This is a genomic window from Mesorhizobium sp. CA15 (assembly GCF_020165215.1).
Taxonomy (GTDB): domain Bacteria; phylum Pseudomonadota; class Alphaproteobacteria; order Rhizobiales; family Rhizobiaceae; genus Mesorhizobium.
In genome coordinates this window covers 1-85,744 of sequence record NZ_JAIUHQ010000021.1, presented here as the reverse complement: position 1 = coordinate 85,744, position 85,744 = coordinate 1, and the positions used below count along the sequence as shown (strand labels likewise).

87 protein-coding genes and 2 pseudogenes are annotated in these 85,744 nt (G+C 64.4%); 47 read left to right on the top strand and 42 right to left on the bottom strand.

The window, feature by feature from the left end:
• Positions 1-187: 187 nt before the first annotated feature.
• The 9 genes from LB515_RS25180 (at position 188) to LB515_RS25140 (ending at position 8,821) form a co-directional block, all read left to right on the top strand.
• Positions 188-559 (top strand): endonuclease domain-containing protein, encoded by a 372-nt coding sequence (locus tag LB515_RS25180; protein WP_224709309.1) that lies wholly within the window; start codon positions 188-190, stop codon positions 557-559.
• A 201-nt stretch (positions 560-760) separates the two neighbouring features.
• Complete coding sequence (locus LB515_RS25175) at positions 761-1,132, top strand: hypothetical protein (protein ID WP_140845363.1); 372 nt, start codon at positions 761-763, stop codon at positions 1,130-1,132.
• Between the two features lie 126 nt (positions 1,133-1,258).
• Positions 1,259-1,630, top strand: a complete 372-nt coding sequence (locus LB515_RS25170; protein ID WP_224709308.1) for an endonuclease domain-containing protein — start codon at positions 1,259-1,261, stop codon at positions 1,628-1,630.
• Between the two features lie 242 nt (positions 1,631-1,872).
• A complete protein-coding gene (locus LB515_RS25165) occupies positions 1,873-2,499 on the top strand; it encodes a CDGSH iron-sulfur domain-containing protein (protein WP_224709307.1) in 627 nt (208 codons plus the stop codon).
• Between the two features lie 53 nt (positions 2,500-2,552).
• Positions 2,553-2,855 carry a cupredoxin family copper-binding protein gene (locus LB515_RS25160; RefSeq protein WP_224709306.1) on the top strand — a complete coding sequence of 101 codons (303 nt, stop codon included), beginning with the start codon at positions 2,553-2,555 and terminating at the stop codon, positions 2,853-2,855.
• Positions 2,856-3,181: 326 nt separating this feature from the next.
• Positions 3,182-5,203, top strand: coding sequence for a hydantoinase/oxoprolinase family protein (locus LB515_RS25155; protein ID WP_224709305.1), 2,022 nt, complete (start codon positions 3,182-3,184; stop codon positions 5,201-5,203).
• 125 nt (positions 5,204-5,328) lie between these two features.
• A complete protein-coding gene (locus LB515_RS25150; RefSeq protein WP_224709304.1) occupies positions 5,329-7,497 on the top strand; it encodes a malate synthase G in 2,169 nt (722 codons plus the stop codon).
• Between the two features lie 124 nt (positions 7,498-7,621).
• The gene (locus LB515_RS25145) at positions 7,622-8,203 is read left to right on the top strand and encodes a DUF308 domain-containing protein (RefSeq protein ID WP_224709303.1); all 582 of its coding nucleotides are present in this window, start codon (positions 7,622-7,624) and stop codon (positions 8,201-8,203) included.
• Positions 8,204-8,233: 30 nt separating this feature from the next.
• Complete coding sequence (locus LB515_RS25140) at positions 8,234-8,821, top strand: TetR/AcrR family transcriptional regulator (protein WP_224709314.1); 588 nt, start codon at positions 8,234-8,236, stop codon at positions 8,819-8,821.
• 29 nt (positions 8,822-8,850) lie between these two features.
• Here LB515_RS25140 and LB515_RS25135 read toward each other — a convergent pair whose 3' ends face one another.
• The 5 genes from LB515_RS25135 to LB515_RS25115 all read right to left on the bottom strand — a co-directional run bounded on the left by LB515_RS25135 (position 8,851) and on the right by LB515_RS25115 (position 14,176).
• Complete coding sequence (locus LB515_RS25135; protein WP_140845292.1) at positions 8,851-10,380, bottom strand: YifB family Mg chelatase-like AAA ATPase; 1,530 nt, start codon at positions 10,378-10,380, stop codon at positions 8,851-8,853.
• A gap of 251 nt (positions 10,381-10,631) precedes the next feature.
• The gene (locus LB515_RS25130) at positions 10,632-11,384 is read right to left on the bottom strand and encodes a glycosyltransferase (RefSeq protein ID WP_224709302.1); all 753 of its coding nucleotides are present in this window, start codon (positions 11,382-11,384) and stop codon (positions 10,632-10,634) included.
• A gap of 379 nt (positions 11,385-11,763) precedes the next feature.
• On the bottom strand, positions 11,764-12,717 hold the full coding sequence (gshB, locus tag LB515_RS25125) for a glutathione synthase (RefSeq protein WP_224709301.1): 954 nt from the start codon (positions 12,715-12,717) through the stop codon (positions 11,764-11,766).
• An 80-nt stretch (positions 12,718-12,797) separates the two neighbouring features.
• Complete coding sequence (locus LB515_RS25120) at positions 12,798-13,172, bottom strand: GtrA family protein (protein ID WP_224709300.1); 375 nt, start codon at positions 13,170-13,172, stop codon at positions 12,798-12,800.
• Positions 13,172-14,176 carry a glycosyltransferase gene (locus LB515_RS25115; RefSeq protein WP_224709299.1) on the bottom strand — a complete coding sequence of 335 codons (1,005 nt, stop codon included), beginning with the start codon at positions 14,174-14,176 and terminating at the stop codon, positions 13,172-13,174. Before LB515_RS25115 ends, LB515_RS25120 begins: the two co-directional genes overlap by 1 nt.
• Before the next feature lie 128 nt (positions 14,177-14,304).
• Between LB515_RS25115 and LB515_RS25110 the strand changes: the two genes are divergently transcribed.
• The 7 genes from LB515_RS25110 to LB515_RS25080 all read left to right on the top strand — a co-directional run bounded on the left by LB515_RS25110 (position 14,305) and on the right by LB515_RS25080 (position 22,759).
• Positions 14,305-16,098 (top strand): GtrA family protein, encoded by a 1,794-nt coding sequence (locus tag LB515_RS25110; RefSeq protein WP_224709298.1) that lies wholly within the window; start codon positions 14,305-14,307, stop codon positions 16,096-16,098.
• Between the two features lie 246 nt (positions 16,099-16,344).
• Positions 16,345-17,694, top strand: a complete 1,350-nt coding sequence (locus tag LB515_RS25105) for a putative bifunctional diguanylate cyclase/phosphodiesterase (protein WP_140635945.1) — start codon at positions 16,345-16,347, stop codon at positions 17,692-17,694.
• Positions 17,695-17,966: 272 nt separating this feature from the next.
• Positions 17,967-18,734 carry an SDR family NAD(P)-dependent oxidoreductase gene (locus LB515_RS25100; RefSeq protein ID WP_140845298.1) on the top strand — a complete coding sequence of 256 codons (768 nt, stop codon included), beginning with the start codon at positions 17,967-17,969 and terminating at the stop codon, positions 18,732-18,734.
• Positions 18,731-19,666, top strand: coding sequence for a 2-dehydro-3-deoxygalactonokinase (locus tag LB515_RS25095; RefSeq protein WP_224709297.1), 936 nt, complete (start codon positions 18,731-18,733; stop codon positions 19,664-19,666). The genes LB515_RS25100 and LB515_RS25095 overlap by 4 nt, the downstream gene beginning before the upstream one ends.
• Positions 19,663-20,301 carry a 2-dehydro-3-deoxy-6-phosphogalactonate aldolase gene (locus LB515_RS25090; protein ID WP_224709296.1) on the top strand — a complete coding sequence of 213 codons (639 nt, stop codon included), beginning with the start codon at positions 19,663-19,665 and terminating at the stop codon, positions 20,299-20,301. The genes LB515_RS25095 and LB515_RS25090 overlap by 4 nt, the downstream gene beginning before the upstream one ends.
• A complete protein-coding gene (locus tag LB515_RS25085; RefSeq protein WP_140845301.1) occupies positions 20,301-21,173 on the top strand; it encodes an SMP-30/gluconolactonase/LRE family protein in 873 nt (290 codons plus the stop codon). The genes LB515_RS25090 and LB515_RS25085 overlap by 1 nt, the downstream gene beginning before the upstream one ends.
• A gap of 533 nt (positions 21,174-21,706) precedes the next feature.
• Positions 21,707-22,759 carry a D-alanine:D-lactate ligase-like protein gene (locus LB515_RS25080; protein ID WP_224709295.1) on the top strand — a complete coding sequence of 351 codons (1,053 nt, stop codon included), beginning with the start codon at positions 21,707-21,709 and terminating at the stop codon, positions 22,757-22,759.
• A 253-nt stretch (positions 22,760-23,012) separates the two neighbouring features.
• Here LB515_RS25080 and LB515_RS25075 read toward each other — a convergent pair whose 3' ends face one another.
• From LB515_RS25075 to LB515_RS25035, 9 genes are all read right to left on the bottom strand, one after another.
• A complete protein-coding gene (locus LB515_RS25075; RefSeq protein ID WP_095769448.1) occupies positions 23,013-23,300 on the bottom strand; it encodes a DUF1330 domain-containing protein in 288 nt (95 codons plus the stop codon).
• A gap of 41 nt (positions 23,301-23,341) precedes the next feature.
• Entirely contained in the window at positions 23,342-24,025 is a 684-nt protein-coding gene (gene pyrF, locus LB515_RS25070; RefSeq protein WP_224709313.1) for an orotidine-5'-phosphate decarboxylase, read from the bottom strand.
• A gap of 23 nt (positions 24,026-24,048) precedes the next feature.
• Positions 24,049-24,645, bottom strand: coding sequence for an NADPH-dependent FMN reductase (locus tag LB515_RS25065; RefSeq protein ID WP_224709294.1), 597 nt, complete (start codon positions 24,643-24,645; stop codon positions 24,049-24,051).
• 72 nt (positions 24,646-24,717) lie between these two features.
• Positions 24,718-25,320 carry a phospholipid N-methyltransferase PmtA gene (gene pmtA / locus LB515_RS25060; RefSeq protein ID WP_224709293.1) on the bottom strand — a complete coding sequence of 201 codons (603 nt, stop codon included), beginning with the start codon at positions 25,318-25,320 and terminating at the stop codon, positions 24,718-24,720.
• A gap of 146 nt (positions 25,321-25,466) precedes the next feature.
• Entirely contained in the window at positions 25,467-26,594 is a 1,128-nt protein-coding gene (gene dnaJ / locus LB515_RS25055) for a molecular chaperone DnaJ (RefSeq protein ID WP_095769451.1), read from the bottom strand.
• Between the two features lie 201 nt (positions 26,595-26,795).
• Positions 26,796-28,712 carry a molecular chaperone DnaK gene (gene dnaK, locus LB515_RS25050; protein ID WP_140845306.1) on the bottom strand — a complete coding sequence of 639 codons (1,917 nt, stop codon included), beginning with the start codon at positions 28,710-28,712 and terminating at the stop codon, positions 26,796-26,798.
• 521 nt (positions 28,713-29,233) lie between these two features.
• The gene (locus LB515_RS25045) at positions 29,234-30,202 is read right to left on the bottom strand and encodes a substrate-binding domain-containing protein (protein ID WP_095769453.1); all 969 of its coding nucleotides are present in this window, start codon (positions 30,200-30,202) and stop codon (positions 29,234-29,236) included.
• An 18-nt stretch (positions 30,203-30,220) separates the two neighbouring features.
• Positions 30,221-31,516, bottom strand: a complete 1,296-nt coding sequence (locus LB515_RS25040) for an ABC transporter permease (RefSeq protein WP_224709292.1) — start codon at positions 31,514-31,516, stop codon at positions 30,221-30,223.
• Positions 31,513-33,108 carry a sugar ABC transporter ATP-binding protein gene (locus LB515_RS25035; protein ID WP_224709291.1) on the bottom strand — a complete coding sequence of 532 codons (1,596 nt, stop codon included), beginning with the start codon at positions 33,106-33,108 and terminating at the stop codon, positions 31,513-31,515. Before LB515_RS25035 ends, LB515_RS25040 begins: the two co-directional genes overlap by 4 nt.
• A gap of 218 nt (positions 33,109-33,326) precedes the next feature.
• Between LB515_RS25035 and LB515_RS25030 the strand changes: the two genes are divergently transcribed.
• The gene (locus LB515_RS25030) at positions 33,327-34,346 is read left to right on the top strand and encodes a LacI family DNA-binding transcriptional regulator (RefSeq protein ID WP_095769456.1); all 1,020 of its coding nucleotides are present in this window, start codon (positions 33,327-33,329) and stop codon (positions 34,344-34,346) included.
• Here the strand turns inward: LB515_RS25030 and LB515_RS25025 are convergent.
• The 4 genes from LB515_RS25025 to LB515_RS25010 form a co-directional block, all read right to left on the bottom strand.
• On the bottom strand, positions 34,336-35,136 hold the full coding sequence (locus tag LB515_RS25025; RefSeq protein ID WP_140845309.1) for an inositol monophosphatase family protein: 801 nt from the start codon (positions 35,134-35,136) through the stop codon (positions 34,336-34,338). The two genes, LB515_RS25030 and LB515_RS25025, sit on opposite strands and share 11 nt — an antisense overlap.
• Positions 35,137-35,203: 67 nt before the next feature.
• Positions 35,204-36,202 (bottom strand): LLM class flavin-dependent oxidoreductase, encoded by a 999-nt coding sequence (locus LB515_RS25020; protein WP_224709290.1) that lies wholly within the window; start codon positions 36,200-36,202, stop codon positions 35,204-35,206.
• A 3-nt stretch (positions 36,203-36,205) separates the two neighbouring features.
• A complete protein-coding gene (locus LB515_RS25015; protein ID WP_224709289.1) occupies positions 36,206-37,027 on the bottom strand; it encodes an arylamine N-acetyltransferase family protein in 822 nt (273 codons plus the stop codon).
• Between the two features lie 147 nt (positions 37,028-37,174).
• Entirely contained in the window at positions 37,175-38,266 is a 1,092-nt protein-coding gene (locus tag LB515_RS25010) for an AI-2E family transporter (protein ID WP_224709312.1), read from the bottom strand.
• On the opposite strand from LB515_RS25010, the gene LB515_RS25005 reads away from it, so the two are divergent.
• The 3 genes from LB515_RS25005 (at position 38,184) to LB515_RS24995 (ending at position 40,146) form a co-directional block, all read left to right on the top strand.
• Positions 38,184-38,483 carry a hypothetical protein gene (locus LB515_RS25005; protein WP_224709315.1) on the top strand — a complete coding sequence of 100 codons (300 nt, stop codon included), beginning with the start codon at positions 38,184-38,186 and terminating at the stop codon, positions 38,481-38,483. The genes LB515_RS25010 and LB515_RS25005 overlap by 83 nt on opposite strands.
• Before the next feature lie 121 nt (positions 38,484-38,604).
• Entirely contained in the window at positions 38,605-39,030 is a 426-nt protein-coding gene (locus LB515_RS25000) for a carboxymuconolactone decarboxylase family protein (protein WP_224709288.1), read from the top strand.
• 276 nt (positions 39,031-39,306) lie between these two features.
• On the top strand, positions 39,307-40,146 hold the full coding sequence (locus tag LB515_RS24995; RefSeq protein WP_224709287.1) for a helix-turn-helix domain-containing protein: 840 nt from the start codon (positions 39,307-39,309) through the stop codon (positions 40,144-40,146).
• Between the two features lie 27 nt (positions 40,147-40,173).
• On the opposite strand, the gene LB515_RS24990 is transcribed toward LB515_RS24995, so the two are convergent.
• Positions 40,174-41,235, bottom strand: coding sequence for an LLM class flavin-dependent oxidoreductase (locus LB515_RS24990; protein ID WP_224709286.1), 1,062 nt, complete (start codon positions 41,233-41,235; stop codon positions 40,174-40,176).
• A 228-nt stretch (positions 41,236-41,463) separates the two neighbouring features.
• Between LB515_RS24990 and LB515_RS24985 the strand changes: the two genes are divergently transcribed.
• Positions 41,464-41,892 carry a DUF6481 family protein gene (locus LB515_RS24985; RefSeq protein WP_224709285.1) on the top strand — a complete coding sequence of 143 codons (429 nt, stop codon included), beginning with the start codon at positions 41,464-41,466 and terminating at the stop codon, positions 41,890-41,892.
• Positions 41,893-41,965: 73 nt separating this feature from the next.
• Here the strand turns inward: LB515_RS24985 and sugE are convergent, their stop codons facing one another.
• Positions 41,966-42,280 (bottom strand): quaternary ammonium compound efflux SMR transporter SugE, encoded by a 315-nt coding sequence (sugE, locus tag LB515_RS24980; RefSeq protein WP_224709284.1) that lies wholly within the window; start codon positions 42,278-42,280, stop codon positions 41,966-41,968.
• A gap of 187 nt (positions 42,281-42,467) precedes the next feature.
• Positions 42,468-42,593 (bottom strand): hypothetical protein, encoded by a 126-nt coding sequence (locus tag LB515_RS28225; RefSeq protein WP_095769470.1) that lies wholly within the window; start codon positions 42,591-42,593, stop codon positions 42,468-42,470.
• Positions 42,594-42,791: 198 nt separating this feature from the next.
• Here LB515_RS28225 and LB515_RS24975 point away from each other — a divergent pair, with 198 nt between their 5' ends.
• Both LB515_RS24975 and LB515_RS24970 read left to right on the top strand, forming a co-directional pair.
• Positions 42,792-43,751 carry a cation diffusion facilitator family transporter gene (locus LB515_RS24975; protein ID WP_224709283.1) on the top strand — a complete coding sequence of 320 codons (960 nt, stop codon included), beginning with the start codon at positions 42,792-42,794 and terminating at the stop codon, positions 43,749-43,751.
• A 35-nt stretch (positions 43,752-43,786) separates the two neighbouring features.
• On the top strand, positions 43,787-44,191 hold the full coding sequence (locus LB515_RS24970; RefSeq protein WP_140845317.1) for a GFA family protein: 405 nt from the start codon (positions 43,787-43,789) through the stop codon (positions 44,189-44,191).
• Positions 44,192-44,492: 301 nt separating this feature from the next.
• Here the strand turns inward: LB515_RS24970 and LB515_RS24965 are convergent, their stop codons facing one another.
• On the bottom strand, positions 44,493-45,746 hold the full coding sequence (locus LB515_RS24965) for a DNA recombination protein RmuC (protein WP_224709282.1): 1,254 nt from the start codon (positions 45,744-45,746) through the stop codon (positions 44,493-44,495).
• 103 nt (positions 45,747-45,849) lie between these two features.
• On the opposite strand from LB515_RS24965, the gene def reads away from it, so the two are divergent.
• The 5 genes from def (at position 45,850) to truA (ending at position 48,893) form a co-directional block, all read left to right on the top strand.
• Positions 45,850-46,380: a peptide deformylase gene (gene def, locus LB515_RS24960; protein WP_040984875.1), complete on the top strand. Its 531-nt coding sequence runs from the start codon at positions 45,850-45,852 to the stop codon at positions 46,378-46,380.
• 57 nt (positions 46,381-46,437) lie between these two features.
• Positions 46,438-46,569, top strand: a complete 132-nt coding sequence (locus LB515_RS28220) for a hypothetical protein (protein ID WP_263490408.1) — start codon at positions 46,438-46,440, stop codon at positions 46,567-46,569.
• Positions 46,570-46,675: 106 nt separating this feature from the next.
• The gene (fmt, locus tag LB515_RS24955) at positions 46,676-47,611 is read left to right on the top strand and encodes a methionyl-tRNA formyltransferase (RefSeq protein WP_224638248.1); all 936 of its coding nucleotides are present in this window, start codon (positions 46,676-46,678) and stop codon (positions 47,609-47,611) included.
• Positions 47,608-48,114, top strand: a complete 507-nt coding sequence (locus LB515_RS24950) for a GNAT family N-acetyltransferase (RefSeq protein WP_224709281.1) — start codon at positions 47,608-47,610, stop codon at positions 48,112-48,114. The genes fmt and LB515_RS24950 overlap by 4 nt, the downstream gene beginning before the upstream one ends.
• Positions 48,115-48,137: 23 nt before the next feature.
• Positions 48,138-48,893, top strand: a complete 756-nt coding sequence (truA, locus tag LB515_RS24945) for a tRNA pseudouridine(38-40) synthase TruA (protein ID WP_095769477.1) — start codon at positions 48,138-48,140, stop codon at positions 48,891-48,893.
• A 21-nt stretch (positions 48,894-48,914) separates the two neighbouring features.
• On the opposite strand, the pseudogene LB515_RS24940 reads toward truA, so the two are convergent.
• The 3 genes and pseudogenes from LB515_RS24940 to dapE form a co-directional block, all read right to left on the bottom strand.
• A pseudogene (locus LB515_RS24940) lies at positions 48,915-49,176 on the bottom strand (type II toxin-antitoxin system ParD family antitoxin).
• A 19-nt stretch (positions 49,177-49,195) separates the two neighbouring features.
• Complete coding sequence (locus LB515_RS24935) at positions 49,196-49,801, bottom strand: transporter (RefSeq protein ID WP_224709311.1); 606 nt, start codon at positions 49,799-49,801, stop codon at positions 49,196-49,198.
• Between the two features lie 2 nt (positions 49,802-49,803).
• A complete protein-coding gene (gene dapE / locus LB515_RS24930; protein WP_224709280.1) occupies positions 49,804-51,003 on the bottom strand; it encodes a succinyl-diaminopimelate desuccinylase in 1,200 nt (399 codons plus the stop codon).
• Positions 51,004-51,176: 173 nt separating this feature from the next.
• On the opposite strand from dapE, the gene LB515_RS24925 reads away from it, so the two are divergent.
• Entirely contained in the window at positions 51,177-52,205 is a 1,029-nt protein-coding gene (locus tag LB515_RS24925) for a 2-dehydropantoate 2-reductase (RefSeq protein WP_224709279.1), read from the top strand.
• Here the strand turns inward: LB515_RS24925 and LB515_RS24920 are convergent.
• From LB515_RS24920 to dapD, 3 genes are read right to left on the bottom strand one after another with little or no spacing between them, the layout of a single operon-like run.
• Positions 52,120-52,887: a hypothetical protein gene (locus LB515_RS24920; RefSeq protein WP_224709278.1), complete on the bottom strand. Its 768-nt coding sequence runs from the start codon at positions 52,885-52,887 to the stop codon at positions 52,120-52,122. The genes LB515_RS24925 and LB515_RS24920 overlap by 86 nt on opposite strands.
• A gap of 6 nt (positions 52,888-52,893) precedes the next feature.
• Entirely contained in the window at positions 52,894-53,265 is a 372-nt protein-coding gene (locus LB515_RS24915; RefSeq protein WP_095769482.1) for a DUF805 domain-containing protein, read from the bottom strand.
• Between the two features lie 24 nt (positions 53,266-53,289).
• A complete protein-coding gene (gene dapD, locus LB515_RS24910) occupies positions 53,290-54,144 on the bottom strand; it encodes a 2,3,4,5-tetrahydropyridine-2,6-dicarboxylate N-succinyltransferase (RefSeq protein ID WP_224709277.1) in 855 nt (284 codons plus the stop codon).
• A 144-nt stretch (positions 54,145-54,288) separates the two neighbouring features.
• Here dapD and LB515_RS24905 point away from each other — a divergent pair, with 144 nt between their 5' ends.
• Entirely contained in the window at positions 54,289-55,128 is an 840-nt protein-coding gene (locus LB515_RS24905) for an LOG family protein (RefSeq protein ID WP_095769522.1), read from the top strand.
• Between the two features lie 29 nt (positions 55,129-55,157).
• On the opposite strand, the gene LB515_RS24900 is transcribed toward LB515_RS24905, so the two are convergent.
• Together LB515_RS24900 and LB515_RS24895 are read right to left on the bottom strand one after the other, a co-directional pair.
• Entirely contained in the window at positions 55,158-55,781 is a 624-nt protein-coding gene (locus LB515_RS24900; protein ID WP_318012649.1) for a response regulator transcription factor, read from the bottom strand.
• Between the two features lie 291 nt (positions 55,782-56,072).
• Positions 56,073-56,894, bottom strand: coding sequence for a sensor histidine kinase (locus LB515_RS24895; protein WP_224709275.1), 822 nt, complete (start codon positions 56,892-56,894; stop codon positions 56,073-56,075).
• A gap of 109 nt (positions 56,895-57,003) precedes the next feature.
• On the opposite strand from LB515_RS24895, the gene LB515_RS24890 reads away from it, so the two are divergent.
• The 3 genes from LB515_RS24890 (at position 57,004) to LB515_RS24880 (ending at position 58,526) form a co-directional block, all read left to right on the top strand.
• On the top strand, positions 57,004-57,420 hold the full coding sequence (locus LB515_RS24890; protein ID WP_176477154.1) for a hypothetical protein: 417 nt from the start codon (positions 57,004-57,006) through the stop codon (positions 57,418-57,420).
• Between the two features lie 192 nt (positions 57,421-57,612).
• Positions 57,613-58,065: a hypothetical protein gene (locus LB515_RS24885; RefSeq protein WP_224709274.1), complete on the top strand. Its 453-nt coding sequence runs from the start codon at positions 57,613-57,615 to the stop codon at positions 58,063-58,065.
• On the top strand, positions 58,065-58,526 hold the full coding sequence (locus LB515_RS24880) for a hypothetical protein (protein ID WP_224709273.1): 462 nt from the start codon (positions 58,065-58,067) through the stop codon (positions 58,524-58,526). Before LB515_RS24885 ends, LB515_RS24880 begins: the two co-directional genes overlap by 1 nt.
• A gap of 396 nt (positions 58,527-58,922) precedes the next feature.
• Here the strand turns inward: LB515_RS24880 and LB515_RS24875 are convergent, their stop codons facing one another.
• On the bottom strand, positions 58,923-59,630 hold the full coding sequence (locus LB515_RS24875) for a pyrimidine 5'-nucleotidase (protein WP_095769490.1): 708 nt from the start codon (positions 59,628-59,630) through the stop codon (positions 58,923-58,925).
• 149 nt (positions 59,631-59,779) lie between these two features.
• Here LB515_RS24875 and LB515_RS24870 point away from each other — a divergent pair, with 149 nt between their 5' ends.
• The 3 genes from LB515_RS24870 (at position 59,780) to LB515_RS24860 (ending at position 62,272) form a co-directional block, all read left to right on the top strand.
• Positions 59,780-60,541: a GGDEF domain-containing protein gene (locus LB515_RS24870; protein WP_224633921.1), complete on the top strand. Its 762-nt coding sequence runs from the start codon at positions 59,780-59,782 to the stop codon at positions 60,539-60,541.
• Positions 60,542-60,677: 136 nt separating this feature from the next.
• Complete coding sequence (locus tag LB515_RS24865) at positions 60,678-60,836, top strand: hypothetical protein (RefSeq protein ID WP_224638238.1); 159 nt, start codon at positions 60,678-60,680, stop codon at positions 60,834-60,836.
• Positions 60,833-62,272, top strand: coding sequence for a GMC oxidoreductase (locus LB515_RS24860; protein ID WP_224709272.1), 1,440 nt, complete (start codon positions 60,833-60,835; stop codon positions 62,270-62,272). Before LB515_RS24865 ends, LB515_RS24860 begins: the two co-directional genes overlap by 4 nt.
• Positions 62,273-62,438: 166 nt before the next feature.
• On the opposite strand, the gene phhA is transcribed toward LB515_RS24860, so the two are convergent.
• Entirely contained in the window at positions 62,439-63,275 is an 837-nt protein-coding gene (gene phhA / locus LB515_RS24855) for a phenylalanine 4-monooxygenase (protein ID WP_224630026.1), read from the bottom strand.
• 135 nt (positions 63,276-63,410) lie between these two features.
• Here phhA and LB515_RS24850 point away from each other — a divergent pair, with 135 nt between their 5' ends.
• Complete coding sequence (locus LB515_RS24850; protein ID WP_095769494.1) at positions 63,411-63,887, top strand: Lrp/AsnC family transcriptional regulator; 477 nt, start codon at positions 63,411-63,413, stop codon at positions 63,885-63,887.
• 102 nt (positions 63,888-63,989) lie between these two features.
• Positions 63,990-65,558, top strand: a complete 1,569-nt coding sequence (bchE, locus tag LB515_RS24845; protein ID WP_224709271.1) for a magnesium-protoporphyrin IX monomethyl ester anaerobic oxidative cyclase — start codon at positions 63,990-63,992, stop codon at positions 65,556-65,558.
• 43 nt (positions 65,559-65,601) lie between these two features.
• Here the strand turns inward: bchE and argB are convergent, their stop codons facing one another.
• Positions 65,602-66,495 (bottom strand): acetylglutamate kinase, encoded by an 894-nt coding sequence (gene argB, locus LB515_RS24840; RefSeq protein ID WP_140845333.1) that lies wholly within the window; start codon positions 66,493-66,495, stop codon positions 65,602-65,604.
• Positions 66,496-67,213: 718 nt separating this feature from the next.
• On the opposite strand from argB, the gene LB515_RS24835 reads away from it, so the two are divergent.
• The 4 genes from LB515_RS24835 to msrB all read left to right on the top strand — a co-directional run bounded on the left by LB515_RS24835 (position 67,214) and on the right by msrB (position 69,967).
• A complete protein-coding gene (locus LB515_RS24835) occupies positions 67,214-67,753 on the top strand; it encodes a sigma-70 family RNA polymerase sigma factor (RefSeq protein WP_095769497.1) in 540 nt (179 codons plus the stop codon).
• Positions 67,750-68,466, top strand: coding sequence for an anti-sigma factor domain-containing protein (locus LB515_RS24830; protein WP_224606759.1), 717 nt, complete (start codon positions 67,750-67,752; stop codon positions 68,464-68,466). The genes LB515_RS24835 and LB515_RS24830 overlap by 4 nt, the downstream gene beginning before the upstream one ends.
• A gap of 206 nt (positions 68,467-68,672) precedes the next feature.
• The gene (locus LB515_RS24825) at positions 68,673-69,230 is read left to right on the top strand and encodes a fasciclin domain-containing protein (protein WP_224630298.1); all 558 of its coding nucleotides are present in this window, start codon (positions 68,673-68,675) and stop codon (positions 69,228-69,230) included.
• 233 nt (positions 69,231-69,463) lie between these two features.
• Complete coding sequence (gene msrB, locus LB515_RS24820) at positions 69,464-69,967, top strand: peptide-methionine (R)-S-oxide reductase MsrB (protein ID WP_140845337.1); 504 nt, start codon at positions 69,464-69,466, stop codon at positions 69,965-69,967.
• Positions 69,968-70,206: 239 nt separating this feature from the next.
• On the opposite strand, the gene LB515_RS24815 is transcribed toward msrB, so the two are convergent.
• Positions 70,207-71,820: a DHA2 family efflux MFS transporter permease subunit gene (locus tag LB515_RS24815; RefSeq protein WP_411969167.1), complete on the bottom strand. Its 1,614-nt coding sequence runs from the start codon at positions 71,818-71,820 to the stop codon at positions 70,207-70,209.
• A 117-nt stretch (positions 71,821-71,937) separates the two neighbouring features.
• Positions 71,938-73,131 (bottom strand): HlyD family secretion protein, encoded by a 1,194-nt coding sequence (locus LB515_RS24810; protein ID WP_224709270.1) that lies wholly within the window; start codon positions 73,129-73,131, stop codon positions 71,938-71,940.
• A 132-nt stretch (positions 73,132-73,263) separates the two neighbouring features.
• On the opposite strand from LB515_RS24810, the gene LB515_RS24805 reads away from it, so the two are divergent.
• Both LB515_RS24805 and LB515_RS24800 read left to right on the top strand, forming a co-directional pair.
• Positions 73,264-73,962 carry a TetR/AcrR family transcriptional regulator gene (locus LB515_RS24805; protein WP_095769503.1) on the top strand — a complete coding sequence of 233 codons (699 nt, stop codon included), beginning with the start codon at positions 73,264-73,266 and terminating at the stop codon, positions 73,960-73,962.
• 448 nt (positions 73,963-74,410) lie between these two features.
• Positions 74,411-76,663: pseudogene (locus tag LB515_RS24800) on the top strand (DNA translocase FtsK); the annotation flags it as partial.
• Positions 76,664-76,693: 30 nt separating this feature from the next.
• On the opposite strand, the gene yihA reads toward LB515_RS24800, so the two are convergent.
• The 7 genes from yihA to LB515_RS24765 form a co-directional block, all read right to left on the bottom strand.
• On the bottom strand, positions 76,694-77,329 hold the full coding sequence (gene yihA / locus LB515_RS24795) for a ribosome biogenesis GTP-binding protein YihA/YsxC (protein WP_318012650.1): 636 nt from the start codon (positions 77,327-77,329) through the stop codon (positions 76,694-76,696).
• A gap of 47 nt (positions 77,330-77,376) precedes the next feature.
• Positions 77,377-78,015, bottom strand: a complete 639-nt coding sequence (locus tag LB515_RS24790) for a CatB-related O-acetyltransferase (protein ID WP_224709267.1) — start codon at positions 78,013-78,015, stop codon at positions 77,377-77,379.
• Between the two features lie 153 nt (positions 78,016-78,168).
• Positions 78,169-78,873: a DNA polymerase III subunit epsilon gene (gene dnaQ / locus LB515_RS24785; RefSeq protein WP_095769506.1), complete on the bottom strand. Its 705-nt coding sequence runs from the start codon at positions 78,871-78,873 to the stop codon at positions 78,169-78,171.
• A gap of 181 nt (positions 78,874-79,054) precedes the next feature.
• Positions 79,055-79,660, bottom strand: a complete 606-nt coding sequence (coaE, locus tag LB515_RS24780; RefSeq protein ID WP_224709266.1) for a dephospho-CoA kinase — start codon at positions 79,658-79,660, stop codon at positions 79,055-79,057.
• Positions 79,660-80,493 (bottom strand): shikimate dehydrogenase, encoded by an 834-nt coding sequence (locus LB515_RS24775; RefSeq protein WP_224709265.1) that lies wholly within the window; start codon positions 80,491-80,493, stop codon positions 79,660-79,662. The genes coaE and LB515_RS24775 overlap by 1 nt, the downstream gene beginning before the upstream one ends.
• Positions 80,486-81,085 carry a Maf-like protein gene (locus LB515_RS24770; protein WP_224709264.1) on the bottom strand — a complete coding sequence of 200 codons (600 nt, stop codon included), beginning with the start codon at positions 81,083-81,085 and terminating at the stop codon, positions 80,486-80,488. The genes LB515_RS24775 and LB515_RS24770 overlap by 8 nt, the downstream gene beginning before the upstream one ends.
• 242 nt (positions 81,086-81,327) lie before the next feature.
• Positions 81,328-82,149, bottom strand: a complete 822-nt coding sequence (locus LB515_RS24765; protein ID WP_224532433.1) for a pyruvate, water dikinase regulatory protein — start codon at positions 82,147-82,149, stop codon at positions 81,328-81,330.
• A gap of 494 nt (positions 82,150-82,643) precedes the next feature.
• Between LB515_RS24765 and hemE the strand changes: the two genes are divergently transcribed.
• From hemE to rho, 3 genes are all read left to right on the top strand, one after another.
• Positions 82,644-83,672 (top strand): uroporphyrinogen decarboxylase, encoded by a 1,029-nt coding sequence (gene hemE / locus LB515_RS24760; RefSeq protein ID WP_224709263.1) that lies wholly within the window; start codon positions 82,644-82,646, stop codon positions 83,670-83,672.
• Positions 83,669-84,205 (top strand): protoporphyrinogen oxidase HemJ, encoded by a 537-nt coding sequence (gene hemJ / locus LB515_RS24755; RefSeq protein ID WP_224532431.1) that lies wholly within the window; start codon positions 83,669-83,671, stop codon positions 84,203-84,205. The genes hemE and hemJ overlap by 4 nt, the downstream gene beginning before the upstream one ends.
• 177 nt (positions 84,206-84,382) lie before the next feature.
• Complete coding sequence (gene rho / locus LB515_RS24750; RefSeq protein WP_095769513.1) at positions 84,383-85,648, top strand: transcription termination factor Rho; 1,266 nt, start codon at positions 84,383-84,385, stop codon at positions 85,646-85,648.
• Positions 85,649-85,744 lie beyond the last annotated feature (96 nt).

The window sequence follows — 85,744 nt, the reverse complement described above, 5'->3', positions numbered from 1 at the left end:
CCTGCTGCTTCATCTGCACCGAGCATTCCACCGAGACGGTGGATCTGGCCGAGTAGCGGGGCGCTTCCCCTTCTCCCCCTGTGGGAGAAGGTGGCTCGGCGCGCAGCGGCGAGACGGATGAGGGGTGCTCCAGCGGAGTGAGGCGCCGGATATTTGAGCGGGCACCAACATTGGCTAATCTTCCGCCATGCCGCACCAACCCGTAACCCCGGCCAAACGCAATTTCGCCCGGTCGATGCGCCGCGAGCCGACAGAGGCGGAAGACCGCTTATGGCACGAATTGCGCGGCCGGCGACTGGACAATATCAAGTTCAAGCGGCAGGTGCCGATAGGCAGGTTCGTCGCGGATTTCCTCTGCGCCGAGGCAAAACTCATCGTCGAAATCGACGGCAGCCAGCATGCGGAGTCGCTCCGTGATCTGGAGCGCGACGCCGCATTGACGGCGAGAGGCTTTCGCGTGCTGCGGTTCTGGAACGATGATGTGCTGAAAGAGCTGGATGCGGTCTGCGATACCATTATTGCGTATGTGAAAGATAAGAGTTTGCAGCCCTGGCGGTGATGCCACCGGGCGTCTTCGCCAAGCTGGAACACCCCTCATCCGTCTCGGCGCTGCGCGCCGAGCCACCTTCTCCCACAAGGGGAGAAGGGGAAGTCCCCCAAATTGCGTCAGCCATTTTCGCCGCCGCCCCTTGGCATATGCGCCCGCCATGTCATCATCCAACCATCGGCCGTGGGGGCCGATTCGACCTCGGGGGTTCTCATGTCTTCCACCTTCGCGCGCCGCGTTGCCGCCGCGCTTTCGCTTGCCGTCCTCATCGCGCCCGCCGCTCACGCCGGCGACGTCACCTTCCAGATCAAGAACAATCATCCCAACGCCATGCGCGTCGAGCTCTACAGCCAGGACCGCGACTATGTCTGGCCGGGCGAGGGCAAGGATTTCTATCTCGACGACGGCGAGACCAAGCAATTGCCGATCTCGTGCAACGAGGGCGAGAAGATCTGCTACGGCGCCTGGGTCGACGGCGATGAAGAAACCTATTGGGGCGTCGGCCCCAACAACAAGGAAACCTGCGAGGACTGCTGCTACACTTGCAGCGGCGGCCAGACCGAGGAGATCGACCTGGAGGAGTAGCTCTTCTCCTTCTCCCCTTGTGGGAGAAGGTGGATCGGCGCGCAGTGCCGAGACGGATGAGGGGTGCTCCAGCTGAGTGAGACGCCGGATATTTGAGCCATCACCTACATCGGCCAGTCTTCTGCCATGCCCCACCAACCCGTAACCCCGGCCAAAAGGAATTTCGCTCGGTCGATGCGCCGTGAGTCGACCGACGCGGAGGACCGTCTATGGCAGGAATTGCGCGGTCGTCGTCGCGACAACATCAAATTTAGGCGGCAAGTGCCGATTGGTCGGTTCGTGGCGGATTTCCTTTGCGCCGAGGCCAAGCTCGTCGTTGAGATTGACGGCAGCCAGCATGCGGAATCGCGCCATGACCAGGAACGCGATGCCGAGCTGAAAGTCAGGGGCTTTCGCGTGCTGCGGTTCTGGAACGACGATGTGCTGAAGGATTTGGATGCGGTCTGCGACACCATCATTGCCTATGTGAGGGATGAGAGTCTGCAACCCTGGCGGTAGCGGTGCATCGGCGTTCCTGCCAAGCTGGAGCACCCCTCATCCGTCTCGGCGCTGCGTGCCGAGCCACCACCCGGCCCTTCGCAGGCTCAGGGCGTTCGAAGCTCGAAAAGCCAAGCAATTGGCTTTTCGTCCGCTAACGCGGACCGCTTCTCACCCCACAAAGGGAGAAGGGGAGTTCATTCTTGACGCCCCTCTCACCATCGCCCTAGCCTCGTCTCAACCCAACAGGAGACCCCACCCACATGGCAGGCACGGTCGAAGGCGAGAAGATCGACGTTTCCTTCAGCGGCAAGCGCTGCATCCATTCGCGCAATTGCGTGCTCGGCAACCCGCATGTCTTCGTGCCCAACGCGCCGGGCGAGTGGATCCACCCTGACGCGGCCAGCGTCGAGCAGGTCGTGGCGCTGGCGGAAAACTGCCCCTCGGGCGCCATCACCTACAGCCGCAAGGATGGCGGACCGCAGGAGAGGCCGCCGGTGGTCAACACCGTGCGGTTGCGCGAGAACGGGCCGCTGGCCGTGCATGCCGAGATCGTGCTCGGCGAGGAATCCTTGTTCCGCGCCACGCTCTGCCGCTGCGGCCTGTCGCAGAACAAGCCGTTCTGCGACAACAGCCACATCAAGGCCGGATTCACCGCCACAGGCGAGCCGCCGCTGAAGGAAGCGCAGGTGCTGGAGGCGCGGGACGGCCCACTGACGGTCACGCCTACCGTCAACGGCCCGCTCAAGGTTGAAGGCAATGCGGAGATCGTCACCGGCACCGGGCATACCATCGCGCGGACCACCAAGGTTTTCCTCTGCCGCTGCGGGCATTCGGCCAACAAGCCGTTTTGCGACGGGTCGCATAAAAGAGTGGGGTTCGTGGCATGACAAACGCCGCGCCCGCCTTAGCTTAGGGGGAGGACTCTCAGGAGGAATCCACCATGCGCACCATGCTCGCCCTTGCCTTGCTTGCCGTCGCAATGCCCGCCTTCGCCGCAAACCACGCGGTTGAGATCAAGGACATGAAATTTCACCCGGCCAAGATCAGTGTCGCCGTTGGCGACACGGTGACCTTTACCAACGCCGATTCCAAGACGCACACCGCCACGGCGGATGACGGCTCCTTCGATACCGGCCAACTCGCCAAGGGCAAACGCGCCAAGGTCAAGATATCGGCCGCCGGCGCGCATCCGTTCCATTGTGCGATCCACAGCTCGATGACGGGCACCGTCACGGCGAAATAGGAAACGCCGGCGCTTGAAAGACTGCTGCGCAGGCCGGCGCGAGGCCCCCCTCTCTGCCCTGCCGGGCATCTCCCCCTCAAGGGGGGAGATTGGCAGCTTGGACGCCGGCGCCCCTTTGCGACGTTGGCGATTGGCGAAAGCGCCGGCGACATCTGATCTCCCCCTTGAGGGGGAGATGGCCGGCAGGCCAGAGAGGGGGGCCTCGCGTCGACGTTTCCAATAAACCCCGGCGCCCCCCCTGGCCCATCCCTCCCTTCTTTATCCGCCAGCCTGTATCGGCTAAGGGCTTCGCAACAAAGCCCTCGACCCTGGACCGCCTCACAGAAATGACCGCCAAGCCTCCCCCTCTCTTCCTCGGCATCGACACCGGCGGCACCTACACCGACGCCGTGCTGTGGTCGGAGGAAGGCGGCCCGAAGGGCAAGGTGCTGGCCAAGGCGAAGTCGCTGACCACGCGCCATGACCTCGCCGTCGGTATTTCCGGCGCGGTCGACGCGGTGCTGGAACAATCCAGGACCGATCCTGCCTCGATCAAACTGGTTTCGATGTCGACGACGCTCGCCACCAACGCGCTGGTCGAGGGCCAAGGCGGGCGCGTGGCGCTGGTCATGATCGGCTTTTCGGAGGCGGACCTCGCGCGCGACGGGTTGAAGACGGCGCTTGGCACCGATCCGGTGGTGTTCTGCCCCGGCGGCCACGACGTGCATGGCAATGCGGCAAAACTGGACCTTTCCGGGCTCGAGGCGGCGCTGCCGGAGCTTGGGCGTTCGGTATCGGGCTTTGCCGTCTGCGCCTATTTCGCCACCCGCAATCCGGCGCATGAGCTGGCGGCCCGCGACCTCATCCGCGACAAGACCGGCCTGCCGGTTACCGCCAGCCACGAGCTTTCCGCCAAGCTCGGCGGCCCGCGCCGCGCGCTCACCACTTTGCTCAATGCTCGCCTGATCTCGATGATCGACCGGCTGGTGGCGGCGACCGAAGGGTTTCTCGCCAAGCGCGGCATCGCCGCGCCGCTGATGGTGGTGCGGGGCGACGGCGCGCTGGTGTCGGCAGCGTTTGCCCGCCAGCGGCCGATCGAGACGATCCTGTCCGGCCCGGCCGCCAGCTTGGTCGGCGCGCGCCACATGACCGGGCTGGACGACGCCATGGTTTCGGATATCGGCGGCACCACGACCGATGTCGCCGTGCTCGACGGCGGCCGGCCGCGCCTCGATCCCGAAGGCGCTACCGTCGGCGGCTTCCGCACCATGGTCGAGGCTGTCGCCATGCGCACCTTCGGCCTCGGCGGCGATTCCGAAGTGACGCTGGAAGACGGCGCGCTCGACCCAAAAATCCTGCTTGGGCCGCGCCGCCTGGTGCCGCTGGCGCTGTCCGGCATGGTGCATGGCGAGGCCGTGACTGTCGAACTGGAAAGACAGCTCCGCGCGCCGAACCCCGGCCGCATGGACGGGCGCTTTGCCCTGCGCACAGGCGTGCCGGACCGGCTCGCCGCCGGTCTCACCGGGCCGGAGGCGAAGCTTTACGAGACGATCGGCGCCACCCCGCTGGCGCTCGACCGGCTGCTCGCTTCCAACGCGCAGAACGCCACGCTGAACCGGCTGGTCGCGCGCGGTCTCGTGCATATCTCAGGCTTCACGCCGTCGGATGCCGCTCATGTCCTCGGCAAGCAGGCCAATTGGCACGCCGCCACCGCCCGGCTCGGCGCCGAGTTGTTCGCCCGCCGCCGCGACGGCCGCGGCCAGACCATCGCGGCGACGCCGGAGGAGATTTCGCAGCGCGTGCTCGTCACGCTGACCCGCTGGTCGGCCGAATATATTTTGGAGACCGCCTTCGCCGAGGACGGGCTGGACGGTGCCGCCACGGTGGCGCATGCGCTGGTGCAGCGCGCCGTCGACGCGCATCCCGGCATCGCCCGCTTCACCGTTGCGCTCGACCGCCCGGTCATCGGCCTCGGCGCCTCCGCGCCGCTGCATTATGCCGGCCTGCCGCCGCTGATCGGCAATGGCTGCATCGTGCCGGAAGACACGGATGTCGCCAACGCGCTCGGTGCCGTGGTCGGCCAGGTGCGCGTCTCGGCCGAAGCCCGCGTCAGCCAGCCCAAGGAGGGCCTTTTCCGGTTGGCGTCAGGGCAGACGGTGCGCGACTTCACCGAAGAGGACAAGGCGATTGAGGCGGCGCAAGCCGATGTGCGGGCGCTCGCCGCCGATCGCGCCAAGGACGCGGGCACCGACAGCGCCGAGATCCACGTTTCCACCGAGTTCAAGGTCTCGACCATCGAGGGCCAGCGCATGTTCATCGAGGCGCATGTGGTGGCCGTGGCGTCGGGACGGCCGCGGATTGCGGTCTAGCGCCTTTTCCTTCTCCCCTTGTGGGAGAAGGAAAAGGCCGCGCCCCTCTACACCCTAAGCTGAATTGACCCCGCAACCCCAAACATGCCAAACGCCCGGCAAGCCACCTATCTGGAGACGAGCAGATGACCGACCGCATCGAGATCGCCGGGTTGCGGATTGCCCGGGAGCTCCACGACTTCGTCGCCGAGGAGGCGGTAGTCGGCACCGGCATCGACGCGGAAGAATTCTGGACCGGCTTTTCGGCCATCGTCCACGACCTCGCGCCGAAGAACCGCGCGCTGCTGGCCAAACGCGACGCCATGCAGGAGAAGCTCGACTTCTGGTATCGCGAAAACGGCGCACCGCTCGACATGGAGGCCTACAAGACCTTCCTCAAGGAGATCGGCTATCTGGTGCCGGAAGGGCCGGCCTTCAGCGTCTCGACCGAGCATGTCGACCCCGAGATCGCCGTCGTTGCCGGGCCGCAGCTCGTGGTGCCGGTGATGAATGCGCGCTATGCGCTCAACGCCGCCAATGCGCGCTGGGGTTCGCTCTATGATGCGCTCTATGGCACCGACGCCATTGCCGAGACCGGCGGCGCCGAGAAGGGCAAGGGTTTCAATCCGGCGCGCGGCGCCAAGGTGATCGCCTGGGCCAAGGATTTCCTCGACCAGTCCGTGCCGCTGACCACAGGCAAATGGGCGGGCGTCAATGGGCTGTCGGTGGCGAATGGCGCGCTGAAAGCAGGCGAGGGTGCCGGCGCCACGACGCTTGCCGATCCAAGGCAGTTCGTCGGCTATCGCGGCGATGCCGCCACGCCGGAAGCGGTGCTTCTGGTCAAGAACGGACTGCATATCGAAATCGTGATCGACCGCGCCAACCAGATCGGCCGGACCGATCCGGCCGGCATCGCCGATGTCCTCCTCGAAGCCGCGTTGACCACCATCCAGGACTGCGAGGATTCGGTCGCCGCCGTCGATGCCGAGGATAAGGTCGTCGTCTACCGCAACTGGCTCGGCCTGATGAAGGGCGACCTCGCGGAAGAGATCGCCAAGGGCGGCAAGACTTTCGTTCGCAAGCTCAACCCGGACCGCACCTACACCTCGCGCGGCGGCGGCACGCTTACGCTGCCCGGCCGCTCGCTGATGCTGGTGCGCAATGTCGGCCACCTGATGACCAATCCGGCGATCCTGGATCGTGACGGCAACGAGGTGCCGGAAGGCATCATGGATGCGGCGATCACGGCGCTGATCGCGCTGCACGATGTCGGCCCGAACGGCCGCCGGATGAATTCCCGCGCCGGCTCTATGTATGTGGTGAAGCCCAAGATGCATGGGCCGGAGGAGGTCGCCTTCGCCGTCGAGATCTTTGATCGCGTCGAAGCGCTGCTCGGCATGACGAAGAACACCATCAAGATGGGCATCATGGACGAGGAGCGGCGCACCACCGTCAACCTCAAGGAAGCGATCCGCGCCGCGAAGGAACGCGTGGTGTTCATCAACACCGGCTTCCTCGACCGCACCGGCGACGAGATCCACACCTCGATGGAAGCCGGCCCGATGATCCGCAAAGGCGACATGAAGCAGGCCGCCTGGATTTCCGCCTATGAGGCCTGGAATGTCGACACCGGCCTGGAATGCGGGCTCGCCGGCCACGCCCAGATCGGCAAAGGCATGTGGGCGATGCCGGATCTGATGGCGGCGATGCTGGTTGAGAAGATCGCGCATCCCAAAGCCGGCGCCAACACCGCCTGGGTGCCGTCGCCGACGGCCGCCACGCTGCACGCCACGCACTATCACAAGGTCGACGTGCACGCCGTGCAGGCGGCGCTGAAGAGCCGGCCGAAGGCGAAGCTCGACGATATCCTGTCGGTGCCGGTCGCAAGCCGGCCGAACTGGACGCCGGACGAGATCCAGCGCGAGCTCGACAACAATGCGCAGGGCATTTTGGGCTATGTCGTGCGCTGGATCGACCAGGGCGTCGGCTGCTCGAAAGTGCCCGATATCAACGATGTCGGCCTGATGGAGGACCGCGCCACGCTGCGCATCTCCTCGCAGCACATCGCCAACTGGCTGCGCCACAAGGTGTGCTCGGAAATCCAGGTGAGGGACTCGCTGCAGCGCATGGCGGCCATCGTGGACCGCCAGAATGTCGGCGACCCGCTCTACCGCCCGATGGCGCCGGACTTCGACAATTCCATCGCCTTCCAGGCAGCCTGCGACCTGGTGTTCAAGGGGGCGGTCCAGCCCAACGGTTATACGGAGCCGGTGCTGCATAAGCGGCGGCTGGAGCTGAAGGCGCGCGAGCAGTAGCGCGGCGCAAGCGGGCGCCGATCACGTAAACGAGATATCGAGGTGATCGGCGACCGGCCCGCAAGGCATTGACGATTTTCAATCTACCTACTAGTTGGTAGGTAATTGAATGAAAGGAACTGTCATGCCTGCACGAATGAACCATGCCCAGTCCTCAAACGGCTGGCTCAAAAGCTACTATTTTCTGCGGTTTGCCGTGTCGGCGGCCTGGGTCGCGGTAGCCTTCACCGTCGCGAAGTCGGTTCCGACGCTCGCCGCGGTCATGCTGGTTGCCTATCCCCTCTGGGACGCGCTCGCGAACTATATCGACGCGCAGCGCAGCGGCGGCTTGGGCCGCAACAAGTCGCAGTTGCTTAATCTCGCCGTCAGCATCCTCACCGCGATCGCGGTTGCCATCGCGCTTGGCCGCAGCATGAATGCGGTGCTCGCAGTCTATGGGGTCTGGGCGGTCGTCTCCGGCGCGTTTCAGCTTCTCACCGCGGCGCGTCGCTGGAAGAGTAACGGCGCCCAATGGGCGATGATCCTGAGCGGCGCGCAATCGGCGCTGGCCGGCCTCTTTTTTGTCAAGATGGCGGGCAGCGCCGAGGCCATCGGCATCGCCAATGTCGCGCCCTATGCCGCTTTCGGCGCCTTCTACTTCCTCGTGTCCGCCGTGTGGCTGTCGGTCAGCGATATCCTTCGCAAGTCGCCGCAGGCCGTGCGTTGAGATTTCCTCCGCCGGAGGTTAGGCATGTCCATGGACAAGCCCTCGAACACCGCCGATGACATACTGGCCGCCGCGCGAAGCTTCATCGTCGCCGGCGGCTATAACGGGTTCAGCTACGCCGATATCGCCGACGTGGTCGGTATCCGCAAAGCCAGCATCCATCATCATTTCCCGAGCAAGGTCGACCTGGTGCAAAGCCTGGTCAGGCGCTACCTCGAGGATGCCGTGACGGGCATGACGGAGCTAGAGCGCAGTGTGCCTGCGCCGCCTCAGTTGCTGCGCACCTATGCCGACTTCTGGGCGCAGTGCATCGAGGATGCGAGCAGGCCGATGTGCGTCTGCGCGCTGCTTGCCAGCGAGCTTCCGGCCCTTCCGCCTGAGGTGGCCGCGGAGGTCCGGGCCTATTTCCGGTTTCTCTCGGGGTGGCTGACCGGCGTTATCGAGCGCGGCGCCGCGCAAGGCACATTGACGATCGCCGCCGCGCCGCGCGTCGAAGCGGAAGCCTTCATGGCGACCGTGCACGGGGCGATGATTTCCGCGCGGGCCTATGGCGATGGATCGAGCTTCGCCATGATTCTGGCACCGACGCTGCAGAAGCTGATCCCGGCGCAAGATTGAAGAGGGATAAAAGCCCGGCACGCTTGCGGTCACGCCGCCTGCGCCATGCGCTCCGCGCTCATCCGATAGGAGATCGCCTCTGCCAGATGGATGCGGCCGACGGTTTCGCTGGCGTCGAGGTCGGCCAGCGTGCGCGCCACCTTCAGCACGCGGTGATAGGCCCGCGCCGAAAAACCGAGCTTTTCGCTGGCGTCCTTGAGCAGCGTCAGCCCGGCGCTATCGGGCTTGGCGATCTCCTCGATAATCGACGGCGGGCAGTGCGCGTTGGTGGTGGCGCCCGCGCCCAGTCTTTCCAGCCGCTCGCGCTGCATGGCACGCGCACGCGCCACGCGCTGCGCCACCGAAGCGCTCGTCTCGGCCTTGTCCGGCCGGATCAAGTCGCTTGCCGAGACCGCCGGCACCTCGATCCTGAGGTCGATGCGGTCGAGCAGCGGGCCGGAAATGCGCGCCTGGTATTCGGTGCGGCAGCGGTCGCCGCGCAGGCAGCGATAGCCGGGCTCGCCCGACATGCCGCAGCGGCACGGATTCATCGCCGCCACCAGCTGGATGCGCGCCGGATAGGTGACGCGGTGGTTGGCGCGTGCGATCATGCAGTCGCCGGTTTCCAGCGGCTGGCGCAGCGCATCCAAGGTCTGCGGCGTGAATTCCGGCAACTCGTCGAGGAACAGCACGCCGTGATGGGCGAGCGAGACCTCGCCCGGACGTGCGCGCAGCCCGCCGCCCACCATCGCCGCCATCGAAGCCGAATGATGCGGGGCGCGGAACGGCCGCCGGTCGGTCAGCTTGCCTTCGCCGAGCTCGCCGGCGACGGAAGCGATCATCGACACTTCGAGCAGCTCCTTCGGCGCCAGCGGCGGCAGGATTGAGGGCAGGCGCTGCGCCAGCATCGACTTGCCCGAGCCGGGCGGCCCGACCATGAGAAGGTTGTGGCCGCCGGCGGCAGCCACTTCGACCGCCCGCTTGGCGCTCTCCTGGCCCTTGATGTCGGCGAGATCCGGCAGGTCGCGCGCGGCAAGCTGGATGCCGGCCTCGGGCCGCGACAGCACCTGCGTGCCGCGAAAATGGTTGGCGACGGCAATCAGGCTGCGCGGCGCAAGGATGTCGAAATCCTTGCCTGCCCAGGCCGCCTCCGGGCCGCAGGCGAAGGGACAGATCAGACCCTTGCTCTCCGCATTGGCGCCGATGGCCGCTGGCAGCGCGCCGGCAACGCCGGCGATGGTGCCGTCGAGCGACAATTCGCCAAGCACCACATAGCCGGCCAGCATATCGCCGGGGATGGCGCCGAGCGCCGCCATTAGGCCGAGCGCGATCGGCAGGTCGTAATGGCTGCCTTCCTTGGGCAGATCGGCCGGCGCGAGGTTCACCGTCACCTTCTTCGACGGCATCGACAGGCCCGACGCATGCAGCGCCGCCTGCACGCGCTCGCGGCTTTCGGCCACCGCCTTGTCCGGCAGGCCGACGATCTGCATGCCGACCTTGCCTGGCCCGACCATCACCTGGACATCGACCGGCAAAGCCTCGATGCCCTGGAAAGCGACCGTGCGAACCCGCGCTACCATTTATCCAAAACCCCCGGCCTCAACGCGCCCGTATCCACCATCGGGCCGCGAGCGCCTACAATGCAGACAACCATAGATTTTCGAAACAAGCAAGAACACTACAGGAACATCTATCCGCGAAGATGGCGGATTTCGGCCAAAGCTTCTTCTGGACTAAAAGGCCGAGGCGCGCCCAAGCAGCCGCTATCGCCGCGTGCTCTCGACCTGTTGAACAAGGCGAGCAGTCCCTCCGGCAATCGGGCTGTTGCCGTCTAGGCGGTGATGAAGGCATCGACCGTGCCTGAAAGCGATCGATCGATTGCGATGTGGGGTGGAAGCCACTCCATAACAGGATATCGGAAAGGCCAAGGCATGGCGAGCCGGCGCAAAGAGCCGCTTTCCAGAAAAATCTCATTTACAAGGTCCATGAACCGCCGGCGGTCTCGCTCAACTCGTTTCAAAGTTTGCGAACGAATATAAGCCCGGGGGATTCGTCGCTCCTTCAGCGCTAAGACAGCCTCCGCGATGGATCGAGGGTCGGGTGCAACTGTAAGCGAATATTCGTCATCGAGATAAAGGTCTCGACCACCATGGCTCGGGGTCGTGACAACAGGTAGCCCCGCGAGAAGATACTCTGTGCTGGCGAACATTGGTCCTTCTATTGCAGAGAGACAAATTCCCACGGCTGCACGATTTAGATGCATGTTCACATGAGCCGGCGCCAATCGAACAGGTTTGCCGGTGCTGTCAAACTCATTGATAAACACGTGACCCGGCGCGAGCTCCCTGTGGCGATTTACCCGCGCCCTTTCCGACTCCGTCGTGGATGACCCCACTGAATCACGATAAAAGACAAATGCACAACGCTCGATGCCAAGGGACAAGTCGTGGCGTTTCCACGAAGCCAGTTGCGCATTGTATATTGCATCAAATTCTACAGGGATGTCCTCGAGGGGCCTGAATATGTATTCGGAGGTTGTTGAAGTCTTGTTGTGCAGGACGGCGGCCTCACCGGACTGATTCAAGAGATCAGCCTCGGCTTGTGTGTTGGGTAGGAAGATTAGCGAGTGACGGGGGTTCCCAAGTCTATGCAGAACGGCATAGGTCCGGATCATTTTGACGCTGGAATTGTTTTCGATGGACCAGGTTGGCGAGATGAGAAACCAGGCACGGTGACTGCGTGGAAGGAGAGGCATGTGACTTGCCAATCCAAGGGGCGTACCGGACATTCCCGAATAGGATATGAACGGATCGTCCGACAGCAAACTTGCCTGAAGAGCAGGTTGCGACTTCGCGGAAGAGTACCACCCTTTCCGGAGATAGCGGCGATGACGCAACATTGCTCCGACAATCTCGGATACGGTAGGAGGCCGATATCCGTGCTGCAGAGTCAACATGCGGCAATTACGCGGCCGACTTCAGCCGCTTCCCCTCAACGCAATCCCAGAACAGGCTGGCGATGTCGGCGCCGCCAAAGCGCTGCACTTCGCGCACGCCGGTCGGCGAGGTGACGTTGATCTCGGTCATGTAGTCGCCGATCACGTCGATGCCGACGAGGATGAAGCCGCGCTCCCTGAGCGCCGGTCCGATGCGGGCGCAGATCTCGCGCTCGCGCTCGGTCAGCTCGGTCTTCTCGGCGCGGCCGCCGACATGCATGTTGGAGCGGGAATCGTGCTCGGCCGGCACGCGGTTGATGGCGCCGACCGGCTCGCCGTCGATCAGGATGATGCGCTTGTCGCCCTTGCGCACGTCCTTGAGATAGCGCTGCACGATATAGGGCTCGCGGAACAGCTGGCCGAACATTTCGAGCAGCGAGGCGAGATTGCGGTCGGCCTCGTGCAGATGGAAGATGCCGGCGCCGCCATTGCCGTAGAGCGGCTTGACGATGATGTCGCCGAACTCCTTGCGGAAGGCCGCCACTTCCTGGGGGTCTTTGGTGATCAGCGTTTCCGGCATCAGGTCCGAGAATTCGGTGACGAAGATCTTCTCCGGGCTGTTGCGCACCCAGGCTGGGTCGTTGACCACCAGCGTCTTCGGATGGATGCGCTCCAATATGTGCGTGGTGGTGATGTAATTCATGTCGAAGGGCGGGTCCTGGCGGAGCAGCACGATGTCCATCTCGGAGAGGTCGGTGCGCACCTTCTCGCCCAGCGCGTAATGGTTGCCCTTCTCGTCGCGCACCTGCATCTCCTCGACGCGCGCGAACACCTTGCCGCCCACCATCGACAGCCGGTCGGGCGTGTAGTGGAAAAGCTTGTGGCCGCGCCGCTGCGCCTCCAGCGAAAGCGCAAAGGAGGTGTCGCCGGCAATCGACACGGTGGAGACATGGTCCATCTGGACGGCGATCTTCAGCGGCATTTGCGGTCTCCGGGGAACTCAGACGCCCGATATAAGGAAATCGGCGGCGCCTGCCAATCGTGCTCGCTTGGTGCAGACGCTTAGCGGTCGAAGACCAGCCTGGAGTAGCCGAGGAAGGACAGCGCCATCGCGACGATCGAGGCAAAGGCCAGCGCCGCCAGCGGCGGCAGCGCCGGCAGGGCGAACAGGACGGCGCAATAGACCAGGTAATTGACGATGCTGGTCGCGATGCCGACGCTGCCATAACGCACGCCTTCCTGCGCGATGCCCCGGCTCGACGGCGCGAAGGTCAGATGGCGGTTGATCTGCCAGGTGACGCAGAGCGCGAAGCCGATCGACAGCAGGCGCGCCGCCATCGGGCCGAGCGGCGTGGCGGCAAGCAGCAGCCAGAGCGCCGCGGCGTCGGCGACGAAGCCGATGCCGCCGGCAAGGGCGAAGCGGACGAGGCGATCCACTATGCCGCCCGCGAGGCCTTGCCCGGTTCGCCCTTGGGCGAGGCCTGCCCGGATATCCCGCGCTCGGCGCGGCCGGAGGAAATCGACAGATAGAAGATGCGCTTCTGCTCGGCCCGGCCGCGCGAGACGGAATCGAGGATCAGCCCGGTCATCATCGACAGCATGGCCAACAGTAGCATGCCGATCGACAGCACCCAGGTCGGCATGCGCGGCACCAGCCCCGTCTGCGCGAACTCGACCAGTACCGGGATCATCAGGCCGATGCTGGCCGCCAGAAAGAACAGCGCGAACGTGCCGAAGAAGCGCAACGGCTGCGTCTCCTTCACCAGCATGGCGAACATCCACAGTATCCTGGCGCCGTCGCGGAAGGTCGACAGCTTCGACGACGAGCCTTCCGGGCGGCGGCCGTAATCGAGCGCCATCTCGCTCACCGGCAGCTTGAGCTGCGAGGCATGCACCGACATCTCGGTCTCGATCTCGAAGCCGCCGGAAACGGCCGGAAAGCTTTTGACGAAGCGGCGCGAAAAGACCCGGTAGCCGGAGAAGATATCGGTGAAGTCGGTCCCGAACAGACCCTTGTAGAGGCGGTTGAAGATGCGGTTGCCGAAAGCGTGGCCGTTGCGGCCGGCATCGTCGGCCACGCCGCGCCTGGTGCCCACCACCATGTCGGAGCGCTCGGTCTGCAGGACATTGATCAGCTGCGGCGCATCCTCCGGCGCATAGGTGCCGTCGCCGTCGGCCATAACATAGATGTCGGCGTCGATGTCGGCGAACATGCGCCGCACCACATTGCCCTTGCCCTGGCGCGGCTCGCGCACGACGACGGCGCCGGCGGCTCGGGCTTTCAGCGCCGTGAGGTCCTTGGAATTGTTGTCGTAAACATAGATCGCGGCCGAAGGCAGCGTCTCGCGGAAGCGCCGCACGACGTCGCCGATCGTCAGCTCCTCGTTGTAGCAAGGCAGGAGCACGGCGATGACCGGCTCGTGGCGGACTGCATGCGGCATGTCTGTCTCCGGACGCCCGATCCAGCCTCCGGCCGTGCTCATGCCGGCCCTGTCGAGCCGTTTTACTATTTATTGAAGCCGTTAAGGCTAGGTTTAAAACCGATCCTCTCCCGTCAAAGGCCACAGCAATGGGCACAGCCGAGACCGGCGCCGCCTGGAAGTCCGATCTGGCGCTGGCGCTGCTTGCCGCCCTGCTCGCATTCGCTATCGATGCATGGGCCGGGTTTGGCCAACTGACCGATGCCGGCGGCGACAACGACAATCTGCTGCGCCTCGTCGAGGTCCGCGACCTGCTCGCCGGCCAGGGCTGGTTCGACCTGCACCAATACCGGATGGGGCTGGAAGGCGGCTTCGTCATGCACTGGTCGCGGCTGGTCGACGCGCCGATCGCCGCCATCGCGCTTGCGGCCTCGGCGCTCACCGGCAGCAGGCCGCTTGGCGAGGACGTGGCGCAGGTGCTGTGGCCGGCGCTGCTCTTCTGGTCGACCTTGTTCTTCACCGCCCGCGCAGCGCGCAGCTTCGGCGGTGGCGGCGCGGTGCTGCCAGCCATCCTGATCGGCGCCGCCGGCTATTATTTCATCGGCATCTATGACCCCGGCGCGCTCGACCACCACAACGCCCAGCTGATGCTGACCATGGCGAGCCTCGCTTTGCTGCTCGAGGCGCCCTCCCGACGCTGGGCCGCATTCTTGTCCGGCCTCTGCGCGGCGCTGACGCTCGCCGTCGGCATGGAAACCGTGCCCTATGTCGCCACTATCGGCGTGTGCGTGGCGCTGCTGTTCGTCGCCGATCCAGGCGGCGAACGTGCGATCGCCCGGGATTTCGGCCTCGGCTTCGCCGGTGTCGCGGCGCTTGTCTTCGCCGTCACCGTTCCGCCTTCCGCATGGGGCGTGGCGCAGTGCGACGCCTTCTCGGTCGCGCAGTTCGTCGTCGCGGCCATCGCCGGCGTGGGGCTTGCCGCAATCGCCTTCATTGAGCCTGCCGCCGGCAGCTGGCGGCGCAGGCTGGGGTCGCTTGCGCTTCTGGGGGTCGTGCTCGGCGTGGTCGTGGCGGTGCTGTTCCCGCAATGCCTCTCCGCGCCTTATGCCTCCCTCGATCCGCGCCTCAAGGAACTGTGGCTCGACCATATCGACGAGGCCCAGTCGCTGTTCGCGCTGCTTGTCCGCGATCCGGCGCGCGTGGCGGCGCGTTACGCGACGCCGCTGGTCGCGATCGTCCTGATGGTACGGCACTTGCGCCGCGGCGGCTGGCGGCGGCAGGACAGCCTCGTTGCGGCCCTGCTCGTCGTCGCCTTCGCGGTCGGCGCCTGGCAGGTGCGCGGCACCACCTTCTCGATCGCCTTTGCCGTCGTTCCGTTGTCGGCCTGGATCGCAAAATGGCGGGCGCGGGCCGAAGCCAGCTCCTCGCTCGGCGTGGCGCTGCGCCTTGCGGCCGTCTGGCTGGTCTCGATCAACCCGGTCTGGACGGGCGTCGCCGCGGCCGCCTCGGTGGCGTTCGAGAGAGGCAAGCCCGTCGCCGACGGCGGCGCCTCGGACATGACTTGCCAGAAGAAGGCCAGTTTTGCGCCACTCGGCGGCATGGCCGATACCACCGTGCTGACGATCTCCAATCTCGGAGCGCCGGTCCTCGCTTATAGCGGCCATCGCGTTTTCGCCGGCCCCTATCATCGCAACGTCGCCGGCAATCTCCTGGCGCTGGACGCCTTTCTCGGCTCGGCCGATGACGCGCGGGCAATCGTCGAGGCGCATCGCGTCGGCCTCGTCGCCATCTGCCCCGGCAATGTCGAGACCCTGATCCTGACCCGGAAGGCGCCGCAGGGTTTCCTTGCCGGCCTGCTGCGCGGCGCCGTGCCGGACTGGCTCGAGCCGATCGGCGAGAAAGGCAGCCCGATCGAGCTCTATCGCCTAAAGCAAGCTGGCTAAAGCAATTCCTGAAGGTGCGAAGCGGCGTTTGCTGCGCAATTGCATTCCAGAAGAGACCGTTCGATGCTCATATTAGCAATTATGCATAAACGAATATTGGAGGTTGGGCCGCCATTTCTTGTCCAAAGCTGAGCCGGCGACGTGCCAAGCAGCTTCTGGACGATGGAAAAATCGATTTTCCGATACTTTTCCTAAACGCTTTGCTGCCACTCTGGCCATAAATACCGACATCAGAACAGAGGCATGATGCAAACGACGTTTGGCACCGGCCAGCCAGGCAAGGAAAATACGGATCTGGCCTTCACGGATTCGTTGACCGGGCTCGGCAACCATCGTCGCTTCTTCGACAAGGTCGATCGCCTGATCAGCGACCGCGCCGACGATCCCGCGCCCTTTACCGTCGGCATCCTCGACCTCGATGGCTTCAAGCCGATCAACGACCTGTTCGGCCACAAGGCCGGCGACGACATCCTGATCCAGGTGGCGATGCGGCTGCGCGCTTCGATGGACGGCTATTCCACCGTCTGCCGCATCGGCGCCGACGAGTTCGCCTACCTCTATCCGATGGTGTTCTCGGAGGAGCAGGCGGCCGAGACGTCGCGCATGCTGATCGAGATATTGTCGGCGCCCTATGATGTCGGCGAGCGCACCGCAAGGCTTTCGGCCTCGGTCGGCTGCTCGCTGTTCTATTCCGGCGACGAGACCACCGAGATCCTTCTCAACAAGGCCGAGACTGCGCTCTATCACGCCAAGCGTTCGGGCCGCGGCCGCGTCGTCGTCTACACCCGCGAGATGGAAGAGGCGGCCAAGCGCGTCACCCGCATCGAGCAGGCGCTGCGCCGCGCCGTCTCGGCCGGCGAGGTCGAACCGCATTTCCAGCCGATCGTCGATTTGAGCAGCCGCCGCACCATCGGCTTCGAGACGCTGGCGCGCTGGACCGACCGCGACCTCGGCGTCGTGCCGCCATCCGTCTTCATCCCGATCGCCGAGGAACGCGGCATCATCGGCCCGCTGTCGCAGCTGGTGCTGCGCAAGGCGGCGGAGGCGGCGCGCAGCTGGCCGAAGGAGCTGTTCTTGTCCTTCAACCTGTCGCCCTCGCAGCTCGTCGATCAGAACACCGGCCTGCATATCCTGGCCATCCTCGACCGCACCGGCTTCGATCCGCGCCGGCTGGAGATCGAGATTACCGAGACTGGCCTGATGAACGATCCGGCCTCGGCCGAGAAGATCGTCGAGGACCTGCGTCGCGTCGGCATCCGCGTCTCGCTCGACGATTTCGGCACCGGCCAGTCGTCGCTCGGCCGCCTGCGCGAGTTCCATTTCGACAAGCTCAAGATCGACCGCGCCTTCGTCTCCTCCATCCTCGACGACCGGCCGTCGGAGCACATCATCCGCGCCATCCTCGCCATGTGCGAAGGGCTCGGCATGGATGTCGTCGCCGAAGGCATCGAGGACGAAGCGCAGGCCGACCGCCTCGTCCAGTTCGGCTGCGCCGGCGGGCAGGGCTATCTGTTCGGCAAGCCGGCCGATGCCGACGCCACGCTCGGCTATCTGCGCGATTCCTATCGCGGCGCGCTGCACGCCAAGGCGATCTGACAAGGTCTGTTGGTATTCAGGCGAGGCCGGTTTGCAAATGGCGGTCTCCTGCGCTTCCGGTGCTCACGTACTTTAAGTACGCCCCGCTCGGGTTCTCGGAACCCACCATTTTCGATTCGGCCTGACCTGAATCTCAACAAACCTTGAGCTGCTTCCGGGAGGCGGAGGTGCAGACCTCATTTGTCGGACATAAGCTACCGAAACCGCCATTTCGTCCTTGCTCCCGGGCCCGGCGTGGCTAGGATGCGCGCCGGCAAACGAGAGAACAGATCATGATGCCATCGGCGCGTTTCGCCGACCTCGACGGCGCCTCGGTGCTGATCACCGGCGGCGGTTCCGGCATTGGTGCTGCGCTCACCGAAGGCTTTATGCGGCAGGGCGCCAAGGTCGCTTTCATCGACATCGCCGACAAGCCAAGCACCGCCCTTGCCGACCGGCTGGAGAAGGAGCTCGGCCGCCGCCCGCTCTACCTCAGCGCCGACCTGCGCGACGTCGACGCGCTGCGCGCCGCCGCCGCGAAGGCGGCCAAGGCGCATGGCGACGTCACGGTGCTGGTCAACAATGCCGCGCTCGACGAGCGTCACGCAGTGGAAGACGTCACCGTCGAATTCTGGGACAACAACCTTGCGATCAACCTGCGCCCGCATTTCTTCACCGCCCAGGCCGTGGCGCCGGGCATGAAGCGCGCCGGCGGCGGCTCGATCATCAACTTCACCTCCACCTCCTATCTGATCAACCACCCCGATATGCCGGCCTACACCGCGGCCAAGGCGGGCATCCTCGGCCTGACCAAGGGCCTCGCCGGCAAGCTCGGCGCCGACCGAATCCGCGTCAACGCGGTGGCGCCAGGCTGGGTCATCACCGAACGGCAACGCAAGCTCTGGGTCACTGACGAGGCGCTCGCCGCCCATGTCGCCAAGCAGTGCATCAAGGATGTCATGCAGCCCGACGACATGGTGGGCACGGTGCTGTTCCTGGCGTCGGACGCCTCGCGCATGCTGACTGCCCAGATGCTGATCGTCGATGGAGGCTTCCTGTGAGCCCGGCACCAGCGGTCGCTGCGCTCGACTGGGGCACGACCAGGCTCAGGGCTTGGCTGCTCGACGGCTCGGGCAAGGTGCTTGCCGAGCGGCGCGGCGATGACGGGTTGATCACCGCCCGCGAAAAAGGTTTTGCCAAGGTGCTGGAAGGCCATCTTGCCGCCATGGGCGCGCCGGAGGCGCTGCCGGTCATCATCTGCGGCATGGCCGGTTCCCGGCAGGGCTGGATCGAGGCGCCTTACGTCACCGTGCCGGCGCCGATCGGCGCGATCTTGCGCGGCGCCGCCCGCATCGAGGGCTCGGGCCGCGACATTCGCATCGTCCCCGGCCTCGCCCAGCGCCTGGCCGACGCGCCGGACGTCATGCGCGGCGAGGAAACCCAGCTTGCCGGCGCCGGTTTGCCGGCAAAGGGCCGCCACCTCGTCTGCATGCCCGGCACGCATTCGAAATGGGTCGCGGTCGCGGACGGCGCGGTCACGGGCTTCGGCACCTGGCCGACCGGCGAATTGTTCTCCGTGCTGGCAACGCACTCGATCCTGAAACATTCGCTGGGCGAGCATCCTGCTCCGGTTGCCGCGGGCAGCCCGTTCTTCCGTCAGTGGTGCGAGCGGGCTTTGGGCGAAGGCGGCGACGTCACCTCGAAACTGTTTGCCATCCGCGCCGCCGGGCTTCTGCAGGATCTGCAGCCCACTGACGCGGCGGCCTGCCTGTCCGGCCTTCTGATCGGCGGCGAGATCGCCTCGGCAAGGCGCCGCTATGGCGCCAGCGATGCACCGGTGGCGCTGATCGCCTCCGGCGCACTGGCCGAGCTTTATGGCACAGCGCTCGACCTCGCCGGCCTTGCCTTTCGCCGCGTGGACGCCGATGAAGCGGTGCGCGCCGGCCTCGTCGAGGCCGCGCGCGAGAACGGCATGATTGGAGGCGCTTCATGAGCCAGACCGCACCCTTCCCGAAGCTCAAGCGCGGCCTTGTCGCCATCCTGCGTGGCCTGAAGCCCTCCGAGGCGGTGGCGATCGGCCGGGCGGTCCACGACGCTGGCATCGAGGCGATCGAAGTGCCGCTCAATTCGCCGGAGCCGTTCGTCTCCATCGCCGATCTGGTCAAGGCGCTGCCGAAAAGCGCGCTGATCGGCGCCGGCACGGTGCTGACGGCGACGGACGTCGATGCCTTGCACAAGGCCGGCGGCAAGTTGCTGGTCAGCCCCAACATCGATGCCGAGGTCATGGGCCGCGCCATGCAATACGGCATGGTGACGATGCCGGGCGTGTTCACGCCGACCGAAGCCTTCCAGGCGATCCGCCTCGGCGCCTCGGCGCTGAAATTCTTCCCGGCAAGCGTGCTTGGATCGAGCGGCATCGCGGCGATCCGCGCCGTGCTGCCGGCAACGACGCTTGTCGGCGCCGTCGGCGGCGTTTCCGACAAGGATTTCGCCGGCTACAAAGCGGTCGGCGTCAGTATCTTCGGGCTGGGATCGAGCCTCTACAAGCCGGGCGCGAGCGTCGAGGACGTGGCGCAGCGCGCCCGCGCCGCGATCGCCGCCTGGGATGAAGCTTTCGGAGTGGCGTGATGAATGGCGTTTCGGTTTTTTCCGACCATATCTGCGAGCTCGGCGAGGGCCCGAGCTACGATCCCGCCACCGACACGCTGTTCTGGTTCGACATCGTCAACGGCAAGCTTCTGGAAAAGCCGCTCGCCGGCGCGCTGAAAGTGCATGATCTAGGCGTCATGGCCAGCGCCATCGCGGTCATCGACGCCGACCGGCAGCTCATTGCCACCGAAGTCGGCCTGCAAGTCCGGGACGTCAAGACCGGCAAGCTGACGCTGCACACGCCGATCGAGGCCGACAATCTGCTGACGCGCTCCAACGATTCGCGCGTTCATCCCTGCGGCGCCTTGTGGACCGGCACGATGGGCAAGGACGAGCAGAAGGGCGCCGGGTCGATCTACTGGTTCTTCAAGGGCGAATTGCGCCGGCTGTTTTCGGGCATCACAGTCTCGAATTCCATCTGCTTCTCGGAGGACGGCAAAATCGCCTACTACACCGACACCGCGACCGGGCTTCTGATGCGCGTTGCCTGCGATCCGGCGACCGGCCTGCCGGCCGGCGAAGTGAAAGTGTTCGTCGATCATCGCTCCTCGAAAGGCTATGTCGACGGTTCGGTCGTCGACCGCGACGGCGTGTTGTGGAATGCCGTCTGGGGCGGCAAGGCGGTTAAGGCCTATGCGCCAGACGGCACGCTGTTGCGCGAGATCGCCATGCCGGTGACGCAGGCCTCCTGCCCCGCTTTTGTCGGTTCAAAGGCCGACCGGCTGGCGGTGACCTCCGCCTGGAAAGGCAAGGACGAGAAGCAGCGCGCGCTCGACCCGCAGGCCGGCATGACCTTCCTGCTCGACATTCCAGTCAAGGGGCGCTTCGAGCCGCGCGTGCTGATCGCATAATTCCTCGACACAGGGGTTTTGAAAGCGTCCTGGTTGTCGGCAGGCAAGGTTTTACCGTTCATTCCATGAAATCAGCGCAAACCCTGGAGATTGGCCGAAGCCTCTCAAACTCGTCATTCCAGGGCGAAGCAGCGCGAAGCGGCGTCGCGCAGACCCTGGAATCCATTCCGTGACCTGAGCTGTGGAGTGCAGCGGAGCAGAATTCTGCACCGTGAGCGGCGCTTCGACGTAACGGAATGGATCCTCGGGTCTGCGCGCGTCGCTTCGCTCCTTGCTCCGCCCGTGGATGACGACCGTGATGGGGATTTCGGCTAATCTCCAAGGCCGCTCCCCAAGGCAAACATAGCCCGCGGTCAAATCCGTGCTGGGGTATTGGGAGCAATCTTCGCCGGAGTGTTCCATCCGGAATTGCATCAAGACAAGAGATGCGGCGGCCGGCTTACTGTCGCGCAATCGCCTCGGTTCGGTCGGTTTCCCGCAAGCCGGCCACTTCGGGCATGCGATGGTACGCGCCTGATTTCCCGGAGCTTTCGATGCCGCAGCCGACCTTGATCCTTGTCTACGAACCGGAAAAGGCCTGTTTCGACCGGCTGGTCGCCCAGGGTTGTCCAGCGGAGCGCGCCATCGAGATCTCGTCCTATCTGGCGCAGTCGACCGACCTTGCGCCGGAGTTCGGCCAGCTTGCCGAGGCTTGCGAAAGGCGCGGCCTCGCCTTCAAGCCTGTCGAGCTCGACGACGCGGCGCCGGTTCTGGCGGAGGCCGATCCGGCAACGACGCTGGTCTGGACGCTCACCGACGGTATCGCCTACTTCCGTGGCGGCGCAGCACCTGCGCTGGCGCGGCTAAAGGGGCTGCGCACCATCGGCGCCGACGATTCGCTGTTCGCGCTCTGCCAGGACAAGCTGCGTTCCGGCGCCGTGCTCGGCGCGCTCGGCCTGCCGGCGCCGCAGGCCGGCCTTGCGCGCAACGGCGAATGGCTGGTCGAGCCACCGGCCTCGCCCAAAGGCTGGTTCGTGAAACCCAACCGGCTCGGCGCCAAGATCGGCATCTGGCCGGATTCGCGCACCGCCGATCTCGGCCATGCGCTGGAGCTTAGCCGGCGTATTTTTTCGCATTACCGCGACGATGTCGTCGTCCAGCCCTATGTCGCCGGCCGCAACGTGCGGGCGAGCTTCCTCGGGCTCAAACAGGAAACCGGCACGGACGCGCTCGGCATCGTTTTTGTCGATTCCGGCGGCGATTTCCAGACCATGGCCGACTCGATGGCGCTCTATGGCGACACCGGCCAGGCGGCGAAGGATGCCGGCACCTATGCCGAGCCGGAGCTCGAGGCCGTCGGCGCGAGTCAGCCGGAGGCGGACCGAAGAATCCGCGCCATCGCGCAGAAACTGATAAGCGCTCTTGGGCTGCGGGATGTCTTTTCCGTCGATTTCAGGGTCGAGGCCGACGACACCGTCCATCTCATCGAGTTCGAAGTCTGCCCCGGCCTGCCTTGCTTCGATTTCCGCGACTATTGCCGCAAGCAGTGGGGGATGAGCCTTGCGGACGCGATGGCGGAGACGGCTGGCAACCGGCTCTTGGGTTAACAGGTCGACGTTATGACATTCACGATTGGCTGAGCCCTAACGACTTCGTCATTCCAGGGCGGAGCAAGGAGCGAAGCGACGCGCGCAGACCCTGGAATCCATGCCGCTACCTTGGCCACGGAGTGCAGCGGAGCAGAATTCTGGACCGTAGCGGCGCGTTGAAGTCACGGCCTGGATCCTCGGGTCTGCGCTGCGTCGCTACGCTCCTTGCTCCGCCCGTGGATGACGACGAGATCTGCCTGCTTCGCCGAACCTAGACGCCCTCGACCAGCACGATCTCGCCATCGGCGACTTTCTGGCGGATGGCGGCGGCGCGCTGGTATTCCGGCGAGTGGTAGCAGTCATGCGCCACGGCCAGCGATTCGAACTCGATGATGACGTTGCGGGCGCGCCCCGGCCCTTCGGCCTTTTCGTGCTCGCCGCCGCGCGCCAGGAACTTCGCGCCGAAGCGGTCGAAGGCGAGCTTCGCGGCGGCGACATAGTCCTTGTAGCCCTCGGCGTCGCGCACATCGACACGGGCGATCCAATATCCCTTCGGCATTCTTTTTCTCCTGTTTGTTTTTCGCGAAAGAGGGCCGGTCCTCAGGCGGATTGCATTTCGGCGAGGATCGCCTCGGCCGCAGCGCGCCGATCCGGCGCGGCGACGATCGGCCGGCCGACGACCAGGTGGCTGGAGCCGTTGCGGATCGCCTGCGCCGGCGTCACCACGCGTTTCTGGTCGCCATGCTCGCTGCCCGCCGGCCGGATGCCCGGCGTCACAACCGCCAGGTCGGGTCCGACGATGCGGCGCACCGCCTCGGCCTCCTCAGCCGAGCAGACGATGCCGCCCATGCCGGCATGCAGCGCCTGTTCGGAGCGCCGGAGCACCAGCGTGTGCGGGTCGTATTCATAGCCGGCGTCGATCACGTCCTGCTCGTCCATCGAGGTCAGCACCGTCACGCCAAGCAGGCAGAGCTCGCTGCCCCTGGCCGCCTTGACAGCCGCTCTCATGGTTTTTGGATAGGCATGCAGCGTCAGCATCGTCATGCCCATCTTGACGATGTTCTCGACGCCCTTGGCGACCGTGTTGTCGATATCGAGCAGCTTCATGTCGAGGAACACTTTCGTGCCGCCGCTGGCGAGCTCCCGCGCGAAGTCCAATCCGCCGGCGAAGGCGAGCTGGTAGCCGATCTTGTAGAAGGAAACGGCGCCTTCGAGCTCGCGCACCGCCTTCTCGGCCTCTTTCAGCGTCGGCAGGTCCAGCCCAACGATCAGCCTGTCCCGCATGGTGTCGGCCTCCGCGAAATTGATCACGCCTCGATCCGGGTGGACAGCATGCGCGAGGTTTCGATCAGTGTACGGCATAGGCGCTCCATCGATTGCTGTAGTCTGGCGTCCCTGAATTGTCCGTCCTCGGCGAAGGCTTCGCTGGCCTCGGAGACGGAGCATTCGGGCGTGATCACCTCCATCTGGCAGCGCACCAGCACCGCGCGCAGATGGTTGATGCAACGTATGCCGGCGAACTTGCCCCCTGAGGACGAACAGAGCCCGACCGGCTTGCCGGCAAGCGGCCTAAACGTATGGCTGCCCTCGCGCCGTACGCGGCTCACCCAGTCGATCGAGTTCTTGAGCAATGGAGGGATCGAGCCGTTATATTCGGGCGTCGCGATCAGCAGCCCGTCATGCGCGGCAATCTGCCGGCCGAGCTTGATGGCGTTTTCGGGGATGCCTTTTTCCTTTTCCAGGTCCTCGTCCATGATCGGCAGCGGATAGTCGCCGAGCGAGATGCGCGTCACCTCCGCGCCCTGCATGGCCAGTTCCTTCTGCGCCACGTCGGCGGTCCGGCCGCTGAAGGCGCCGGTCCGGACCGAGCCGGCGAAGACGAGGATTCTTGGGATCACGGGCATTGCTTCGCAAAAGGCAGTAGGGAATAGGCATTAGGAGAGTGGTTTCCTGACTATTCCCTACTGCCTACTGCCTTATCTCTCCCTTCGGTAGATCCACAGCTGCGTCGGCGGGATGTTGCGGAAGATGAAATCGAAATGCTCGACCGTGTAGTCGCCGCGCCCGGCCGGGATCGGCGACAGCGGGCCATAGGTCAGCTGCACGATCGGCCGTCCGGCGGGAATGCGGTCGAGCAGGCTTTCGATATAGGCGATGCGCTGGGCGACGGGGAAATTGAGCAGCGGCACGCCGGAGACGACCGAATCGAACACCATGTCGCGCTTGTCGCCGAGCGTGGCATTGAGATTGAAGGCGTCGCCTTCGATGACGTTGACGCCGGGATAGAGCCCGCGCAGATGGCGCACGAAGTCGGTCGAATATTCGACCGCGTAGAGGTTTTCGGGCTTCACGCCCTGGGCCAGGATGGCGCGGGTGATGACACCGGTGCCGGGCCCGACTTCGAGCACCGGAAGGCCCGATCTCGGATTGACGATCGACGCCATCTTGCGGGCGGTGACGGAACTGGTGGGAACGATCGAGCCGACCGTTTTCGGCTTGTCGATCCAGCCTTTGAAGAACTTCAGCTCGTCGTCGAATTTTTCGGCCAGCGCTTTGCGCAACCCGGGACTACGTGCCATCACGAGCTCTCCTCAATGCTCAGCCTCCCGCTCCGCTACTTAGCAGGTGGGTGGGACAAGGCAAGGCGTCAAGCTGGCATAAGGTGTTGATGACACTAGGGCACCGGATCGCCCCCGATGCCGTGCGAAATGCGCGCCTGCGGCAATCAGTTTTCGCCGAACGACTCGAAGAAGTCCTTCATGCGCGCGAAAAAGCCGCTCGACTGGGGCGAATTGTCCTTCGAGGAGATCTGCTCGAACTCTTCCAGCAGTTCGCGCTGGCGGCGCGTCAGGTTCTGCGGCGTCTCGACCGCCGTCTGGATGTAGAGGTCGCCGACATTGGGCTGGCGCAGCACCGGCATGCCTTTGCCCTTCAAGCGGAACTGGCGGCCGTTCTGCGTGCCTTCCGTCACCTTGACCTTGGTCTGGGTGCCATCGAGCGTGGTAACCTCGAAGGAGCCGCCAAGGGCTGCCGTCGTCATCGAGATCGGCACCTTGCAATAGAGATCGGCGCCGTCGCGCTGGAAGAATTCGTGCGGCTTGACCGCCAGGAAGATGTAGAGGTCGCCGGGCGGTCCGCCGCGCAGGCCCGCCTCGCCCTCATTGGCCAGCCGGATGCGGGTGCCGTCCTCGATGCCAGCCGGGATGTTGACCGACAGCGAGCGCTCCTCGGTGACGCGGCCCTGGCCGGCGCATTTCGGGCAGGGGTCCTTGATCGTCTGGCCGCGGCCTTGGCATTGCGGGCAGGTGCGCTCGATCGAGAAGAAGCCTTGCGTGGCGCGCACCTTGCCGTGGCCGTGGCACATCGAGCAGGTCACCGGCTGCGTGCCGGGCTTGGCGCCGCTGCCGGAGCATTCCGAGCACGAGATCGAGGCCGGCACGCGGATCTGCGCCGTCTTGCCGGAAAAGGCTTCTTCCAGCGTGATTTCCATGTTGTAGCGGAGGTCGGCGCCGCGCTCGCGGCCGCCCGACGAACGGCGCTGGCGGCCGCCCATCATGTCGCCGAAAATATCCTCGAAGATGTCGGCGAAGCCGCCGGCGCCGAAACCGTGCGCGGCGCCGTTCATGCCGCCCTCGAAGGCGGCGTGGCCGAAACGGTCATAGGCGGCGCGCTTCTGCGGGTCCTTCAGCGTCTCGTAGGCTTCGTTGATCTCCTTGAACTTGTGCTCGCAGGCGTGGTCGCCGGGGTTGCGGTCGGGATGGAACTGCATGGCGAGCTTGCGGAAAGCGCTCTTGAGTTCCTTGTCGTCGGCGCCTTTTTGCACGCCCAGCGTTTCGTAGAAATCAGCTTTCATTTTTTCCCGCTGTCCGGATGCTCAATGTCTTCAAGCATTGTTGGCGACGTTTGCCGGCACGTTCTTGGATTTAGGAGCGATGTTTCCCGGATGCTAGTACTAAGCCGGGCCGCTCCGGGTTTTTCTGTCACTTTTTCGACTGGGGTTGCAAAAAAGCCCGGCCTTCCGCCGGGCTTTTCGCATGATCCGCCGTCAGCCGGCTCAGGCCGACTTCTTCTTCTCGTCGTCTTCGTCGATTTCCTCGAAGTCGGCATCGACCACGTCCGAATCCTTGGCCGCGTCCGCCTTGGCGTCGGCTTCGGCCGCTTCCTTCTGCGAGGCCTCGTACATGGCCTGGCCGAGCTTCATCGACACTTCGGCGAGCGACTGCGACTTGGCCTCGATGTCGGCCGGGTCGTCGCCCTCGGCTGCGGTCTTCAGCGCGGCTATCGCGTCCGAGATTGCGGTGCGATCAGCCTCCGAGACCTTGTCGCCATAGTCCTTCAGCGACTTCTCGGACGAATGCACCAGCGCTTCGGCCTGGTTGCGGGCCTCGACGAGGGCACGGCGCTTCTTGTCCGCGTCGGCATTGGCCTCGGCGTCCTTCACCATCTTCTCGATGTCGGCGTCGGACAGACCGCCCGAAGCCTGGATGCGGATCTGGTGCTCCTTGCCGGTGCCCTTGTCCTTGGCCGAGACGTTGACGATGCCGTTGGCGTCGATGTCGAACGTGACCTCGATCTGCGGCACGCCGCGCGGCGCCGGCGGGATGCCGACGAGGTCGAACTGACCGAGCATCTTGTTGTCGGCCGCCATCTCGCGCTCGCCCTGGAAGACGCGGATCGTCACCGCCGACTGCGAATCCTCGGCGGTCGAGAAAGTCTGGCTCTTCTTGGTCGGGATCGTGGTGTTGCGCTCGATCAGCCTGGTGAACACGCCACCCAGCGTCTCGATGCCCAGCGACAGCGGCGTCACGTCGAGCAGCAGCACGTCCTTGACGTCGCCCTGCAGCACGCCGGCCTGGATGGCGGCGCCAAGCGCCACGACCTCATCCGGGTTGACGCCCTTGTGCGGCTCCTTGCCGAAGAACTGCTTCACGATCTCCTGGATCTTGGGCATGCGGGTCATGCCGCCGACCAGGACCACCTCGTCGATCTCGCCCGCCTTCAGGCCGGCATCCTTGAGCGCCGCCTTGCAGGGGTCGATGGTGCGCTGCACGAGATCTTCGACCAGGCTCTCGAATTTCGCCCGGGTGAGCTTCATCGTCAGGTGCTTCGGGCCGCTGGCGTCGGCGGTGATGAAGGGCAGGTTGATCTCGGTCTGCGTCGTCGACGACAGCTCGATCTTGGCCTTTTCCGCGGCCTCCTTGAGGCGCTGCAGCGCGAGCTTGTCGGCCTTGAGGTCGATGCCCTGTTCCTTCTTGAACTCGGCCGCCAGGTACTCGACGAGGCGCATGTCGAAGTCCTCGCCGCCGAGGAAGGTGTCGCCATTGGTCGACTTCACCTCGAAGACGCCGTCGCCGATCTCCAGCACGGAAATATCGAAGGTGCCGCCGCCAAGGTCATAGACGGCGATGGTCTTGCCGTCCTTCTTCTCCAGGCCATAGGCAAGTGCGGCGGCCGTCGGCTCGTTGATGATGCGCAGCACCTCGAGGCCGGCGATCCTGCCGGCGTCCTTGGTCGCCTGGCGCTGGGCGTCGTTGAAATAGGCCGGAACGGTGATGACCGCCTTCTCGACCTTCTCGCCGAGATAGGCTTCCGCCGTCTCCTTCATCTTCTGCAGGATCATTGCCGAGATCTGGCTGGGCGACTGCTTCTTGCCGCCGGCCTCGACCCAGGCGTCGCCATTGTCGCCCTTGACGATCTTGTAGGGGACGAGCTTCTTGTCCTTCTCCGTCACCGGGTCGTCATAGCGGCGGCCGATCAGGCGCTTGACCGCGAAGATGGTGTTTTCCGGATTGGTGACCGCCTGGCGCTTGGCCGGCTGGCCGACGAGACGTTCGCCGTCGCTCGAAATGGCGACGATGGAAGGCGTCGTGCGCGCGCCTTCAGCATTCTCGATCACCTTGGGGTCCTTGCCATCCATGATGGCGATACACGAGTTGGTGGTGCCGAGATCGATACCGATAACTTTTGCCATTGTTCTAATCTCTCCTCTAAGCAGGCTCTCTGGACCCTTCAAAAGGCGTTCCGACGAAAGCCCCTGTTCACAAGAAATCCCGTCATGGTCCCCGCTTTTTAGGGCTGGACGGCTGGCGCGTATATAAGAACAGGCGACACAAGGCGCAAGCATCCTGCGCAAGCTGTCCATCGTCTCGGCAGCGACCCGCAAGACACCCGTCGCGCTCTGCGCCTGAGCCGGTCCGAGGTCGATCTATCTCACTGTTCCGGCTTGGGTTTTTTAAAGCGGTGCCGCTTAGGACACACAGATCTGCCGACCGCGAAGGTCAGGACTTGCTGTTTCGGGCGTGACTTTCGGTCGCGAAAGAGCGGAAAACCAGCATTGCGGCGACGCTTCGCGCATCCGGCGGCAAGCTGTGGGGAGCGCCTGGCGCTCGGGCAAACCCCTGCCGGGCGCGTGGCCCGGCAGGGGTTGCGGACTTCAAGCAATTCCACGAAAAGCCGCAGCGGTTTTCCGTTCGGAATTGCGTCGAACAGAAGCTAGAGCCCGTTGTCCTTCAGGATCTTGGCGGCGTTGTCCTTGGTGATCTTTTCCGTCGGCAGGGTGATGGTCTTCTCGACCTTCTCCCCTTTCAGGAACTTGATCGCCTGGCGCAATCCCTCGGCGCCCGGCGTGACATAAGTGAAGGTCGCGGTCAGCTCGCCCTTGTTCACCATCTGCACGCCTTCGTTGGGCAGGCCGTCGATGCCGATGAACTTGATGTCCTTCTCGCGCCCGACATCCTTGGCCGCGAGATAGGCGCCATAGGCCATCGGATCGTTGTGGCCGTAGACGAGATCGATCTTCTCGTTGGTCTTCAGCGCGTTGGCCATGATGTTATAGGCCTGGTCCTGCTTCCAGTCGCCCGACTGCTGGTCGAGCAGGTACTTGATGCCCGGCTCCTTGTCGGTGAATTCATGGAAGCCGTCATGGCGGTCATGCGCCGGCTGCGTGCCCATGCCGCCCCAGATCTCGACGACGTTGCCGGCCGCCTTGCCCTTGCCGCCCAGGAGCTCGACGGCATATTCGCCAGCCGCCCGGCCGATCAGCTTGTTGTCGCCGCCGACGAACTGCGTGTAGTCCTTGGTTTCGACATTGCGGTCGAGCACGAAGACCGGGATCTTGGCGTCGATCGCCTGCTGCACCACGCCGGTCAGGCCGGCCGATTCCTTCGGCGAGACCAGCAGCGCGTCGACCTCCTGGCGGATCAGGTTCTCGACGTCGGCGACCTGCTTTTCGGTCTTGTCCTCGCCGTCGGTGATGATCAGCTCGACCTCCGGGTGCTTGGCGGCTTCCGCGATGATGTCCTTGTTGAACTGGGCGCGCCAGGGTTCGATGGTCGTCACCTGCGAGAAGCCGATCTTCCACTTCTTGTCCTGGGCAAAGGCATGGTTGCCGGAAAAGAGCGCGGTGGTCGTCACAAGCGCCGCCGCGAAGGTGGCGAGCTTCAGCATATCACGTCGTTTCATGGTCCTGTTTCCTCCGGATTATAGAGACGAGGTCTCCTGTGACGGTCGCTTTGCTGCGGCCGTTTCCTTTTGCGCCGCCCGTCCGCCGGGCAGGCGCAGATAACTGAGAAGATCGCCGGCGTTGCGCTCCTGCACGAGCACGGTGCCGATGATGATCGCCCCCTTCAGCACCAGCTGAAGGTTCGAATTGATGTTGTGCAGCTGCAAGATATTTGACAGCAGGCCGAAGATCAGCACACCGCAGAAGGTGCCAACCAGGCTGCCGCGCCCGCCCATCAGGCTGGTGCCGCCGATGACCACGGCGGCGATGGCGTCGAGCTCCAGTCCGGCGCCGGCATCGGGCTTGCCTTGGCGGTATTGGGCCACGTAGAGCACCGCCGCGATGCCGGCGAGCAGGCCCGACACCGCATAGGTGGCGATCTTGACGCGCCCGGCGGCGATGCCGGAAAGCCGCGCCGCCTCCTCATTGCCGCCGATGGCGTAGACATAGCGGCCGAAGGGCGTGAAGCGCAGCACCGCGCCGTAGATCACGACCGCGCCGAGGAAGAACAGGCCCGGCATCGGCACGATGCCGAACACCAGCGAGCGCAGGATCTCGAAATCGGCGGTGGCGTTCGAGCCGGTATAGACCGGCAGCACCGCGTTGTTCTGGCCGGCGGTGAGCCTGGCGATGCCGAGTGCCGTCACCATCATCGCAAGTGTCACGATGAAGGGCTGCAGCCGGCCGGCGACGATGATGAAGCCGTTGATGGTGCCGAACAGAAGGCCGACGCAAGGCGCCACCAGCAGCACGCCGAGCACGCCGAACTTGGTCTCGACCTGCGGCAGCAGGTACCACAGCGAAAGGCAGCACAGCGCCACGCCGACGACGCCCGGAATGATCAGCCCGCGCGCCTTGTCCAGTCGCGCGTCGCGCCCGGCTTCCGCCCCGGCGCGGGATTTCTCGATGTTGAGCAGGATGAAGCGGGTGGCCAGCACGCCGAGGCAAAGCGCCGCCAGCACGGTCGTCGGCACGCCGAGCGCCGCCGACGGCGTGACGCCCGGCACGGTGAGCAGCATGGCGCAGACAACCGAGCAGATCGCCATCAGCGAGCCGACGGAAAGATCGATGCCGCCGGTCAGGATCACCGCCGTCATGCCGGTGGCGATGAGGCCGGTGGTCGACACCTGGCGCAGCACGTCGAGCAGGTTGCCGTAGGACAGGAAGATGTTGTTGCCCTTGGAGCTGATCGGCGAGCCGAACACGCCGATCAGGAAGATGGCGATCAGGCCCCAGTAAAGCTTGGTGCGGGAGACAAGGCTGATGAGGTTCATGCGGCTGGTCTCGCTGCCCGTCTTGGTGTGGCAAGTCTTGGCGCGGCAAGCCGCATGATCGCCTCCTCGCTGGCCTCGGCGCGGGACAGGATTCCACGCTGGCGGCCCTCGGCCATGATCAGGATGCGGTCGGCCAGATGCAGAAGCTCGGGCAGTTCGGAGCTGATCACGGCAATCGCCAGCCCGTCGCCGGCCAGCTTGAAGACGAGGTCGTAGATTTCGCGCTTGGCGCCGACATCGATGCCGCGCGTCGGCTCGTCGAGCAGAAGCACGCGCGGCCGGGTCGCCAGCCACTTGCCGATCACCACCTTCTGCTGGTTGCCGCCGGACAGCGTGCCGGCGGCCTGCTCGATGCTTTCGCAGCGTATGCCGAGCGCGCCGACCGCGTCGCGTGCCAGGCCGCGCTCGCCCGAGCGCGAGCGCAGGCCGAAGCGCGCCAGCGCGCCGACCAGAGGCAGCGCGACATTGTCGGTGATCGAGGCTTGGAGATGCAGGCCTTGCGTCTTGCGGTCCTCAGTCACCAAAGCAATGCCGAGCCGGCGGGCCTCGCGCGGCGAGCCGATCTCGACCGGCACGCCGTCGAGCCGAATCTCGCCGCCGGTGCGGCCGCCGCTGGAGCCGAAGATCGCCTCCAGGATCTCGGTGCGGCCGGAACCCAGCAGCCCGCCGATGCCGAGGATCTCGCCGGCCGCAAGGTCGAAGCTGACGCCGTCGATCATCGTGCGCCAGCCATGCCGGTCGGGCTTCGACAGCGACAGGTCCCTGACCGAGAGCACCGCTTCGCCGCCGGGGGCGCGCTCATGATCGGAGGAAGCGAGAAGATCGCGCCCGACCATGGCCGTGATGATGGCGTCTTCGTCCAGCCTTGCCATGTCCCGCGTCAGCACGTGGCGTCCGTCGCGCAGCACCGTCACCCGGCTGGCCAGATGCATGACCTCGTCGATGCGATGCGAGATGTAGACGATCGCAACGCCGCTTGCCGCGAGCTGGCCGATGATGCGGAACAGTCTCTGGCACTCGGCCGGCGACAGCGCCGAGGTCGGCTCGTCCATGATCAGGATGCGCGCCGACTTCGACAGCGCCTTGGCGATCTCCACCAGTTGCTGCTCGCCAACCCTGAGCGTGCCGACACGTGCCTCGGGATCGAGCTCGATGCCGAGACGCTGCAGCAGCGCGCTGGCAGTGCGGCTGCTCGCCTTGCGGTCGACGACCAGCCCGGCGATCAGCTTTTCGCGGCCGAGGAAGATGTTGTCGGCGACGCTGAGCTCGGGGACGAGGTTGAGCTCCTGGTGGATGATGGCGATGCCGGCGTCCTCAGCGTCGCGGACGCCGGTGAAGCGGACTGCCTGACCGTCCATCGCCACGGCGCCTTCGTAGTCGGTATAGACGCCCGACAGGATCTTCATCAGCGTCGACTTGCCGGCGCCGTTCTCGCCCATCAGCGCATGCACCTCGCCGGGCCTGAGGTCCAGGCTCACATCGGACAGCGCGGCGATGCCGCCGAACCGCTTGGAAATGCCGGTCGCGCTCAGGACGACGGTTGGACCGTCGGCGGCCGCATTGCCAGTCGTGGTGGAATCAACGCGCTGCATGGCAAAGGACGGCCTCCCTCCGTCGTCTTCGATTGTTTGAACGCTAATCTAAACGTTTCGAATGTGTCAAGCGCATATCTGGTCACTAAGGATTGTTGCATTTCAATTCTTGCGAAAAATGCCGGATTTGCGTAGGTTTGGCCAAATAGGGGTGGCTAAACGTTTCGAAAATGACGGTGTCAGGGCGGAAAAAACAGCGGAAATCCACGGCGCCGACCATGCTGCATGTGGCTGAGGCGGCGCGTGTGTCCGTGGCCACCGTATCGGCAGTGCTCAACGGCACCGCCACCGTCAGTCCGGAGCTTACCCAGCGCATCGAGCAGGCGATCCGCGACATCGGCTACAAGCGCAACGCCATTGCCCGCAGCCTCAAGATGGGCACCACGCGGACCATCGGCCTGACCGTGCCGCATATCACCAACCCGTTCTTCACCGATGTCGTTTCGGTCATCCAGCAAGCGTTCGACCGCGCCGGCTATGCCGTGATGCTGTGCTGCACGGACGAGGACCTGAACACGCAGGACGACCAGATCCGGCTGCTGCTCGACCGCATGGTCGACGGGCTGATCGTAGCGCGCGTCGGCGACGGCGGTATCCTGAAGGGCATCGTCGGGGACGCCAACGTGCCGGTGGTGCTGCTCGACCGCCTCTGCGAAGGCGTCGACACCGATGCGGTGGTGCTGGACAACCAGCGCGCGGTGTTCGACGCCGTCACCTATCTGATCCATCTCGGCCATCGCCGCATCGGCTATATCACCGGCGCCTCCGACATATCCCCCATGCATGACCGCATGATCGGCTACCGCGAGGCGCTGCAGGCCGCCGGCCTGCCCGTGGCGGAGGAGCTCATACGCTCCGGCAATTTCCACGAGATCGACGGCTATAACGCCACAATGCAGCTGCTTTCGCTGCACGACCGGCCAAGCGCGATCTTCTCGGCCAACAATCCGATGGTGATCGGCACCATGAAGGCGATCCGCGACATCGGCCTCAGCTGCCCCGAAGACATTTCGGTCGCCTGCTTCGACGATTTTCCCTGGTCGGACGTGTTCGTGCCGCAGCTGACCACCGTGGCGCAGCCGGTGCAGGCGATCGGCGAACAGGCGGCGAACCTCCTGCTCGACCGGCTGGCCGGCAACAGGGAGGCGCCGCCGCGCAAGCTCGTCCTGAAGGGCCGGCTGATGATCCGCAATTCCTGCCGGCCGCTGGGCGCGCTCGCGCAGAGCGTCAGCGCGTAAATCCGAAGGAGCTCTCGCCTAGCAGCTGCAGCCTCGGAAAGATGCCCCGGCCGCCGGCGACCACACGGGTGCCTTTGCCGATCACCGTCTTGGGGTCCGCTTTCAGCACCGTGCCGCCGGCCTCTTCGACCAGCAGCATGCCGGCCAGGCAATCCCAGGCGTTCATGTGCTCCTCGAGATAGCCGAGCAGCCGGCCGGCCGCCGCATAGGCAAGCATGAGCGCTCCGGAAGCATTGCGGTAGAAGACGCCGCCCTCGCCCATGATCAGGCCGATAAGAATGACGACATTCGTGGTCGAGGCGCGGTTGGAGAGCCCGGTGCCGACGGCGCCGTCGGAAAGCGACGCCGCATTGCTGGCCTTGATCGGCTTGCCGTTGAGGAAGGCGCCGCCGCCGCGGCGGGCGTAGAACGTTTCGTCGGTCGAGGGTTCGTGGATAACGCCGACGATCGTCTCGCCATCCCTGGCGCAGGCGATCACCACGCACCAGGCGGGAATCCCGCGCACGAAATTGGCGGTGCCGTCGATCGGGTCGATCACCCAGACATGACCGGTTGTTCCGGTCACCGCCGCGTGCTCCTCGCCGACGATGCCGTCTTGCGGATAGGCCTCCGCGATCGCGGCGCGGATGAACAGCTCAACCTCGCGGTCGGCCTCGGAAACCAGGTCCTGGTGGCCCTTGCTCTCGACGGCCAGGTTGTCGAGGTCGCGAAAATATTTCAGCCCCAGCTCGCCGGCGCGCCGCGCCAGGTCGATGGCAAAATGCATGCGGTCGTCGAGATCATGGGTCATGTGCAGGCTCGCGCGTTGGCGGGGAGCCTGCCCTTAACAGATGGGTATGTCAGAAGCCATGGCGCCGTCAGGCCGCCTTCGACATCGATTTGTGCACGTCAGCGAGGATCTCGAAGGAGCGCACGCGCGCCGCATGGTCGAAGCACTGCGCCGTCACCATGAATTCATCGGCGCCGGTGCGGCTTATGAAGGCGTCGATACCTTGGCGCACCGTCTCCGGCGAGCCGACGACGGCGCAGGACAGCGCCTGGGCAAGCATGGTTTTCGCCGCAGGATCGAGGTCGCGGTCGTAATTCTCGACCGGCGGCGGCAATTGGCCGGGCCGGCCGCTGCGCAGATTGACGAAGGCCTGCTGCAGCGAGCTGAACAGAAGCTTCGCCTCGGCGTCCGACGGCGCGGCGAAGACATTGAGGCCGAGCATGACATAAGGCTTGTCGAGTTGCGCCGATGGCTGGAAGCGCGTGCGATAGACCTCCAGCGCATGATCGAGCTCGGCCGGGGCGAAATGCGAGGCGAAGGCGTAAGGCAGGCCGAGAAGGGCTGCGAGCTGCGCGCCATAGAGGCTGGAGCCGAGGATCCAGACCGGCACGCTCTGGCCCTCGCCGGGCACGGCGCGGATGCGCTGGCCTTCCTCGGCCGGCTGGAAATAGCCCATCAGCTCGACGACGTCCTGCGGGAAATTGTCGGCGCTTTCGAGATTCCGCCGCAGCGCCCGCGCGGTCAGCATGTCGGTGCCCGGCGCGCGGCCGAGGCCGAGATCGATGCGGCCGGGGAAAAGTGCGGCCAGCGTGCCGAACTGCTCGGCGATCACCAGCGGCGCATGGTTGGGCAGCATGATGCCGCCGGCGCCGACGCGGATCGACTTCGTCCCGCCGGCAACATGCGCGATCACGACGGACGTCGCCGCGCTCGCAATGCCCGGCATGTTGTGGTGCTCGGCCAGCCAGTAGCGCCGGTAGCCCAGCCGCTCGGCATGGCGGGCAAGGTCGAGCGAATTGGCAAGCGACTGCGAGGCGGTGCTGCCTTGCGTGATCGGCGACAGGTCGAGAACCGAAAGGGCCGTCATTGGTCAGGTCTCCACGATGCGTTTTTCCCGCAGTCTCGCCTCGAAGGCAGCGCGGTCGGGAATGACGATGGCGAGCTGGCTCTCCAGCACGCCGGCGAGCTCAGCAGCCGTCGCGATCTCGCGCTGCTCGCTGCGGCCGCCGGCATGATGTGTCGACAGCCGGTTGTTGCGCAGCGCATAGCGCCGGTCGGGCAAGGCGAGCGCGGCCACCAGGGTCGACAGGAAATGCGAGCTCGGATGCGTCGACAGGAAATGGCTGCCGACCAAGTAGTCGACCTCATAGGCCTGGCTCATGTCGAAGCGGTAGAGCGTGCGCCAATCGCTGCCAATGCCTGCTTGCAGGCGAAGATCGTCGCCGGTCTCGACGATGCGGAAGGCCTCGTGCGGTGTCTGCTGCACCAGCCCGGGCTCAAGCAGCAGCGGCGCCGTCAGTGTCAGGCCGCCGAAGCCGACATCGGCAATGTAGGTGCGGCCGCCGAGCTCGACGCGCAGCAGCATATGGCTGCGCGCGGTAACGGCATCGTCGGGCTGGCCCCACAACACGCGCGCCGCCAGCCCGCTGGTCGTGAAGCCGAGCGCCTTCAGCGCATGCATGAAGATGAGATTCTGCTCAAAGCAATAGCCGCCGCGGCCCCGGCCAAGAATCTTGTCCTGCAGCGAGGCGATATCGAGCCCGACGGAAACGCCCATCAAGGCGTCGATGTTCTCGAACGGGATCGCCTGCGGGTGGGTTGCGTGCAGCGCCTGCAGCGTGGCGAGCGAAACGTCGGTCGGCCCGTCATAGCCGATGCGGGCGAAATAGCCATCGAGATCGAAGTCGCTCATTCAGGGGCAGGTCCGGCTTGACCGGCCCGATATAGGCACTGCCCGCCAACGCTGCAAATAACGGCCACGCTTTGCGATTGGGCCACATGCCAATGCATGTCGCCCGGAAGTGCGCAGCGGTTCTCGGACTTTTCAGCGCGATGCGCTTTAGGCCGGTTTGTGATTGTTTTCGGCCGGCTCTTCCTCGATGGCCATGGACTGCTGCGCCGCCAGGAAGTTGCCGACATGGCTCAGGCCCTCGAAATGGTCGCAGAAGACCTTGATGACGACCAGCAACGGCACCGCCATCAGCGCGCCGACGAAGCCCCATAGCCATGACCAGAAGGCGATGGCGATGAAGATCGCCACCGCATTGATCTCGAGGCGCCGCCCGACCACCGTCGGCGTCACGAACTGGCCTTCGATGATGTCGCACAGCACCACGAAGGCCGGCGCCAAGAGCGCATAGGCGATCGTGTCGAAGCTGATCAGCGCGATGACGGCGACAATCACGACCGTCATCAGTGCGCCGACATAGGGCAAGAAATTCAGCAATGCCGCCATCGCCCCCCAGACGAGCGGGTTGGGCATGCCGAGCCCCCACAAGCCCAGCCCGATCACCGTCCCGAGACTTACATTGATGATGGAGACCGTGAGCAGATAGTGCGAAATCTCGCGCTCAACGTCATAGACGATGCGCAGCGCCCGCTTCTTCTGCGTCATGCTGGCGAAGGATTGGACGATCTTCTCGTAGAACAGCGTGCCGGAGGCGAGCAGGAACAGCGACAGCACGAAGACGATGGTGATCGCCGTGCCTGCTTCCAGGATGTTGCTGGCCGCCGTGGACAGGATGCCGGAAGGCGCTACCGCGACCTGCTGAAGGCCGGGTTCCTGAGACGTCTCCGTCAGCGCCTCCAACTGATGTGCGAGGTCCATCATTCGTTCGAGCGGCCGCTTGAACGGCGCCAGCCGCTCGGTGAGCTGCTGGCCGATCGAATAGCTGTTGTTGATGAGGTCGATGACCGGACCGCTGAGCAGATAGCCTGCGGCGGCGAAGACGAAGATCGAAAGCAGCACCAGCAGCGTCGCCGAGACAACCTCAGGGATGCCGTGCTTGCGCAGCAAACGCACGATGGGCGTCAGCGTCAGCGCCAGCAGGAAGGCGAGTATCACCGGCATGAAGAAGGCGCGCGCGAAGTACAGCGCCGCCGCCGTCATCAGAATGAAGATCCCGATCACCAGCGACCGCGTCAAGCGCATGTCCGCCCGGGCGCTGGCACGCGGATCAGGGCTTTCGGCAACGCTCGCGCCCGAAACGATCGGCTCGGCTTTCATCGGTTCCCCTTGCAAGCCCACCACCCAAACAATGAATATGCATGGCAGGCTTTTGGGCGAAACGCGGGAGTTCCGGGCAAGGTTCCATGAGCCGGCTGTCCGCGGCATCGCACATGCGGTCGCGCTATTACATGACGTGTAATTGAGCCGCTGCGCCGGCCAGGCCTAATACGGGGCAGGCTTTTGCGACGACAGAGCAGAAGGCTGGCGCGGCGACGACTTCGTCCGCGCGATCACATCCGATTTTGCAAGAGGACGTTACAATGCAAAGGTTCAACCTCCAGACGATCGGCTCGGCACCCGAAAAATCCAGGCCTGCGCTCAAGGCGTTGGAAGAGAAGTTCGGCTTTCTTCCGAACGTCATGGCGACTATGGCCAACAGTCCGGTGCTTCTCAACGGATTCGTCGCCACCTTCGGCAGTTTTCACGGCGGCAGCTTCGATGAAATCGAAAAGCAGGTCCTGCTGCTTACCAATGCGGTGACGATCAAGTGCCCCTGGACCGTTGCCGCGCATTCGACATTCGCCATCGAAGACGGCATCGACGAGGGCGAAGTCCAAGCGATCCGAAAGGGCAGGCTGCCAGCCAACCCGAAATACGCGGCGCTCTCGGCGTTGACGAAGACGTTGATCGAAAAAAAGGGAAACGTCACCGATGCCGACATCGATGCGTTCACCGCGGCGGGTTAGTCGAAAGCCCAAGTTCTGGAGGTGGTGACCGGCGTCGGCGTTTCGACCATGGCGGCAACCACGACCAACATGGCCGGTACGCCGATCGAGGAGCGCTTCCGGGCGCAGGCATGGTCTCCGCTCGCGGTGGCAGCCTGACCCGCATAAAAACCGAGACCTGGAGCGCGACGCACTTCAGCGTGATTGGCGGCGCATGGATCGGCACGATCCCTGCGCCGCCAAAACTTGAGCCGGATTGAAGCGTATCGCAGCGGCGGTGCCCGAGGATTGCTCACCATGAACCCGTCGAATATCAGGACAGGCATGACGCCCGATCTGGGTGTGCTCTTGCGCCAATGGCGCGATTTGCGCGGCACAAGCCAGCTCGATCTGTCGCTTGATACCGGCATCTCCCAACGACAGATCAGCTTCATCGAAAACGGACGCAGCGTGCCCAACCGCGAAACCCTGATGGCTATCGCCCGGGGGCTCGATGTGCCTTTACGCGAGCGTAACACATTGCTGCTCGCCGCGGGCTATGCGCCGATGTTTTCCGAAAGCGCGTGGGATTCGGTGGAAATGAAAAGCGTTACCGGCGCCCTGACGCGCATCCTGCGGCAGCACGAGCCCTTTCCAGCAGTCGTGATGGATCGCTACTGGAACGTGCTCATGGCCAATGAATCCGCGCCGCGCTTCTTCGGCTGCTTCATCGACATGTCCGCCCGCCAGGGACCGCGCAACATGTTGCATTTGATGTTCGATCCGCAAGGCATGCGTCCGTTCCTCGCCAATTGGCCCGATGTCGCCAGGAGCTTGTTCGAGCGTGTCTATCGCGAATCCATCGGCCGCGTTGTCGACGAAAAGACGAAGGTCCTGCTGGCGGAATTGCTCGCCTATCCGGATGTTGAAAACGAATGGAAAAACCCGGTGGCACTGGGCTTCACGCCAGTCATTCCGCTGGGGTTCGTCAGGGAAGGTAGGGTTCTCAACTACTTTTCGATGGTCACCACGGTCGGGACGCCGCAAACCGTCGCTGCCCAGGAACTGCGTGTCGAGTGCATGTTCCCGGCCGACGAGGCAACCGAGACGCTTCATGCCGAAATGATGGCCGTCGGCGCCGGGCATCCAGCGGCCTAGCATCTGGAGACCGGCGTCGACTACCGCTCAGTCGACCGGCGCCGCGGTGGCGGGCGCGGTTTTGGCCGTCTCCTTGCGCACGATCGGCGCCACCCTGGTGCCGTAAAGCTCGATCGCCTTCATGATCTTGGCGTGCGGCATGGTGCCGATCGCCATCTGCAGCAGGAAGCGGTCGTTGCCGAAGATCTTGTGCTGGGCGACGATTTTTTCCGCCACGGCCTCAGGATTGCCGACGAAGAGGGCCCCACTGGGACCCCGTGCGTGATCGAAATGCGCGCGCGAGGTCGGGCCCCAGCCGCGCTCGCGGCCGATGCGGTTCATCACCTCGGCCTGCGGTCCGTAGAAATCGTCGGCCGCCTGTTCGGTCGTCTCGGCGATGAAGCCGTGCACGTTGATGCTCGTGGCGAGCCTGGCCGGATCGTTGCCGCTGCGCCGCGCCGCCTCGCGATAGATATCGAACAACGGCGCGAAACGCGCCGGCTCGCCGCCGATGATGGCCAGCGCCAGCGGCAGGCCGAGCACGCCGGCGCGCGCGGCGGATTGCGGCGTGCCGCCGATGGCGATCCAGACCGGCAGCTTTTCCTGCAACGGACGCGGATAGACGCCGCGGTCGTTGATCGGCGCGCGCAGCTTGCCCTGCCACGTCACTGTCACCTGATCGCGGATCGCCAGCAACAGGTCGAGCTTCTCGGCGAACAGCTCGTCATAGTCCTCGAGATTGTAGCCGAACAGCGGGAAGGATTCGATGAAGGAGCCGCGCCCGGCCATGATCTCGGCGCGGCCGCCGGACAGAAGATCAAGCGTCGCGAATTGCTGGAAGACGCGCACCGGATCGTCGGAGGAAAGCACCGTGACCGCGCTGGTCAGACGGATGCGCTTCGTGCGCTCGGCCGCCGCGGCCAGCGCCACCACCGGCGCCGAGGCGGCATAATCTGGACGGTGATGCTCGCCGAGGCCGAACACGTCGAGGCCGACCTGGTCGGCCAGCTCGATTTCCTCGATGAGGTTGCGCAGCCTCTCATGCGGGCCGATCGCGCCGGGGCCCGGCTCCGGGCTGACATCGGCGAAAGTGTAGAGACCGAGTTCCATCTGGTTGCGTCCTCAATGTTCATGTCAGCGTTTGTCGTCGGCGCTAGAGGTAACTATCCCCCGTTCTGCCCGCCAGACGCGCGGTCTGTGAACAGTGCATCGCGCTGCCGGGCCGTATCCCTGCGGCAACAAGCCCGGATTTTTCATGGCTGCCATACCGTTTTGGCGCTTGAACTTAGCGCTTTCACGCGTATGTAAGCGTCGCGAATAGACTGCAGGGAAGTACACTTGGCTATCTACAGGGAAAAAGACATTTTCGAGCGGCGCAATGCCGCGAACGAGGCAAAGAAGGCGCTGCTCGAGCGCTTCAAGGCAAAGCCGGCGGCGGATGATCCAATAGTGCTGGCTCGCCAGGCCGAACGCAAGGCGATCCTTGAGGCCCGCGCCATTCGCGAGGCGGAAAAGGCAAGGCTGAAGCAGGAAAAGCTGGCACGCGAAGCGGCCGAGAAGGCCGAGCGCGAGGCGATTGCCGAAGCGGCGCGTCTCGCGGCGGAAGCGGCGGCGGCCGAAGAGGCCAAGCGCCGCGAGGCCGAGGAATCCGAGCGCATCGCTTTCGAGCTTGCCGATGAGGCCGCGCGCAAGGCCAAGCGTGACGCACGCTACGCCGCCCGCAAGGCACGTGTCGGCCGTACGCCTCCGGGCTTCTCCGCCCGCTAGGTTCGGATTCGTTGGAACATTAAGTCAGGGTCGCCGAAAGCGGCCCTGAATGCGTTTGTGCTACGATAGCAGGCTAGGCGACCAGTTTAAGCCCGACGATGCCGCAGACGATCAGGCCGATACAGGCGAGCCGGACGATCGTCGCCGGCTCGCCGAGCAGCCAGATGCCGAGCAGCGCCGTGCCGACGGTGCCGATGCCGGTCCACACCGCATAGGCCGTGCCGACAGGCAGCGTCTTCAGCGCCAGCCCGAGCAGGCCGAGGCTTACGATCATCGAGGCGATGGTGAGAAGGGCCGGCAGCGGCTTGGAGAAGCCGTCGGTATATTTGAGGCCGATGGCCCAGCCGATCTCGAACAGGCCGGCGAAGAAAAGAAAAATCCAGGACATCGAAGACACTCCGTCATTCCAGCATCGCCTGAGATGCTTGGCGGCGGGTCGTCCCGGCCGGTTTTCGGGGAAGCGAGGTCGTCCTCGCCCTTTGATATGGGGTGGCCTCGATCAACAAAACACCGGCAGCATTGTCATGCCGCCGGTTCAAAGTCAGCATTGAGCCGGGTCGGCCGAATTCGGCCGCTTACTTTTCCTTGATACGCAACGCCTTGACCGGCGGCGCCTTCGGAGCCGGGGCCGCGGCGGGCTTCTTGGCGTCCTTCTTCGGCTTGCGGGCTTCCTTGCCCGCCTTCATCGCACCTTTAGCCATGATTCGCTCCTCCGATTGTGGACGTGCGAGTGAAACAAGAGAAATGCCCGGCTGCAAGAGGCTGTGCCGCTTTGCGAAGCCGGTCGACCGGCTGTCAACCGATTTCCGGGCACAGCGCGGTTCGAAACCTCGCACGGGCTGGTGCATTGTCTGTGAGGCGGGCCGCTAGGCTCGGGCGCGGGGCAGCTCGGAGATCGGATGGCAGGACATAGCGGGTCGAGACGGGTGATCTACGCCGCGCTCGCCGGCAATTTGGCGATCGCGGCGACCAAATTCGCGGCGGCCGCCCTCACCGGTTCGTCCGCCATGCTGTCAGAAGGCGTGCATTCGCTGGTCGACACCGGCAACGGCGCGCTGCTCCTCCACGGCATGCGCCGCGCCGCACGGCCGCCCGACCGCACCCATCCGCTCGGCCACGGACGCGAGCTCTATTTCTGGAGCTTTATCGTGGCGCTTCTGGTGTTCGCGCTCGGCGCCGGCATTTCCTTCTATGAAGGCGTCATCCACATCATGGCGCCCGAGCCGTTCGTCGACGCGAAGGTCAACTACATCGTGCTTGCCCTCTCCTTCGTCTTCGAAGGCAGCTCATGGCTTTTAGCGCTGAAGGAGTTCCGGCAGCAGAAGGGCAAGCAAGGCTGGCTGCAGGCCGTGCAATCGAGCAAGGATCCCAGCGTCTATACGGTGCTGTTCGAGGACAGCGCCGCGCTGCTCGGGCTGGCAGTCGCTTTCGCCGGCATCCTGTCGGCCCAGCTTCTCGAAATCCCCGAGCTCGACGGCCTCGGCTCGATCGGCATCGCCATCATCCTCGGCGCGACCGCCATCTTCCTGGCGCGCGAGAGCAAAGGGCTGCTGCTTGGCGAACCTGCCTCATCCGAAGTGCAGAAGAAGGTGCTGGCGATCGTCCAGGACGATCCGGCGGTGCAGCGCGCGAACGGAATCCTGAGCGTCCATATCGGGCCGGAGGAAATCGTCGCGGGCTTGAGCATCGAATTCGAGGATCATCTCAGCGCGCCCGATATCGAGGCCTGCGTCGAGCGCCTGGAAGCCAGGCTCAAGAAGGAAATGCCGCAAATATCGAGGCTCTTCGTCAAGCCGCAGGCAACTGGCACATGGGAGCGGCGGCGCAAGGCCATGGCCGAGGCCTCGGAAGAGGGATAGATTTTGACAACGCGAACTTGTCAGGAGGAAGGCCTATGAAGATCGACGGCGGATGCCATTGCGGCGCGATCGCCTATGAGGCGGAGGTCGATCCGGAAAAGACCTCGATCTGCCACTGCACCGACTGCCAGCAGCTGACCGGCACGGCCTTTCGCGTGACCGTCGGCGCGCCGGAAGAGCATTACCGGATTACCAAGGGCACACCGAAAGTCTATATCAAGACCGGATCCAGCGGGGCCAAGCGCGCGCAGGGGTTTTGCGGCGAATGCGGGTCGCATCTTTATGCGACGTCGGTTGGCGATGGACCGAAAATCTATGGCATCAGGGTGGGCACGGCGCGCCAGCGCGACCAACTGGTGCCGAGAAGACAGGTCTGGCACCGCTCGGCGTTGCATTGGCTGCCGGAGTTTGAAGGCATGGCGACCATCGAGGAGCAGTAGCACTGTCGGATCGGCCCGTTGACGGAAGCCTCGGCGATTGGCTGAATCTTTCGCGCCTTCGTTATCCTCGGGCTTGACCCGAGGATCCATGCCGTGACCCTTGTGAAGGGCTCGGCGGAGCAAAATTCTTAACTGTCTCAACGCCTTAGCGTCACAGCACAGATTCCAGGGTCTGCGCGCGTCGCTTCGCTCCTTGCTCCGCCCTGGAATGACGAAGTGATCGGCGTTCCAGACAATCTCCAAAGGATGCGACCTCGCCAGCGAAGGAAGAATCGGTCGTTCCAACATCGGCGTCGAGCGACTACTCGTCGCCCTCGACGACGCGTAGCCTGAGCTGACCCGTCTTGGAGTCCGCAACCCGCGAACCGCCTTCGGCCTTTGGCGCTGCGCTTCGCGCGGCCTCGGTTTCGCCTTCCGCGAATTCCAGCGCCTCGATCTTCTGGCCGCGCTTGGTCACCTTCGACGTCGACACCAGGATGTCGTCGATGTCGCGCGCCGCCTGGCCGAAATGTGTCTGCAGCCGACGTACCCGCTCGTCGACCCGCGCCACATCCTCCATCAGGCGGATGACCTCGCCCTGGATCAGATGCGCCTGCTCGCGCATGCGGGCGTCCTTGAGGATCGCCTGGATCACCTGGATCGACAGCATCAGCAGCGAGGGCGAGACGATGACGACGCGGGCGCGATGAGCCTTCTGCACCACCGCCTCGAAATTCTCGTGGATCTCGGCAAACACCGATTCCGACGGCACGAACATGAAGGCGGTGTCCTGTGTCTCGCCCTGGATCAGGTATTTTTCGGCGATATCGCGGATATGCACCTCGATGTCGCGACGGAAAGCCTGCGCCGCCACCTTCTGCATGGCCTCGCCCTCGGCGGCGCGGATGGCGTTCCACGCCTCCAGCGGAAACTTGGCGTCGATGGCGAGTGACGGCGCACCGTTGGGCATCCGCACCAGGCAATCGGGCCGGCTGCCGTTGCTGAGGCTGGCCTGGAACTCGTAGGCGCCGTGCGGAAGGCCGTCGGCGACGATCGCTTCCATCCGCGACTGGCCGAAGGCGCCGCGCGTCTGCTTGTTGGAGAGGATCGCCTGCAGCTGCACGACCTGGCCGGCCAAGGACTGGATGTTGCCTTGCGCGGTGTCGATCACCGCCAGCCGCTCCTGCAGCTTGGCCAGGCTCTCATGCGTCGACTTGGTCTGCTCGGCCATGGTCTGGCCGAGACGCCCGGTCATGGCGTCGAGCCGTTGTCCGAGCGACTGGGTGAGCTCGGCCTGCCGCGCCCCGAACACCTCGGCGATCGCCCCCATGCGCCCCTGCATCTCGGCCTGCGCTTGCATGATGTCGGCCATCCTCGCCTCAGCATCGCGGGCATGGTCGGCGGCTTCGGCGGCCGCCGCCGCGCGTGCCCCGGCCGCGCGCCACAAGGCGACGACGAGCGCCACGGACAGCGCAAGCAGAAGGATCGCGCCGAAAGCCAGCGCCTGGCCAAGCGTCACGGTCGTGGCGCCAAGCCGCGCGATGGGCTCGGAAAGGACGGAGGTCATGTCGTTCATTTGGGCAGCATAACCGATTCGGCCTCCTGGCACAGATCAAAACGTGAACAGGTCAAAGATGCCCCGGTTGACGCTTTTCAAGCGAGGTCTTAGGTGAGACGCCATGTCGATCAAGCCGCTCATCATCCTTCCCGATCCCGTCCTGCGCCAGGTTTCCAAGCCGGTCGAGCGCGTCGATGCCGATTTGCGCAAGCTCGCCGACGACATGCTGGAGACCATGTATGACGCGCCGGGCATCGGCCTCGCGGCGATCCAGGTCGGCGAGCCGCGGCGGCTGCTGGTCATAGACCTTGCCAAGGAAGGCGAGGAGCCTCAGCCGCATGTCTTCATCAATCCGGAAGTGCTCGAAAGTTCCGACCAGCGGTCCGTCTATGAGGAAGGCTGCCTGTCGATCCCCGACTATTACGCCGAGGTCGAGCGCCCGGCTTCGGTGCGGGTGAAGTATCTAGACCGCGACGGCAAGCTGCAGGAGATGCAGGCGGAAGGCCTGATGGCCACCTGCCTGCAGCACGAGATCGACCATCTCAACGGCGTTTTGTTTATCGACCACATCTCGAAGCTCAAGCGCGACATGGTGGTGCGGAAGTTCAAGAAGCTCGCCAAGGACAAGGCGCCGGGCAAGATGGTGGGCTAGGCGACGCCTTTCCGCGCCTGAAAGAACCCTGGATCATGATATCAGTCGAAGGTTTCGATGGGCGACACCCCGATCAGCAACATTCCTGAACCTGGCCCAAAGCCACAAGTCTCCACATGGGATGCGATCCGCAGCGCATTCGTGTCTGAAGACGCGATCAGCGACGAATTTGCCGATATGATTGAATGAGATCGAGGCTCAGAGGAAGCGCGATTTCGGCCGCGATTTCGACGATTGATCGAGATTCGCGAAAGCAAGCGCCAAAGCGGGCGGTAGGAAGAGGAGCACATCCGTCATGCCGCTTCGCGTCATCTTCATGGGCACGCCGGATTTCTCCGTGCCGACCTTGCGCGCCATCGCCGAGGCCGGCCACGAGATCGCGGCCGTCTACACCCAGCCGCCGCGCGCCGCCGGCCGGCGCGGGCTGGAGCTGACGCCCTCGCCGGTGCAGCGCGAGGCCGAGCGGCTGGCGCTCGACGTTCGGACGCCGACGTCGCTGAAAAGCGAGGCCGAGCAGCAGGCTTTTGCCGCCTTGCAGGCCGATGTCGCGGTGGTCGTCGCCTACGGCCTGCTGCTGCCGAAAGCCGTTCTGGACGCGCCAAGGCTGGGCTGCCTCAACGGCCATGCCTCGCTTTTGCCACGCTGGCGTGGTGCTGCTCCCATCCAGCGCGCCATCATGGCCGGCGATAGCGAGACCGGCATGATGGTCATGAAGATGGAAGAGGGTCTGGACACCGGGCCGGTGGCAATGGTTGAAAAAGTCGCCATCGCGCCCGACATGACAGCCGGCGAATTGCATGACCGACTGATGATTCAAGGCGCCTCGCTGATGGTTGAGGCGCTCGCGCAGTTGGGGATAAATTGTCTGACATTTACCCAACAGGCAACGGCAGGGGTGACCTACGCCCGAAAGATCGATAAATCGGAGACACGCGTAGACTGGACGCGGCCTTCTGGCGAAGTCCACAATCACATTCGCGGCCTCTCGCCCTTTCCGGGCGCGTGGTGCGAGGTCGACATTGGCGGCCGCATGGAGCGGCTGAAACTGCTTCGCTCGACGCTCTCGGATGGCGTCGGCGAGTCGGGAGGAATTCTCGATGACCGGCTGACGGTCGCCTGCGGGACAGGCGCGGTCAGGCTGGTCGAAGTTCAACGGGCGGGCGGAAAGCCTGCCACTGCGCAGGAGTTTTTGCGCGGAGCCAAGATCGAAAAAGGAACGAAACTCACATGAGCATGATGTCGATACGCGCGGCGACGCCGCGGGATCGCGAGGCGATCCGCCTCGTCGAAGAACATGCCTTTGGCCAGCAGGCAGAAGCCGGCCTGGTCGACGCGCTTGTCACTGGCGGCGATGCCGTCGTCGAGCTGGTTGCAGAGGAAGACGGGCAGGTCGTCGGCCATATTCTTTTCTCGCGACTGTTCGTTCAGAACGGCACCAAGCAGTTCGCCGCCGTCGCGCTGGCGCCGCTGGCGGTCGAGCCGTCGTTCCACGGCACCGGCATCGGCGGCGCGCTGATCCGCGAAGCGCATGTCCGCCTCAAGGAAGCCGGCGAGATGCTGGCCGTGGTGCTGGGCGATCCGGTCTATTACGGCCGCTTCGGGTACACCCATGCCCGCGCCGCGGGATTCGAGAGCGAGTATCAGGGCGAGGCGCTGCAGGCGCTGGCCTGGGGCGACGCGCCCGAGACCGGCAGGCTGGTCTACGCTTCCGCCTTTACCGCTTTAGCCGCCTAGGCGAGCGGCAAGCGCCGCAGGACATGCCGCGTTTTCGGCTCGATATCGAATATGACGGCAGCCAATTCGCCGGCTGGCAGCATCAGGCCGACCAGCCCTCGGTGCAGCAGGCGATCGAGCAGGCGATCGAGAAGTTCTGCGGCGAAGAGGTAAGAATACGTGCCGCCGGCCGCACCGATGCCGGCGTGCACGCCACCGCGCAGGTCGCCCATGTCGACCTGGCCAAAGCGTGGTCGGGCGACAAGGTGCGCGACGCCGTCAACGCGCATCTGCATGCGGCCGGCACGCGTGTCGCCATTCTGAAGGCTGCCGTCGTCGCCGACGGTTTCGACGCGCGGTTTTCCGCCACCGGCCGGCATTATCTTTATCGCATCCTCAACCGCCGGGCGCCGGCGGCGCTGGAAAAGGGCAAGGTCTGGTGGGTGCCGAAGCGGCTCGACGCCGAGGCCATGCATGAGGCTGCCAAGGTGCTGCTCGGAAAGCATGACTTCACCACCTTCCGCTCAACCCAGTGCCAGGCCGAAAGCCCGGTCCGCACGCTTGATCGCCTCGACGTCAGCCGCGATGGAGACTTCATCGAGCTGCGCAGCTCGGCGCGCTCTTTTCTGCACAACCAGGTTCGCTCGATGGTCGGCTCGCTGAAGCGCGTCGGCGACGGCTCCTGGAGCGCCGCCGATCTCAAGGCGGCGCTCGAAGCGCGCGACCGCGCCGCCTGCGGCCAGGTAGCGCCGCCGGACGGGTTGTTTCTTGTCGGGGTGGATTACCCGGAAGGCGTCTGAACGCGGTCTCGATCAGGCGCCTCACGGTTTCTTCTGCGAGTGGGTCTCATGTCGCTTGCGCGCCCGTTGGGCCATTTCCGCAGGCGAAATGACTTTGCCAGGGTTTGTCTTCAACGCATCATAGGTCGGTGCGACTTCCTCGCGGAGCCAGCGCTCCACCGCGGCGTCGCGCTCCTGAAGGGCGCGAAGCCCAGCGCGGAATGACTTCGCTGCTGGTCGCATAGGTATCCGAGCGGACGAGTTGATCGATGAAGGCGGCTTGCTCCGCCGGCTGAAGATGCATCTTTCGGTGTCGGGCAGGATCAACCCGTCGTGCCGTCCGGTATGTCGATGCCGAGCAGCGCCTGCAGGCCGAACAGGACCAGCAGCGAGGCGACGAACATGCCGATGAACACGGCCGTGCCCACCGCGGCGCCTTTGCCGATGGTTGTATTGGTCATGCGCCAGGTCAGCACCATCGAGAGGGCGAACAGCGCCAGCGATACCAGGCTGCTGACCTCGCTGGCCGAAGGCAGGAGCAGCCTGAGCAGCGCCGAGGGCAGCATCAGCCAGGCGATGATCGCCGACGCCCAGTTGGACGCGACGACATAGTGGACGAAGCGGCCGCCGATGCCGGCGCGCGGCGCCACCAGCGCAAGCGCGACCAGCGGCAGCACCCAGGAGCCGATATCGACGGTCGCCAGCCTTATCAGCATGCCGAGGCGCCCGGCGAAGGCATCGGGGTCGCCGACCTCATTGGCTATCCCGACCCAGCCGACGATCAGCGCCGGCGCCGCCACGACGATGGCAAAGAAGGAATTCCAGAAACCGTCGGCCGAAAGGTCGAGCAGGCGCAGGCCATCAGCCTTGCCGAACATCAGCCGCCAGGCGCCGGCCAGCGAAGCATAGGTTTCGTCTGCCGAAAGCATGGTCACGAAGGGCCTTGTCCGAACCAGTCTTCGATAAAGCGTTCGTAGATTTGCGTCAGCGTCTCGAGATCGGCAAGCGCGACGCGCTCGTCCACCATATGCATGGTCTTGCCGACCAGCCCGAACTCGACCACCGGGCAATAATCCTTGATGAAGCGCGCGTCCGACGTGCCGCCGGAGGTGGAGAGCGCCGGCCTCTTGCCGACCACCGCCTTGACCGAACCGCTCAGCGTATCGATCAGCTTGTCGTCGCGGGTGAGGAAGACATGGCTCGGCCGGTCGCGCCAGACAAGCTCGTAGTCGACCGGCGCCTTCTTGCCCGGCCGGTATTTCTTGCGCCCGGCGGCCTGGTCGAGCCGGTTGTGGATCTCGGCCTGGACCGATTCGGCGTCCCAGGTGTCGTTGAAGCGGATGTTGAAAATGGCCGTCGCCTTCGCCGGGATGACGTTGGTCGCCGCATTGCCGACATCGATCGACGTCACTTCGAGGTTGGTCGGCTGGAAATCCTTCGTGCCCTTGTCGAACACCGGATGGAGCAGCGCGTCGACCAGGCTCATCAGGCCACGCACCGGATTGTCGGCAAGCTGTGGATAGGCGGCATGGCCCTGGCGTCCGTTGACGGTCACGCTGCCCGACAGCGAACCGCGCCGGCCGATCTTGATCATGTCGCCGAGCGCATCGGGATTGGTCGGCTCCCCGACGATCGAGGCGTCCCACTTCTCGCCCTTGGCCGCTGCCCAGTCGAGCAGCTTGGTGGTGCCGTTGATGGCCGGACCTTCCTCGTCGCCGGTGATCAGCAGCGACACCGAGCCTTTCGGGCCGCCATTCTGCGCGACATGGCGCGCAACCGCGGCGATGAAGCAGGCGATGCCGCCCTTCATGTCGACGGCGCCGCGGCCGTACATCTCGCCATTGGCGATTTCGGCGGCGAAGGGCGGATGCGTCCAGGCCGCCTCGTCGCCCACCGGCACCACATCGGTATGGCCGGCAAACATCAGATGCGGGCCGTTGCCCGAGCGCCGCGCATAGAGGTTTTCGATGTCCGGCGTGCCGTCTTCCGAGAAGATTGGACGCTCGATCGAGAAGCCGAGCGGCTTCAGCATGTCTTCAAGGGCCGTAAGCGCGCCACCCTCGGCGGGCGTCACGGACGGGCAGCGGATCAGGGCGGCAAGATTCGCGGCGGGATCGGTAGGCAATGTCATGGGCAAAGCGATAGTCGAAAGAGTTTGTCGTGTCACGGTGGCAGATGATCGCCGCTCATGCCGCCGACAATATGGTTTTCATGACGGTAAATGCATGTCGCCCGCAAGTGTGCGGCAGTTCTGGGAGAACGACATGCCTAATAGTAAGGTGGCGGCCACGCGAGGACGAGCGCATGGCCCGTGAAACGAAGACGATCGCAATAGCCGGCGCCGGCAGCATCGGCTGCTATGTCGGCGGCTGCCTGGCGCTCGCCGGACGCAAGGTCGTCTTCCTCGGCCGCGGCCGCGTCGTCGAGGCCATGCGCGAAAGCGGGCTGCGCGTCAGCGATCTCGACGGCCGAGACCGCCCCGTCGAGGCACAAGCGATTTCGGCGAGCGACGATCCGGCGATCGCACTGACGGGTGCGGATGTCATCCTGGTGACGGTGAAGAGTGGCGCGACCGGGGAGATGGCCGGGCTGGTCGCCGCCCACGGACGCGCTGATGCCGTGGTGGTCAGCCTGCAGAACGGCGTCGACAATGCGGACAGGCTGCGCGCCGCGCTTCCCGGACGGCGGGTGCTGACCGGCATGGTGATGTTCAACGTCGTCCTGTCGCCCGATGGCGAGGCGCCGTTGCGTGCGCATCGCGCCAGCCAGGGCGAGGTGATGATCGACGACGGCGTCGACGGCCTTGTCGATCTGCTCGACGTCGACGGGCTTGCCGTCGAAGCGCGCGCCGACATGAAGGCAGTGCAGTGGGGCAAATTGCTGATGAACCTCAACAATGCCCTCGTCGCGCTTTCCGACCTGCCGCTGGCGAAGCAATTGGCCGACCGAAGCTGGCGCGTCATCCTGGCCGGCCAGATCGACGAAGCGCTCGCCGCTATGCGAGCGGCGGGCATAGCGCCTGCGCGCATCACCGGCCTGCCGCCATCGCTGCTGCCGAAAGTGCTGCGGCTGCCCGACTGGCTGTTCGGGCTTCTGGCGCGTCGCATGCTTGCGATCGACCCTCAAGCGCGCTCGTCGATGTGGGACGACCTGAAACGCGGCCGCCCCACCGAGATCGACGAATTGCAGGGCGCCGTCATTCGCCTGGCCAGGCAAACGGGCACCCCGACGCCGATCAACGAACGCGTCACCGCGCTGGTGCGTCAGGCGGAAGCGGAAAAGCGCGGTCCGCCCGGCCTCGGGCCGGAAGCGGTCGGCGGTGGTCGTCAATGAGCGTGATCTTCTGCCAGATCTTGCGCGACAGGTTGGAGCTAAGATTCTCGATATCGTTGACGGCATTGACGACGACATCGTCATTGACCGATTGCGCGAACAGCGCCGCGACCTTGCCGGCGATCGACAGCATTTCGGAGCAATAGTCGAGATAGCGCGCCAGGTCGGCCGCATCGGTGATGCGGGCGGGCGAGTGCGAGGTCGGCTTGAAATCGGCCGACAAGGTTGCCGGATCCTTGGTCAGTTGATGCATGTCGATGACATGGATCAGCGAGCGCAGCCCGTGCAGCTGCCGGAAAACCTTCTTGCGCTTGATCCGCTCCTCGGTGCGGATCAGCGCCAGCAGCCCGAGCGCGGCGAGAATGACCGTGTTGATCGTCGCCTCGATGCCTTGCATCGACTGCACGGCATCGTCGGCGCCCGAAATGCGGTCGAGCGGCAGGATGGTGCCGACGAACAGGAACATCGCCACGCCGGCGACGAAGGCCGCGACGATGGCGCCGCGCAGCCACCAGATCGGCGCTTCCAGTTCCTTGGCGGCCTTGGCGAGGTCTCGCGACAGCGACACCAGTTCGCCGGCAACGGCGCGCAGGCCCCTTTCCGGGAAACGCTCCGCGACGCGCTCCTCCAGCCTTTGCGCAGTCTCGATGATCCGCGCCGGGTCGAGCGTGCGATAGCGCATGCGACCTCAGCTATCGCCCGGGGCGTTGGTGCGCCTGCCGTAGCGGTTCGGTCCGGGATCGCTGCGGAAACAGGAAAGGATGATGAGCAGGATGGGACCGATGATGAGCGAGATCAGCGCAAAATAGGTCGGCTTGCCGAAATCATGAAAGCGCTTCGCCGTCACCGCGAACGTGGCCCAGGCCGAGATCAGCAACACGCCCCAGCATATCATGGCCCAGTTCTGACTGGCGGTCGTGTTCAGCTCCACCCGCGCGAACTGGTAGAACGGAAAAAACTGGACAAGGACCAGCAAAATCCCGGCCAGCGCATAGGCGACCGGGCTCAGCCGCCCCGAAAGGCTGAAGAACAGCCAGAGGAATTGCGATCGTTCAGCCAATGGCGTCCGCTCCGTCGTGGAGGATCAATCGCGCAGCAATTCGTTGATCGAGGTCTTCGACCGGGTCTTGGCGTCGACGCGCTTGACGATGACGGCGCAGTAGAGGCTCGGGCCCGGCTCGCCATTGGGCAGCGGCTTGCCGGGCAGCGATCCGGCGACGACCACCGAGTTCGGCGGCACCTCGCCGTAAAAAACCTCGCCGGTGGCACGGTCGACGATCTTGGTCGACTGGCCGATGAACACGCCCATGCCGAGCACCGAGCCTTCGCGCACGATGCAGCTTTCGACCACTTCGGAGCGCGCGCCGATAAAGCAATTGTCCTCGATGATGGTCGGGCCGGCCTGCATCGGCTCCAGCACGCCGCCGATGCCGACGCCGCCGGAAAGATGCACATTCTTGCCGATCTGGGCGCAGGAGCCGACCGAAGCCCAGGTATCGACCATGGTGCCGGTATCGACATAGGCCCCGACATTGACGAAGGACGGCATCAGCACGGCGCCCGGCGCGACATAGGCCGACCGGCGCACGATCGAGGACGGCACGGCGCGGAAGCCTGCCTTCTCGAAATCGACGGCGCTCCAGCCGTCGAACTTGGACGGCACCTTGTCCCACCACACCGCCTGGCCGGGACCACCCTTGATGATCTCCATCGGGTTCAGCCGGAAGGAGAGCAGCACCGCCTTCTTCAGCCACTGGTTGACGTGCCACTTGCCGTCGTCCTGCCGTTCGGCGACGCGGGCGACGCCGCGATCGAGCAGGTCGAGCGCCGACTGGATGGCGTCGCGCGTCTCGCCGCGCGTCGCGGTCGAGATCGCGTCGCGCTCCTCGAAGGCCTTCTCGATGGTCTTTTCGAGGCTCGCCAGATCGGGCTTCGACATGATTTCGCTCCATTACCAAGCTGTTAAGGGGCCACGCCTTAACCTGTTTAAAAGTCGCGCGGACCCTATGTTAAGGCTCAATGGGGGTCAATCGCGCCTGCGGCACGGGACGGCGCAAGTGAAGGAATTGGACGGGTGGATTCGATGACTCCCATGGAAAAGGCAGGGTGGACGCCGCTGCCGCATTCGGACGAGGATCTGGAGCGCTCGAAAGGCGTGCCGGATACCCCGCAGACGCGTGCCGAGACCTACCGGCTGGCCTGGAACGATCCCGAGTTCATGACGCGTCGCGAATTGCGCGCCGTGCGGCTGCAGCTCGAGCTTCTGAAGCCGGAAATGATCCTGGCCGAACGCGGCATTCATTCGACGGTCATCCTGTTCGGCGGCGCCCGCCTGCCGGAACCCGGCGGCGAAGCCTGGGCGGCCAAGAACGAGACGCAGAAGAAGAACCTCGAGGCGAACAGCAAATATTACGAGGAAGCGCGCAGATTCGCTCGTCTGTGCTCGCAGCAGTCGGCCACCTCCTATTATCGTGAATATGTCGTCGTTACCGGCGGCGGGCCCGGCGTCATGGAGGCCGGCAACCGCGGCGCCGACGATGTCGGCGCGCCGTCGATCGGCTTGAACATCGTATTGCCGCACGAGCAGGCGCCCAACGCCTATGTCACGCCGGAGCTCTGCTTCAACTTCCACTATTTCGCCGTCCGCAAGATGCATTTCGTCATGCGCGCCAAGGCGGTCGCGGTGTTTCCGGGCGGCTTCGGCACGATGGACGAGTTCTTCGAGACGCTGACGCTCATCCAGACGGGACGCATGGAGCGCGTCCCGGTCATCCTGTTCGGCAAGGCGTTCTGGCAAAGGGCGATCGATCTCGATTTCCTCGCCGAGCAGGGCACGATCTCGCCCGGCGATCAGGACATCATCGATTTCGTCGACACGGCCGAAGAGGCCTGGGAGATCATCCGCCGCTTCTACAAGCTTTAAGGGCGGGAAGACAAACCTGCCCGGTCTGCCTACGCCGGCAGCTCGACCAGCCAGCCATTCGAGTGCGCGAAACGCACGATGGCCGCCCGTGAGTGCAGCGCGAGCTTCTCGGTTGCCCTGGTGCGGTAGGTCTCGATCGTCTTTATGCTGAGGTTGAGCCGGGACGAGATTTCCTTGTTGCTGTAGCCGAGCGCCACCAGCTGGATGACCGACCGTTCCCGTTCGCTGAGATTGCCGGGATCGCCCTGGGTGGCGCCGCGCGGGCTCAATATACGCGCGGCGAGCGCCGGATCGACATAGTTGTCGCCGGCCAATACGCAGCGGATGGCCTGCAGCAGGTCCGTCGCCGTCGACCGCTTGACCACGAAGCCGCGGCCGCCGGCCGCAAGCACCTGGCGCAGGCAGCCTGGGTCCTCATGCGCCGTCAGCGCTATGCAGCTGACCTCGCGAAAGCGTTCGCCAAGCCGTTCGATCAGCGTGACCCCGTTGACGCCGGGAAGCGATATGTCGACCACGGCGACATCGGGTAACGTCTTGCCGATCCCTTCAAGGGCATCCTCGGCGTTTCCGGCCAGTCCGACGATCGTCAGATCGTCCTGGCTGTCGATCATCGCGCCGACCCCCGACAGGATGATCGGATGGTCATCGACCACGAATATGCGCCTGCAGCACACCTTAACCTCCATCAGTCTGCCAAAGGCCCTGTCACGCGGAAAGGGTCCTCTTGTCCTTGATGGTCTAGGCAACTGGCCCGCCTGGCGCGGGACGCCCGTCTGTTCTGGCGGCCTGAACGGCCGCAACGGGTAAGCCATCCCCCGCCTAACCCAATGAAGCCGGACTGTAAGCCACCGCTAATGTCCGGGATGTGCAGCGCTTCACGTAACCCCACCTGACGCCAAGATGCCGTTTCAGACTTGTTCGCGTCTTGTCGGCCGGACCGTCGATCAGCCGGCCAGAGGCACGTCGGCGTAAACGGTTGTCCCCTTGCCCCTGGCGGTTTCAACCGACAATTTGCCACCGACCAGTGCCAGCCGCTCCCTCATTCCGGCAAGGCCCAAATGGCCCGGACCGGGTTCGGCGCTGGCGTCGAAGCCGCGGCCGTCATCCTCGATCGTCAGGCGTATCCGATCGTCCTGGATGTGCGCCGTGACGCTTACGCGGCCCGGCGCGGCATGCTTGCCGATATTGGTGAGCGCTTCCTGCGCAACGCGGTACAAAGTGAGCGCGATCTCGGCAGGCGGCGGGCTCGACAGGGCTTCAAGATCCATCTCGCATGCAATGCCAAGTTGACCGCAAAGCATGGTAGCCAGGTCCTCGACCGAAGCTCTGAGGCCTTGGTGATCGAGGTCCGCGGGTCGCAGGCTCCAGGCGGCGTCATGCACCCTGGCACTCAGCTCGTCGATAAGCAGCGCGGCGCGCTCGAGGCGGGCGTCCATCTCCGGCGAGCCGGCGCGAACGATGTGCAATTCGAGCGCGACGCTGGCGAGCAGCTGGCCAAGATCGTCATGCAGCTCGCGCGACAGGCGCAGGCGCTGCTCTTCCTGCACGGCAACCAGATGCCGCGCCAGACCACGGCGCTTTCCCGAGCTTTCACCTTTGCCGGTGTCGATGCCACCCTCCACCGTCAACGCCGCGCCCGCGAGAAGAGGCACAAGGGTTGATGCTGCGCGCAATATACACCCGGCATATACCTTTATGCCTGTCAGTTTTTTCCCGAGTGCTTCAACTTTTCCTGACACGGGGGTCAGCAGAAAAACCGGCCGCACCTGCCGATCAGCCCGAATTCATGGGCGCTATTTCCGCGTGCATCCTTAGAGCGTCCTCCCGGTCACCTTGACCTGGCCGGGAAGCTCAACACCAACCAAGGAGAACGTCATGAGAAAGATCATCCTGGCCGCGGCCGTGCTGTCGGCTCTGACCGGTTCGGCATCCGCATTTTCGGTCGGTAGCGGCAACGGCAACGGCAACGGCAATGTCGGCGTCGGCAACGGCAATGGGAACGGCAACGCCAACACCGGCGCCTTCAACGGCAACTTCAACGGCAACGGCAATTTCGGCTTCGGCAACGGCAACGGGAACGGCAACGCCAATATGGGCGCCTTCAACGGCAACTATAACGGCAACCTCAATGCCGGCGCCGCCAACGGCAACGGCAACGGCAACGGCAATTTCGGCCTCGGCAACGGCAACCTGAACGGCAACGGGAACTGGGGCATCGGAAACGGAAGCGCCAACGGCAACGGCAACGCCGGTGTCGGCAACGGCAACGGAAACGGCAACGGGAACCACTAGTCCCCGCCCAACCGCCGGCGTCGCCAAGCTTCAGTTTGGAAAGACGCCGATGGCTCTGGGACCGTCGAGCCAAGCGCCCGTCCCCCGCGCAAGGCTACCGCGACATGTCGCCGGCGGTCCCAGTCCTTTTCGCCCAATCCTTTTTGCAACAGATCCCAATTTCAAAAGCTTAGCCATGGAAGGAGCTCGCAGATGAAACGCTACGTCATACCGGCGCTATGCCTTGGGTTGTTGAGCGCAACCGCGGCGAAGGCTGACATCACGACGGGCAGCCAGGCCTTCGGCATGTCGGCCGTCCAGGGAGCGGTCGGCAAATACGGCCAATCCATCGGCGCGAACGTCAGGGGCATGAACCCGCTCGGCAATTTCGGCGGCAATGTCGGCTACAAGAACAGCGGTACGGGCAATGTCGGCGCCTTCAACAGCGGCACCGGCAATGTCGGCGCTTTCAACGGCAACAACAACACCTCGCCGACAAGCGGCAACGGCAACATTGGCGCCTTCAACGGCAACTCCAACACCGGCCAATACAACGGCAACAGCAACATCGGTGCCGGCAATGGCAACTTCAACGGCGGCAACTTCAACGGAAACGGCAATGTCGGCGCCTTCAACGGCAACTCCAACGGCCGGGGAAACCGCTGATGACCGGCTTGAGCACATCCACCCGGCCTCGCAGGCGCCGGGTGGCGGCGAGGCTGCTTGACGGCAACGGCCTCGCGCTCGGCACACTGCTTGCCGCGTTCCTGGCCGCCGACGCCTCGACCCTTGTCAGGATTGCCGAGCTTCCAATCGGGGCCGGTGTCGCCAGCGGTCTTGGCACTACCGGAAATTTCAACGGCGACGGAAATTCCGGCAACTTCAACGGCAATGGCAACAGCGGCAATTTCAACGGCAACGGCAATGCTGGAAGTTTCAGCGGCAACTTCAATGGCGGCAGCTTCAACGGCAACGCCAATTGCGGCAATGGCCACGGCAACGGCTATGCGTCGGACGGCAATGGCAACGGTACGAGAGCAGCAGGCAATCCGGACCTGTGCCGGTTTTTGAAGGAGCTGAACGGCCGGCTGGGACTGCCGCCCGGCACGATTCCGGACTTCGACTAGAGCAATTCCGGGAAAAGTGCGCAGCAGCTTCCGCCCGGAATTGCGTTTCGCCGTTTCCGTGAAACGGCCCTAGGTCTTCGATACAAGGTCGCAGGCCTAGGCCAGATATTCACCGCCCATTTCCGAAATCAGCGCAAACGCCGGCGATTGGCTGAAGTCGCCCGAACCTCGTCATTCCAGGGCGGAGCAGCCGCGAAGCGGCGTCGCGGAGACCCTGGAATCCATTCCGTGACCCTGATCAAAGAGTGCAGCGGAGCAGAATTCTGCGGCAGCGCTCATACGTCACGGAATGGATCCTCGGGTCTGCGCGCGTCGCTTCGCTCCTTGCTCCGCCCGTGGATGACGATCGCGATGGGCGTTTCGGCCAATCGCCAAGGCATGCCTATGCAAACATCGTTAGGCTACGACGTCGACGATCGCGGTCAGGAAACCGGCGAGGTCGTCGGTGACGAAATCGACGTCGTCCTCGTTTGCGGGGTCGCGTTCCCAGATCTCCGAGAAGGTCGGCTCGAAATTGCGCGGCACCACCAGCACGGTCGTCATGCCGAGCGTTTTCGGCACGGCCAGATTGCGCGCCAGATCCTCGAACATCACCGCATTGTGCCCGGTCACCGAGTGCAATTCGGCAAAACGCTCATAGGTCTGGCGCTCCGGCTTGGGGCTCAGCCCCGCCGCGACGATGTCGAAGATGGCGTCGAAATGTTCCAGTATGCCGAGCTGGCGCGCGGTGCGTTCGGCGTGCCTGCGGTCGCCATTGGTGAAGATGAACTTGCGCCCGGGAAGCTGGCGGATCGCTGCGCCCAGCACCGGATCCGGCACCAGCCGCGAATAGTCGATGTCGTGCACCTTCTCGAGGAAATCGTCGGGATCGATGCCGTGTCGCTTCATCAGCCCGTTCAGCGTCGTGCCGTATTCCAGGTAGAGCTCCTTCTGCAGCTTGCGCGCGTCGTCGCGCGAAAGCGTCAGCAGCTCGCCGACATAGGCGGTCATCTTCACGTCGATCTGCGCGAACAGGTTCGAGTGATGCGGATAGAGCGTGTTGTCGAGGTCGAATACCCAGTCCGTGACATGGGCGAAGCGGGCGGGATCGGGTGTCGTTGTCATGGTTTCTTATGGCATGCCGACGCTGGATTTATCCACAACTTATGCGCGTCACGAAACGTGAAAATGGCGCCTCGCTTCAAATTTTAAAAGTCCTGGAAAGGTCGCCTTTAACGCTTGCTGGCACACAAGCTGACCCTTGGGAGCAAGTGATGAGTCGCATAATTTTGAGGGCCGCTGCCGTGGCGTTTGCTTCGGTCGCTGCCTCGCTGTTGTTGACGCTGATTGTGATGCCGGCGATGGGCTTTCCGATGAGCCGCACGGTCTGGCTGGCGTCGACGGTTTGTCCGCTCGTGCTCGCCTGGGCCGCCAGCGCCAGCAGCTTCTGGCAGAGCGATCGGTTGCAGAATGCTCATCGCGAGCTTGCCAGGGCTCACGCGCAGCTCGCGGCGGCGCACAGGCGCCTGTCGGAAAAGGCAAGCCGGGACGACATGACCGGCATGCTCAACCGCGAGACCTTTTTCGCCGCGCTCGACGGTTCGCGGCGCAAGAGCGATCGCGGCGCGCTCCTCATCATCGACGCCGATCACTTCAAGAGGATCAATGACAGTTATGGTCATCTGACCGGAGACGAAGCGCTGCTTTTGATCGCCGGCGCCATCGAACGCGGCATTCGCAGCGGCGATCTGCTCGGCCGCATCGGCGGCGAGGAATTCGCGGCTTTCCTGGTTGGGGCCAGCGAACCGGAAGCCAAGCATATCGCCGAACGCATCCGCCGCGAGGTCGAGCTGATCCGTTTCCGCCCGGTCGACGAGCGGACCGTGCCGCTCACGGTTTCGATCGGCGGGGTCTGCTGCGGCGAGAGCGCGACCATTTCGGATTTGATGCGCGCCGCCGACCGCAGGCTTTACGAAGCCAAGAACCGCGGCCGCAATCTTTCGATCCTCGACCGCGAGCTGCCCGAGGCGGCATGAAGCCTCGCCGCAGGCGTTAGGAATGCCCTAACCATGTCCATATTCAACCGCGCTAAACCTCCTGGTGTAACGCCGTTTTCACCTGGGTCTGGCACGGAATTGGCCTCCCAGGCGGCATATAGTCGAGAGACGTGTCATGAGCAGGTTCATGAGAAAAATGTCGCGCCGCGCGATCGTGCAGGCGCTGATCGCGCTTCCTGCCCTGTCGCTGTTCCGCAGCCAGCAACCCCTGGTCGATGCCGATGATATCGTCGAGATCAACGGCTGGATCCTGCGGCGAAGCGACCTCGCATGATCTTCGACAGCTACGAGGCCTACAAGCAGGCCGGCTTCAGACCCAAGGCCTGCATCCTCGGCTCCGGCCCGGCCGGCACGACGATCGCCAGGAAGCTCGGCGCAGCCGGCATCCCGGTGGTCGTGCTGGAGGCGGGTTCGCGCGAGTTCAGCGATGAGTCGCAGGATTTCTACCGCGGCAAGACGGTTGGCGATTTCTATTTCGACCTCGACATCACCAGGCTGCGCTTCATGGGCGGCTCGTCCAATCACTGGGCCGGCTGGTGCCGCGTGCTCGACAAACAGGACTTCGAGCCCAAGGCATGGGCGCCGGACACCGGCTGGCCGATCGGCCGCGCCGACATCGAGCCCTATCTTGGCGAGGTCCACGATATCCTCGAGCTGCCTGATTTCCGTCCCGACGTCCCGGTGTCGGAGGACATCCGCTGGGTTCAATTGATCAAGAGCCCGGCGGTTCGCTTCGGCGAGAAATATGCCGACGAGCTCGACAAGAGCAGGAACATCGCCGTCGTGCTCAATACCTACGCGACCGAGCTCACCGGCGACGGCAAGCGCGTCACCGGCGCGAAGCTCTGGTCGAACGGCCAGGATGCCGGCACCTTCGCGGCGGACTATTTCGTCACCTGCACCGGCGGGCTGGAGAACTCGCGGCTGCTGTTGTGGTCGAACGAGCGCTCGAATGGCGGCGTGGTGCCGAACGCGGCGGCGCTCGGCCGTTACTGGATGGAGCATCCGACCTTCCAGGGCGGCAATGCCATCCTCGCCAATTATTCGGAGTTCGAGGTCGACGCCTCGAAAGAAGCCTTCTTCTCGCCGACGCTTGCCGCGATGGAGCGGCTGCAGATCATGAATTTCGGTATCCGCCTGATCGAGTCGCCCTATCCCAATGTCAAGAAATTGATCGCCGATCTCGCCTGTACGGCGCCCAATATGGCGGAATGGATGTCTTCCCAGCTGGACCAGAGACTGCACTGCGCCGCGCAGCTTTACGTCGCCTGGGAACAGGCGCCGCTCGCCTCCAACCAGATCGCGCTGTCGAAGGCCGATGTCGACCACGCCGGCGTGCCGCGTATCGAACTGCACTGGAAGAAATCGCCGCTCGAGCGCCGCACGCTGCTCGAAGGCCTGAAGCTTTTCGGCACGACCATGGCGCAGAAGAATCTCGGCCGCGTCCGCATCGACGACTGGATCGGCAATGGCGGCGATTACCCGACCAATGAGGAAACGGCCGGCCACCACCATATGGGCGGCACCCGCATGGGCACCGACGTCTTGAAGAGCGTCGTCGACGCCAATTGCAAGGTGCATGGCATGGACAATCTCTATGTCGGCGGCTCCTCGGTGTTCTGCACTTCCGGCCAGTGCAATCCGACGACGACCATCACCGCGCTCGCCTGCCGCCTCGGCGAGCATCTGGGCAAGGTGATCGCCGTCTGATCTCGACCGTGCTGCGCATTCATCAATGCGGCACACGCCATCTGCCAACGCAAACATAGCCAAGCGGTCAAAATCCATGGGGAACTAATTGCAAAAAGGCACAAAGCGGCCCAGCCGCCTGTCGGCAGCTGAACCGCGCTGAATGTCGGTTGGGCGAAAACCGACCTCAGATTGTTGACGGGTCGAGCGCCGGCTGGCCCTTGAACCGCGCCACGATGCCGGCGAGGTCGCCATGGGCGAAAGCATCGCGCAGCGCATCAAAGGACGGCAGCACGAAATAGGCGCGCTGGAACTTGTCGATCTCATAGCCGGTGCGCATCACCGTCTCGAGGTCGAACGGCACATGGTGCGCGTCCTTGCTCTCGACCGCGAATTGCAGCTCGGTGAAGGACGACATCAGCCCGGCGCCGAAAGCTTTCAACGGCTGCCCGGCTTCCTGGATGAGGCCGTATTCGGCGCTGTACCAGTAGAGCCTCGTGATCATCTCGTCGCCGCCGAGCGCGATCAGATCTTCCGCCTTCCGGCCATACATCTGCATGAAATCGGCGAACACCGGCTGGGTCAGGATCGGCACATGGCCGAAGAAATCGTGGAACATGTCCGGCTCGACGATGTAGTCGAGCTCCTTCTTCGTCCGCAGCCAATTGGTCACCGGGAAACGCCGGTTGGCGAGATGATCGAAGAAGGGGCCGGCCGGAATGAGGCCGGGCACCGCAACGATCTCCCAACCCGTCAGCTTGGCAAGCTTTTCGCTGACGGCATCGAAATCCGGAATCCTGTCGAGCAGGCCGAGCGCCGCGACGCCGTCCAGATACGAGCGGTGCGCGAGCTTCCGCGTCAGCTTCGTCTGGCGGTCGCAGAGCGTGCGCCACACCGCCTGCTCCTCGGCGGAGTAGCCGTAGCCCTGCGCCACGGTGAAATCGCTGCGGCAGACCGAATAGTCGCCCCGCAGACCCTGCGCCGCGCATTCGGCGGCATAATCGGCAACGCTGATCGTCATCATATCCTCCTCAAGATCGTGATCGGCGGATCGTGAAGGGGAGTTTAGAAGCGACCGCTGAGGCAAATCAGCTTTGTTTATGGCACACTAGCTGTTTTGGGGGTAAAAACGCTCAGTTCAACGCAAGTCTGAGAAAAAATGCCTCAATTTGACGATTTCGAGATAAGGATGCTCGACATCCTGCAGCGCGATGGCCGCAAGCCCGTCTCGGAGCTGGCGCAAGAGATCGGCCTGTCGACCACGCCTTGCGCGCGCCGCTTCGAGGCCCTGCAGGAAGCCGGTATCATCAAGGGCTTTGCCGCCGTGCTCAGCCGCCGCGCCGTGGGCTTGACTGTCGAGGTGTTCATCCAGGTGCGGCTGGTCAGCCACAGCGACGGCTCGCCCGAAAGCTTCATCGCCGCCGTGCAGCGCATGGACGAGGTCTCGTCCTGCTGGACCATGACAGGCGACTACGATTTCCTGCTGCATGTCTTGGTGCCGTCGGTGGACGATTTGAACGCCTTCGTCATGCACCGGCTGATGCGTCTGCCCGGCGTGCGCGACGTCCATACGCAACTGGTGCTGCAGAACATCAAGGGACCCGGCCACGTGCCGCTCAGCCATTTGCGGCGCTGATCCGGTCAAATCTGGCGAAAAGCTGCGTGGAAACTGCTGAACCGCGCCAAGGCGGCTTCGGCATTTGTCATTAGCACAAGCGGACCAATATGGAGGTCCGCCTTGAATATCGTGCTTATCAATCCGCCGCACACCGCCATCGGCAGCCGTGTGCCCGACGACCACCTGCCGCCGCTCGGTCTTTTGGCCATCGGCGGGCCGCTGATCGATTCCGGCCATCAGGTACGCCTGGTCGACGCCGAGTTCGGTCCGATGCCGCTTGCGGCGGTGGTGGACGAGGCGCTGCGCGGCGATCCGGATTTCGTGCTGATCGGCCATTCCGGCTCGACCTCGGCGCATCCGACCGCCTTGAAGATCGCCGAGATGATCAAGGCCCGCGCGCCGGGCGTCGTCGTCATCTATGGCGGTGTCTTCCCGACCTATCACTGGCGCGATATCCTCGCCGCGACCGACGTCTTCGACTTCATCGTGCGCGGCGAAGGCGAGGCGACCGCGACGGCGCTGGTCGAGGCAATCGAGATGCGCCAGCCGGTGGCGAGCGTCGCCGGCATCGCCTATCGCGACGATTTCGGCCGTCCTGTTGCGACGCAGGCGGCGATGACCATAGCCGACCTCGACGCCTGGCGGGTCGTCTGGGAGCTGATCGATCACCGCCGCTACTCCTATTGGGGCGGCAAGCGGGCCGTGGTCATGCAGTTCTCGCGCGGCTGCCCGCATCTGTGCAACTATTGCGGCCAGCGCGGTTTCTGGACCCGCTGGCGCCATCGCGACCCGGTCAAATTCGCCAGGGAGATTGCCTGGCTGCATCGCGAGCACGGCGTCGAGCTGATCAATCTGGCCGACGAGAACCCGACTTCCTCGAAAAAGGCCTGGCGCGCCTTTCTCGACGCCATGATCGCCGAGAACGTGCCGGTGCTGATCGTCGGCTCGACCCGCGCCGACGATATCGTGCGCGATGCCGATATCCTGCATCTTTATCGCAAGGCCGGCGTCATCCGCTGGCTGCTCGGCATGGAGAACACCGACGAGCAGACGCTGTCGCTGATCCGCAAGGGCGGCAGCACGAAGTCCGATCGCGAGGCGATCCAGCTGCTCAGGCGGCACGGCATCCTGTCGATGGCGACCTGGGTCGCCGGCTTCGAGGACGAGACCTTGCGCGATCTCTGGCGCGGCTTCCGCCAGCTCATCGCCCACGATCCGGACCAGATCCAGGCGCTCTATGTCACGCCGCATCGCTGGACGCCGTTCTTCCGCATCGCCAAGGACCGCAAGGTGATTCAGAAGGACGTGCGCCTGTGGGATTACAAGCACCAGGTTCTGCACATGACCAGGCTGGAACCCTGGATGCTGTTCTTCGCCGTCAAGCTGATCGAGGTGGCGGTGCAGTCGCGGCCGAAGGCGCTGGCGCGCATCCTGTTCCACCCTGATCCCGAGCAGCGCCATTCGATGCGCTGGTACACGAAGATGGGCCGACGCGTCTGGTTCCGCGAGGTCTGGGGGTTTCTGGTCCGCGACGGCCGCATCACGGATGGGCCGACATTAGCCGAATTCTGGGGCGCGCCGCAGGACGCCGAGGAGGAATCGATGATCGTCGGGCGTCAGCCACGCAAGTCCGTCGCGCCGGTCATTGAAGATCGACGCGCGCCGGCGACAAGAAAGTTAGCCGGCTGACATGGCGGCTCACCATTGCATGGAAATGGTGAACTTGCCTTCCTTACGGAACGATCAGCGTGCCGGCGCCGTGCTCGGTAAACAGCTCCAGCAGCACCGAATGCGGCGTCTTGCCGTTGAGGATGACGACGCCTTCGACGCCGCGCTCGATCGCCTCGATGCAAGTCTCGACCTTCGGGATCATGCCGCCCGACACCGTGCCGTCCTTGATCAGCGCCCTGGCCTCGGCGACGGTCAGCTCGTCGATCAGCTTCTTGTTCTTGTCGAGCACGCCGGGCACGTCGGTGAGGAAGAGCAGGCGCGAGGCGCGGCAGGCGCCGGCGATGGCGCCGGCAAAGGTGTCGGCATTGATGTTGTAGGTGTGGCCGTCGCGGCCGGGCGCCACCGGTGCCAGCACCGGGATCATTTCCGAGCGCGCCAGAAGGTCGAGCAGCGTGCGGTCGACCTCGACCGGCTCGCCGACGAAGCCGAGATCGAGCACCCGCTCGATGTTGGAATCCGGATCGACCATGGTCTTGCGCGCCTTTTCGGCGAACACCATGTTGCCGTCCTTGCCGCAGAGCCCGATCGCCCACTCGCCCTCGGCGTTGATCAGCGCCACGATCTCCTTGTTGATCGAGCCCGCCAGCACCATCTCGACGATCTCGACCGTCTTCTGGTCGGTGACGCGCAGGCCGCCCTCGAACTTGGATTCGATGCCCATCTTGGTGAGCATCGCGCCGATCTGCGGCCCACCGCCATGCACGACGATCGGATTGACGCCGGATTGTTTCAACAGCGCGATGTCGCGGGCGAACGCCTTGCCGAGCTCCGTATCGCCCATGGCATGCCCGCCATATTTCACCACCACCGTCTTGTTCTCGTAGCGCTGCATATAAGGCAGCGCGCGAGAGAGCAGCGCGGCCTGCATTTCGGCGTTGGCGGCGATGTCCGTCATCGGTATCGATCCCAGCTAGCGTGAATGGCGGCCTCTTAGCGGGAATTGCCGCAGGTCGCAAACGGCTTTGCGGTCACAATAACGATATCTGCCAGTTCCCCAGCACAGGGATTTTGACCGGCCGGCCAACTTTGCGTTGGCAAGCAGCATGCCTTGGAGACTCGCCGAAACGGCCCTGCCTCGTCATCCACGGGCGGAGCAAGGAGCGAAGCGACGCGCGCTGCTTCGCCCTGGAATGACGAGGTTGGAGAGGCTTCGGCCAATCTCCAACGCCTGCGCTGGTTTCACCGACACAATGACGAAATCTGCTAGCTCCCAGCACAGTAATTTTGCCCCGGGGCAGGCCGTGTTTATGTTGGCAGGCGGCATGCCTTGGAGATTGGCCGAAACGGCCCAACCTCGTCATCCACGGGCGGAGCAAGGAGCGAAGCGACGCGCGCAGACCCGAGGATCCATTCCGTAACGTCCGAGCGCCGCCGCGGTGCAGAATTCTGCTCCGCTGCACTTTTGACTAAGGTCACGGAATGGATTCCAGGGTCTTCGCGACGCCGCTGCGCGGCTGCTCCGCCCTGGAATGACGAGGTTGGGAGGCTTCAGCCCGCCGCTTCAGCCGTCCTGAAAGCTTCTCCATCGAGCCGCGTAGGATCGGCCCGTGGCCGCTGGTGGACAACGCCTCCGCCGCCGTTGCAATTAGATCGCAATCTTCTAATTTGCCTGCATGGCGCCGCAGGATATCAGCAAGCTGATCGTCCGGACTTCGATGAAGGACCGGGCGGCGTTCGATCTGCTCTACAAGCAGACCAGCGGGAAACTTTTCGGCGTCTGCCTTCGTGTCTTGCGGGACAGGGGAGATGCGGAAGAAGCGCTGCAGGAGGTCTTCGTCAAAATCTGGACGAAGGCGGATCGTTTCGCGGTTTCCGATTTGAGCCCGATTTCCTGGCTGGTGGCTGTTGCGCGCAATCATGCGATCGATCGCATCCGGTCGCGGCGCAGTCCTTCTGCCAACATCGATACGGCCCTCGACGTCGCCGACCCGGCGCCGGGACCCGAGGCCATGGCTGTGGCGGGCGGCGAGACCGAACGCATCTACCATTGCCTCGACGAACTGGAGCAAGACCGGGCGGCGGCCGTCCGGGGCGCCTATCTGGGCGGCGAGAGCTATGCCGAGTTGGCGGAGCGCTTCAAGGTTCCGCTGAACACGATGCGGACCTGGCTGCGGCGAAGCCTGCTGAAACTGAGAGAATGCCTGGAAAGATGACGCTGGCAGAGGACAACGGACCGGAACGTGGAGGCGACGACCTGCTCGCCGCCGAATATGTTCTCGGTGTCCTGGCAGCCGACGAGCGCCAGATCGCTTCCCGTCGCATCGATGCCGAGGCGTCGTTCGCCCGCCTGGTCGACGCCTGGGAAGCCCATTTCGCGCCCATGGCCGCCGCCTATGCCGCGGTCGAGCCGCCGGCTTCCGTGAAAGTGGCAATCGACCGCCGCCTGTTCGCGTCGTCCGCGTCCACGGCGCCCAGCGGCGGCCTGTGGGCGAGCCTCGCCTTCTGGCGCGGCCTCGCCGCCGCGGCCATCGCCGCTTTGGCCGTCTATGTCGCCCTGCCTTACGTCAGGCCGCCGGTCCAGCCGCCCGAGACCAGGCTGGTCGCCTCTCTGGCCGCCGACAACAGCAACGTCAAATATCTTGCGGTCTATGACGCCGCCCGCCATGAGGTCGGCCTGTCGCTGGTCTCCGGCGACCGCGGCGCCGGCAAGGATTTCGAGCTGTGGATGATCGAGGGCAAGAACGCGCCGGTTTCGATGGGTGTCATCCCCGCCGGCCCGACCGCGCGCATGGCGGTCACGCCGGCCGTCCAGCGGAAGCTGGCGCAAGGCGCCGTGCTCGCCGTCAGCCTCGAGCCCTCTGGCGGTTCGCCGACCGGCCAGCCTACCGGTCCGGTCGTCGCCGCGGGTGACCTGAAGGGCATCTGACCCTGGTCAGCCGGTTACCGAAGACTAACTGAAGTCTATATCCTGCCCTTTCTAGGCGGGAAAATTTCGCTGCCGCCATCAGTGACGCAGACGCAATAAAGCACCGGAATAAAAAATCGCGCCCTTCGTGAAACTAACGTTTTTCGGACCCGTATCTCCTCGCGTTCCCAAGGACGGGAAGAAAATAACCCGAGGAGACTGACACCATGCGTAAACTCGCTACCCTTTTGCTTGCCGCTACACTTGGTCTTTCGGCGCTCGGCGCCGTTGCCTACGCTGCCAATCCGATGGTCGGCGGCGCGCCGATGTATGCCAAGAAGAACATCATCGAGAATGCCGTCAATTCGAAGGACCACACAACTCTGGTCGCCGCCGTCAAGGCCGCCGGCCTGGTCGACACGCTGCAGGGCGCCGGTCCGTTCACCGTTTTCGCGCCAACCAACGAGGCCTTTGCGGCGCTCCCGGCCGGCACGGTCGACACGCTGCTCAAGCCCGAGAACAAGGACAAGCTGACCAAGGTGCTGACCTGCCATGTCGTCGCCGCCAAGGCGCTGGCCGCCGACGTCGCCAAGATGGCCAAGGCCGATGGCGGCGCCCACCAGGTCAAGACGGTCGGCGGCTGCGAGCTGACGGTGAAGGCGGAGAAGGGCAAGGTCACCGTCACCGACGAGAACGGCAATGTCGCCCATGTCACCATCGCCGATGTCCGCCAGTCGAACGGCGTCATCCACGTCATCGACAAGGTTCTCTTGCCGAAGATGTAACAAAGCGGGCCTGGCCGGCGAAGACATGGCTGAGCGCTGGCCGCATCATTCAAGATCCGCGCCGCCGGCAGGGGTGTGCTCCGCGTCCGTCCCGCAAGGGCGGCGCGGAGCAGCATCCGGAGCGTTCCAGGAAGGTTCTGTCCGGAATTGCTCGAACGAGGAGATGGAGCGTCACCGGCTTTTGATTTCCGGCCCGGGCTCTATCTTGGCAAAATGCGTCAGGAGGAACGGCCATGAACCGTCGCGATTTTCTCTGGAGCGGGGCCGCCGCCACCGCTCTCATCGTCGGATCCGCAGCGATGCTGCGTGCCGGCGGACCGAAGCCCGCTCTCGCCGCCGAGACGTTCGAAATCACCAAGACCGATGCCGAATGGCACGCCATCCTTTCGGACGAGGCCTTCGATGTGCTGCGCAAGCAAGGCACCGAATATCCCGGCACCAGCCCGCTGCTCAACGAGCATCGCAAGGGCATCTTCGCCTGTGCCGGCTGCGACCTGCCGGTCTATTCGTCGGAGACCAAATTCGATTCCGGCACCGGCTGGCCGAGTTTCTGGCAGGAAATCCCCAACGCCATTGGCAAGACCGAGGACCGCTCGCTCGGCATGACCCGCACCGAGGTCCATTGCCGGCGCTGCGGCGGTCATCTCGGCCATGTCTTCGATGACGGCCCGCCGCCCACCGGCCTGCGCCACTGCATCAACGGCGTGGCGCTGAGCTTCAAGCCGGCTTCAGCCTGAGGTGGGTTGAGAATCAGGTGAGGCCGGCCTGCAAATGGCGGCTTCCTGCGCTTCCGGTGCTCACGTACGAAAAGTACGCTCCGCTCCGGTTCTCGGAACCCACCATTTTCGACTCGGCCTGACCTGAATCTCAACCCACCTTGGAGCCACTTTCAATCTCTCCAAAAAGAATGACCCCGGAAATCGTCACCGATTTCCGGGGTCACGCGTTGAGGACGCCAGGCGGGGGTTCCGGCTCCTCAATGGCCTCCGCCGCCACCGCCGCCCTGCGGGGCCGGCTTGTTGATGAACAGCACGAAAAATCCGAGCGAGGCGAACAGCACCGTCAGCATCATGAACACGTCCATGAAGGACAAAAGCGCCGCCTGCTGGTGTACCATGCCGGACAGTTTCGAGATCGCAGCGCTTGTGGCGTCGAGACCGGCGGTCTGCCCGAAATTCTGCGTCATGTTCTGCAGCTTGGTCTGCGCGGTCTCGCTGCCCCACTGCACATGCTCGGAGAGCCGCGCATAGTGGAAGGCGTTGCGGTCGATCAGCACCGTGTTGATCACCGCGAGGCCGACGGCGCCGCCGAGATTGCGGGTCAGGTTGAACAGGCCCGACGCATTCTTCAGCCGTTCCGGCGGCAGCGTGCCGAGCGCGATGTTGTTGATCGGCACCATGCACAGCATCATCGAACAGCCGCGCAGGATCTGCGGGATCAACAGCTCATAGAAATCCCAGTCGGCGGTAAGATGCGTCATCCACCAGGTGCCGGTGGCGAAGCCGACGAAGCCGATCATCATCATCAGCCTGAGGTCGATCTTGTTCGACAGGATGCCGGCAATGGGCGCGGTGAAGAACATCGCCAGGCCGCTGACGAACAGCGCCTCGCCGATCATCATCGAATCGTAGCCGCGGATACGTCCCAGGAACACCGGATAGAGATAGGTGAGCCCGTAGAGGCCGATGCCGACGACGAAGGAGAACAGCGAGCCGAAGGCGAAGTTGACGTTGCTGAAGGCCCTCAGGTCGACGATCGGCTCCTCGGCGGTGAAGGCGCGCCAGAAGAAGATGACGCCGCCGATGGTCATGATGATGGCGCAGGCAAACACTGCCGGCTCCTGCAGCCAGTCGTGGTTCGGGCCTTCCTCCAGCACATATTCCATGCAGCCGAGGAAAGCGGCCATGCCGACCAGGCCCCACCAGTCGAACTTCGAGAACAGTTTCAGGTTGGGCTTGTCGAAGTCGATCAGCGCCCAGGCGGCCGTCGCCACCAGGATGCCGGGCACGACATTGATCAGGAACAGCCAGTGCCAGGACATGGCGTGGCTGATATAGCCGCCCACCGTCGGGCCGATCGTCGGTGCCAGCGTCGCCACCAGGCCGATCATCGGCGACACGACGGCGCGCTTGGAAGGCGGGAAGATGGTGAAGGCGGCCGCGAAGACGCTGGGGATCATGCCGCCGCCGATAAAGCCCTGGATGGCGCGGTAGACGATCATCTGGTCGATATTGGTGGCGGTCGCGGCAAGCGCGCTGGCCGCGGTGAAGCCGGCCGCCGCGGTGGTGAACAGCACGCGCGTCGACAGCATGCGGCTGAGAAAGCCGGACAGCGGGATCATCACCACCTCGGCGATCAGGTAGGCGGTCTGCACCCACGGGATCTCGTCGGAGCTGGCGCTCAGGCCCGCCTGGATTTCCGAGAGCGAGGCCGAGACGATCTGGATGTCCAGGATCGCCATGAACATGCCGAACACCATCGCCAGGAAGGCGACGACGCGGCGCACGGGCATATGGTCCGCGGGCAGGGCCGGCGCGGCAGCGACCGGACGTCCGGGCATTGATCCTGCGGTGATGGTTGCGGTTGCCATGTCATGGCCTCCCTGGGCAATTCCTGGGACGAGCGCGTGGCGGTCCCGAAATGCGTCGAAAACGATAAAGCAGGCTGGACGGCCCGGCGCTCGATCGGCCGCCGGGCCGCCCCCCAATCAGTTGGTCGTCGAAGCCGGCGCGGTGCGGCTGTCGACCGCGACGACGACGCTCAGCCCGGCGCGCAGCTTGCCGGCCTTCAGCACGTCGGCCGGCACGTCGATGCGCACAGGCACGCGCTGCACCACCTTGGTGAAGTTGCCGGTAGCGTTTTCCGGCGGCAGCAGCGAGAACACCGCGCCCGAAGCCGGCGCCAGCGAGGAAACCGTGCCTTCGAAGGTCTGGCCATCGATAGCGTCGACGGTGATGCGGACCTTCTCGCCAGGCATCATCCGGCCGAGCTGCGTCTCCTTGAAGTTGCCGACGATGTAGAGCTTGTCCATCGGCACGACGACGGCGAGCTTCTGGCCGGGGCTGACGAGATCACCCTGCTCGACCGAGCGGTTGCCGACGACGCCGTCATAGGGCGCCTTCAGCACGGTGAAGGACAGATCGCGCAGGGCCTTGTCGCGGGTGAGTTGCAGCGAGGCGAGCGTCGAGGCCGACTCGGCGCGCTGCGCTTCCAGCACGCCGATATTGGCCTGCGCCGCCGCGATCTGCGCATCGGCGCCGACAAGCGCCGCCTTGGCTTGGTCGAGCGCGGTCTGGGCGTCATCGAGCTGGGCCTGCGTGCCGACATGGGTCTTGACGAGTTGCGCCGCCCGCACCTGGGCGCGCGCCGCATTGTCGGCGGCGGCCTGGTCCGCGACCTTCTGCGCCTGGGCCTGCGACAGCGAGGCCTGGGCCGCCTTGGTCTGGGCGTCGATGCGGTCGAGCGTCTTGCTCAAGGTGGCGATCTGCGCCTCGGCCTGGGCCACGGCGATCTTGTAGTCGCCATTGTCGATGACGAACAGCGGATCGCCGGCCTTCACCCGCTGATTCTCGCTCACCAGCACCTTGTCGATATAACCGGATATTTTCGGCGAGACGAACGACATGTCGGCCTGGACATAGGCGTCGTCGGTGGAGATCATGAACCGTCCGTCGGTCCAATAGTTATACCCATACCAGGAGCCGGCGCCGAGCAGGGCAAGGCCGATGATCGGTAACAGGAAAGAGCGGACAGAGCGCTGCTTCTTGGCGGGTGCTTCAGCCGCCGGCGTCGCAATGGGAGCGGCGGGCTGGACAGGAACTTCCGGCGCTTCGGTCGAAGGCTGGACCTTGGCGTTGGGAAAAGAGCGGACTTCGGCGGTGGCGGGCGCGTTCGAGGACATAGCGATCTCTCTGGAATGTCAGTCATACTGAACCGTTCGGTTCGAATTGGAGATTGACATAGCGCGGAAAGAGGACCATATCAAGAGGAAATCGAACCGAGCGGTTCGAAATATTTTCAAGGAACGACTTCCATGGTCGACACGACAGCCGATAGCGATCTGCTCGACTTACGCAAGGGCCGCCCGGCGGCCGGGCAGGATCCCGTAAAACGGGCCCAGATCATCGAGGGCGCCCGCCGCGTCTTTATAGATAAGGGCTTCGAGGCCGCCTCGATGAACGACATCACGCGCGAGGCCGGCGTCTCCAAGGGGACGATCTACGTCTATTTTCAAAATAAGGAAGAGCTGTTCGAGGCGCTCATCGAGGAAGAGCGCGGCACCATCTTCAAGAACATGTATGAGGTGCTCGACCATTTCGACGACCTGCGCAAGACGCTGGTGAAGTTCGGCACCGTGCTTTCGCTGAAGATCACCTCGGCCAAGGTCATCCAGGCCCAGCGCACCGTGGTCGGCGCGGCCGATCGGATTCCGGAGCTTGGCGCGCGCTTCTACGAACGCGGCCCCAAGCGCGGCCACGACAAGGTCATGGCCTTCCTCAACGAAGCCGTCGAACGCGGCCTGCTTCAGATCGCCGACGTCGACCTTGCCGCCTACCAGTTCACCGAGCTTTGCCTCGCCGGCCTGTTCCGCCAGTGCATCTTTTCCTATCGCACCAAAGCGCCGAGCCAGGCGGAGATCGAGCACGTCGTGACCTCCGGCGTCGAAGTGTTTCTCAAGGCCTATGCCACGGAAAAATTCTTCGCCGAGGAACGGGCGTTGCAATCGGCCTGACCGTTCGGGCATGCGGATTCCGGAGCGCAAAGGGCGAAGCTGAAGGGGTCGCGAGGCGTCGCCGCGAAATCCATCGGTGCGGTCTGCCTCGACCGCGAAGATCGGCCTGAAGACCCCCTCTCAAAATATCGATCGGCTTCGTCCGGCAGGCGCTTTCGGAAGAACCTGTTAACCATCGCTTCCTATGTCTCGGGAGACGTTCAATCGGCGAGTCTCGAGTATGACATTCATGCGTTTCCCCCGTGCCAATCATCCCGGCGCCTCAGCCCACGACAGCGACGACGAACATCGCAATCCGCGGGAAACCGGGCGCCATGGCGCAGTCCCGCAAGCAGGACAGGTCGTGCCGCTGCGAGTCCTGCCCGGGGGCGAATCGGCCGCCGCTCGTAACGCATCGTCCGACTCGGCCGGCGATTCGGCCGGCGACGATTTCGCCCTCCCCGCCTGGCAGAACTATTTCTTCCTTGCGCCCAATGTGCGGTTCACGCGCACGCCGGACACTGACCTTGCCAGGCGGGCCGCCCCGTCGGAGGATGCCGCTCGGGGCAAGGCATCCGCGGCCGAGCCCGTCCGGCCTGCGCCTCCGGCTCCGCCGCCAGCCGCTCCGGTCCGGAAAAGTTCCGCCGCTCCCGCCCCGGTGCCGATGCAAACCAGATCGATCCGCGCACCAGCCACTGTTGCCCCTGCCATCGTTCCGGCCGCAGCGGCCGCGCCGAGCCAGGCTGCTGCTCCGACACCAAAACCGCGCCTGAGCGGATTGCGCTGGTCCTATCTTTCCGATCATGCCTTTTTCGAGTTCGGCATGCCCTTTCTTGCCGAGCGCCTGGCGCGGGCGCGTCTGACTGAAGCCGGGCAGGTGCCTGCCGTTCCGGCGCAGCCACTGACGCAGCCGGTGCCGGCGCAGCGTCCGGCCGCGCAACCTGTCCAGCCCCGTGCCGCCTTCCCGGGCGAGGCGACGTCATTTTACCGGGTCATCGAATGGCGCTCCAACACGGCGGAGGCAAGTCCGATCTTGGCGCCCGTGCCGGCTCCGGCGGCCGCCCAACCGGCGCCTGCCAAGCCCATGCCGATCTCCGCCCCGGTAAGCGCCAGGAAAGCCAGGCAGGCACCATTGTTGCCCATGGCCGGCGAGGTCGGGCCGCTATCCGCGATGGGCGGCTACGAGCTTCCTTCGGAAGAGCTTTTGCAGATGCCGCCCGAGGGCCAGGGCTTCTACATGTCGCAGGAGCGGATGGAGCAGAATGCCGATCTGCTCGAAAGCGTGTTGGAGGATTTCGGCGTCAAGGGCGAGATCATCCATGTCCGGCCGGGGCCGGTCGTCACGCTCTACGAGTTCGAGCCGGCGCCGGGCGTGAAATCCAGCCGCGTCATCGGGCTCGCCGACGATATCGCCCGCTCCATGTCGGCCGTATCGGCGCGTGTCGCCGTGGTGCCGGGCCGCAATGTCATCGGCATCGAGCTGCCCAACGAGACGCGCGAGACGGTCTATTTCCGCGAGCTGATCGGCTCGGCCGGCTTCCGCAACACCTCCTGCAAGCTGGCGCTCGGCCTCGGCAAGACTATCGGCGGCGAACCGGTCATCGCCGAGCTCGCCAAGATGCCGCATCTCTTGGTGGCGGGCACCACCGGCTCCGGCAAGTCGGTCGCCATCAACACCATGATCCTGTCGCTGCTCTTCAGGATGAAACCGCAGGAATGCCGTCTCATCATGGTCGACCCCAAGATGCTGGAGCTCTCCGTCTATGATGGCATCCCGCATCTTCTGACGCCGGTCGTCACCGATCCCAAGAAGGCCGTCACGGCGCTGAAATGGGCGGTGCGCGAGATGGAGGACCGCTACCGCAAGATGGCGCGCCTCGGCGTGCGCAACATCGACGGCTATAACCAGCGCGCGGCCGGCGCCCGCGACAAGGGCGAGGTCGTGACCATGCAGGTGCAGGCCGGCTTCGAGAGGGGCACGGGCGAGCCGCTGTTCGAGGAGCGCGCGATCGACCTCGCGCCGATGCCCTATATCGTCATCATCGTCGACGAGATGGCCGACCTGATGATGGTGGCCGGCAAGGAGATCGAAGGCGCCATCCAGCGGCTGGCGCAGATGGCGCGCGCCGCCGGAATCCATCTGATCATGGCGACGCAACGCCCGTCGGTCGATGTCATCACCGGCACGATCAAGGCCAACTTCCCCACCCGCATCTCCTTCCAGGTGACGTCGAAGATCGACAGCCGCACCATCCTCGGCGAGCAGGGCGCCGAGCAGCTGCTCGGTCAGGGCGACATGCTGCACATGGCCGGCGGCGGGCGCATTTCGCGCGTGCATGGCCCCTTCGTTTCCGATGTCGAGGTCGAGCATGTCGTGGCGCATCTGAAAGCGCAGGGACGTCCCGAATATCTCGACACCGTCACCGCGGACGAGGAAGAGGAACAGGAAGCGGCCGACACAGGCCCGGTCTTCGACAAAAGCGCGATGGCCGAGGAGGATGGCGACGCGCTCTATGAGGAAGCCGTCAAGGTGGTCAAGCGCGACAAGAAGTGCTCGACCTCCTACATCCAGCGCCGCCTCGGCGTCGGCTACAATCGCGCCGCCTCGCTGGTCGAGCGCATGGAGAAGGAAGGCCTGGTCGGCGCTGCCAACCATGTCGGCAAGCGCGAGATCCTCAGCGGCCGGCGCGATCGCGAGCCGGAACGCGACGAGATGGATTGATCCTGAGGGATCGGTCCCTGGCGGGCGGCATCAGCCGCCGTTCGCTACCAGGGCGATGGCGGCGCGCAGTTCGTCCAAACCCTCGGCTTTTTCCGACGAGGTGGCCAGCACCAGTGGAAACGCCGCCGGCCGCTTCTTGATCTTGGCCAGCGTCTCCTCGATCAGCCTCGGCACGCCGGCGGCCTTGATCTTGTCGGTCTTGGTCAGCACCACCTGGTAGGACACTGCCGCCTTGTCGAGCAGGGTCAGCACTTCCTCGTCCTTGGCCTTGATGCCGTGGCGCGCGTCGATCAGCACATAGACGCGCTTCAGCGTCACGCGGCCCTGCAGATATTCGTAGATCAGCTTCGTCCACTCATCGACCTTGTCCTTCGGCGCGCTGGCATAGCCGTAGCCCGGCATGTCGACCAGCGCCATCGGCGGCAGGTCGGCGCCCTCGCCGGAAAAGCCGTCGGGCACGAAATAGTTGAGCTCCTGCGTGCGGCCCGGCGTGTTCGAGGTGCGCGCCAGGCCCTTGTGCCCGACCAGCGCGTTGATCAGCGACGATTTGCCGACATTGGAACGGCCGGCGAAGGCGATCTCCGGCGGGCCTTCCGAGGGCAGGAACTTCATCGACGGCACGCCGCGGATGAAGACCCAGCCACGGGTGAACAGCTCCGGGCTAATCGCCGTTTCGTTCCGGGTCTTGTCGTTTGTCTTTTTTTCGGGCGCGTTCAAACCGCCGCCTCCAGCCTAGAAATGTCGGCGCCGCGGATGGCGTTGAGGTTACGGCTGATCTTGTCGACCGGCCAGTCCCACCAGGCTGCCTTCAATAGCCGCCGCACCGTGAATTCATCGAAGCGCATCTTCACCACCTTGGCCGCATTGCCGGCCACGATCGCATAAGGCGGCACGTCGTGCGTGACAACCGATTTCGCCGCGACAATGGCGCCGTCGCCCACCGTCACACCCGGCATGATCACCGCATCCATGCCGATCCACACGTCATTGCGGATCTTGGTGTCGCCGCGGATCTCCTTCGACCAGGTCTTCGGGTCGAAGCCTTCCTCCCAGCCATGGCCGAAGATGTTGAACGGATAGGTCGAGAAGCCCGACATGGCGTGGTTGGCGCCGTTCATGATGAAACGCGCGCCTTCCGCGATGGCGCAGAACTTGCCGATGATCAGCTTGTCGCCAATGAAGTCGTAGTGATGCAACACGCATTTCTCGGCGAATTTGTCGGGACCGTCGGGGTCGTCATAATAGGTGAAGTCGCCGATCTCGATGTTGGTCGACGTCACCAGTCCCTTCAGGAAACCGACGCGCGGATGCATCGCAATCGGATGCTTGACGTTGGGATTGGGTCCGGTCATCGCGGGTCCTTTGCGGGCGGGTTTGGGCGCGGTCGGCGCGCGATCAAACTAACGCGATCCTTCGACGGGACCAACCGTTCAATGGCTGCCGCGACAGATCGCGATCGGATTGGAAAGGGCGCTATCTCCAACGTCAGCGCGAATAGCGCCCGATCAACCGACCGCCACTTTCAGCCACAGCGCCTTTTCGCCGAGCGTCGCGACCAGCCCGGCATGCGCCGCCCGATCCGTTTCACTGAGCCGCGGCGGCAGGGCGATCGGCCGGGCGCCGATCGAGATGTCGATATCGGCCACCTCGCCGGCGCCATTCATGTGCACCGCCACGGACTCCAGCACCAGCGCCGCCTGCTTGCCGCCGATGAGCTCGATATAGACCTCCGCCAGCAATTCGGAGTCGAGCAGCGCGCCGTGTTTGGTGCGGCGGGTGTTGTCGATGCCGTAGCGCCGGCAGAGCGCGTCGAGCGAGTTCGGTCCCATCGGATGCTTGCGGCGCGCCAGCGCCAGCGTGTCGACCACGCGGCCGGGATCGATGGCAGCTTGCTCGAGCCGGCTGAATTCGAGGTTGAGGAAGCCGATATCGAAGGTTGCGTTGTGGGCGATCAACTTGGCGCCGTCGGTGAAGTCCAGCCATTCCTGCGCGATTTCGGCGAAGGTCGGCTTGCCGACCAGATCGGCGGCGCTGATGCCGTGCACGGCCTGCGCCTCGGCATGGATCGCGCGCCCCTGCGGATTGATGAATTTGTGGAAGGTCCGGCCGGTCGGGAAGCGGTTGACCAGCTCGACACCGCCAAGCTCGATGATGCGGTCGTCGCGCAAATCGAGGCCGGTAGTTTCCGTATCGAAGATGATCTCACGCATTCGAATCAGTTCGCTTCCCAAACGAGCAGAATCATACACCAGAACAAAATGGCAATGGGGACTGGTGACGGCCTAACGCCTAACCTCCGAAAATGGGACTCGATTTTCGGAAAAGGATCATGCGCAAAATCAAAGCGTTACAGCGTCCCTTGCGCGTCCGAACGGGCGCGGCGCTGTAATGTCAGTAGCCGGCTTTGCCGGACTTTTCCCCTGAGAGTTCGGCGACGATCGCCTCGACCCTCTTTCGCGCGGCGTCGAAGCCATGGCCGGTATCGATGATGAAATCGGCCTGGCGGCGCTTTTCGGCGTCGGGCACCTGCCTGGCGAGGATGGATGAAAACTTCTCCTCGCTCATGCCCGGCCTGGCGAGCACGCGCTCACGCTGGATTTCAGGCGACGCGCTGACGACCACGACCTTGTCGACGCGGCTGCGGCCGCCCGTTTCGAACAGCAGCGGGATGTCGAGCACGGCAAGCCGCGCGCCGGCGGCGCGATGCTTTGCGAGAAACGCATCGGCGTCGGCGCGCACCAGCGGGTGAATGATTGCCTCGAGCCGCTTCAGCGCGGCCGGATCGGCGAGCACTTTTTCGGCGAGCTTGACCCGGTCGACCGCGCCCGCTTGCGTCGTGCCCGGAAAGGCCGCCTCGACCAGAGGGGCGGCCTTGCCGGAATAAAGGCGATGCACGGTCTCGTCGGAATCATGCACCGGCACGCCGGCTTCGGCGAACATTTTCGCCGTGGTGGACTTGCCCATGCCAATCGATCCGGTGAGGCCAAGCACGATCATCAATGGCCCTCGATGTCGGCGACAATCATGCGCCGCAATTCGGGCGTCACTTCGGGTTTCCTGCCGAACCAGCGTTCGAAACCTGGCACGGCCTGATGCAGCAGCATGCCGAGACCATCGATCGTCTTCAGGCCGCGGGTCCTGGCGGCGGCAAGCAAGGGCGTTTCCAACGGCACATAGACAATGTCGGTGACGATGGCATGGCCGGGCAAGCCGGCCGGATCGGCGGAGAGCGTGGCGTCACCATGCATGCCGAGCGAGGTGGTGTTGATCAGCAGGCCGGCATCGGCAAGCAGCTCACTGAGCGCGCCCGCGCCATGCGCCGAGACCCCGGCGCCGAAGTGGCGGCTGAGTTCCTCAGCTCTCGCGAGCGTTCGATTGGCAATGCGGATATCCTTGATGCCACGCTCCTTCAGCGCATGGATGACCGCGCGGGAGGCGCCGCCGGCGCCCAGAACCACGGCCGGTCGATTGACCGCCCAGCCAGGCGCTTGGTCGTCGAGATTGGCGGCGAAGCCGTAGCCGTCCGTGTTGCCGCCCCACAGAAGGCCATCCTCGAACCACAACGTGTTGACCGCGCCGATTTCATCGGCCGCATGGTCGCGTCGGGCCACTCCGGCGAAGGCTGCCTCCTTGTGCGGAATGGTGACGTTGCCGCCGCGGTAGCCGTGCTCGCCGAGGGATTTCAGGAACGCGGCGAAATCCGCCGGCGCGACGTCGATCGCCTGGTAGCTGCCGTCGATGCCGTATTTGGCCAGCCAGTAGCCGTGGATTTTCGGAGAGCGCGAATGGGCGATCGGATGTCCGGTGACGAAGGCCTTTTTCTCAGCCATCGATGGCTCCCAATGCGCGCAACTCCTTCAGCAGCGGCAGCAGCGGCAGGCCGACGATGGTGAAATAGTCGCCCTCGATCTTCTCGAACAGCTGGATGCCTTCGCCCTCGATCTGATAGGCACCGACACTGGACAGCGCCTTGGCGCCGACGCGGGCCAGGTGCCTGCCGATGAAGCCGGGGTCGAGCTTGCGCATGGTGAGGCTGACGACGCCGACATGCCGCCACAGCACCTCGCCGTCGCGGCAAAGCACGGCGGCGCTATTCAACTGATGCGTCTTGCCGGACAAGGCCAGGAGGTGGCGGCGGGCGCCTTCCATGTCGGCGGGCTTATGAAAGATCTCGTCGCCCAGCGACAGGGTTTGGTCGCAGCCGAGCACCAGGGTGCCCGGCTTGCGCTCGCTGACCTCGGTCGCCTTGGCCTCGGCCAGGATCGACGCGACGTCCTCGGGCGAAGCGCCGCTGTCCTTCAGCGGAGCCTCGAGCGCACGCTCGTCGACATTTGCCGGCACCGCCTCGATGTCGAGGCCGGCGCTGACGAGCATGGCTTTTCGGAATGGGCTGCCGGAGGCGAGGATGATCTTTTCAGGCATGATGGTTCATTCAACCGTTGCGATCCGTCCAGCACCCCTCATCCGTCTCGGCGCTGTCGCGCCGATCCACCTTCTCCCACAAGGGGAGAAGGAAAGTCCAACGTCACCGCAAATCGCCGCCTGGCGGTAATCGCAGGACGCTGGCGCCGCGTTCTTCCTTCTCCCCTTGTGGGAGAAGGTGGCCGAGCGAAGCTCGGTCGGATGAGGGGTGTTGGACGGAGTGCTCACTTACATCGCTTGCCCTAGCGCGTCTTGCTCCGCAGGGCAACGATCGCCGCGGCCGTTTCCTCGATGGAGCGGCGGCTGACATCGATCATCGGCCAGCCATGCCGGGTGCAGAGCTGGCGGGCATAGGCGAGCTCCTCGTTGATCGCGGCGCGGTCGACATAGTCGGTCGGCACGAAGGCGGCGCTGTTGCCGAGGATGCGGTTTTGCCTCACATGCGAGATGCGCTCGGCCGTGGCGACCAGGCCGACGACCAAAGGCGTCTTGGCGGCGATCAGGCTTTCGGGCAGCGGCACGCCGAGCACAATGGGGATGTTGGCGGTCTTGATGCCGCGATTGGCGAGATAGATGCTGGTCGGCGTCTTCGAGGTGCGCGAAATACCGATCAGCACGATGTCGGCATCGTCCATATTGGCCGGCAGCTGGCCGTCATCATGCTCCATGGTAAAGTTCAGCGCATCGATGCGGCGGAAATATTCGGCGTCGAGCACGTGCTGAGCGCCGACGCGGCGGCCGGCCGGCGTGCCGAGATAGGACTGGAAGACGGTCAGCACCGGTTCCAGCACCGAGACGCAAGGCAGGCCCATGGCAGCGCAGCGCTCATCGATCGAGCGCGCCAGCTTCTGGTCGACCACCGTATAGAGAATAATGCCGGGCTCCTCCTCTATGTCCTCGAAGACCTTGGCGATCTGCTTTTCCGTGCGGATCAGCGGATAGATGTGCTCGATGGCGCGCGCATCCTTGTATTGGGCGGACGCCGCGCGGCCGGCCGCCAGCAGCGTCTCGCCGGTGGCGTCGGAGATCAGATGCAGATGAAAGAAGCTCTGAGGTTTGTTCACAGGGAATGGGTCCAGGCTGTGGGCAATTGTGGACAAGGCTGGATGGGCAAGCCTTGGGCAAGGAAGCGACTGTATCAGATGGCCGCTTGTCCACAATTCGACCCGCTGTAGGCTTTGTCGCGGCGCTGGGGACAAAACCGGGGATCAAGTTTTCTTGGCCGGTTTCATCCACAGGGCGAGGTTCGGAACGGTAAGTCCAAGCTTTTGACTCCAAAGCTGGAATCCGCCTCGTCCCCAAAACCCTCCAAATTGCGAAAGCGAGTACGCGACAATATGCTGACTGGCCTTTTCGGCTCGGAGGCTGGACAGGTCGCAACCATCACAACCAACAGACTCTTAGAATCAGAAGACTCTTTTAAAATAGATATTTGATTTAAGAGGGGCGCGCATGACCCCGAACCAGAGGTTCGGAAAGGATCATGCGCTAAATGAAAGCGCTACAGCGTCCTTTGCGCGTCTAAGGACGCGCGGCGCTGTAGAGAGGGCAGCGCAGGATGGCTGGGAAACGGATCGTGCTCGACGTCCTCAAGGGCGAGACGGTTTCACCGCCGCCGCTCTGGATGATGCGTCAGGCGGGCCGCTATCTTCCGGAGTATCGCGAGACCAGGAAGCGAGCGGGGTCCTTCCTCGATCTCTGCTACGATCCGGACCTTGCCGTCGAGGTAACGCTGCAGCCGATCGAGCGCTTCGGCTTCGACGCCTCGATCCTGTTCTCCGACATTCTCGTTGTGCCCAATGCTCTGGGGCGGGACGTCCGCTTCGAGGAGGGCCGCGGACCGGTCCTGAAGCCGATCTCGGCGGCCGAGATTGCGGCGCTGAACGGCGACATGTTTCACGTGAATCTCGAACCGGTCTACGAGACCGTGCGCCGGCTGCGGGCGAAACTGCCCGATGAGACGACGCTGCTCGGCTTCTGCGGCGCGCCATGGACGGTGGCGACCTATATGATCGCCGGCCACGGCACGCCCGACCAGGGCCCCGCCCGGCTATTCGCCTATCGCGAGCCCGAGGCCTTCGCGCGGCTTCTGAGGATATTGGCCGATCATTCGGCCGCCCATCTCATCCGCCAGATCGAGGCCGGCGCCGATGCGGTGCAGATTTTCGATTCATGGTCGGGCGTGCTGGACGAGCCGTCCTTCGAGGCTTTCTGCGTCGAGCCGGTGGCCGAGATCGTCGCCCAAGTGAAGGCGGTTCACCCCGATGTGCCGGTGATCGGCTTCCCGAAGGGCGCGGGCGAGCGCTATCGTGATTACAGGAGAAAGACCGGCATTGCCGGTCTAGGTCTCGACTGGACCGTGCCGCTGTCGATGGCGAAGGAGCTGCAGCGCGACGGAGCGGTGCAGGGCAATCTCGATCCGTTGCGCCTGGTCGCCGGCGGCAAGGCACTCTCTGACGGTGTCGAGGCAATTCTGAGGACTTTGGGTGACGGGCCGCTGATCTTCAATCTCGGCCACGGCATCACGCCGGAAACGCCGGTGGCGCATGTCGAGGCGATGGTGAAAATGGTGAGAAGCCGCCGATGAACGATGTAAGCAGCGAGAACAGCACTGGCCAGGCGATGAAGCGCATGGCGATCGGCATTGCCCTGCTCGTCGTGCTGACGGCGCTGCTTTATCTCGCGGCACCCGACAGCTTCTATCCGTGGGCCAAGGCGATCCATGTGATCGCGGTCATTTCCTGGATGGCCGGCATGCTCTATTTGCCGCGTCTCTTCGTCTACCATGTCGATGCCGAAAGGGGCTCGGTGCAGTCCGAAACCTTCAAGGTGATGGAGCGCCGGCTGCTCAGAGGGATCATCAATCCGGCGATGACCGCGACCTGGGTGTTCGGGCTTTGGCTTGCCTGGAAGGGCTTTGGATTCCAGGGCGGCTGGCTGCACGCCAAGATTGCGCTGGTGCTCATTTTGTCGGGGCTGCATGGCTATCTCGCCGGCGCGGTCAGGAAATTTGCCGAGGACAAGAACGAAAAGCCGGCGAGGCACTGGCGGATCGTCAATGAGATCCCCACATTGCTGATGATCGTCATCGTCATCCTGGTCGTCGTGAAGCCGTTCTGAGGCCTTCCCGGATCCGGCCAGGCCCAGCAAAAGGCGGCTTGCTCTTTCAGTCGAGCGACGATACAAGACGGGTCTTCCTTCCCGTCATGCGCCGCCCCTTTTCTCGCTTTCGGCCGCGCCCGACATTTGTCGCATCCAGCCGATTTCCCTCTCCAAAGCCTACCCAGAGTCTATCTAATGCAAGAAATGAAACTCGCAGAGTTCAAGAACAAGAAGCCGCCGGAGCTGATCGCTTATGCCGAGACGCTCGAGGTGGAGAACGCCAGCGTCATGCGCAAGCAGGAGCTGATGTTCGCGATCCTGAAGAAGCTCGCCGCCCAAGACGTCGAGATCATCGGCGAAGGCGTGGTCGAGGTGCTGCAGGACGGTTTCGGCTTCCTGCGCTCGGCCAACGCAAACTACCTGCCGGGTCCCGACGATATCTACATCTCGCCGTCGCAAATAAGGCGCTTTTCGCTCAAAACCGGCGATACGGTCGAAGGACCGATCCGCAGCCCGAAAGAGGGCGAGCGCTATTTCGCGCTGCTCAAGGTCAACACCATCAATTTCGACGACCCGGAGAAGATCCGGCACAAGATCCACTTCGATAATCTGACGCCGCTCTACCCGACCAAGCGGCTGAAGATGGAGATCGACAATTCGACCTCCAAGGACATCTCGCCGCGCGTGATCGACCTGGTCGCGCCGATCGGCAAGGGACAGCGCGCGCTGATCAACGCGCAGCCGCGCACCGGCAAGACGGTGCTGATGCAGAACATCGCCCATTCGATCACCGCCAACCACCCGGAATGCTATCTGATCGTGCTTCTGATCGACGAGCGTCCGGAGGAAGTGACCGACATGCAGCGCTCGGTGAAGGGCGAGGTGATTTCCTCGACCTTCGACGAGCCGGCAGCGCGCCACGTTCAGGTCGCCGAGATGGTGATCGAGAAGGCCAAGCGCCTGGTCGAGCATGGCCGCGACGTCGTCATCCTGCTGGATTCGATCACCCGTCTCGGCCGCGCCTACAACACCGTGGTGCCGTCATCCGGCAAGGTGCTGACCGGCGGTGTCGACGCCAACGCGCTGCAGCGCCCGAAGCGCTTCTTCGGCGCCGCCCGCAATATCGAGGAAGGCGGCTCGCTCACCATCATCGCCACCGCGCTGATCGATACGGGCAGCCGCATGGACGAAGTGATCTTCGAAGAGTTCAAGGGCACCGGCAACTGCGAAATCCAGCTCGACCGCAAGGTGGCCGACAAGCGCATCTACCCGGCGATGGACATCCTCAAATCGGGCACCCGCAAGGAAGACCTGCTGGTGCCGCGCGCGGACCTGCAGAAGATCTTCGTGCTGCGCCGCATCCTCGCGCCGATGGGCACGACCGACGCGATCGAGTTCCTCATCGACAAGCTCAAGCAGACCAAGACCAACGCGGACTTCTTCGATTCGATGAATACGTGATTGGGGCGATGCCCTTCCTCCTTCTCCCCTTGTGGGAGAAGGTGGATCGGCGCGCAGCGCCGAGACGGATGAGGGGTGTTCCAGCGGAGTGAGACG

Bases quoted from the DNA above. Each gene is read 5' to 3' on its own strand.
- LB515_RS25180 (WP_224709309.1), top strand. From the start codon at position 188: ATGCCGCACCAACCCGTAACCCCGGCCAAACGCAATTTCGCCCGGTCG.
- LB515_RS25175 (WP_140845363.1), top strand. From the start codon at position 761: ATGTCTTCCACCTTCGCGCGCCGCGTTGCCGCCGCGCTTTCGCTTGCC.
- LB515_RS25170 (WP_224709308.1), top strand. From the start codon at position 1,259: ATGCCCCACCAACCCGTAACCCCGGCCAAAAGGAATTTCGCTCGGTCG.
- LB515_RS25165 (WP_224709307.1), top strand. From the start codon at position 1,873: ATGGCAGGCACGGTCGAAGGCGAGAAGATCGACGTTTCCTTCAGCGGC.
- LB515_RS25160 (WP_224709306.1), top strand. From the start codon at position 2,553: ATGCGCACCATGCTCGCCCTTGCCTTGCTTGCCGTCGCAATGCCCGCC.
- LB515_RS25155 (WP_224709305.1), top strand. From the start codon at position 3,182: ATGACCGCCAAGCCTCCCCCTCTCTTCCTCGGCATCGACACCGGCGGC.
- LB515_RS25150 (WP_224709304.1), top strand. From the start codon at position 5,329: ATGACCGACCGCATCGAGATCGCCGGGTTGCGGATTGCCCGGGAGCTC.
- LB515_RS25145 (WP_224709303.1), top strand. From the start codon at position 7,622: ATGCCTGCACGAATGAACCATGCCCAGTCCTCAAACGGCTGGCTCAAA.
- LB515_RS25140 (WP_224709314.1), top strand. From the start codon at position 8,234: ATGGACAAGCCCTCGAACACCGCCGATGACATACTGGCCGCCGCGCGA.
- LB515_RS25135 (WP_140845292.1), bottom strand. From the start codon at position 10,380: ATGGTAGCGCGGGTTCGCACGGTCGCTTTCCAGGGCATCGAGGCTTTG.
- gshB (WP_224709301.1), bottom strand. From the start codon at position 12,717: ATGCCGCTGAAGATCGCCGTCCAGATGGACCATGTCTCCACCGTGTCG.
- LB515_RS25115 (WP_224709299.1), bottom strand. From the start codon at position 14,176: ATGCCGCATGCAGTCCGCCACGAGCCGGTCATCGCCGTGCTCCTGCCT.
- LB515_RS25110 (WP_224709298.1), top strand. From the start codon at position 14,305: ATGGGCACAGCCGAGACCGGCGCCGCCTGGAAGTCCGATCTGGCGCTG.
- LB515_RS25105 (WP_140635945.1), top strand. From the start codon at position 16,345: ATGCAAACGACGTTTGGCACCGGCCAGCCAGGCAAGGAAAATACGGAT.
- LB515_RS25100 (WP_140845298.1), top strand. From the start codon at position 17,967: ATGATGCCATCGGCGCGTTTCGCCGACCTCGACGGCGCCTCGGTGCTG.
- LB515_RS25090 (WP_224709296.1), top strand. From the start codon at position 19,663: ATGAGCCAGACCGCACCCTTCCCGAAGCTCAAGCGCGGCCTTGTCGCC.
- LB515_RS25085 (WP_140845301.1), top strand. From the start codon at position 20,301: ATGAATGGCGTTTCGGTTTTTTCCGACCATATCTGCGAGCTCGGCGAG.
- LB515_RS25080 (WP_224709295.1), top strand. From the start codon at position 21,707: ATGCCGCAGCCGACCTTGATCCTTGTCTACGAACCGGAAAAGGCCTGT.
- LB515_RS25075 (WP_095769448.1), bottom strand. From the start codon at position 23,300: ATGCCGAAGGGATATTGGATCGCCCGTGTCGATGTGCGCGACGCCGAG.
- pyrF (WP_224709313.1), bottom strand. From the start codon at position 24,025: ATGCGGGACAGGCTGATCGTTGGGCTGGACCTGCCGACGCTGAAAGAG.
- LB515_RS25065 (WP_224709294.1), bottom strand. From the start codon at position 24,645: ATGCCCGTGATCCCAAGAATCCTCGTCTTCGCCGGCTCGGTCCGGACC.
- pmtA (WP_224709293.1), bottom strand. From the start codon at position 25,320: ATGGCACGTAGTCCCGGGTTGCGCAAAGCGCTGGCCGAAAAATTCGAC.
- dnaJ (WP_095769451.1), bottom strand. From the start codon at position 26,594: ATGAAAGCTGATTTCTACGAAACGCTGGGCGTGCAAAAAGGCGCCGAC.
- dnaK (WP_140845306.1), bottom strand. From the start codon at position 28,712: ATGGCAAAAGTTATCGGTATCGATCTCGGCACCACCAACTCGTGTATC.
- LB515_RS25045 (WP_095769453.1), bottom strand. From the start codon at position 30,202: ATGAAACGACGTGATATGCTGAAGCTCGCCACCTTCGCGGCGGCGCTT.
- LB515_RS25040 (WP_224709292.1), bottom strand. From the start codon at position 31,516: ATGAACCTCATCAGCCTTGTCTCCCGCACCAAGCTTTACTGGGGCCTG.
- LB515_RS25035 (WP_224709291.1), bottom strand. From the start codon at position 33,108: ATGCAGCGCGTTGATTCCACCACGACTGGCAATGCGGCCGCCGACGGT.
- LB515_RS25030 (WP_095769456.1), top strand. From the start codon at position 33,327: ATGCTGCATGTGGCTGAGGCGGCGCGTGTGTCCGTGGCCACCGTATCG.
- LB515_RS25025 (WP_140845309.1), bottom strand. From the start codon at position 35,136: ATGACCCATGATCTCGACGACCGCATGCATTTTGCCATCGACCTGGCG.
- LB515_RS25020 (WP_224709290.1), bottom strand. From the start codon at position 36,202: ATGACGGCCCTTTCGGTTCTCGACCTGTCGCCGATCACGCAAGGCAGC.
- LB515_RS25015 (WP_224709289.1), bottom strand. From the start codon at position 37,027: ATGAGCGACTTCGATCTCGATGGCTATTTCGCCCGCATCGGCTATGAC.
- LB515_RS25005 (WP_224709315.1), top strand. From the start codon at position 38,184: ATGAAGAAGGCGCGCGCGAAGTACAGCGCCGCCGCCGTCATCAGAATG.
- LB515_RS25010 (WP_224709312.1), bottom strand. From the start codon at position 38,266: ATGCGCTTGACGCGGTCGCTGGTGATCGGGATCTTCATTCTGATGACG.
- LB515_RS25000 (WP_224709288.1), top strand. From the start codon at position 38,605: ATGCAAAGGTTCAACCTCCAGACGATCGGCTCGGCACCCGAAAAATCC.
- LB515_RS24995 (WP_224709287.1), top strand. From the start codon at position 39,307: ATGAACCCGTCGAATATCAGGACAGGCATGACGCCCGATCTGGGTGTG.
- LB515_RS24990 (WP_224709286.1), bottom strand. From the start codon at position 41,235: ATGGAACTCGGTCTCTACACTTTCGCCGATGTCAGCCCGGAGCCGGGC.
- sugE (WP_224709284.1), bottom strand. From the start codon at position 42,280: ATGTCCTGGATTTTTCTTTTCTTCGCCGGCCTGTTCGAGATCGGCTGG.
- LB515_RS28225 (WP_095769470.1), bottom strand. From the start codon at position 42,593: ATGGCTAAAGGTGCGATGAAGGCGGGCAAGGAAGCCCGCAAGCCGAAG.
- LB515_RS24975 (WP_224709283.1), top strand. From the start codon at position 42,792: ATGGCAGGACATAGCGGGTCGAGACGGGTGATCTACGCCGCGCTCGCC.
- LB515_RS24970 (WP_140845317.1), top strand. From the start codon at position 43,787: ATGAAGATCGACGGCGGATGCCATTGCGGCGCGATCGCCTATGAGGCG.
- LB515_RS24965 (WP_224709282.1), bottom strand. From the start codon at position 45,746: ATGAACGACATGACCTCCGTCCTTTCCGAGCCCATCGCGCGGCTTGGC.
- def (WP_040984875.1), top strand. From the start codon at position 45,850: ATGTCGATCAAGCCGCTCATCATCCTTCCCGATCCCGTCCTGCGCCAG.
- LB515_RS28220 (WP_263490408.1), top strand. From the start codon at position 46,438: ATGGGCGACACCCCGATCAGCAACATTCCTGAACCTGGCCCAAAGCCA.
- fmt (WP_224638248.1), top strand. From the start codon at position 46,676: ATGCCGCTTCGCGTCATCTTCATGGGCACGCCGGATTTCTCCGTGCCG.
- LB515_RS24950 (WP_224709281.1), top strand. From the start codon at position 47,608: ATGAGCATGATGTCGATACGCGCGGCGACGCCGCGGGATCGCGAGGCG.
- truA (WP_095769477.1), top strand. From the start codon at position 48,138: ATGCCGCGTTTTCGGCTCGATATCGAATATGACGGCAGCCAATTCGCC.
- LB515_RS24935 (WP_224709311.1), bottom strand. From the start codon at position 49,801: ATGCTTTCGGCAGACGAAACCTATGCTTCGCTGGCCGGCGCCTGGCGG.
- dapE (WP_224709280.1), bottom strand. From the start codon at position 51,003: ATGACATTGCCTACCGATCCCGCCGCGAATCTTGCCGCCCTGATCCGC.
- LB515_RS24925 (WP_224709279.1), top strand. From the start codon at position 51,177: ATGGCCCGTGAAACGAAGACGATCGCAATAGCCGGCGCCGGCAGCATC.
- LB515_RS24920 (WP_224709278.1), bottom strand. From the start codon at position 52,887: ATGCGCTATCGCACGCTCGACCCGGCGCGGATCATCGAGACTGCGCAA.
- dapD (WP_224709277.1), bottom strand. From the start codon at position 54,144: ATGTCGAAGCCCGATCTGGCGAGCCTCGAAAAGACCATCGAGAAGGCC.
- LB515_RS24905 (WP_095769522.1), top strand. From the start codon at position 54,289: ATGACTCCCATGGAAAAGGCAGGGTGGACGCCGCTGCCGCATTCGGAC.
- LB515_RS24890 (WP_176477154.1), top strand. From the start codon at position 57,004: ATGAGAAAGATCATCCTGGCCGCGGCCGTGCTGTCGGCTCTGACCGGT.
- LB515_RS24885 (WP_224709274.1), top strand. From the start codon at position 57,613: ATGAAACGCTACGTCATACCGGCGCTATGCCTTGGGTTGTTGAGCGCA.
- LB515_RS24880 (WP_224709273.1), top strand. From the start codon at position 58,065: ATGACCGGCTTGAGCACATCCACCCGGCCTCGCAGGCGCCGGGTGGCG.
- LB515_RS24875 (WP_095769490.1), bottom strand. From the start codon at position 59,630: ATGACAACGACACCCGATCCCGCCCGCTTCGCCCATGTCACGGACTGG.
- LB515_RS24870 (WP_224633921.1), top strand. From the start codon at position 59,780: ATGAGTCGCATAATTTTGAGGGCCGCTGCCGTGGCGTTTGCTTCGGTC.
- LB515_RS24865 (WP_224638238.1), top strand. From the start codon at position 60,678: ATGAGCAGGTTCATGAGAAAAATGTCGCGCCGCGCGATCGTGCAGGCG.
- LB515_RS24860 (WP_224709272.1), top strand. From the start codon at position 60,833: ATGATCTTCGACAGCTACGAGGCCTACAAGCAGGCCGGCTTCAGACCC.
- phhA (WP_224630026.1), bottom strand. From the start codon at position 63,275: ATGATGACGATCAGCGTTGCCGATTATGCCGCCGAATGCGCGGCGCAG.
- LB515_RS24850 (WP_095769494.1), top strand. From the start codon at position 63,411: ATGCCTCAATTTGACGATTTCGAGATAAGGATGCTCGACATCCTGCAG.
- argB (WP_140845333.1), bottom strand. From the start codon at position 66,495: ATGACGGACATCGCCGCCAACGCCGAAATGCAGGCCGCGCTGCTCTCT.
- LB515_RS24835 (WP_095769497.1), top strand. From the start codon at position 67,214: ATGGCGCCGCAGGATATCAGCAAGCTGATCGTCCGGACTTCGATGAAG.
- LB515_RS24830 (WP_224606759.1), top strand. From the start codon at position 67,750: ATGACGCTGGCAGAGGACAACGGACCGGAACGTGGAGGCGACGACCTG.
- LB515_RS24825 (WP_224630298.1), top strand. From the start codon at position 68,673: ATGCGTAAACTCGCTACCCTTTTGCTTGCCGCTACACTTGGTCTTTCG.
- msrB (WP_140845337.1), top strand. From the start codon at position 69,464: ATGAACCGTCGCGATTTTCTCTGGAGCGGGGCCGCCGCCACCGCTCTC.
- LB515_RS24815 (WP_411969167.1), bottom strand. From the start codon at position 71,820: ATGGCAACCGCAACCATCACCGCAGGATCAATGCCCGGACGTCCGGTC.
- LB515_RS24810 (WP_224709270.1), bottom strand. From the start codon at position 73,131: ATGTCCTCGAACGCGCCCGCCACCGCCGAAGTCCGCTCTTTTCCCAAC.
- LB515_RS24805 (WP_095769503.1), top strand. From the start codon at position 73,264: ATGGTCGACACGACAGCCGATAGCGATCTGCTCGACTTACGCAAGGGC.
- LB515_RS24790 (WP_224709267.1), bottom strand. From the start codon at position 78,015: ATGACCGGACCCAATCCCAACGTCAAGCATCCGATTGCGATGCATCCG.
- dnaQ (WP_095769506.1), bottom strand. From the start codon at position 78,873: ATGCGTGAGATCATCTTCGATACGGAAACTACCGGCCTCGATTTGCGC.
- coaE (WP_224709266.1), bottom strand. From the start codon at position 79,660: ATGATCGTGCTTGGCCTCACCGGATCGATTGGCATGGGCAAGTCCACC.
- LB515_RS24775 (WP_224709265.1), bottom strand. From the start codon at position 80,493: ATGGCTGAGAAAAAGGCCTTCGTCACCGGACATCCGATCGCCCATTCG.
- LB515_RS24770 (WP_224709264.1), bottom strand. From the start codon at position 81,085: ATGCCTGAAAAGATCATCCTCGCCTCCGGCAGCCCATTCCGAAAAGCC.
- hemE (WP_224709263.1), top strand. From the start codon at position 82,644: ATGGCTGGGAAACGGATCGTGCTCGACGTCCTCAAGGGCGAGACGGTT.
- hemJ (WP_224532431.1), top strand. From the start codon at position 83,669: ATGAACGATGTAAGCAGCGAGAACAGCACTGGCCAGGCGATGAAGCGC.
- rho (WP_095769513.1), top strand. From the start codon at position 84,383: ATGCAAGAAATGAAACTCGCAGAGTTCAAGAACAAGAAGCCGCCGGAG.